A 114,388-nucleotide genomic window follows, 5' to 3' on the forward strand; every position below is an offset into this window, starting at 1 on the left:
CACTCAATCGGCGCGGGGCCTGCAAACCGGGACGGAGACCCGCACCGCGGGGCAGTTGCGCGCGGACGTGTTTATCGAGCTGCTGCTGAACGCGGGGATGGAGGCCGGGCCCGCGGCCGGGATCCGGCCTGAAGTCGCGCTGACCGTGCCGGTGTTCACGCTGATGGGCCTGGACGAGGAACCGGCCACCCTCGACGGGTACGGGCCGATCCCCGCCGGCGCCGCCCGGAAGCTCTGCGAAGGTGCGACGTCGTTCTACCGGATCCTGACGCATCCCGAGACCGGGGCCATCCTCTCCTATGGCAAAACGGTGTATCGACCGCCGGCGGATCTGGCCCGCGCGGTCCGGCACCGCGACACCACGTGCACGGCGCCGGGCTGCCATGTCCCGGCGAAGGACTGCGACCTGGACCATACGATCGATTTCCATGCCAACGGCGGGCACGGACGCACGGATTTCGGCAACCTTGGTCCGCGCTGCGGTTCGGACCACCGGCTCAAATCGCTCGCCGGGTGGAAAGTCACCCAGACCAGGCCCGGCGAGTTCACTACCACCACGCCGGGGAACCAGACCTACACCACGAAACCCGGCGACACCGGTGCCGGGCCGCCGTCCTTCACCGACCGGGTCCTCGACGCGCTGCCCGACAACTTCCGCCGCCGCCTCAAACGCAAAAAACCACCACCACCGGAACCACCCGACGAAGAAAAAGAACCACCATTCTGACGGTGAAACAGCGGGGTGCGTTTGAGTCGCTGGACCGGGTTTGTGTTGATGGTCCTTGAGGAGCGCCTTGATCGAGCATCGGTTTCACCAAGCCGTTCTTCATCACAACCACGTCATGTCACGGCAACGGTGTCGGGGGAGTCGGCAGGACTTGGGTAGGCTAACCTTGTAGCTTCGCTACGCACTGACCTGTGCGCAAAGACCGTCCTGACTACCTGCAAACGCAGGCTCGTTCGGATCTGCGCCCGAACCGAGCCGGACCGCACCCAGCGGCCCTGTAGAGACTGGAGAACCACCTGATGGCAGCAGCCAAATCCAAGCTTGATCCGATCATTTCGCTGGCCAAGCGCCGCGGCTTCGTGTTCCAGGCCGGTGAGATCTACGGTGGATCCCGCTCGGCATGGGACTACGGGCCTCTAGGCGTCGAGCTGAAGGAAAACATCAAGCGCCAGTGGTGGCAGACCGTTGTCCGCGGCCGCGACGACGTCGTCGGTTTGGATTCCTCGGTCATCCTGCCCCGCCAGGTATGGGAAGCATCCGGCCACGTGGACGTCTTCAGCGATCCGCTGGTTGAGTGCCTGAGCTGTCACAAGCGTTACCGCGCGGACCACCTTGAAGAAGAATTCGAAGAGAAGAAGGGCCGCGCGCCCGAAAATGGTTTGAAGGATATCGCCTGCGCCAATTGCGGCACGAAAGGTGAATGGACTGAGCCCCAAGAATTTTCCGGTCTGCTCAAGACTTTCCTCGGCCCGGTTGCCAGCGAAGAGGGGTTGCATTACCTGCGCCCGGAAACCGCGCAGGGCATCTTCGTGAACTTCAATAATGTGCTCACCACTTCGCGGAAGAAGCCGCCGTTCGGAATCGGCCAGATCGGCAAGAGCTTCCGTAACGAAATCACTCCCGGTAACTTCATTTTCCGCACACGTGAGTTCGAGCAGATGGAGATGGAGTTCTTCGTAGAGCCCGGAACAGATGAAGAGTGGCATAAGTACTGGATCGAGAACCGCATGCAGTGGTACACGGATCTGGGCATCGATCCGGAGAACCTGCGTCTGTTCGAGCACCCGCTGGACAAGCTGAGCCACTACTCCAAGGGCACCACGGACATCGAATACCGCTTCGGCTTCCAGGGATCGGAATGGGGCGAGCTCGAAGGCATTGCCAACCGGACGGACTTCGACCTCTCCACCCACGCGAAGCACTCCGGCACGGATCTGAGCTACTTTAACCAGGCGACCAACGAGCGCTACACCCCGTACGTTATCGAACCGGCTGCCGGCCTCACCCGTTCGTTCATGGCGTTCCTTGTGGACGCGTTCGCCGAAGACGAGGCTCCCAACGCCAAGGGCGGCGTGGACAAGCGCACGGTACTCAAGCTGGATCCGCGGCTGGCCCCGATCAAGGCCGCCGTACTGCCGCTGAGCCGAAACGAAGACCTGTCGCCGAAGGCCAAGGACCTCGGGGCCCAGTTGCGCCGCACCTGGAACATCGATTTCGATGACGCCGGCGCAATCGGCCGCCGCTACCGCCGTCAGGACGAAATCGGTACGCCGTTCTGCATCACGGTTGATTTCGACACGCTTGAGGACCACGCCGTGACCATCCGCGAACGCGACTCGATGGCACAGGAGCGGGTGAGCCTGGACAAGGTCGAAGGTTACCTGGCCGCACGACTTATCGGCGCGTAACCGATCCGCGCTGAGCTTCACCCGGTAGGTGCCGGCAAACCGGCACCTACCTCAAGCAATTTCGCTAGGAGTAACCATGGCAGAGCTGAACTACCGTGAATGGCGCGACGGGGATGATCTGGCCCTGCTGGAAATCTGGGGCGACCCGGAAACCACGCAGGTCCAGCACTTCCGCGGGGTGCTGCGTCCGTCGTCGGATCAGCCGTGGTCGCGCTGCATAGTTGCTGAGGACCAAGGTATTGCCGTCGCTGCCGGCGTGGTCTATGAAACGAGCCTGCATCCGGAGCGGTTGTGGACTTACGTCGAGGTAGCGCGGGACCACCGCCGTGCCGGTTTGGCGAGCACCCTCCTGGGCATGCTGCGCAAGGAAGCCGAGCAATCGCCGTCGGGCGTTACGCGGTTGCGCGCGAAGGTGGAGCCCGAAAGCAGCGGGGCCGGCTTCGCGCAGGCCTCCGGGCTGACGCCAATCCAGACGTCGCGGGTGGTCGTCGTGCAGCCTGGTGCGTTGCCGCTTCCGGACCTGACCGAAGCGGACGGTCCGCAGTTGGAGGAAGCAGCTACGGGTTCTGTGGAATTGACGACGGCGGTGACGGACTTCTACAACTCCGTACATGTCTGGGACCGGGCGGACATGACGCTCGGGCGCGCCCAGCAGATGCTGCTCAGCGACGCCACCGGTGCCTCCGGTGCGGTGGTGTTGCGGAGCGCGCCCAGGGATAAGGGCGGAACCATCAGCGCTTTCGCCGTCAGCTACACGCAGGAGCGGACGGACGCTCCGGCGGACGTGCTGCTCGGCTACGACACGGCGCTGGAACCGGAGACGGCCCAGCAGGCTGTCCGTCAGCTGCTTGCGATGCTGGTGCACCAGTACCCGGTGCAGTTGGAAGTGGATGAGTCCATGACGGCCGTGATGGCAGTGCTGGAACCGCTGCTCGCGGCCGGCACGGCACAGCAACTCGGCCCGGTAACATCCATCGTCAGCGACTGATCCTCCACAGCTGCGCGGGCGCCACCACTGAAGCGCCGCGCCATCTAGCAGTATCCACCCTCCCGCGCGAAGGATTTCCTTGGGCCACTCCCACTCCCATGCAACCGAGGACCAAGGGCCGCCGAGTGCCGAGACACTGGCTGCCCGGCGCAAAGCCAACCTCTTGCTCGCGGCAATCCTGCTGCCGATCACCGTCCTGACGCTGATCGGCATGATCGCGCTCTGGCCGTCAGGCGACAGTACCGGCGTCGCCGTCACCGACCCGTATGCCACCGCGCCAGGCGTGACTTTCGACGTCGGAACGGTGCAGCGGGTTGCGATCGAAACCTGCCCGTCGTCAGCGGCAGCCGTTGAGGCGGGGGCGGAAGCGCAGGAATGCATGGTCGCCTACACCCAGCCCGAAGCGGGCGGCTCGCCGCTGCAGGTAGAAGTGACGCCGGAGATCGCCCAGTCCCGCGGGGTGGAAGCGGGCGACAAGATCCGCTACCTGAACCTGAGCGAGATCATGCCGGACCAGCCGGGTACCTTCATTTTCGTGGACTTTGTCCGCAGCATTCCGATCGTGCTGCTGGCCGTGCTGTACGCCGTCGTCGTTGTTTCGGTGGCCCGCTGGCGCGGCTTCCGGGCGATGCTCGGGCTGGTCGGCGGGTTTATCGTGATGGCGCAGTTCATCCTGCCTGGGCTGGTGGAGGGCAAACCGCCGCTCCTGCTGGGACTGATCGGCTCGATTGTGATCATGGTGGGCGTGCTGTATTTCGCGCATGGTTTCTCCGCCCGGACCTCCACCGCTCTGCTGGGCACGCTGTTCGGGCTGGGCATTACGGCGGTGATGTCGGCCTGGGCCACGGACGCTGCCTATCTGACCGGCGTGGGGGACGAGGACACCTACCAGCTGGTCAACATGGGCGGGCAGATGTCGCTCTCGGGCATCATCATGTGCGGACTGATCATCTCCGGGCTCGGCGTGCTGAACGATGTGACCATCACGCAGTCCTCCGCCGTCTGGGAGATGTACGAGCTGGCGCCGGGGGCATCGGCAAAACGGCTGTTCACAGGCGCCATGCGCGTGGGCCGCGACCACATTGCCTCCACCGTCTACACCATCGCCTTTGCCTACGCCGGCGCCGCGCTGCCGGTGCTGATCCTGGTCTCGCTCTATGAGCGTCCGCTGTTCGACACGCTGACCAGCGGCGAGCTGGCGGAGGAGATCGTCCGTACCCTGGTCGGTTCCATCGGGCTGGTGCTGGCGATCCCGGTGACCACCTTGATCGCCGTGCTGGTGGTCAAGGCTACCGGCATCCGCCGTACCGAGGAGGTCACCGTGGGAGTAGCCGGGGGAGAGGCCCTCGCCGTCGCTGGCATAGACCGTGGACAAGCCGCCGAGCGCGCCCATCTTACCAACGACGGCGGCGGCTCGCCCGGGCATAAGGTGCCCACCCAGCATGGGCTGCCCATCCGGGACGAGCCACCCGCTCAGCCTGAGCTGCCCACCCGGCGCGGGCGGCGCCGCGCGGAAGAGGGCTGAGAAGAGCACCGAGCAGAGTGCTGCTCCTGCCAGCCAGGTGCCGGCCAGTCAGCAGGTTTCCGCCGGTGTTCGGCGTTATCCACAGTGGTTCGGCAGATTTGCGTGGTTTTGAGAGAATAGGTAAGTGACTGTTACCGCTGTACCCACGTCGGACACCCGCTTGGAGCTGCCTCCGCTCAAGCTCGGGCCGCTGACCGTTGATGCTCCCGTGATCCTGGCGCCCATGGCCGGGATCACCAACAAGGCGTTCCGCCGGCTCTGCCGCGAGTACGGCGGCGGACTCTACGTGTCTGAAATGGTGACTTCCCGCGCGCTGGTCGAGCGCAGTCCGGAGTCGATGCGCATCATTTCGCACGACGAGGACGAGAAGGTCCGCTCGGTCCAGCTGTACGGCGTGGACCCCAAGACCGTCGGCGCCGCCGTGCGCCTGCTGGTCGAAGAGGACCGTGCGGACCACATCGACCTCAATTTCGGCTGCCCGGTGCCTAAGGTCACCCGCAAGGGCGGCGGCTCGGCGCTGCCATGGAAGCTGGACCTGTTCACCGGCATTGTGCAAACCGCGGTGAAGGAAGCGTCCAAGGGCAACATCCCGCTGACCATCAAGATGCGCAAGGGGATCGACGACGACCATCTGACGTACCTGGACGCAGGCCGGATCGCGCGCGATGCCGGGGTTGCCGCCGTCGCGCTGCATGGCCGCACCGCGTCCCAGTTCTACTCGGGCAAGGCGGACTGGTCCGCCATTGCCAACCTCCGCGAAGCGCTGCCCGACATTCCGGTGCTCGGCAACGGCGATATCTGGAGTGCAGAGGACGCCATCCGCATGGTCCGCGAAACCGGGGTGGATGGCATCGTGGTCGGCCGTGGCTGCCAGGGCCGGCCATGGCTTTTCGGCGATTTGCAGGCGGCGTTCGAGGGCAGCGACCGGCGTTACCGTCCCGGGCTGAAAGAGGTTGCGGAAAGCGTCTACCGCCACGCGCAACTGCTGATCGAAACCTTCGGCGACGAGGGGAAAGCCCTGCGGGACATCCGCAAGCACATGGCCTGGTACTTCAAGGGCTACATGGTCGGCGGCGAACTGCGCGCCAAACTGGCCACCGTTCCCACGCTTGAGGTGCTGCGCGAACTGCTGGACACGTTGGACATGAGCGCCCCGTATCCGGGCGCCGACGCCGAGGGGCCGCGCGGCCGGGCAGGCTCGCCCAAGCGTACCGCCTTGCCGGAAAAGTGGCTGGAATCGCGGCTGCTCAACGACGCCCAGCAGGCGGATATCTCGGCTGCCGAATTGGATGTTTCCGGTGGCTGAGAACACCGTCATTACTCCGGCGCCGCTGATGCCCGGCTATACGGAAACGGACCAGGAACGCTGGGTCGCCGAGCCCGCCAAGAGCACGTACCGCACCCATTTCGAGCGGGACCGTGCCCGGGTGCTGCATTCCTCGGCGCTGCGCCGGCTCGGGGCGAAAACCCAGGTGGTCTCCCCGGATACGGATGACTTTGTCCGCACCCGGCTCACGCACAGCCTGGAAGTCGCGCAAGTCGGCCGCGAGCTCGGCCGCACCCTGGGCTGCGACCCGGACGTGGTGGATGCCGCCTGCCTCGCGCATGACCTAGGACACCCGCCCTTCGGACACAATGGGGAGACCGCGCTGAACGCCGCGGCCCACGCCATCGGCGGGTTCGAGGGCAACGCCCAGACGCTGCGCCTGCTCACCCGGCTGGAGCCGAAGGTGCTCCATGCTGACGGATCCCCCGCGGGACTGAACCTGACCCGCGCCAGCCTCGATGCGGCCTGCAAGTACCCGTGGTCGGTGGCGGACGCACCGGTCATCCACGGCAAGCGCACCAGCAAGTTCGGCGCGTACGAGGACGATTTGCCGGTCTTTAACTGGCTGCGGCAGGGTGCGCCGGAGCGGCGCTCCTGCATTGAGGCGCAGGTCATGGATCTGGCCGACGATATTTCCTACTCGGTGCATGACGTCGAGGACGCCATCGTGGCAGGGCGCGTGCAGCTGAAGTGGATGGAAAATCCTGACCACCGCAGCCGCGTCATTGGCTACACCCAGCAGTGGTACCTGCCGCACAGCGACCCGGCCGAAGTGGACGCAGCACTTTCCCGACTGCAGGCCTCCGGCGTGTGGGTGCCGGAAGCAGACGGCAGCCGCAGGGCCATGGCCGCACTGAAGGACATGACCAGCCAGCTGATCGGACGGTTCTGCTCCAGCGCGCTGGAAGCCACCCGCTCCATCTACGGTCCGGACGCCCTGACCAGGTATGCCGCGGAACTGGTTGTGCCGCAGGAAACGGTCATGGAGATCGCCGTCATGAAGGGCTTGGCCACCACGTTCGTCATGACCACGGACCTGCGGCAGCCCATCTATGAGCGCCAGCAGGAAATCCTCACGGACCTCGTACACGAACTCCACGCCACCGGCGCGCGGCATCTTGAGCAGCCCTTCGCCGCCGACTGGCACGCAGCTAACGACGACGGCGCCCGGCTTCGCGTGGTCATCGACCAGATTGCGTCGCTGACCGATGTATCGGCAATCGCACTGCACGAACGCCTGATGGGTTCGCACCGGACGCTGCTCTGATACTCCTCCAGAGGCCCTGCACACAGAGGCCCCGCCCAGTCATGCGCCATTCCACCTCCGGGTGAACTCGTCCTGCCCGGGTGTGCACCATTCCTGCACATCCGGCAGCGGCGTTGCCGCTGTGCACATCCGGCAGCCGGGCGCCGGACGATTTGGAGCGATTGCCTAAACTGGTTGCATGGCCGGACTGATAAAACGTGAAGACATCGACGAGGTCCGCCAGCGTACAGACATCAAGGAAATTGTTGACGGATACGTCACGCTCAAATCCGCTGGCATCGGTTCGTTCAAGGGCCTCTGCCCGTTCCACGATGAGCGCTCACCTTCGTTCCATGTCCGCCCGCAGGTAGGCAGCTACCACTGCTTCGGTTGCGGAGAGGGTGGCGATGTAATTTCCTTCGTCCAGAAGATGGACCACAGTACCTTCAGCGAGACGGTGGAGAAACTAGCCCACCGGATCAACTTCACCCTCCGCTACGAAGACGGCGGAACCGGGCCGCGCCGCGAAGACGTCGGAAAGCGGCAGCGGCTGCTGGATGCCCATAAGATCGCGGCGGAGTTCTTCCGGGAGCAACTGCTGACACCGGGCGGCGCCACTGGACGCCAGTTCCTGTCCGGACGCGGCTTCGACCAAGCGGCCGCGGACCACTTCGGCGTGGGGTACGCCCCGCAGGGGTGGGACTCGCTGCTCAAACATCTCACCGGCCGGGGCTTCACCCAGGATGAGCTGAAGCTGACCGGTATGTTCTCCGAGGGCAACAGGGGCATCTACGATCGTTTCCGCGGCCGCCTGATCTGGCCCATCCGGGACATCGCGGGGGATACTGTCGGCTTCGGTGCACGCAAACTCTTCGAGGACGACCAAGGGCCGAAGTACCTGAACACTCCGGAAACCACCCTCTATAAGAAATCCCAAGTGCTGTACGGGATCGATCTTGCCAAGCGCGACATCGCCCGGAACCGCCAGCTTGTCGTCGTGGAGGGGTACACGGATGTCATGGCCTGCCATCTGGCAGGCATCGGCACTGCGGTTGCCACCTGCGGTACCGCCTTCGGCACGGACCACATCAAGATCGCACGGCGGCTGCTTTCCGACGACGGCACGGGCGGTGAGGTGATCTTCACCTTCGACGGCGACGCCGCTGGCCAGAAGGCTGCTCTGCGGGCCTTCGACGAGGACCAACGGTTTATCGCCCAGACCTTTGTGGCGGTGGAACCCAACGGGGCGGATCCCTGCGACCTGAGGCTGAACAGGGGAGAGGCGGCGGTCAGAGATCTGATCGGCTCCCGGCGTCCGTTGTTCGAATTCGCTATCAAGGCAACCCTGAAGAAGTTCGACCTGAACACGGTCGAAGGCCGCGTCCAAGCGCTGCGGGCGTCGGCACCGGTGGTTGCCCAGATCCGCGACTCCGCGATGCGGCCTGCCTACTCCCGTGAACTGGCCGGTTGGCTCGGTATGGAGGTGGACGAGGTGCTGCGTGCTGTCTCGGGCGCAGCCAAGCGCCTGCGGGAACAGCAACAGGAAGGCACCGAAGCCGGCAACGGCCAGGCCAGGCCGGGCGTGGCGCAGCAGACCCAGCAGGGCGGATCCGGCCAGCAGAGGACGGCAGGCCAGGACAGGTCCCCGGGTCAGCGCGGACGTTCGGGGCAGTTTTCCCAGCGACAGTCGGACGGCCGGCAGTATCCGGCAGATCCCTACGAATCCAACCCACGAGGGTTAGGCCCCGATAATCCTGTGCCGGCTCCGGCCTTCACCCGTCCTGATCCCAGAGATCCTGTGGCACGGATGGAGCGGGAGGCGCTCGAAGTCGCGCTCCAGCAGCCTGGTCTGCTGGACGCCGGACAATGGCAGAGCTTTACCGAGGTGAGGTTCCGCACTCCCGCCCATGCTTTGGTGCATGATGCGGTGCGGGCGGCCGGGTTTGCCGGGGCCACACCGTCGCAATGGGTGGAAAGCGTGAGGCAGGAAGTTCCCGAGGAACTTCGCTCGCTTGTGTCCGAGTTGGCGGTCACGCCCTTGCCGGCGCACAACGATGATGCGCTGAAGTCGTACTGCAAAGGCATCCTGAACCGGCTGTTCGACCTGCAGATCACCCAACTTAAAGCCGAAAAAATGGGCCAGCTCCAGCGGATGGACCCGTCGGCGGATCCGGAGCTGTTCCAGCAGTTGAACCGGGAATTGATGGAGCTCGAAATGCAGCGCCGGGCGCTGCGCTCGGAATAGCGAACGCCGATTTGGCATTTCCGGTCAGGTTTACGTAAACTCATTGAGGCCTTGATGGAGCCGCAAAGCTTCCGAAAATGGTGTTCTGAACCGACGTTTTTTACGTCAGGAACTCGAAAAGTTCAGGATTTCACTTCCGGGAAAAAGCCTTGTAAGGTTGTATCTGCCGCTTTCCCCCGTAGCTCAATTGGCAGAGCATTCGACTGTTAATCGAAGGGTTACTGGTTCGAGTCCAGTCGGGGGAGCCACCATAAAGAATCCCCGTCCTGCCAGCAGGACGGGGATTCTTTATTGCCCATTTCCGATGGCATCCGGGTCGGGGTTATAGGCCAGAAAGTGTGTATCGGCCGGGTGGTTTCCCCTAAGCGCTTGCGTGCACGCTGTTGCTGCCGGCCACTGTGGCAAACCAGGTACCGCTGGCTTTGACCGTCCGCTCGAAGGTTGCATAGTCCACCCGCACGAGGCCGAAACGCTTGTGGTATCCCCAAGCCCACTCGAAGTTGTCCATGAGCGACCAGCCGAAGTAGCCGCGTAGGTCAACTCCCGCGGCGATCGCCTTATGGCACTGGATCAGATGCGCCCGGATGAATTCGAGCCGGTCCGGATCCTCCACGGCGCCGTCCGGCCCGACTGCATCTTCATAGGCTGCTCCGTTTTCCGTGATGTAGAGCGCCGTACCCGCTGGACCGCTGTAGTCCTCCTGCAACCGTGTCAGCAGACGGTACAGCCCCTCCGGCTGTACCTCCCAGCCCATCGCCGTCGTCGGCAGCCCCCGCGGCACCACGGAAACCTGGTCGGCTGCCGGATAGGGCGGCGCCAGCGGTCGTTCCACAGGCGCGGCATGTGCGTTCCCTGCATCCGCCCGGGGATGGCCGGTTACTGCTTCGCCGTGGTAGTAATTCACTCCCAGTGTGTCGATGGGCGCACTGATTGTGCTCAAGTCACCGGGAAAGATGTGTTCTTCGAGTCCGTGTTGGGCGACGTCCGCGAGGAAGTCCGCCGGATAGGCGCCGTGGAACACCGGGTCCAGGAAGGCACGGTTGAACTGGCCGTCGATGTGCCGCGCCGCATCCAAATCTGCTGGATCATTGGGGTCGGCAGGATCGACCACCGTGAAGTTGAGCGTGAGGCCAAGCCTGGCCTTGGGCGCCCGCTGCCGCAACTCCGTCACGGCTAGGCCATGTCCCAGCAGCAAATGGTGCATGGCGGCGAGGGCGTCGGAGCGGGACTGGCGCCCGGGTGCGTGCACGCCGGACCCATAACCGAGGAACGCTGAGCACCACGGCTCGTTCAGCGTGGTCCACACATCCACGCGGTCGCCAAGCACCTCGTGGACGGCCAACGCATACTCGGCGAAGCGGTAGGCGGTATCCCGGTTGGCCCAACCGCCATCGTCTTCGAGCGCCTGCGGCAGATCCCAGTGATACAGCGTAAGCCACGGCTTGATCTGCGCAGCATGTAGTTCATCGACGAGGCGGGAGTAGAAGTCCAGGCCGGCGGTATTGGTCTTCCGGCCATCGGGCTGGATGCGGGACCAGGAGGTCGAGAACCGGTACGAACCCAGATTCAGCGACCGCATTAGTGCGACATCCTCCCGGTAGCGGTGGTAGTGGTCGCAGGCTGCATCTCCAGTGTGTCCGTCGACGACAGCGCCGGGCAGGCGGCAGAACGTGTCCCAGATCGAATCGCCACGGCCGTCTTCGCCCGTGGCGCCCTCCACTTGGTAGGCCGCCGTGGCGGCTCCCCACAGAAAGCCCCTCGGGAAATGCAACACTTCGCTCATATCCGGCTCCGACCTGTGCTGATGGTGTCAATGGCTGGCTGTCAGCATAGTGTTGGAAGTATCGGAGCGTAAGCGTTTACTGTCTCGGAAGCATTGCAATTGCCGAAGATCTTCGCGTTTGAATGTCGTCCTCATGGCTGAGGGGTTGAATTCAGGCAGAATGATAATTTTAGACTGTGGACACTCGAGCACTACCAAACTAGCAATGGAGGCAGAGCCCATGACTCGCGTTGACAACACCAGGACCACTACTGCTGGAAGCAGATCCTCCCTGGTGTCACTGGTCAAAATGGCCGGGAGATTGGTGCCTCGCCAGATCAGCGATGAGCTTTCGCTGGCCGCTGCCGAGCTTAAGGGCAAAGGCGTCAAAGTCGGCGTTGCCGCAGCCCTTCTTGCCGTGGCTCTGGTGTTCGTTGCCTTCATGGTCATTGCCTTGCTCGTGGCCGGCATTATGGGGCTCGGCGAAGTCATGGAACCCTGGCTGGCGGCTCTGCTCGTGGCCCTGCTGTTCCTGGTCCTAGCCGCCATCGTGGGCCTGATCGGCGCGCTCCGCCTGAAGAAGACGATGCCGTTGCTGCCCGAGCATGCGCTGCGGGGCATCAAGTACGACATTGGCGTGCTGAAGGAGGGCCGCAGTTTCGATCCGGCCACGCTGGATCAGAAGCCGGTGAAGCAGGACAAGCCGGAGCAGGCTGAGGAAGATAAGACACCCAAGGAGCCGGCTCCTTCCATCGAGGAACTGCGCAACCGCTCCGGGGAGCGCCGCGAACACCTCGCACGGATCCGCGATGGACTGGGCGAGAAGCTCGATCCCAAGCCGCAGAGCGAAAGGATCAAGGCCAACGCCAGCGAGGCTGCTGCCAAGGCCCGTGAAGCGGCCGAGACCCGCATGGCGGCGGTCAGGGGATCGGCTTCGGGCTCGCAGGCCCGCACATCCGCTACGGCAACCGGTTCCGCAGGTCTTCAGGATGACCTGCAGGACCGCTGGAAGCCGCTGGCTGCACTGGCTGCGTCTCTGGCCGCGTTCTTCGTGTTGCTGCGCAAACTGCTGCGTCAGTAACCGATGGCCTGCGGTTGGACGTACACCGCAGGCTGCCTAACTGCACATCAGCACCCCGCCCTTGCCGGCGGGAGGCGCATCAGCGAAGAGGGGAGGGGCAATGAAGCTGATTGGTGCCGGTGCCCGGGACAACTATGAATACCGGGAACTGCAAACCTTCTGGACGGTACCGAACATCATCACTGTCCTTCGCTTCCTCGCCGTTCCACTCTTTATCCGCTACATCGTGCTGGAGGATTACGCAGCAGCCACCATCGTGCTCGTGATCCTCGGATCAACCGACTGGGTGGACGGCTACCTGGCCCGCCGCTTGGACCAGGTGTCCTCGGTAGGAAAATGGCTGGACCCGGTCGCGGACCGTCTGGCGCTGATCATCGTAGCCATCACGTTCGTTGTCGCAGGCATCGCGCCTCTCTGGCTGCTGCTGGCCATCGTCATCCCGGACGGGATCCTGTTGGCGTTTTCGCTCGCTCTTTTCCACGGCAATCCGAACCTTCCGGTGACCAACATCGGCAAGATCCGGACGGCGCTGCTGCTGGTCGGAACTCCGCTACTGCTGCTGCACAAGGCCCTCGAACCCGGCGAGGACTGGCTGGCGGCAATCGCCTACACAATCCTCATCCTGGGCTGCGTGGGACATCTGCTGGCGTGGTGGGGATACATGCGTGGGGTTTGGCGGAAACACCTTGCCAGGCGGGGGCAGCAGCCGGACAACCCCGCTGGCTCCGCTGTCAATGGGCATACGGATGGTTGACGGTCCGCCGGCAGGCCGGAAACCTAGCGCACCCGGGACCTCGGCAGTCAGGACCGTATGGTCTGGCTAGCGATCCTTTGTGCGCTGGCGGGCGCGTTCTTCCTGGCCCTCGGAACGCAGCGCCAGGCAAGTGCGGTGCAGGCGAACACCGGCGGGCTTTCGCTCAGTGCCAGCGGACTGCTGCGCCTGCTGCGGAACCCGCGCTGGGTTGTTGGGCTGCTGCTGCTCGGTATTGGCATGGGGCTGAATGTTTTCGCCTTGGTCAGCGCTCCGCTCACGGTCGTCCAGCCGATCGGCGCTATAGCCCTGGTCATCACAACCATCGTGAATTCGAAGGACCAGGGGATCCGGTTGAACCGGATGACCATCATGGCAATCACCGCCTGTGTGGCCGGCAGTGCCGGTTTCGTGCTGCTCGCGGTCAATGTCACCGGCGAAAGCCACCGGGTCACGGCGGCGGAAGAGCTCTCGACGGTGCTGCTGCTCGCCGTCGTTGTTGCGGTTTTCCTCTCGCTGGAACTGATGTTCCGGCACCGGCTCAACGCCTTCGCGTACATCCTCGGCGCCGGAATGCTTTTCGGGTTTGTCGCGGTCCTGGTGCGGATCATCGGCTTGCACCTGTTCGATCCCAACGGGCGCTTCCTGGCCAACGTGCCGGTGTACAGCATCATCGCGATCATTGCCGCTGCGGGCTTGGGATCGTGGTTTGTCCAGAGCGCGTACTCCAGCGGGCCGCCGGACCTGGTGATCGCCGGACTCACCGTCATCGACCCGCTTGTGGGCATTGCCATCGGCATTTTCCTGCTGGGGGAGCTGAAACCCGACGTCGAACCCGTCACCGCAATTGCCATGATTGGCGCGGGTTTGGTTGCTATTGTGGGGGTCATTGCCCTTTCAAGACATCATCCGGACGTACTGCAAAAACGAGAAGAAGCACGACGGCGGGCCCAGGCCGCCGCAACCAGGAAGCCTTAGGTACGAACAGATCATATGAACAGCATCGCCACAACCGACCAGGGAGTTCTGCGCCAGGTGAGTGAGAACAAGGGACCGAGGCCGCTCAAGATCCTGATCGCCGCCGACACCTATCTGCCGGACGTCAACGGAGCGGCTGTGTTCGGCCTGCGGCTGGCCCAGGCCATGTCCAAGCGCGGGCATGACGTCCATGTCATCGCGGCGCGCCCGGAGCAGGGAGTCAGCTATGTGGAGCAGCGCCCCGAGGCGGCCGTACACCGGCTCCGCTCGCATTCGGTGCCTACGCATGAGTCATGGCGCATCTGCTTCCCGTGGGAGATAAAGCGCGATATCAGGCGGATCTTCGACGAGGTCCAGCCGGATGTGGTCCACATCCAGTGCCACTACATGATCGGCCAGGCCACCATCGCCGAAGCCGTACGCCGCGGCATCCGGGCCATTGCCACGAACCATTTCATGCCCGAAAACCTCGAGCCGTTCCTGCCGTTCCCGCAGTGGTTCCTTGACATCGTGGCCAAGAACTCATGGCGCGACATGGGCAAGATCATGGGCAAGGCGGCCGTTGTTACTACTCCAACGCCGTTGGCGGCAAAGGCCATGAAGGAGCACGCCTTCCTGCACAAAGTGCTTCCGCTCTCCAACGGCATTGACTCGGCCCACTACGAACTGGCGCCGGGCGAAGTTGCCGAGAAGCCGGATCATCCGACGGTGCTCTTTGTAGGGCGGCTGGCCCAGGAGAAGCACGTGGATGTGCTGATAGAAGCGATCTCACTGACGGACCCTGATCTCAATGTTCACCTGGAAATCGTCGGCGAGGGCGAAGTGCGGTCCATGCTTGACGCCAAAGTGGCCGAGCTCGGTATGGCAGGGCGGGTGAAGTTCCTGGGCCACGTCGACGACGACGAACTGCGGCTGGCGTACCTTCGGGCGACCGTTTTCTGCCAGCCGGGTACGGCGGAGCTGCAGTCACTGGTTTCGCTGGAGGCCATGTCCGCGAGCAAGCCGGTGGTCCTGGCCAATGCCATGGCCCTGCCGCACCTGGTAGACGACGGCGTGAACGGTTACCTCTTCACCCCGCGGGATCCGGTCGATCTGGCCGCCAAACTGGACCTGGTGCTGAAACAGTCACCGGAGGACATCCATGCCATGGGCGAGGGCAGCCACGACAAGGCGGCGAAACATGCCATCGACAAGACTATGGACACCTTCGAGAAGCTGTACCGAGGCAGATCGGTGGACGACTTCTTGCCGAGCTGACGGCGCCGGGCGTCTCAAGGTGCGCGCAGCCGCGCGTAGCCATTAGGATGGCTACGTCGAAACTGCTCGCACGTGATCGTGCGGCAGTCATGGGGCGGTAGCTCAGCAGGTCAGAGCAGAGGACTCATAATCCTTTGGTCCTGGGTTCAAGTCCCAGTCGCCCTACAGCAAGACCCCAGCGCATGCTAGGCGCAGAGGCTCCGGCCGGCTCCGATTCGGGATCCAGCCGGGGCCTTTGTCATGCCCGGTGTTATCACTGTTCCCGATTGCCGAAGATGCCTCTGTTGCTGAGCGGGTTTCAGAGTGCCAGGTTTACGGCCGGGCCATCACGGGCATCTCCGCCTTCGTTTAGTCTCACTCCGGGGGCGTTTGGATTCATTCCATCGGCCGGGGGAGCAGGACCGAGGGCCGCATGTCCATAACGAACTGCAGCGGGTTGATGTATTCCTCCCCCTGCCGCACGCCCCAGTGCAGGCAGCCGGGCGGGCAGTGCGATGTTCCCTCCACGGTCCCCAGCTCGGCGCCCTTGTCCACCGGATCGCCCTTCTCCAGTTCGCTGGATACAGGTTCAAAGCTGCTGCGCAGTCCGTTGCCGTGGTCGATGGTGATCACGGGGCGGTCCACCACCCAGCCGACGAAGCTGACCGTACCGTCCTGCGGAGCGAGTACCGAGGCGCCGTCGTTCGTCTTCAAATCCACTCCTCGGTGGCCGCGTGACCAAGGCTCCGGTGGGGGATCAAACTCTGCCAGTACGGCAGGCTTCGGATCCGTCGGCCAGCCCCATATCGGGGCGTAGCTTCCGGTCATGGCCGTCGCGGGCGGTGTGCCGGGCAGCTGGACGTTGGCTGCAGTCAACAGCAGAACGAGGGCGGCTGCCCATGCCAGCCGAAGAATGTGCGGCGAGAAGGGCGGCTGGGATCTTCTGGTGGACTGTTCGAGAGGGCCGGGCAATTCCATACGGTCGATGCTGCCCGTCGTGATGCAGCGGCGCGAGGGTTCCGGCGCCGAATGTGCGCACGACCCCTGCGTGCGGCACTTGTGCAGGACGGGTGGAACAGCCGCCGAAGTATGCAGGTTTCGGGGAGGAGGAGCGGCGAAGAGCGACCCCCGACGTGTAGTACACTTGGCAAAGCAGTTTTCTGCCTCCATGAGTCATGTCTTGGTGGGGGAGCTGACTACGCGTTTCCGTTTCCCGCCGCAGAGTCTTCTACGGCAGGGGTATGTCCAGGCGGTCCGGTAAAGCCGGTCCGGACTTACGTCCCGTTCGCGAACAGGACTGACGGAAGCCAGGAGCTTCGCCCGAACCCGGGCGGCGAGCTAATAACCGTCTATTGGCAGAATCAACCCGTGCTGAAGCCGGGAATCCTGCCGGAAGGAGTGACGACATGCCAGTCGTTACCATGCGCCAGCTGCTCGACAGCGGCGTTCACTTTGGTCACCAGACCCGTCGTTGGAACCCGAAGATGAAGCGCTTCATCTTCACCGAGCGCAACGGCATCTACATCATTGACCTGCAGCAGTCGCTGTCCTACATCGACCGCGCCTACGAGTTCGTCAAGGCCACTGTCGCCCACGGCGGCACCGTGCTCTTCGTCGGTACCAAGAAGCAGGCCCAGGAAGCAATCGCCGAGCAGGCCACCCGTGTTGGCCAGCCGTACGTGAACCAGCGCTGGCTCGGCGGTATGCTGACCAACTTCCAGACCGTTTCCCGCCGGATCCAGCGTCTGAAGGAACTTGAAGAGATCAACTTCGAGGATGTTGCCAGCTCCGGCCGCACCAAGAAGGAACTCCTGCTGCTGCAGCGCGAGAAGAACAAGCTGGAAACCACCCTCGGCGGTATCCGCAACCTGACCAAGGCTCCGTCCGTGGTCTGGATCGTGGACACCAAGAAGGAGCACCTCGCAGTTGACGAGGCGCAGAAGCTGAACATCCCGGTTGTTGCCATCCTCGACACCAACTGCGATCCGGACGAGGTCGACTTCCCGATTCCGGGCAACGACGACGCCATCCGCTCCGTCAACCTGCTCACCCGCGTTGTCGCCGATGCCGTTGCCGAGGGCCTGATCGCCCGCCAGAACAAGGCTGCCGGCAACACCGAGGCACCCGTCGAGCCGATGGCCGAGTGGGAGCGCGAGCTGCTCGAAGGAAACTCCGAGGCTCCGGCCGCTGAAGCCAAGACCGAAGAGGCACCCGCCGCCGAGGCCCAGGCCGAAGAGGCTCCTGCCGCGGAAGCTGCTCCGGCCGAGGCTGCTGAAGCTCCGGCTGCAGAGACCGACAAGTAAATCTGATCTTCAGCCGCAGGTGACCTAGCCACCTGCGGAGGATGTCTGCTGGTGCGGCCGGCCGAATTTCGGCCGGCCGCACTGGCGGAATACACAACTACTTATTACGGAGGGACTGGAGTCCAAATGGCGAATTACACCGCTGCTGATATTAAGGCTCTGCGCGAGCGCACCGGCGCTGGCATGATGGATGTCAAGAAGGCTCTCGACGAGGCCAACGGCGACGCCGACAAGGCCATGGAGCTCATCCGCATCAAGGGTCTGAAGGGCGCTACCAAGCGTGAAGGCCGCTCCACCGCCGAGGGCCTGGTTGCCGCCAAGGTCATCGACGGAACCGTCGGTGTCATGGTCGAGGTCAACTGCGAAACCGACTTCGTTGCCAAGTCCGCCAAGTTCATCGAACTGGCCGACAAGGTTCTCTCGGTTGCCGTCGAGTCCGGCGCTGCCGAACTGGACGCACTGCTGGCCACCGACGTCGAGGGCAAGCCGCTGAGCGAGGTTGTCGTCGAAGAGGGCGCCATCCTCGGCGAGAAGGTTGTTGTCCGCCGTCTGGCACGCCTCGAAGGCAAGACCGTCGACGCCTACCTCCACAAGACGTCCAAGGACCTGCCCGCCCAGGTTGGCGTGCTGTTCGCTGTTGACGCCGTGGGCGAGGCAGCTGTCGAGGCCGCGCATGACGTGGCCGTGCACATTGCTGCCTTCTCGCCGACCTACCTGGTCCGCGAAGAAGTTCCGGCCGAGACCGTCGAGAACGAGCGCCGGATCGCCGACGAGACCGCTCGCGCCGAGAACAAGCCCGAGGCTGCACTGCCGAAGATCGTTGAAGGCCGTCTCAACGGCTTCTTCAAGGAGATCGTGCTGCTCGACCAGCCGTTCGCCAAGGACCCGAAGGTCAACGTTGGCAAGGTCCTCGAGCAGGCCGGTGCGAACGCATCCGGTTTCGCCCGGTTCCGCGTAGGCGCCTGATAGCATCGCGCTTAGCAAATAATGGCATGCGCCGTCCGCGGCGCAGCACCGTGTAGCGAGGAGGGGGTGGTCACCCACAGGTGGCCGCCCCTTTTTCCTGCCCAGAATCACAGACTTTAGTCCAGTTCAGTCCCTACAGGTCCTTTTCCCAGGACCGACAGCACGCCCGGGAGGCACGATGGAACCCCAGCACGCAACCGAAACCCAGTCCGCCGAGGTGGAGCCCAAGCGGCGCCGCGTTCTGCTCAAGCTCTCCGGCGAAGTTTTCGGCGGGGGTAAACTCGGCGTCGATCCGGACACTGTCCGCGGCATCGCCAAGCAGATTGCGGCAACTGTGGGACAGGTCGAGGTCGCGATCGTGGTCGGCGGCGGCAACTTCTTCCGGGGCGCGGAGCTCTCGCAGTCCGGGATGGACCGCTCCCGCGCCGACTACATGGGGATGCTGGGCACCGTCATGAATTGCCTTGCGCTGCAGGACTTCCTCGAACAGGCCGGTGTGGACACCCGTGTCCAGAGCGCGATCACCATGGGCCAGGTTGCCGAGGCATACATTCCCCGCCGCGCCATCCGCCACATGGAAAAGGGCCGCGTGGTCATCTTCGGCGCCGGCGCCGGCCTGCCGTATTTCTCTACTGACACCGTTGCTGCCCAGCGTGCGCTGGAAGTCCATGCCGACGTCGTACTCATGGCCAAGAACGGGGTAGACGGGGTTTACACAGCGGACCCGAAGAAGGATCCGGCGGCCGAAAAGCTGGACAGCCTGACGTACGACGACGCGATGCGCCGCAATATCCGTGTCATGGACCAGACGGCCTTCAGCCTGTGCAAGGACAACAAGCTGGCCATGGTGGTCTTCGGTATGGAAGGCGAGGGAAATGTCAGCCGCGCCATCCTGGGCGAGAAGATCGGGACCTTCGTGTCCGCCTAAGCGCACCCGCGCACAACCCGGAGCGCCTGCCCGTCAGCGGTTCCGGATAGCCTAGGATGGATAACAGAGTCCTTGCCGCCATGAAGGCGGACATAATTGTCTAAGGAGACGCCGTGATCGAAGAAACAATGCTAGAGGCTGCCGAGAAGATGGATAAGGCGGTGGAAGTGGCGAAGGAAGACTTCGCCACAATCCGTACCGGCCGCGCGAACCCGGCATTGTTTTCGAAGGTCACGGTCAACTACTACGGTTCCCCGACCCCGCTGCAGCAGCTGGCTTCGTTCCAGAACCCGGAAGCACGCACCTTGCTCATCACGCCGTTCGACAAGTCGGCGCTGAACGACATCGAGAAGGCGCTGCGCGATTCGGACGTCGGCGCCAACCCGGCCAATGACGGCAACGTCATCCGCGTGGTGCTGCCGGAGCTGACCCAGGAACGCCGCAAGGAATACGTCAAGATTGTCCGGGGCAAGGCCGAGGACGCGAAGGTCTCCATCCGCAATATCCGACGCAAGGCGATGGACAACATCGCCAAGCAGGTCAAGGACGGCGACATCGGCGAAGACGAGGGAGCGCGCGCCGAAAAGGAACTGGACGCCCGGACCAAGGCCCACACGGACAACGTGGATGAGCTGCTCAAGCGCAAAGAAGCTGAGCTGCTCGAAGTCTGATGGGTACCGACCAGCCTTCCACCCAGGCTGGCGGTTCGCCGGCACCTGAGGCTGGTTCCGGGTCTCAGAAGGCCGGACCAGGACGACGGGCGCTGCGGGCCGCGGCCACGCCTTCACGGGCAGGGCGCAACCTTCCCGCCGCCATCATTGTCGGCCTGGCTCTCCTCGTGGCCGTCCTGGTGGGGCTCTTTTTCCTGCCCGACGCGTTTGTGGTGCTGGTATCGGTTTTTGCGCTGATCGGGGTCTGGGAAGTTTCCCGCGCGCTGACGGTCAAGAGCATCTTCGTGCCGCAGGTACCGCTCTATGCCGGAGCCTTCGCCATGCCGCTCGCCGCCTACTACGGTGGTCCGGAAGCACTCGCATTCGCGCTGGTGGCGTCGGCGGTCGCGGTCATGGTCTACAAATGCCTGGACCGGGCGCAGGATGCCGTGCGCAGCATCATGAGCGGAGTTTTCGTTCTCTGCTGGGTGCCGCTGTTCATCAGCTTTGCCGTGCTGCTGCTGGACGAGGACAACGGTGCGCTGAAAGTGATGACCATGCTGTTGCTGGTCGTCTCCAACGACACCTTCGGTTATCTGGTGGGAGTACTGTTCGGCAAGCATCCGATGGCGCCGAAAATCAGCCCGAAGAAATCCTGGGAGGGTTTCGCCGGATCCGTGGGCGGCGCCGTCGTTGTTGGAATTCTCTGCTCGGTGTTCATTCTTGACCTGCAATGGTGGTTCGGGCTGGTGCTGGCTATTGCCACCGTCGCCGCCTCCACCGCAGGAGACCTGGCCGAATCCATGGTCAAACGCGAACTCGGCATCAAGGACATGAGCAACATCCTGCCCGGCCACGGCGGTGTCATGGACCGGCTCGACTCGATCGTTTTCGCCGCGCCGGTGGCCTATGTGCTCGCCGTGCTGCTGGCACCGGGGGCGATCTAAGCGGCAGACCGCACAAGTAGAAATTCAAGAACGCGTCCCGGCGGAAACGCCGGGTACAGGTATTGGGGAGTTTGGCATAGCAGATGTCACTACTGAAGAGGGAAGCATCGAGGACGATGGTGCGACAAAAGAATGATGCTGGCCGGGCCAGTGCACCCTTCGAGCGCGTGGGGCGCCGCGAGCACGGCTACAACGTCCGCCAGGTGGACCAGTTCCTGGCCCGCGCCCGGGAGTACTACAACGCCAACGATCCGGACAGCGGGCAAATCACCAGCCGCGACGTGCGCGCAATGACTTTCGAGCCGGCCCGCGGCGGTTATGACCCGCGCGCCGTCGACTCCGCGCTGGACCGGCTGGAGGACGTCTTCGCCCAGCGGGAGCGCGACGCGTTGATCGTCGCCGAGGGTGAGCAGGCCTGGCTGGCGCAGATCGGCCGCGTATCGGCCGTGCTCCGCGCCCGGCTCCACCGCGAGCCCGGGGACCGGTTCCGCCGTCCGGCCAAGCGCAATGCCACCAGCTACAACGTGCAGGACGTGGACGCGCTGTGCTCCGAACTGCTGGCCTACTTTGAAAACGACCAGCCGCTGAGCGTCGACATTGTCCGCCGTTCGGTGTTCCGCGAGGCCAAAGGCCCGGACGGCTACGAAGAAACCCAGGTGGATGCGTTCCTGGACCGTGTTGTCGAGCTCATGGCGGCTATTGACTGATTAACGTCCCGCGTGCATTAACGTCCCACGGTGCGCGGCGCCGGGTGGTGGTGTTCGGGCGAGTGCAGCCTCGCCATCACCCGCGCGACGGTCACGGGCCGGCGCGATGCCGTCAGCTTTGACACCGCAATGGTGACCACGAATGCTGCCGGCACGGTCCAGGCTGCCGGCTGGGCGAGCAGTTCCTCGAACCGGCCCAATGCATTGCCGGCGAACGCGGCGAGCATGACCGCCGTTCCGCACAGCACCGCCCCGGTGACCATGCCCGCGATGGCTCCGGCGTCGGTCAGCCCGCGCCACCAGATGCCCAGCAGCAGCAGCGGGCAGATGGTGGAAGCGGTGAAGGCGAACACCGTGCCCACACTCCCGGCCAGCGCCAGCGAATCCGTGGCCAGCGCAACCCCCAGCGGCACGACGGCGGAGAGCACGGCGGCCCAGCGGAAACCGCGAACGCTGCCCCGGAACAGGTCCTGGCTGACCACGCCGGCCAGCGACACCACCAGGCCCGACGTGGTGGACAGGAATGCGGCAAACGCGCCGGCAATGACCAGGGCCGAGAGCAGGTCCCCGGCGGCGCCGTCGAAAATCCGGGCCGGCAGCAGCAGGACGGTGGCGTCCGCTTGGCTGCCGGTGGCCAGGTCCGGCGTGTAGATCCGGCCGAGCACGCCGGAGAGCGTGGGGAAAATGTAGAACAGCGAGAGCAGCCCCAGCACAATGACCGTGGTGCGCCGGGCGGTGGGGCCGTCGGGGTTGGTGTAGAAACGCACCAGCACATGCGGCAGGCCCAGCGTGCCGAACAGCAGCGCGGTGATCAGCGAGATGTTGCGGTACAGCGACGCCTCGTCGGAAACATCGAGGTCGCTGTGGAAGACCGCGCCGCCGTCGGTAATCGGCTGCGAAGTGCTCCCGAGGGCCAGCAGCACAAAGACCACCGGCACGGCCAGCGCGGTCAGTTTCAGCCAGTACTGGAAGGCCTGCACGAAGGTGATCGAGCGCATCCCGCCGGTCACCACGGAAAGCACCACCACAACGACGACGGCGGCGGCGCCCACCCAGCCGGGCAGGCCGGTAGTGATGCGCACGGTCAGCGCGGCGCCGTGGAGCTGCGGGACGATGTAGAGCCAGCCGACGATGACCACCAGCAGGCTGGTGACGGTGCGGGCCGGGCGCGAATCCAGCCGGGCGGCGGCAAAATCCGGGATGGTGTAGGCGCCGGACCGGCGCAGCGGGGCCGCGACGAAGAGCAGCAGCATCAGGTAGCCGGCGGTGTAGCCGATGGGGAACCACAGCGCATCGATGCCCGAGACCAGGATTAGCCCGGCCACGCCGAGGAAGCTGGCCGCCGAGAGGTATTCGCCGCCGATCGCGGAGGCGTTCCACCACGGCCGTACCGTCCGCGAGGCAACGTAGAAGTCTCCGGTGGTGCGCGAAATCCGCAGCCCGTAGACACCGATGAGCACGGTCGCCGCGCAGACCGCTGCCAGCGCGGCAAGACCGACGGCCGGGTTCATTCAGCCCCTCCCGGCGAGCCCGGCCAGCCCGGCCGGGCAAGGCGGTCATCGTCCACCAGTTGGCGGAAGCGGCGCTCGTTCCTGGCCGCGGCGCGGTTGTAGAGCGCTGCGCTGACCAGGATGACCGGGTAGATGCCCACGCCCAGCAGCAGCCAGGGCAGCGGGACGGTGAACAGCGTGATGTCGTTGATGCGCGGAAAGAGGACCATCAGCACGGGCACGCCGGCCAGGATCACGCCGAATCCGCCGGCGACCACCAGCGCCAGCCGCAGCTGGGAGCGGATCAGCGAGCGGATGAAGATTTCGCCTACCTCGGACTGCTCAGCCAGCTCGCGGGAAACACTGTAGCGGCCCGGCATCAGCGGTGCCTTGGACCGCGGCGCCGTCACCCGCACACGCTCAGGCCGGTCCGCGCGCGGTTCACGGACGCCCTCCAGCGGCGCGGGCCGATCCGGTTGGTCCTTGGACCGCTCGGGCTGCCCGGTCATCCGCGCGGCCTGACCCGGTTGGCTTCAAGCTTGTCCCGCACGGCCGGCAGATGCCGCCGGCTCACCGGCAGTTCGGCGCCGTTTATCAGCACGGAGGCCTTGCCGGCCGTGAGGCGCACCTGCTGTACCTGGTTCATGGCCACCAGATACGAGCGGTGGATGCGCAGGTAGCCGGCGTCCTCCCACTGCTGCTCGAGATCGTTCAGCGGGACCCGGATGAGGTAGCTGGCTTCGGCCGTGTGCAGCCGGGCATAGTCGCCCTGGGCCTGTACGTACTTGATCTCGTCACGCCTGATCATCTTGGTGATGCCGCCCTGGTCCACCGTAATGACCTCGGGTTTGGTATCGCCGTCTTCGATCAGCTCGCAGATCCGGCGCACGGACTCGGCCAGCCGCTCCGGCCGGACCGGCTTGAGCAGGTAATCCACCGCGGCCAGTTCGAACGCCTGCAGCGCCTGGTCCTCGTCGGCGGTCACAAAGACGACGGCGGGAGGCCGGCTGAAGCGCGAAATGACACGGGCAATGTCCAGCCCGGAAAGTGCCGGCATGTGGATGTCCAGGAACAGCGCGTCAACGTCGTGGCTTTCCAGTGCCCGCAATGCCTCGGCACCGCTCATAGCCTTGTAGATGTTTTCTATCCGCGGATCCCGCGACAGGAGGTAGGCAAGGGCCTCGACAGCAGGGAATTCATCATCCGCGATGACAACGTTGACCATGCATGACAGTCTATTGCGTCACGCACTCATGCCCCGCTTGCACGCCGCCGGCTGGACAGGGTTGGCATCGCCGGGACGGGGTTGTCGCCCGGACTGGGTTGCTGCCTAGACGAGGTTGTCCGGCTGGAACTTCGGTACGCGCATGGTGATCAAGGTGCCCTGGCCGGGAGCGGTTTCCACCACCAGCCCGTGTTCGTCCCCGTAGACCTGCCGCAACCGGGAGTCCACGTTGCGCAGGCCCACGTGATCGCCCTCGGTGTGTCCGGCGAGCACCTGCCGCAGATGCTCAGGATCCATCCCCACGCCGTCGTCCTCGATAGTGACGACGGCGTAGGCGCCGGCGTCGTGGGCGGTAATGGTGATGTGGCCGGTGCCCTCCTTCGCCTCCAGGCCGTGCCGGACCGCGTTCTCCACCAGCGGCTGGAGGGACAGGAAGGGGATTACCGTGCTGAGCACCTCGGGGCCGATCTGCAGGCTGACCTTGAGCCGCTCGCCGAAACGCGCCCGTTCCAGCAGCAGGTAGCGGTCGATGGAGGTCAGTTCTTCCGCCACGGTGGTGAAGTCGCCGTGGCGCCGGAACGAGTAGCGGGTGAAGTCGGCGAACTCGATGACCAGTTCGCGGGCGCGCACCGGGTCGGTGAGGATGTAGGACGCAATGGCGTTGAGCGAGTTGTAGATGAAGTGCGGGCTGATCTGCGCGCGGAGGGCGCGGACTTCGGCCTCCATCAGCAACGTGCGCGAGGCATCCAGCTCCGCCAGCTCGATCTGCGTGGCTACCCAGCCGGCTACCTCATTCGCGGCACGGACCAGCGACGCCCCGACATGCTCGGTGTACGCGCCGACCGTCCCCACCACGCGGTCCTGCACCTGGATGGGGGAGAAGACGGCCTCCGTCTCGGGGTTCTCGCGCAGGTCCGCGCCGGGGACGGCGAGCCGGGGCTTGCGGAAGACTTGGGTCCGGCCGCTGTCCAGCACCTTGCGCGCCAGCGCCATGGCCTCTTCTTCCCGGGGTCCGTGGGTACCCTCCCACGCCAGCATCGAGGACTCGTCCGTGATGACCAGATCGCTGCTGCCGAGCATTTCGCGCAGGTAGCGGGCGGCCTTGCCTGCACCGGCGGGGGAGAGCCCGGTGCGCAGGAACGGCGCCGCCAGGCCGGCGGTATGCAAGGTGGTGTAGGTGGCCAGCTCGGCCTCGGACCCCAGATCCCGGCTGGAGCGGGCGAGCTTGAAACCGATCAGGGCGATGACCGCCACCGTGACGGCCGCAATGGCCACAATGAGCGCGATGTCGACGGCCGTGCTGAACATGCCTCCACGATAACGCTCGTGACAGCGCCACCCGGGCGCCGCCGTCGTTGGTTGAACCGTATGGCGCCGGACGGCGTACGTCCGCTGCCGCGCCGACACTGGGAAGTTCCCCCGCCGCATGCTGTTCGTCGCAGCGGGCCGCCGTTCACCGCAGGCCGGTTGCCGTTCACCGATCGCTCCCGCCCGGCATGAAGACATGTACTGAATCACATTAGAGAGTGATTGCAGTCACAAAATCCCCAAGAGGAGGAGACATGGGACAAAATCCCACCCCGGAGGCCGATTTCACGGCAGCCGTGGACTTCGAGAAAGTCCAGCAGGAACCGAAGTTCCAGGAGCTGCGGCGCCGCCACCGCAGCTTCGTGTTCCCCATGGCCATTGCATTCCTGCTGTGGTATTTCGCCTACGTCCTGTTGGCGGACTATGCGCACGACTTCATGTCCACCAAGGTGATTGGCAATATCAACATCGGCTTGATCCTGGGACTGCTGCAGTTCGTCAGCACGTTCGCGATCACCATGTGGTACGTCAGCTTCGCCAACAAGAAGCTGGATCCGATCGCGGCCGAGATGCGCAGCGAGCTTGAGTCCGCGGCAGTCAAGCCCCAGGCAGGAGAAAAGAACTGATGCTTCCCTTGACCACCACCACGCAGGCCGAGACGCAGGTCGGCGAGCCCTGGCTGAACATCACCATCTTCGGCCTCTTCGTCGCGATCACCATGGTGATCGTGCTGCGGGCCAGCCGCAACAACAAGACGGCCGCCGACTACTACGCGGCCGGCCGCTCCTTCACCGGCGGACAGAACGGCACCGCAATAGCCGGCGATTACCTCTCCGCCGCCTCCTTCCTGGGGATCTGCGGGGCGATCGCCATCAACGGCTATGACGGCTTCATGTACTCCATCGGCTTCCTGGTGGCCTGGCTGGTGGCTCTCCTCCTGGTTGCGGAGCTGCTGCGCAACACCGGCAAGTTCACGATGGCGGATGTGCTCTCCTTCCGGCTGAAGCAGCGTCCGGTCCGTATCGCCGCGGCAACGACGACGCTGGCGGTCTGCTTCTTCTACCTGCTGGCACAGATGGCCGGCGCGGGCGGACTTGTCTCGCTGCTGCTGGGCATCGATGACAGGCTCGGCCAGTCCATCGTCATTGTGGTGGTCGGTGCGCTGATGATCCTGTACGTACTGGTGGGCGGCATGAAGGGCACCACCTGGGTCCAGATCATCAAGGCCTGCCTGCTGATCGCCGGCGCGTTCATCATGACCATCTGGGTCCTGGCGATGTACGGCTTCAACCTCTCCGCGCTGCTCGGCGACGCTGCCGCCACGGCCGGCACCACTGACATTCTGAATCCGGGAATGCAGTATGGTGCCAGCGAAACCTCCAAGTTCGACTTCATCTCGCTGGCCCTGGCGCTGGTGCTCGGTACCGCTGGGCTGCCGCACGTGCTGATGCGCTTCTACACCGTGCCGACCGCCAAGGAAGCCCGCAAGTCCGTGGTCTGGGCAATCTGGCTGATCGGCGCCTTCTACCTGTTCACCCTGGTGCTTGGCTACGGTGCCGGCGCGCTGATCGGACCGGATGTCATCGAGGCTGCTCCCGGCGGCGTGAACTCCGCTGCACCGCTGCTGGCGTTCGAGCTCGGCGGCCCGCTGCTGCTGGGGCTGATCTCCGCCGTCGCGTTCGCGACCATCCTGGCCGTGGTGGCCGGCCTGACCATCACTGCCGCGGCCTCCTTTGCGCACGACATCTACGCCAACGTGGTCCGCAAGGGCCAGGTGGACGCCGACGGCGAAGTGAAGGTTGCCCGCCGCACGGTGGTAGTCATCGGTATCCTCTCCATCCTGGGCGGCATCGGCGCCCAGGGCCAGAACATCGCCTTCCTGGTGGCGCTGGCCTTCGCGGTGGCGGCTTCGGCGAACCTGCCGACCATCATCTACTCGCTGTTCTGGAAGAAGTTCTCCACCCAGGGCGCCATCTGGTCCATGTACGGCGGCCTGGCCGCTGCGCTGTTCCTGATCGCGTTCTCCCCGGTGGTTTCCGGCACGGAGACCTCGATGATCCCGGGTGCGGACTTCGCCTGGTTCCCGCTGAAGAACCCGGGCATCATCTCGATCCCGCTGGCCTTCTTCCTCGGCTGGCTGGGCACGGTACTCGACAAGCGCGTCGAGGATCCGGCCAAGCAGGCGGAGATGGAAGTCCGTTCACTGACCGGCGTCGGCGCCGAAAAGGCAGTCGACCACTAGCCGGACGGCGATACAACTGCAGGACAGCTACAGCCAGACGGCGACAGGGCGGGCCCGGACATTTCCGGGCCCGCTTTGTGCGTTCCAGTTCGGTTTCCAGATGCGTCTTTGAGCACGCGGAATTCCAAGCCCGATGGCGTCTATGCAGGCGTGTGCAAGGGGTCCATGCTTGAGGCATGAGAGTCCTGGTGACCGGTGGCACGGGTTTCGTCGGCTGCCATATTGTGGCGGCGTTGGTTCAGGCGGGGCACACTGTGCGGCTGCTGGTGCGCGACCGGGACAAAACGCAGGCGTCGCTGAGACCCTTTGGCGCCGACGTCGTTGCTGCCGCCCAGCAGGATGTTGTCGTCGGCGATGTGTTGGATCCACAGGCGGTGAGGGACGCCGTGAACGGATGTGACGCCGTCGTTCATGCGGCAGCCATCTATTCGCTGGATCCGCGGCGGTCCGCCGAGATCCAACGGACCAACGTAGATGCGGCGGAGAACGTCCTGGGCGAGGCCGTCCGGGCCCGGCTTTCACCTGTGGTGCACATTTCCACCTACGCCGTTCTGGTCCGGAAGGGCGGCACCGATCCGTCGCTTCCGCTGGGTGATATTGACTATCCCTACACGCGCTCGAAAATCCTCTCGGAGCAGGTGGCCCGCGGTTTCCAGGCGGCCGGAAACCCGGTGGTGACCGTCTACCCCGGTTCGACACTTGGGCCGAACGATCCTTACCGCGGAGACCAGAGCGAGCGGCTTCGCTGGCTGGCCGCCGGACGGCTCCCAACCTGGCCCTCCGGCCGTACCCATTACACGGACGTGCGCGACGTCGCGGCGCTGGTTGCCGCCGTCGTCAACAAGAGCCGTGAACCGCGGCGCTATGTGGTCCCCGGCCACTTCGTGGACGGCAAGATGATCTTCGGCGCGCTCGGGCGGGCGACGGGGCGCCGGTATCCGTTCGTGACGGTCCCGGCCTCAATGATGCTGGCGATGCTGCAGCCCATGGGCCTGCTCCAGCGCCGGCTGCCCGGGCAGTGGACGCTGCCGGCCTACGCGGAGAGTATCGACATCCTCCGCCGCGGCACGGAGTTCGATACGTCGGCGGCCAGCGACGAGTTCGATGTGCATGCGCGGCCCTTTGACGAGACGATCCGGGACACGGTCCGCTGGCTGGTGGAGTCCGGACGGCTGCCCGCCAAATACGCCGTGGCCTAAACGGGTTCAGGCCAGCTGCGGGTGGGCCAGCCGGACCGGCTCCGAAACGATCCGGCCGTCCCGGGTATTGATCCCGGGGAGCAGCTCCGGCAGCCTGCGGGCGGCAGCGTCCAGCCCGTCCTGCGTTATCGCTTTCACATAGGGCAGGGTGGCATTGGTCAGCGCGTAGGTGGAAGTGCGCGGCACCGCCCCGGGCATGTTGGCCACGCAGTAGAACATCGTGTCGTGCACCGGGTAGGTAGGATACGCGTGGGTGGTGGGACGCGAGTCCTCGAAACAGCCGCCCTGGTCGATGGAGATGTCCACCAGCACCGCCCCGGACCGCATCCGGCTGACCAGTTCGTTGCTGACCAGCTTCGGCGCCTTGGCCCCCGGCACCAGCACCGCGCCGATGACCATGTCCGCGTCGCTGACTGCGGCGTCGAGTTCCAGCGCATTGCTGACGATGGTGTTGACCCGGCCCTGGTAGAGATCGTCGAGTTCCTGCAGCCGTCGGACGTTCGTATCCAGCACCGTGACATTCGCCCGCATGCCGACGGCGATGGAGACAGCGTTGGAGCCCGCCACCCCGGCACCGATAACGACGACGTTGGCCGCGTGCGTGCCGGGAATGCCGCCGAGCAGGATTCCGCGTCCGCTTTGGGACTTCATTAGCGTGTAGGCCCCGACCTGCGGGGCGAGCCGGCCGGCCACTTCGGACATCGGCGCCAGCAGCGGCAGCGAACGGTCCGGTAGTTGCACCGTTTCGTAGGCCACGGCCGTCACGCCGCGCTCGCACAGTTCTTTGGTCAGTGGCGCATCGGCGGCCAGATGGAGGTAGGTGAAGAGGATCAGGTCCTCGCGCAGCCGGTGGTATTCCTCCGCCACGGGTTCCTTGACCTTCAGCACCATCTCGGCCCGCGCCCACGTCTCGTCCGCCGAACCGAGCACAGTGGCGCCTGCGGCAGCATAATCCTCGTTCGTGATGGAGGAGCCGTTGCCTGCCCCGGTTTCCACAAGCACTTCATGTCCGGCCAGCGTGAGCTCGTGCACGCCGGACGGGGTAATGGCGACCCGGAATTCGTTGTTCTTTACTTCTCGGGGAACACCGACACGCATGGCAGCTACGCCTTTCTCTCTACGTCAGTCCTGGTCCGGGCCGCCGGTGCGCTGCAGCAGCGGTCCGATGCGGAACGGCACCAGCTCGTGCATGGCCAGCGAAGTATCCGTGCGCTCCACGCCGTCGATCGCGAGGACCTTCCCGTTGATCCGGAACAGGTCCTCGGCGCCGGTGGAGACCACCCGGGCCAGGATGTCGGCCTGTCCGGTGATACCGAAAGCCTCCAGAACTTCGGGAATCAGGGCCAGTTCGTTAGTGATCTGCTCCAGCTTCGGCTGCTGGACATGGATGTGGATGAAGGCTGCCAGCGGATAGCCCAGGGCGGCCGGACTGATGCGCCGGTCGAAGGAGAGGAAAACGGATTTCTTTTCCAGCTGGCTCATGCGGGCCTGGACCGTATTGCGGGACAGGCCCAGCTCTTGGGCCAGGGCCACGACGGTACGCCGTGGATCCTGCGCCAAAGCCATCAGCAATCGCGTGTCGGTGCCGTCCAGAGGCTGCATAATGCGCAACGTTAGCACGATCAAAACCGCCCCGACAGAGCATAGTGCCCAGTTTTTTGTGGGGATATTGCGCTTGCTGCATTCTGTGAGTATCGTCACAACTACCTGCCGGCAATGGCGCCGGGAGGTCTGCAAAGGTGCCGCCGGATCCACAAGATCCGCGGGATCGACACAACGAGAAAAGGTTGCGTGCATCAAGTGTCCTTACATGGCATGAGGTCAGTATCCGGGGAAAATCTCGTCCAGCTGCTGACACCGGAGGGAACCCGGGCTGCCGGTCCCTACGATGAATGGGTAGCGGACATTGACGGGGCCCGCCTCCAGGGGCTGTACGAAGACATGGTGGTGGTGCGCCGGGTAGACCAGGAGGCCACCGCCCTGCAGCGCCAGGGTGAACTGGCGCTCTGGCCCCCGTTACTGGGACAGGAGGCGGCGCAGATCGGATCGGGCCGCGCGCTCCGCAAGGATGATTTTGTCTTTTCCAGCTACCGCGAGAATGGCGTGGCCTATTGCCGCGGGGCCGACTACACGGACATGATCAGGGTCTGGCGCGGAAACGCACCCTCCGGCTGGGACCCGTATGAGATCAACATGGCCACGCCGCAGGTGATTATCGGGGCCCAGGCTCTGCACGCAACCGGCTATGCCATGGCAACCAAGTTTGACGGCGCAGACTCCGTCGCCGTCGCGTATTTCGGCGACGGGGCCACCAGCCAGGGCGACGTCAACGAGGCCATGGTCTTCGCGGCCAGCTTCCAGGCGCCGGTGGTCTTCTTTTGCCAGAACAACCAGTGGGCCATTTCCGAGCCGGTCACCCTCCAGGCGCAGCGGGACATTGCGGACCGTGCCCCCGGCTTCGGCATTCCGAGCGTGCGCGTGGACGGCAACGATGTCCTCGGTTGCATGGCCGTGACGCGCGAGGCGCTGGACCGGGCGCGCAGCGGCGGCGGACCGAGCTTCATCGAGGCGGTCACCTACCGCATGGGTCCGCATACGACGGCGGACGATCCCACCAGATACCGGGACCCGAACGAACTTGAAGACTGGAAGGGCCGCGATCCGATCGACCGGCTGGCCAAGCTGCTGGAAGCCGAAGGGCTGTTGGCCGGTGACTTCACGGACCGGGTGAACGCCAAGGCGGACGAGGTCGCCGGGCTACTGCGGCACGGCTGTGTGACCCTGCCCGAGCCCGGCGAACTGGACGTGTTCAACAACGTCTACACCACACCGCACCCGGTGCTGGAGCGCCAACGGGAGCACTATTCCCGTTATCTTGCCTCGTTCGAGGCTGCAGGGGGTGGCAAGCGATGAGCACCATGACTTTCGGCCGGGCTATCAATACCGGCTTGCGCAAGGCGATGGAACACGATTCCAAGGTCGTGCTGATCGGCGAAGACATCGGCAAGCTGGGCGGTGTCTTCCGCATTACTGACGAACTGCAGAAAGACTTCGGTGCCCACCGGGTCATCGATGCCCCGCTGGCGGAATCCGCCATTCTGGGTACAGCCGTAGGCATGGCGTACCGCGGATACCGGCCGGTGTGCGAAATCCAGTTTGACGGGTTCATCTATCCGGCGTTCAACCAGATAGTGAGCCAGGTAGCCAAACTGCACTACCGCACCCAGGGGAGGGTCAAGATGCCGCTGACTATCCGGGTTCCGTTCGGCGGCGGAATCGGAGCAGCGGAGCATCATTCGGAATCGCCGGAGGCTTATTTCATGCATACCTCCGGCCTGCGGGTGATCTCGGTATCCAACCCGCAGGATGCATTCGCGATGATCCAGCAGGCCATAGCCTGCGATGACCCGGTGCTCTTCTTTGAGCCCAAGCGGCGCTACCACGTCAAGGGGGAGGTGGACGAAGAAGTGGACCTGGCTTCCTTCCCGCTGGAGCAGGCACGCGTGGAGATCCCCGGCGACGACGTGACCCTGGTGGCGTACGGCGCCCTGGTGCAGCTTGCCAAGGACGCTGCGCTGGCCGCCCGGGAAGAAGGTCTCTCGGTGGAAGTCATCGACCTGCGCTCGCTTTCACCGCTGGACTTCGCCACGTTGGAGGCCTCGGTCCGCAAGACCGGCCGCCTGGTCATCACCCATGAAGCGGCCATGACGGGAGGGCTCGGCGCGGAGGTGGCGGCGAGCATCACCGAACGGTGCTTCTACCATCTGGAACACGCACCGGTCCGCGTCACCGGCTTCGATATTCCCTACCCGCCGGCAAAGATGGAACACCACCATCTTCCCGATCTTGACCGGATTCTGGACGGTGTGGACCGCGCCCTTGGCCGAACGAATTCGCTCAGCGATCTGGAGGGGAATTGATGGGAATCAAGGTCTTTAAGCTGCCGGATCTGGGCGAAGGTCTCACAGAGTCGGAAATCGTCAGCTGGCACGTTGCCGAGGGTGACAGGGTAGAGCTGAACCAGATCCTGGGCGAAGTGGAAACCGCGAAGGCCGTCGTGGAATTGCCGTCCCCGTTTGCCGGCGTCGTCACCGCATTGCATGAAGCGCCGGGCAGTACGGTCAATGTGGGGGAGCCCATTGTCTCCTTCGAAGTGGCTGGCTCGGACCCGTCCGAGAACGGCACAGGTGGCCAATCGTCGAACGGTACTGCAACTGCCACGGCAAGCGGCCGCGAGGCGAACCTGGTGGGGTACGGCGCTCAGGCCGAAGCAGCAGGCGCACCCAGGCGCCGCCGTCGGGCCGGTGCCGTGGAAGCGGCGCGTGCAGTTCCGGCGGCCACCACGCCCCCGGCACCCGGATCCGTTGTTTCAGCGCCGGCCAGTCCTGTTGGGGAGCGGGCGGAATTCGTGAAGGAGCGGCCGCGGTCCACTCCTCCGGTCCGCAAACTGGCCCGGGATCTGGGGATTGACCTCGCTGGGGTAACCGGAACGGGCGAGCAGGGGTTGATCACCCGGGCCGACGTCGAGAGTTTCCACACCGGCGCTGCTGCCGGGGCCGGCGAACGAGGTCAGGAACAGCCGGCTGCTGCAGCAGCCGCCGCTGCGCGTGCCGGCAGATGGCTGGCGGGTGCCGCGGAACGCGAAAGCCGCATTCCGATCAAGGGCGTGCGGAAGCATACCGCCGCCGCCATGGTGGCCAGTGCGTTTACCGCCCCGCATGCCACGTCGTTCCTGACCGTGGACGTCACGCCGACGATGGAGCTGCTGGCCAAACTGCGGGAGAGCCGTGCCTTCAGGGACATCAAGGTCACGCCGCTGACCGTCCTGGCCAAGGCCGTGTGCATCGCGCTGGAGCACAGTCCCTCGCTGAATTGGCGCTGGGATGAGGACAACCAGGAGATCGTCCGGCAGAACTATGTGAATCTGGGCATCGCCGCCGCGACCGAGCGCGGACTGATCGTCCCCAACATCAAGGACGCCCACACACTGGACCTGCGCCAGCTCGCCCAGGCACTGGGCGAGTTGACGGGTGCGGCACGATCCGGCAAGACAGCGCCGGCAGACTTGTCCGGCGGAACCATTTCGATCACGAACATCGGCGTCTTCGGCATCGACGCCGGAACCCCCATCATCAATCCGGGGGAGGCGGCGATCCTGGCCATGGGCGCGGTCCGCAGACAGCCCTGGGAATACCAGGGCGGCATTGCCCTGCGCCAGGTTGTCACGCTCAGCCTGTCCTTCGACCACCGCCTCGTGGACGGTCAGCAGGGTGCGACATTCCTGGCCGACGTCGGGACCATCCTGGCCGAGCCGGGGATGGTCCTGACGATGGTGTGAGGGCTAGAGCAGCTCCAGGATTTCTTCGGTGACCACGGCGGCCCGGGCGTTGGCAAAGCCCTGGGCCTCGCCGATGGCCTTGAAGCCGGCCTTCTCCAGGACCTTGATGGAACCCAGGTTGTCCTTGACGGCCCGCGCGCGGATGGGGCGGGCGGTGAACTCGGCCAGGAACTTTTCCACCGCTGATGTGGTGATGCCGTGGCCCCAGTGCGACTTCGCGGTCCAAAACGTCAGTTCCGGGTAGCCGTCCGAGGGGTAGGCCATGATGCTGCCCACCACTTCGCCATCGGAGGTGATGGTGCGGACAGTGATCGCCTCGTCATTGAGGATGTTCTGCCAGTGGTGGTTGAAAACTCCGCGGTCGGAGGGGTTTTTGGCGGTGAAAGCAGCCATACGGTTGGAGTCGGGATCCTGCTGGTACTCGAAGAACTTGTCGAGGTCGGCAGGTTCCACGGGGCGTAGCTCAATCATGGCGAACCTTTCGGCTAGGGGTCTTTACTGAAGCCTACTCGGCTTTCAAGGCTGCCCATGCCATTGTTTCCAGCAGATTGCGCCGCCACGTCTTGTCTCGTACGGCTTTGCCCCGGTGCGTGGTGTGGGGCGTGGAGTTGATCAGCCCGAAGGCGGCATGGGCACGCACCCGCAAGCGGGCAGGCTCCTGCTCGGGGAGCAGGCGGGTCAGGACGGCAACCCAGACTTCGACGTAAGCCCGCTGCAGGGCCCGCACGGTTTGCGAATCCTCCGTCGGCAGGCTGTCCAGATCGCGGTCGTGGACTCGGATGACGTCCGGATTGCGCAGGGCAAAGTCCACCTGGAATTCGATCAGTCCGCGCAGGGCCTCTTCAGGACCGGGGGAATTCTCCACCACGGCTTGTCCGCCGTCGAGCAGGTCCTGGCTCACTCCGGTCAGCAGGGCGGAGAGCACTGCATGCTTGCTGCTGAAGTGCCGGTAGACGGCGGGACCGCTGACACCCGCGGCGGAGCCGAGGTCCTCGATCGAGACGCCGTTGAACCCGCGTTCCGCGAAGAGTTTCGCGGCGGCGGACAGCAGCGCGGCACGGCGCGAGGCCTTCGCCAGGCTCCGGCCGGTGACCCTGCCCGTATCGGCATTGGCCACAGGCCCTGGACCTCCTGGCGACCCAGTGCCGGCGGCTGAGTTAGGGGACACGTGCGTCCCTCCTGTTCGGATAAATGCTGGACATTCCGGTTAGCGCCCACTAACCTGAATTTCAGTTAGTAAAGACTAACCAAAAGCGTGTTCGTTGACCAGCCTGCTGATCCGCCAGCGGGACTGGGAAAATGGCACCTACCGCGAAGAAAGATGTCGATGGAGACACTGCCTTCCCGGGTGGACACTACCAGCCCGGGCTACTTGGAGAACGAAGCGGCGCAACGCGCACTGGTTGAGGAACTGCGCTGCAAGCTCGCGACGGCGGCGCTTGGCGGTCCGGAAAAATCCCGCCGGCGCCACGTGGACCGCGGCAAACTGCTGCCACGCCAGCGCGTCGATGCGCTGCTGGACGAGGGCAGCCCCTTCCTGGAACTCTCGCCGCTGGCCGCGGAAGGAATGTACGACGGCGATTCGCCCGGCGCCGGGATTATCACCGGGATCGGGCTGGTGCATGGGCGCCATGTCCTGGTGATCTCCAATGACGCCACGGTCAAGGGCGGAACCTACTACCCCATGACGGTGAAGAAGCACCTGCGGGCCCAGGAAGTGGCGCTGGAAAACAACCTGCCGTGCATCTACCTGGTGGATTCCGGCGGCGCCTTCCTGCCGAAACAGGACGAGGTCTTTCCGGACCGGGAGCATTTCGGCCGGATCTTCTACAACCAGGCCAACCTCTCGGCGCGGAAGATTCCGCAGATTGCTGCCGTCCTGGGTTCCTGCACAGCCGGCGGGGCCTACGTCCCGGCGATGAGCGACGAAACCGTCATCGTGCGCAACCAGGGCACTATCTTCCTGGGGGGTCCGCCGTTGGTGAAGGCGGCCATCGGCGAGGTGGTCAGTGCCGAGGACCTCGGCGGCGGGGACATCCACGCCAAGGTCTCCGGTGTGACAGACCACCTGGCCGAAACGGACCAGCATGCCCTGGAAATCGTCCGCGACATCGTGTCCACCCTGCCCGTAACCGAGCCGGTCTGGAACGTGGCAGCCGCGGAACCGCCGTCGGCCGATCCCACGGAGCTCTACGGGACGGTCCCGACGGATGTGAACGCCTCCTACGACGTCCGCGAGGTGATCGCCCGGGTGGTCGACGGAAGCCTCTTCCACGAGTTCAAGCGGGAGTACGGAGCCACACTGGTCACCGGCTTCGCCCGCATCCACGGGCACCAGGTCGGGATCGTGGCCAACAACGGCGTGCTGTTCAGCGAGTCCGCGCTTAAGGGCGCCCACTTCATTGAGCTCTGCGACCAGCGCGGCATCCCGCTGGTTTTCCTGCAGAACCTCTCCGGGTTCATGGTCGGGCGCGATTACGAGGCCGGCGGCATCGCCAAACACGGCGCCAAAATGGTCACCGCCGTCGCCACCGCCCGCGTGCCCAAACTGACCGTCATCATCGGCGGTTCGTTCGGCGCGGGCAACTACTCGATGTGCGGGCGCGCCTACTCGCCGCGGTTCCTCTGGATGTGGCCGGCCAGCCGGATCTCGGTGATGGGCGGCAACCAGGCCTCGTCGGTACTCTCCACGGTCAAGCGCGACCAGATCGAAGCCGCGGGCGGCGACTGGCCGGCCGCGGAGGAGGAAGCCTTCAAGGCGCCCATCCGCGAGCAGTATGAGGCGCAGGGCAACCCGTACTACTCCACCGCCAGGCTCTGGGATGACGGGATCATCGACCCGGCGGACACGCGCCGGGTCCTGGGCCTCGCGCTGGATGTCTGTGCCCGCCAGCCGCTGCCGGAGACGTCCTTCGGCCTGTTCAGAATGTGAGCGCCATGCCCGAACAGCTCTTCACTACGGTACTGATCGCCAACCGCGGGGAAATAGCCTGCCGGGTGATCCGCACCTGCCGCCGGCTGGGCATCCGCACGGTCGCGGTCTATTCCGACGCCGACACCGGTGCCCGGCACGTGCGCGAAGCCGACCTTGCGGTCAGGATCGGCCCGCCGGCGCCGACGGCCAGCTACCTGAACATCGAGGCCATCATCTCCGCCTGCCGCCGGACCGGTGCCGAGGCCGTCCACCCCGGCTACGGTTTCCTGAGCGAAAGCCTCGCCTTTGCCGAGGCACTGGAGGCCGCCGGCATCACCTTCATCGGGCCGAACGTGAAGGCCATCGGCGTCATGGGGGACAAGATCCGGTCCAAGAACCACGTGGCCGGCTACCAGGTGCCGGTGGTGCCCGGCCTGGCCGAACCCGGGCTGAGCGATGAGCAGCTGATTAATGCGGCCGACGGCGTGGGCTACCCGCTGCTGATCAAGCCCTCGGCCGGAGGCGGGGGCAAGGGCATGCACGTTGTGGACGGCCCGGACCAGCTGCCGGCAACCCTGGCCACCGCCCGCCGCGTGGCTGCGTCCGCCTTCGGGGATGACACGTTGTTCCTGGAGAAGCTGATCCGCAGCCCGCGCCACATCGAAGTCCAGGTTCTGGCCGACAACCACGGCAACGTCATCCACCTGGGCGAACGCGAGTGTTCCCTGCAGCGCCGGCACCAGAAGGTGATCGAGGAAGCGCCCTCGCCGCTGCTGGACGAGGCCACCCGCGCCCGGATCGGCGAGGCTGCCTGCAACGCCGCCCGCAGCGTGGACTACAGCGGGGCCGGCACGGTCGAATTCCTGGTTTCCGACGAGGCGCCGGACGAGTTCTACTTCATGGAGATGAACACCCGGCTGCAGGTGGAGCACCCGGTGACGGAGCTGGTCACCGGGCAGGATCTGGTCGAATGGCAGCTGCGCATCGCAGCAGGCGGGCAGCTGACGATAGCCCAGTCCGACGTCGTTCTCATCGGACACGCGGTGGAAGCGCGCGTGTATGCGGAGAACCCGGAACAGGACTTCCTACCCTCCGCGGGTACGGTGCTGGCGCTGCACGAAGCATCCGGCGAAGGCGTCCGGGTGGACAGCTCGCTGCTGCCCGGACTCGAAATTTCCAGCAGCTACGACCCGATGCTCGCGAAGGTCGTCGCCTGGGGCGAGGACCGGGACGAGGCGCTGGACCGGCTGGACCGGGCGCTGGGGGAGACCATGGTGCTGGGCGTGCCCACCAACGTCGAGTACCTGCGGCTGCTCCTGAACGACGACGACGTGCGCGCCGGCCACCTGGACACGACCCTGATCGAACGGAAACTACCGCACCTGGCGTTCCGCCGGATCAGCGACGGCGAACTCGCGGTTGCCGGGGCGGCCTGGCTGGAGGGCCGACGATCCGCACAGGAAACCGGGCCGTTGGAGTCCCTGCAGCCCGGCTCCCCAATACCTCAATCCCCGCAGCCCCGCTCCCCGTGGACCGCCGGCGACGGCTGGCGGGTGGGCGGCGCCGTGCCCACCGTGGTCAGTTTTGCCATGCCCCACGGGGAACCGCGCGAGGTTACGCTGACCCGCCTGCAGTCCGGCCAGGGAAGCCCAGCAAGCTTCCGCGCGGAGGTAGCCGGCAGCAGCTTTACGGTGAGCCTCGAGCGTGAGGCAGGCGCCGCCGTCGTCAATGGGGTGCGCAAGCCCTTCCGCCACGCCGTCAATCCCGGCACCGGGACAATCTGGTTCGCCGACGCGGGCTTCAGTGCCGGATTGACGGTACGGGACCGGAAGCGCCGCCTGGCCGAGGCGCTGGAGCGGATCCACCGCGAGGAGGGCGAGCTGTCACCCGAGGTGCGCTCGCCGATGCCGGGGACGGTGACCGCCGTGGCCGTGGGCAACGGGGACCACGTCGAGGCCGGCCAGACCGTGCTGACCGTGGAAGCCATGAAAATGGAGCACCAGCTCACCGCGGCCGTGGCCGGAGAAATAAGTATCCACCTCAAACCCGGCGATCTGGTCAAAGCCGGCCAGATTGTCGCCGTCGTCGCCGCAGCAGATCCTGCCGGCAGGACGGAAGCAACGGAACAGAAGGAAGCCGAGCATGCCTGATTTTTCCCTCAGCGAGGACCACCAGGACCTGGTGGACACCGTCCGGGAGTTCGCCGACCAAGTAGTGGCCCCGGTGTCCGCCAAACACGATGAAGACCACACCTTCCCCTACGACGTGGTCAAACAGATGGGCGAGATGGGCCTGTTCGGGCTGCCCTTCCCGGAAGAACACGGCGGCATGGGCGGGGACTACTTCGCGCTGGCGCTGGCCTTGGAGGAGCTGGGCCGGGTGGACCAGTCGGTGGCAATCACCCTGGAGGCCGGCGTCTCGCTGGGCGCCATGCCGATCTACCGCTTCGGCACCGAGGAGCAGAAGGCGGAGTGGCTGCCCATGCTCGCCAGCGGCCAGGCGCTCGCCGGCTTCGGCCTGACCGAACCCGAGGCAGGATCGGACGCCGGCGGCACCAAGACCCGGGCACAACTGGTGGCTGGGGACCAGGGCAGCCAGTGGGTCATCAACGGCAACAAGGAGTTCATCACCAACTCCGGCACGGACATTACCAAGCTGGTCACCGTCACAGCGGTCACGGGCACTTCGGAGCGGGAGGACGGGACCACCAAGAAGGAAATCTCCACCATCCTGGTGCCCACGGACACGCCCGGCTTCACCGCGGAAAAGGCCTACAACAAGGTTGGCTGGAACGCGTCGGACACGCATCCGCTCACGCTGAAGGACGTGCACGTGCCCGAAGCCAACCTCTTGGGGGAGCGCGGCCGGGGCTACGCCAACTTCCTGCAGATCCTGGACGAGGGCCGCATCGCCATTGCAGCGCTCGCCACCGGCGCGGCTCAGGGCTGCGTGGACGAATCGGTGCGGTACGCCAAGGACCGTCAGGCCTTCGGGACCAACATCGGTTCCTTCCAGGCGATCCAGTTCAAGATCGCCCGCATGAAGGCCCGCGCCCACACCGCGCGGCTGGCCTACTACGACGCCGCGGCGAGGATGCTTGCGGGCAAGCCCTTCAAAACCCACTCGGCTATTGCAAAGATGGTGGCAGGCGAAGCGGCCATGGACAACGCCCGCGACGCCACGCAGATCTTCGGCGGGTTCGGGTTCATCAACGAGTCCCGGGTGGCACGGCATTACCGGGATTCGAAGATTCTTGAAATCGGCGAAGGGACCACCGAGGTGCAGCTGATGCTCATCGCCCGCGAACTGGGGCTCTGACCGCGCACCAGCCACGATCGACGGAAGGCTAGGGACAACGTGATTAACAAGGTTGTAGGCAGCGCGGCGGAGGCCGTGGCCGATATCCAGGACGGGGCCTCGCTGGCCGTGGGAGGTTTCGGCCTATGCGGTATCCCGGTGACCCTGATCCAGGCCCTCCACGACCGCGGCACCAAGGACCTGGAAACCATCAGCAACAACTGCGGCGTGGACGACTGGGGTCTCGGCGTGCTGCTGGCGGACGGGCGGATCCGCCGCACCATCAGCTCCTATGTGGGCGAGAACAAGGAGTTCGCGCGGCAATACCTCGCCGGTGAACTCGAGGTGGAGCTGACCCCGCAGGGCACGCTGGCCGAGAAACTGCGCGCCGGCGGTGCCGGCATTCCGGCCTTCTATACGACGGCGGGTGTCGGCACGCAGGTCAGCGAAGGGGGACTGCCGCAAAAGTACGACGCCGAGGGGAACGTTGCGATCGCATCGGCACCTAAGGAGGTGCGCAGCTTCGGCGGCGCGGACTACGTGCTCGAAGAGTCGCTGCGGCCGGACTTCGGCCTGGTGCATGCGTGGAAGGGCGACCGGCTGGGCAACCTGATTTACCACGTGACCGCGATGAACTTCAATCCGCTGGCGGCGATGGCAGGCAAGGTCACCATCGCCGAGGTGGAGGAACTGGTGGAACCGGGCGAGCTGGATCCGCAGCACATCCACACGCCGGGCATCTTCGTCCAGCGCGTGGTGGTGGCCGGCGACGTGGAGAAACGGATCGAGAAGCGCACGGTCACCGAGGCCGGCGCGGGGCAGGGGAACTGACGATGGCACTGACGCGCACCGAACTCGCCGCCCGCGTAGCCAAGGAGCTGCGCAACGGCCAGTACGTGAACCTGGGCATCGGGATGCCTACCCTCATCCCCAATTACATCCCCGCCGGCGTGGAGGTGGTGCTGCATTCCGAGAACGGAATCCTCGGCGTCGGGCCCTATCCCACGGAGGAAAACCTTGACCCGGACCTGATCAACGCCGGCAAGGAAACGGTCACGCTCAACCGGGGCGCGGCGATCTTCGACTCAGCGACCTCCTTCGGCATGGTCCGCGGCGGCCATGTGGACGTGGCGGTGCTCGGCGCGATGGAAGTCGCCGAAAACGGGGACCTCGCCAACTGGATGGTGCCGGGCAAGATGGTCAAGGGCATGGGCGGGGCCATGGACCTGGTCTTCGGCGCGAAGCGGCTGATCGTGATGATGGAGCACGTGGACAGGAAGGGCAACCCGAAGATCCTCAAGAGCTGCTCGCTCCCGCTGACCGGCAAGGGCTGCGTGGACCGGATCATTACCGACCTGGCCGTCATCGATGTGACCGAAGACGGGCTGGTGCTGCGTGAAGTAGCGCCGGGCGTCGGCGTGGACGAGGTCGTGGCCGCCACCGGTGCCGAGCTGAACATCGAGGAACACGAGGTCGACGACGTATGAGCACCGGAAGCGGCGAAGACCTGCGGACCACCATCACCCAGCGCGGGCTCTACTACGACGAGTTCCAGACCGGCACGGTCTACGCGCACCGGCCGGGCCGCACCATTACGGAAGCCGACAACGTCCTGTTCACCACGATGACCATGAACAGCCAGGCCCTGCACCTGGACGCCGACTGGTCCGCCTCGCAGCCGTTCGGGCAGCGGCTGGTGAACTCAATGTTCACGCTCGCCACCGTGGTTGGCCAGTCCGTCACCCAGCTCACCCAGGGCACCATCGTGGCCCAGTTGGGGCTGACGGACATTAACTTCCCGCATCCGCTCTTCCACGGGGACACGCTGTACACGGAGACGATCGTGACGGACAAACGGCTCTCGGCCTCGCGGCGCGGCCAGGGGATCGTCACCCTGAGCCATACCGGCCGCAACCAGCACGAGGACATTGTGGCCACGGCGGTCCGCAGTTGCCTGATGTGGACCGAAGAAGGGCACCGGCAGAGCCAGACCGAGCCGGAGGCCAGGAACCGCTTCCGGAACCAGGAGCTCGGCTGATGTTTACCATGGGTCCGGCCATCCTGTTCTGTCCCGCGGACCGGCCCGAGCGTTATGCCAAGGCGGCGGACCGCGCGGATGCGGTCATCCTGGATCTGGAAGATGCCGTGGCGCCGGCGGACCGGGCATCGGCCCGGCAAGCCGTCATCGACAATCCGCTGGATCCGGAGCGGACCATCGTGCGCGTCAACCCGCTCGGAACCGAAGACCACGCCCTGGACATGGCGGCACTGCAGCGTACCGGCTACGCCACCATCATGCTGGCCAAATCGGAGAACGCAGATGCCATTGCCGGACTGGGCGGGTACGGGGTCGTGGCGCTGTGCGAGACGGCGCTGGGCGTCCTCGCCGCCCCGGACATCGCGCGCACCGGGAACGTCGTCGCGCTGATGTGGGGCGCCGAAGACCTGCTGGCCTCGCTCGGCGGGACCTCCAGCCGCAACGCCGGCGGGACCTACCGGGACGTCGCACGGCAAGCGCGCTCGCAGGTCCTGCTGGCGGCCGGCGCCTACGGCAAGACAGCCATCGATTCGGTCTACGTGGACATCCCGGATCTGGACGGCCTGGCAGCGGAGGCGGAGGATGCGGTGGCCTGCGGGTTCGGTGCCAAGGCCGTCATCCATCCAAGCCAGATCCCGGTCATCCGCGCTGCGTACCTGCCCTCCGAGGCCGCCGTCGCCGATGCCGCGGCGCTGCTGGAGGCGGCCCGGACGGAACCGGGTGTGTTCCGCTTCCGCGGCAAGATGGTGGACGGCCCATTGATCAAGCACGCCGAGCAGACACTGCGCCGGGCCGGGTTGGCAGGATGACGGGCGACACGGATGACCGCCGGGCTGGAATAGTCCGCAGGAAAGGGTGGTTGCACCGGTCATGCGCATAGTTATTGCAGGTGGACATGGAAAAATCGCACGCGAACTGACCAGGATCCTGGCCGCGGACCAGCATGAGGTGGTGGGGCTGATCCGCAAACCGGAGCAGAGCGCCGATCTGATGGTGGACGGTGCCATCCCCGAGGTGGTGGATCTGGAGAGCGCCTCGGTGGACGAGGTCGCGAAATTCCTGAAGGGCGCCGATGCGGCGGTCTTCGCGGCCGGAGCCGGACCGGGCAGCGGTAAAGAACGTAAGGAGACGGTGGATCTGGGCGCCGCGGTGCTGCTGGCGGATGCCGCCGAGGCCGCCGGCGTGGAACGCTTCATCCAGATTTCCTCAATGGGCAACGACCTCGTGCGCGATGGCGCCACGCCGGAGGGCATGGACGAAGTCTTCGTTGCCTACCTGCGGGCCAAACTGGCAGCCGAAGAGGACCTCAAAACGCGCGACCTGAGGTGGACCATCGTCCGCCCGGGTCAGCTGACCGACGACGCCGCCAACGGCCTTGTCCGCCTGGATCTGGTCGAGGAACGCGGTCCCGTGCCGCGCGCCGACGTTGCCGCCGTGCTGGCGGAACTGCTGCGCACAGGTGCGGGTGAGCGCCAACTGCTCAACCTGATTTCCGGTGATGTTCCGGTCAAGGAAGCAGTAGCTGCCTTCGCCTAGCCGCTGCCCTGCCGAGCAGTCCGAACGCCCGGTGCGATGCCCTCGCACCGGGCGTTGCCTCTGTCCGGGTGCGTCCGGCCGGCCGGGTGCGGGATACTGGAAGACATGGATTTTCTTAGCGACCCAGAGGCGGCCGGCCGGCCACGGAAAGTAGTGCTGCTGGGGTCCACCGGATCCATCGGGACCCAGGGCATCGAGGTGATCGACGGCGCCGCGGAGCGTTTCGAGGTGACGGCCCTGGCGGCCGGCGGCGGCAACCTGGAACTGGTTGCCCGGCAGGCCGTCCACACCCGGGCGGAAGCCGTAGGGATTGCCAGCGGTACGCGGGAGGATCTGGCGACGGCGGTCAAGGCAGCGGCCGCGGACGCGGGCATCAGCGGCTACGAGCCCGAACTCTTTGCCGGCCACGACGCGTCGGCGAGAATCGCCGCCTGGCCGAACGCCGACGTCGTACTCAATGGCATTACCGGTTCGATCGGCCTGGTGCCGACCTTGGCCGCGCTGGAAGCCGGCCATCTGCTGGCGCTGGCGAACAAGGAGTCCCTCATCGCCGGCGGCGAACTGGTCAAGCGTGCGGCGAAACCCGGCCAGCTGGTTCCGGTGGACTCGGAGCATTCCGCACTGGCCCAGGCGCTGCGCTCCGGCTCGACGGCCGAGGTGGACCGGCTGATCGTCACCGCGTCCGGCGGGCCGTTCCGCGGCAGGACCCGCGCCGAACTGGGCGCCGTGACCCCGCAGCAGGCGCTGGCGCATCCAACCTGGGACATGGGCCGGATGGTCACCACGAATTCGGCCACCATGGTCAACAAGGCGCTGGAAGTCATCGAGGCGCACCTGCTCTTCGACGTGCCGCTGGAAAAGATCGATGTGGTGGTGCACCCGCAGTCCGTGGTCCACTCCATGGTCCAGTTCACGGATGGCTCGACCATCGCACAGGCGTCCCCGCCGGACATGCGCCTGCCCATCGCGCTGGGACTCGGCTGGCCGCAGCGCGTGCCGGGGGCGGCGAGGCCGTGCGACTGGTCCGGCGCCGTGACGTGGACCTTCGAGCCGCTGGACGACGAGGTGTTTCCCGCGGTCCGGCTGGCCAAGCAGGCCGCTTCCCAGGGCAGCACCTTCATGGCCGTCTACAACGCCGCCAACGAGGAAGCGGTGGATGCTTTCCACGACGGCATGATCGGTTTTGTCGATATCGTGGACACCGTCGCCGCAGTGGTGGCTGACCACGCCGGCTCCGCCGAACTGACCGTGGAGTCCGTGCTGGCGGCAGAAACGTGGGCACGAACCGAGGCCCGCAAACGTTTAGGAATGATGTGACCGTACTTCTCTTTATTCTCGGAGTCCTCTTCGTCGCCGTGGGCATTGCGCTCTCCATCGCGCTGCATGAAGTGGGCCACCTGCTGCCGGCCAAACTGTTCAAGGTCCGGGTCACCCAGTACATGGTGGGCTTCGGGAAGACCCTCTGGTCCAGGAAGAAGGGCGAAACCGAGTACGGCGTCAAGGCGATTCCGCTCGGCGGCTATGTCTCCATGATCGGAATGTACCCGCCTGCGAAGGTCAAGGCCGGAGCGGCGGCATCAGGCGCCGCGGAGTCAGTGCGCCAGTCCAGCACCGGCATGTTCCAGCAGCTGGCGAACGACGCCCGGCAGGCCGAGGCGGAGCGGCTGCAGCCGGGCGATGACAACCGCGTGTTCTACAAGCTGCCGGTCTACAAGCGCATGATCATCATGCTCGGCGGCCCGTTCGTGAACCTGGTGATCGGCGTGGTCCTGCTCGGGATCGTGATGGTGGGCTTCGGCTCGGCACAACCCAGCACCACCATCAGCGAGGTCAACAAGTGCGTGGTCAGCGCCGCGCAGCAGGCCGAAACCGGCCAGACCGACTGCCTGCCGTCGGACCCGCAGGCACCGGCAACGGCGGCGGGAATCCTGCCCGGCGATACCGTCACCTCCTTCGACGGCAAGCCCGTGACGGACTGGTACGAACTCACCCGCTGGATCCGGGACGCCGCCGGCGAGGCCACGCCCATCACGCTTGAGCGCGACGGGCAGAGCATCAGTACCACCATCACGCCGGTGCTCTCCGAACGTCCGGTTTTCGACGAGTCCAACGAGCTGGTGCTCGATGCCAACGGTGACCCGGTCATGGAAGAGGTTGGCTTCGTGGGCATGGGCTCGACCCAGGAACTGGTGCCGCAGCCGGTCACGGCCGTGCTCCCGGCGGTGGGGGAGAACCTGCAGGCGATTGCCGGCGTCGTGCTTAATCTGCCGCAGCGGCTGGCCGACGTTGCCGAGGCGGCTTTCAGCGATGCCCCGCGCGACCCCAACGGTCCGATGAGCGTGGTGGGCGTGGGCCGGATCGCCGGCGAGATCAGCGCGATGGAGGAAATCCCGTTCGAGGCGCGGGCGGCGTCGCTGATCGGTTTGGTCGGTTCGGTTAACCTGGCCCTGTTCGTGTTCAACCTGATCCCGCTGTTGCCGCTCGACGGCGGACACGTCGCCGGGGCGCTGTGGGAAGCGGTCCGCCGCGGCTTCGCCAAGCTGTTCCGCCGGCCGGATCCGGGTCCGGTGGACATCGCGAAGCTGCTGCCGCTGACCTACGCGGTGGCCATCCTGATGATGGGCATGGGCGCTCTGCTGATCTACGCCGACATCGTCAAACCGGTCAACATCTTCGGGTAGCAGCGCAGGCCCGAACCGCCTGCATCAGGACCTCCACAACGACGGCGGAGCCGCTGGATACACTGGCAGCAGAAGCGACGTACGGAGGTGGCATGTCCAAGCACGGCAGCGGCAAGTCCGGCTTGCCCCGGGTACTGGCGGCGTCGGCACTGGCCGCGGCGCTGGTGCTGAGCGGGTGCACGGCCGGGCAGAACGGCAGGCCCGGCGCATCCGGGACCGCAGCGGGAAGCGGGTCCGACCGGGACGAGAACCGGGTCTATCTCAACACTGCCGCCGCGGAGCCTGCCGTCATCACGGGGACCGATGCCGAGGCGGCGCTGGCCGCCAGCCGAACCCTGTTCCAGTCCAGCCCGGTGGCCGCGGTGGCCCCGGAAGGGGATGCCGCAGCCATCGAAGCGGCTGCCGCCGAAGCCGGCCCCGCCGGAGTGCCACTGCTGCTGGCCGGGGACGGGCTCGAGGCCGAGCTGAAGCGGCTTGGCGTCCGCCAAGTCAAGACTTTCGGCGCGCCGGCCGGAGCGGCCGGATCCGCGGCGCCTTCAGCTTCCGCCGGACCGTCCGGGTCCGCGGAACCTACCGGAACGGCCGCAGCCTCCGGAACCGCCGAAGCCGGCGGCGCGGCCGAGTGGGAAAGCGTACTGGGCAGCGTCGAACTTCTTGGTCCGGACCAACCGCTGGACGAAGTTGCGGGTGCCGAAGAAGAAGCCCCGTTCTCGGTGCTGCTTGGCGAAGACGCGCGGAAGGAACTGCCGGCTACCATGGCGGTGCTTCAGGCCGCCGGGGTGCGCACCCACGTCGATGCTGCCGCCGATCCCCGGGCCACCCCCGAAACCGTGGACTTCCTGCGCGCCGAACCGGAGCACAACATTCTCGCCATCGGCGGGGACTTCGGCAACACGGCGCAGTTCGCCGCCCGGACGGAAACCGCCCTAACGGCAGCGGAACTGCCCGGGGGAGGCATGCTGGCCTTCCCGACGCGGCGGATGGTAGCGCTCTACGGCCACCCGTCCGGTCCGGCGCTGGGTGCCCTCGGCGAACAGGATGTGGAGGCCGCGATCGACCGGGCCAAGAAGCTGGCCGGGGAGTACAAGGGCCTGAGCGACGAGCCGGTAATTCCGGCGTTCGAGATCATTGCCACGGTCGCCACCGGGTCCGCCGGCGAGGACGGGGATTATTCGTCCGCCACGGACATCGACCTGCTGCGGACCTGGGTAGACGCCGCTGGCGAAGCCGGCGTGTACGTGGTGCTGGACCTGCAGCCCGGCCGGACCGACTTCCTCACCCAGGCCAAGGCGTATGAGGAGCTGCTTAAGGAACCGCATGTCGGCCTGGCCTTGGACCCGGAGTGGCGGTTGCAGGACGGCGAGCGGCACATGGAGCAGATCGGCTCGGTGACCGCAGCAGAGATCAACGAGGTCAGCGACTGGCTGGCGCGGCTGACCCGCGAGAACAACCTGCCGCAGAAGGTGCTGATCCTGCACCAGTTCCAGTTGCGGATGATCTCCAACCGGGAGCAGCTTGAGACCGGGCATGACGAACTCGCCGTCGTCATCCACGCGGACGGCCACGGCGGACCGGGTCAGAAGCTGGAGACCTGGCGCGCGCTGCGGCAGGACCTGCCCGACGATGTGTGGATGGGCTGGAAGAACTTCTACGATGAGGACACCCCGATGTTCTCCCCGGAACGGACGTACGACGACGTTAAACCGGCGCCTTGGTTCGTGTCCTACCAATGATTAACCCGGCCTCGAGGGCAGGTAAGGTGTCGGCATGAGTGTTTTTGCCGTCGAGTATGTTTACGCCGCCGATACCGAAGAGGGCCGCGACACGCATCGTGCCGCCCACCGCGAATGGCTGAAGGGGTTCGTCAACGAAGGCCGGCTGCTGGCGTCCGGCCCGTACGCCGATGGCAGCGGCGCACTGCTGCTCTTCACCGCCGGGAGCGAAGCCGCCCTGCTGGAGGAGCTGAAGCAGGACCCGTTCAATATGCAGAACTTTGTATCCGGCCTGCGGGTGACCGAGTGGAAGCCCGTAACCGGAGCCTTCGCCGACTACGCATGATCTTTCCCACAGCTTCCCGTTATCTTCGCAAGATCCGGGTTGCCGGAGGATAATGAAAGCTGTTCTGCAAACTGCCCCCTGGAGGATGTTTTGACCTCGGTCAACCTTGGAATGCCACACGCACCGCTGCCTATCCTGGCGCCGCGCCGTAAAACGCGCCAGATCAAGGTCGGCTCGGTTGGCGTGGGATCGGACTCGCCGGTCAGCGTCCAGTCCATGACCACCACGCCGACCACGGACATCAACGCCACCTTGCAGCAGATCGCCGAGCTGACGGCTTCCGGCTGCGACATCGTCCGGGTGGCCTGCCCCAGCGCCGATGACGCCGAGGCGCTGCCGATCATCGCAAAGAAGTCGCAGATCCCGGTCATTGCCGACATCCACTTCCAGCCGAAGTACGTCTACGCTGCGATCGACGCCGGCTGTGCGGCAGTCCGGGTGAACCCGGGCAATATCCGCAAGTTCGACGACCAGGTCAAGGAGATCGCCAAGGCCGCCAAGGACGCCGGAGTGTCCATCCGGATCGGCGTCAACGCCGGCTCGCTGGATCCGCGGCTGATGCAGAAGTACGGCAAGGCCACCCCGGAGGCCCTGGTGGAGTCCGCCGTCTGGGAAGCTTCGCTCTTCGAAGAGCATGACTTCCACGACTTCAAGATCTCCGTCAAGCACAATGATCCGGTAGTGATGGTCCGCGCCTACGAGCTGCTGGCGGAGCGGGGCGACTGGCCGCTGCACCTGGGCGTTACCGAGGCCGGTCCGGCCTTCCAAGGCACCATCAAATCCGCCACAGCTTTCGGTGCCCTGCTTTCCAAGGGCATCGGCGACACCATCCGTGTTTCCCTCTCGGCGCCGCCGGTAGAGGAGATCAAGGTCGGCAACCAGATCCTGCAGTCGCTGAACCTGCGTCCGCGCAAGCTGGAAATCGTGTCCTGCCCCTCCTGCGGCCGTGCCCAGGTGGATGTCTACACGCTGGCCGACGAGGTCACCGCCGGACTGGAAGGCATGGAAGTTCCGCTGCGCGTGGCTGTTATGGGCTGCGTTGTCAACGGACCCGGTGAAGCCCGCGAGGCGGACCTCGGCGTGGCCTCCGGCAACGGCAAGGGCCAGATCTTTGTGAAGGGCGAAGTCATCAAAACTGTGCCCGAGGACCAGATTGTTGAGACACTCATCGAAGAAGCAATGAGAATTGCGGAGGAAATGGGGGAGACCGATGGCGAAAATGCTGTCAAGGGTAGCCCCGTGGTTAACGTCAGCTAACCGGCTGCGCACGGATGCCGGCTGCGAAGCCGCGGCGGCGCTGGGGCATGCCGAAATCCGGGTCCTCGATGAAGGGGACACGCCTCGGCTTTGGGAGCTGGTGAAACAGGATCCCGTATCCAACGTGTTCCTCGCCGCGCATCTGGAATCCGCAAAAACGGCTGCGCCCACCCCCTCGGGCGCCGAAATCCTCGGCTACTTCGCCGACGGGGCTTTGGCCGGTGCGTGCTGGAGCGGGGTCAACCTAGTGCCCACTGCGCTCACCGCCGAACAGGGTGCCAACCTCGGCCAGTTTCTGGCGTCCAGCAACCGCCGGACGTCGTCCATCTTCGGCCCGGCGGAAGCCGTGCTGGGCATCTGGAGTTCCTTCCAGCACAATTCCACCCGTCCCTTCGATGTCCGGCCCAACCAGCCGCTGATGGAACTGCGTGGCAAGCCGGCGGTGGCAGCGGATCCGGCGGTCCGCTTCTCCACCGGGGCGGACCTGGACGTGCTGCTGCCGGCCTGCGTGGCCATGTTCGAAGAGGAAGTCGGCTATTCCCCCATGGCTGCCGGCGGACACCACTACCGCCAGCGGGTGCGGAGCCTGATCGACAAGGGACATTCCCTGATCTACCGCGAACCCGGCGGCGAAGTGGTTTTCAAGGCCGAGCTGGGCAACGTATCGGCCGATGCGGTGCAGATCCAGGGCGTCTGGATGAACCCGGCCTACCGTGGCAAGGGACTGGCGGCAGCGTACATGGCCGCCGTCGTCGAACTTTCGCGCAAGTTCGCCCCGGTGGCGAGCCTGTACGTCAACGACTACAACCAGCGCGCCGTTGCGGCCTACCGGCGTGTGGGCTTTGAGCAGGTCGGCACGTTCGCCACTGTGCTCTTCTAGAAAGCCGCCGTCCAATAGGACGCGCTGCCGGCGACACCCTGCCCCAAATTCACCCGAACCGTCCGGCGACCGTAGGATTAGTTACTGATCTGCTGTTGCGACACAACGAACTTTAGAAACGGAAACCAAGCGTGGTCCTGCGACTCTCCACCCTGTTCCTGCGCACTCTGCGCGAAGATCCCGTCGACGCCGAGGTGGCCAGCCACCGGTTGCTGGTCCGCGCCGGGTATATCCGCCGCGCCGCGCCGGGCATCTACTCCTGGCTGCCGCTGGGGCTGAAGGTCCTGGCCAAGGTGGAAACCATCATCCGCGAGGAGATGTCCGCCATCGGTGCCCAGGAAGTCCATTTCCCGGCGCTGCTGCCGCGCGAACCGTACGAGGCCACCAACCGCTGGACCGAGTACGGCGAGGGGCTCTTCCGGCTTCAGGACCGCAAGGGCGCGGACTACCTGCTGGCGCCCACGCATGAGGAAATGTTCACGCTGCTGGTCAAGGACCTGTACTCCTCGTACAAGGATCTGCCCGTCTGCCTGTACCAGATCCAGACCAAGTACCGCGACGAAGCGCGTCCCCGTGCCGGCCTGTTGCGCGGCCGTGAGTTCATCATGAAGGATTCGTATTCCTTCGATATTGACGACGCCGGACTCGAGGACAGCTACCAGGCCCACCGCGGCGCCTACTTGCGTATTTTCGAGCGGCTGGGACTCGAAGTGGTCCCCGTGAAAGCCACTGCCGGTGCCATGGGCGGGTCCAAGAGCGAGGAATTCCTGCACCCGACCGAGGTCGGCGAGGACACCTTCGTCCGTTCGGCCGGCGGCTATGCGGCCAATGTCGAAGCAGTCACCACCGTGGTCCCGGCGGAGATCGACTTCGCCAACCTGCCCGAGGCCGAGGTCAAGGACACCCCGGACACTCCGACCATCGAGACTCTGGTGGCTGCGGCCAACGAGCTGGCGCCGCGGCCGGAGGGCGTATGGACTGCTGCCGACACGTTGAAGAACGTGGTTCTGGCTGTCACCCTGCCGACCGGGGAGCGCCAGGTCGTGGTGCTCGGCGTGCCGGGCGACCGCGCGGTGGACCTCAAGCGGGTCGAAGCCAACATCGGCGGCTTCCTGCCGATCGGCGGGGAAATCGGCATCGAGGCCGCCAACGAGGACGACCTCAAGAAGCACCCGGGACTGGTCCGGGGCTACATCGGTCCGGGCGAGAGCCTGAACGCCGCGGTGCTCGGCACCGAAGGCAAGACCGGACTGCTCTACCTGGTTGACCCGCGCGTGGTCTCCGGGACCAGCTGGATCACCGGTGCCAACGTCGACGGCAAGCACGTCTTCGGCCTGGTGGCCGGACGGGACTTCACATGGGACGGCGTCATCGAGAGCGTCGACGTGCGCGCCGGAGACGAAGCTCCCGACGGCTCCGGTCCGCTCGAGGCTGCACGCGGCATCGAGATGGGCCATATCTTCCAGCTCGGACGTAAGTACGCCGAGGCGCTGGGGCTGCAGGTGCTGGACAAGAACGGCAAACTCGCCACCGTCACCATGGGTTCGTACGGCGTCGGCGTTACCCGGGCCGTGGCCGCCCTGGCCGAATCCAACCACGACGACAAGGGACTGATCTGGCCGCGCAACGTCGCCCCGGCTGACGTCCACGTCGTCGCCACCGGCCGCGGACAGGAAATCTTCGACGCCGCGAACAAGCTCGCCGAAGAGCTTGCGGCCGCCGGACTGGAGGTCATCTACGATGACCGGCCCAAGGTTTCCCCCGGCGTGAAGTTCGGCGACGCGGAACTCATCGGGGTGCCGACCATCCTCGTGGTCGGCCGCGGCCTGGCCGACGGTGTCGTCGAGGTCAAGGACCGCGCCACCGGCGAAGCGCAGAACGTGCCCCTGGAGGACGCCGTCGCGCAGGTGGCCGCCCTCGCCGGAAAGTGATCTCCGGACTCGAGGAACTTCAACTGGCCACCATCATCCTGGTGGTGGTGGCCGGTTTCGCCGCCGGCTGGGTTGATGCAGTGGTCGGTGGCGGCGGCCTGATCCAGTTGCCTGCGCTGCTGCTGGTGCCCGGCATCAGCCCCGTGCAGTCGTTGGCGACCAACAAGATGGGCTCGATCTTCGGGACCACCACGAGCGCCATTACGTATTACCGGCGCGCCCACCCCGACCTGAAGACCGCGCTGCCCATGGCCGGTGTCGCGCTGGCGGGCAGCTTCGGCGGCGCGATCGTGGCCACGGTGCTGCCGTCGGAAGTGTTCAAGCCGATCATCATCGCGGCGCTCATCGCCGTCGCAATTTTTACTGCCCTGCGTCCGACGGCGGGCACGCTCACCAAGCTCCGCTACACCGGGGCGCGGCACTTCGGCACGGCCGCCGGCATCGGTCTGGTCATCGGGTTTTACGACGGGCTGATCGGTCCCGGAACAGGCTCGTTCCTGATCATCGCGATGGTGGCCATGCTCGGTTACAACTTCCTGGCCGCCAGCGCCAAGTCCAAGATCGTGAACATGGCCACCAACTTCGGCGCGCTGCTGTTCTTCCTGCCCAGCGGCGCCCTGCTGTGGGGACTGGGCCTGATCCTGGGCCTGGCGAACATGGCCGGCGGCTACCTGGGCGCCCGGATGGCGGTCACCAAGGGCAGTAAATTCATCCGCGTGGTTTTCCTGCTCGTGGTTGCGGCGCTGATTATCAAGCTGGGCTACGACGTGGTGCAGGAGAATATCCTGGGGAACCAGGGGGCTTAGGCGGCCGAGCACGCCTCTGCGCTGCCCGGCTTAAGTCGCTGTCCCGCTTACGGCAGTTGCAGTTCATGTGCGGGCGGGAGCCCGGGGAGGGTTCGTCCGGCGAGCGTGGAGGCAACCCAGAGGGAGCGTTGCGCGTGGCCGCTGTTGCCGTGCTGCAGATAGTCCAGGGCGTTGGCCACCTCGCGGACGATGCTCCACTGCCGTGCGGTCTCCGTCCGCAACTGCGCCGCCGCGCAGAGATCCTCACAGCGCCGGACCAGGTGGGTTTCCGGATCCGTGGCGTGCAGGTCCGGTATCCGGTTCCAGAGCATCGGCGCCACCTCGAATTCCGCCTCGCCCAGCATGGGCTTCGGATCGATGGCCGCGAAACTGCCTGCAGGCTCCATCCGGGCCAGCACATTCCCGTAATGCAGGTCGGTGTGGACCAGCACATCGCGGGCTTCACGGCGCCCAACCGTGCCCCGGACCTGGCAGACCTCCAGCGCGCATTCGAGCAGCCAGCGGTCAAAGGGCTCGCCGAGCGCCGACCAGTCCGCGGGCAGCGAATCCGACCACTGCTCCGCCGTCGCGGCCACGGTTTCAAAGGCCGGCCAACTCTCCGCCGCTTCAGGGGACCGATGCAGCTGCCGCACCAACGGTCCCCAGACCGCCGCCGTCTCGTCCAGCGGGACATCGAGCAGGGAGCGGTCACCGTCCAGCCGCTCGAGCAGCTGCACAAATGGGTCCTCGCCGGTACGCAGCAGGGTGACGGCACCCCGGCCGTCCCAGAGCCTCAGCGCAGCGGACTCGAGCAGCGCTTCATCGTGGGGAACGGCGAGCTTCAGCACCGCGGGTGTGCCTGATGGCGTACGCACCGGAACCACTGCCGCCAGCTGCCCGAACCAGGGGCCGCCGCCGGCCGGGTCCGCCGCCAACTGCCAGCTTTCCAACACCGCGGCGCACTGGTTGTTGAACTGCTGGAGCCAGCGGGAGCCGCCGGGTAACTGCAGCGCGTTGAGCCGCAGGTCCGCCGGGAGCTCCATCGGGATCATTGCGGGCCGTCCTTCAAAGCCGGCGCCGACGATGCCGCACCGGCAGTTTCGGACGTTCCGGAAGGGGAGACTGCGTTGCCGCTTTCGCGAAGGTCGAGGCCGGGCGTAAGCGGCGGCTCACCGGTCATGGTCGCGATCCGCTCGGCCGCTCCCGGCAGATCCGAGGCAGCGGCGGCCCGCAGTGCGCCGTCTCCCAGGGCCACCAGATCTCCCAGGGCCAGCGCCGCTTCACCTTCCGCGTCGACGAGCCCCTGCCACGGTTCGTCCAGGAAGCCCTCGGGAAGTGCATAGGCCGGCGCGCGCAGCGGCAGCTCCACGCAGGCGTCCGCGGCCAGTTCCTCCCAGTGCTCCATGAGATCCCGATGCGCGGCATAGTTCTCCGCCGCGGCTTCGCGCTGTGCACCCGTGGTCCGGGGCAGCGCGGCCTGGTACAGGAACGCCAATTTGTATTCACTGACAACGACGGCGGCAACGGCCTGCGCTTCCGCCGGCAGCTCGCCCCCGGGCACCGATGACTGGGAATCCTGGTTTTCAGGGCCGGGCCGGCCGCATTCGGTCGGCGGATCCACCACATCGGATTTCCAGGGAACCGGCTGTGCGGTGTCGGGGTAAGCCGCGTGCAGCAAAGCTGCCTGGCTGAAGGCCGACGCACCGACGGAGGCCAGCAGGCGCGCAAGGCCGGGGTCTACCTCCAAGGACGCGGAGAGCAGGAAACGGGAGGTCGAGGCCAGCCGTTGGAGCGTGCCGTCCAGCGTCGGCGCCCCGGCTTCGCGCGACGGCGGGTTGGTGGGGGTGGGACCGCGGGCATCGGAACCGCGGATGCCGGGACCGTCCCCGGATTCGGGATCCGGGGCGGCTGCTCCGGATGGCCAGGTAGTCTGCAGCGGGAACAATCCGGCCTGCTCCTCCAGCATGGAAGCAGCAGCCAGCAGCGGTGCGGAGCCGCCGTCGTCGTTGTTTGAATTGGTCTCCACCGAAGCCAGGTGACGAAGATCTCCGGCTACCGCCAGCAGTCGCTGCCCGGCGTCAAGACGCGCCTGTTCGGTGGTGCTCAGCGGGGGTGGGGCGGTCTCCAGGCCGGTGACGACGGTGCCGATGCTGATGACCAGTGCGGCGGCCAGCAAAAGCAGTAGGGTACGCCGGAAAAAGCGGCTGGCTCTGCCGCCGGCCTTAGTGCCGGCCGTGCCCTTGGCCGGCCCTCCTGACGTTGTTCCCACAACAGTTGATAATGTCATGGCAGCAGGCACGGACGCACCACACGGTGCGGCGCGTGGCTCATCAGCGTGTCACGAGGGCTTGAGAAAGTCGCTAGTCTAGTAGCTACAACAACATCTAGCGGGAGGCAGCTATGGCGGATCGACCCGATCACACCGGCGTGTTCCATTCGGGGAAACCATCCGGCGCCCAGACCCAATTGGAAGCGTCGCGGCTGAAGGAACTGTTGGCCCCCACGGTGGCTGCCAGCGACCTGTACTTGGAAGACATCGAAGTGCGTATCGCCGGAACCCAGCGCACCGTACACGTGATCGTGGATCTGCCCGAGGACCAGCAGGGCGGCGTGAGCCTGGACAAGATCGCGGAGGTCTCGCAGAGCCTTTCCGCGGCGCTGGACGAGGACCCGCATGATGAGGGTGCCCCCTATGATCTTGAAGTTTCTTCCCCCGGCGTGAGCCGGCCGCTGACCGAGCCGCGGCACTGGCGCCGCAATCTCGGCCGCAAGGTGTCGGTGAAAGTTCTCGACGGCGACAACGTCACCGGGCGTCTGCTGGAGGTCGGGGACGATTCCGTCACGATACGGCCCGACATTCCTGTGAAGAAGGGCATGAAGCCCAAGCACGGGGAACCCGTCCAGCTGGCCTTTGCGAACATCCGCAGCGGCAAGGTGGAAATAGAATTCACCCACTTGGATGAAGACCTGGCCGCAGCTCAGATGCGCGGCGAACTAGAAGATGAGGAGGCCTGACATGGATATCGACATGAGCGCCCTGCGGTTCCTGGAACGTGAACGCGAAATCCCCCTGGACCTGCTCATTCCCACGATCGAGCAGGCGCTGCTGGTGGCTTACCACAAGACGCCGGGTTCGATCGATAAAGCCCGCGCCGAGCTGGACCGCAAGAGCGGCCATGTGACCATCTGGGCCGCCGAAATGGATGAGGACGGCACCGTCGTCGGCGAGTTCGACGACACCCCGAGCGGGTTCGGCCGCATTGCGGCTTCCACCGCGCGCCAGATCATTCTGCAGCGCCTGCGGGACGCCGAGGATGACAACGTGCTCGGCATTTTCCGTGGCAAGGAAGGCGAGCTCGTCTCCGGGTTGATCCAGCAGGGCCACAATCCCAACATGGTCCAGGTTGACCTCGGCACCGTTGAGGCACTGCTCCCGCCGCCCGAACAGGTGCCGGGGGAGAAGTACCCGCATGGTGCCCGCCTGCGTGCCTATGTGGTGGATGTGCACCGCGGCATGAAGGGTCCCTCGATCACGCTGTCCCGCTCGCACCCTGGCCTGGTCCGCAAACTCTTCGAACTGGAAGTCCCGGAGATCGCGGACCACAGCGTCGAGATCGTGGCGCTGGCGCGCGAGGCGGGCCACCGGACCAAGATCGCGGTCAAGGCCAACATTCCGGGCCTTAACGCCAAGGGCGCCTGCATTGGCGAGATGGGTTCCCGCGTGCGCGCCGTCATGACCGAACTGCACGATGAGAAGATCGACATCGTGGACTTCAGCGAGGACCCGGCAACGTTCATTGGCAATGCCCTCTCTCCCTCGCGCGTGTCTTCGGTCACCATCACGGACGCGGACCTGCGTTCCGCACGGGTGGTCGTACCGGACTACCAGCTGTCCCTGGCCATCGGCAAAGAAGGCCAGAACGCCCGGTTGGCTGCCAAGCTCACCGGCTGGCGGATCGACATTGTGTCCGATGCCGTGGCGGTCCAGCAGTAGCCTCCGGCACCGCAGCCGTCGCTCCAGTTCGTAGACTGGCTAGGGAAAGCGCTAGAATAAACATGGTCCGGTCTTCCGACTTCCAGCCCGGTGGGCATGATTCCCGCCAGCAGGGTGCCGTTTCGGCTTCGCCGCAGCGCACCTGCGTGGGCTGTCGCCGTCGGGATGACCAGGCCGGTTTGCTGCGTTTGGTCACAGCAGACGGTGCGAGCACCGTCGTCGTGGATCAATTTCGCCGCCTGCCCGGGCGGGGTGCCTGGCTGCATCCCCAACCCGAATGCCTGGCAATGGCTGTGAAGCGGCGTGCCTTCAACAGGGCCTTTAGGGGTAAAGTTGATAGCCGTGCCGTGGAAGGTTACTTCCAAGCACTTGATCCGGCCGCGGAAAACGTGACCGGATCACACCAACCGTCCAACCTGAAAGCGGGTCAGAAAACTGATGGAAACCCGATGAGTGCCAAGTGATGAGTGCCCAACGATGACTTATCTGTTGTGCGCTGCCCACGGTCTGAGTGCGATGTGCGTTCTGCACGGCGCGGAAGGCCGCAGCAAGAAATAGACGGTTCGTGCCTGGCTCGGTGCGGACCGAGACAGGAGAAATGTGGCCAAGGTCCGCGTACACGAGCTCGCAAAAGAGCTCGGTATTACCTCGAAAGATGCAGTAGCAAAACTGCAGGAACTGGGCGAATTCGTCCGGTCCGCCTCATCCACGATTGAGGCTCCCGTCGTGAAGAAACTTCGCGACGCCTATCCGGCCGCTCCGGCGAAGAACGCTTCCCCCGCTCCGGCAGCCAAGGCTGCACCGAAGCCGGCGGCTGCTCCGACGCCCGGGCCCAAAACCGAAGCGAAGCCAGCTGCCGCACAGCCGGCCGCATCCAGTGCGCCCGCTGCTCCTGCAGCACCGGCTGCCCAGGCTCCGGCTCCCGCTGCTCCGGCAGCACCGGCTCCCCAGGCTCCGGCTCCGGCAGCACCGGCTGCTCCGGCTGCCAAGGCCGATACTCCGGCACCGGCGAAGCCAGGCGCAGCAGCACCGGCCAAACCCGGCTCCGCTGCTCCGCGTCCAGGCGGCACCCGTGCAGGTGGCGCCCCCCGCCCCGGCAACAATCCGTTTGCAACATCGCAGGGCATGCCCCGCGGCGCCCGTGGCGACCGCGAGCGTGATGGCGAGCGTGCACCGCGTCCGGGAAACAATCCGTTTGCAACGTCGCAGGGCATGCCCCGCGGCGGTCGTGACGGGGCTCCCCGTCCGGCGGCAGCGGGACAGGGCGGACCTCGTCCGGCTGCAGGCCAGGGCGGTCCCCGTCCCGGTGCTCCGCGTCCGGGTGCTCCGCGTCCGGGTGCCCCGCGTCCCGGCGCGCCCCGTCCGGGTGCTCCGCGTCCGGGCGGCGGTCCCGGCGGCGCACGTCCGACTCCGGGCATGATGCCCAACCGTACCGAGCGTCCGGCGCCTGCCGGCCGCGGCGGTGCTCCGGGCCGTCCGGGTGCTCCCGGCCGTCCGGGTACCGGCGGTCCCGGTGGCGGTGCTCCCGCCGGCGGTGGCTTCGGCAAGGGTGGCCGCGGACGCGGTGGCACCCAGGGTGCTTTCGGTAAGGGAGGCGCCGGCCGCGGCAAGCAGCGCAAGTCCAAGCGCGCCAAGCGCCAGGAACTGGAGCAGATGAGTGCTCCGTCGCTGGGTGGCGTGAGCGTACCCCGCGGCGACGGCAAGACCGTTGTGCGCCTGCGCCGTGGTTCTTCGATCACGGACTTTGCCGACAAGATCGAGGCCAACCCGGCCGCACTGGTCACCGTGCTGTTCCACCTCGGCGAAATGGCTACGGCCACGCAGTCGCTGGACGAGGAAACCTTCGAACTGCTGGGCGAGGAACTGGGCTACAAGATCCAGGTTGTTTCCCCCGAAGACGAAGAGCGCGAGCTGCTGGACTCCTTCGACATCGACCTCGAAGCCGAACTTGAGGCTGAGGGCGATGAAGAGCTGGAGAAGCGTGCAGCCGTTGTCACGGTCATGGGCCACGTTGACCACGGTAAGACCCGACTGCTCGACGCCATCCGCAACACCAAGGTTGTTGAAGGCGAGCACGGCGGCATTACCCAGCACATTGGTGCATACCAGATCGGCGTCGAGCATGATGGACGCGACCGTCGGATCACCTTTATCGATACTCCGGGCCACGAGGCGTTCACCGCCATGCGTGCCCGTGGTGCGAAGGTCACCGACATCGCCATCCTCGTTGTCGCAGCCGATGACGGCGTGATGCCGCAGACCATTGAGGCGCTCAACCACGCCCAGGCGGCGAATGTGCCGATCGTCGTGGCCGTGAACAAGATCGATAAGGAAGGCGCCAACCCGGACAAGATCCGCGGCCAGCTGACCGAGTACGGCCTGGTTCCGGAAGAGTACGGCGGCGACACGATGTTCGTGGACGTCTCTGCGCGGCAGAACCTGAACATCGACGATCTGCTCTCGGCCGTGCTGCTGACTGCAGACGCGGCGCTGGACCTGCGTGCCAACCCGAACAAGGACGCCCGTGGTATCGCCATTGAAGCGAACCTGGACAAGGGCCGTGGTGCGGTGGCAACCGTGCTGGTCCAGTCCGGTACGCTGCATGTCGGCGACACGATCGTTGCCGGTATTGCGCACGGCCGCGTCCGTGCCATGTTCAACGAGAACGGCGACACGGTCGAAGCCGCGGAGCCGTCCCGTCCGGTCCAGGTACTGGGTCTGTCGACCGTGCCGCGTGCCGGCGACACCTTCCTGGTGACCGACGACGAGCGGACCGCCCGCCAGATCGCTGAGAAGCGTGAGGCTGCGGATCGTAACGCCGCTCTGGCCAAGCGCCGCAAGCGCATCAGCCTGGAAGACTTCGACAAGGCTGTGGCCGAGGGCAAGGTTGATACCCTCAACCTCATCCTCAAGGGTGACGTTTCCGGTGCGGTTGAAGCTTTGGAAGACTCGCTGCTCAAGATCGACGTTGGCGAAGATGTGCAGCTGCGCGTCATCCACCGCGGTGTCGGTGCCATCACGCAGAACGACGTCAACCTGGCGACGGTCGACAACGCGATCATCATCGGGTTCAACGTCAAGCCTGCCGAGCGCGTGGCTGAACTGGCTGACCGCGAGGGCGTGGACATGCGCTTCTACTCGGTCATCTACGCGGCCATCGACGATATCGAGCTGGCCCTCAAGGGCATGCTCAAGCCGGAATACGAAGAGTTCCAGCTTGGCACGGCGGAAATCCGCGAGATCTTCCGTTCGTCCAAGCACGGAAACATCGCAGGTTCCATCGTCCGCTCCGGCATCATCCGGCGTAATACCAAGGCCCGTGTCAGCCGCGATGGCAAGGTCATCGGCGACAACCTCAGCGTTGACTCGCTGAAGCGGTTCAAGGATGACGCCACCGAGGTCCGCGAGGGCTTCGAGTGCGGTATCGGCCTGGGGTCGTTCAACGACCTGAAGGAAGGCGACATGATCGAGACCTTCGAGATGCGCGAGAAGCCGCGCGCCTAAGGAATCTCCGATGCAGGCGCCTGGCGGTCACAACCGCCGGGCGCCTGCACCTTCACCAACACACCATGAGGAGGGGCTATGGCCGATCCAGCACGCGCCGCAAAACTGGCAGACCGGATTAAAGTTGTGGTTGCACAAGCGTTGGAGCGCAGGGTCAAGGACCCTCGGCTCGGTTTTGTCACCATCACTGATGCCCGAGTCACCAACGACTTGCAGCACGCCACGCTTTACTACACCGTTTTCGGCGACGAGACCCAGCAGGCGGACACCCGCAAGGCGCTGGAGTCCGCCAAGGGGGTCCTGCGCTCCGAGGTTGGCAAGAACATCACGGTACGGCTGACCCCGACCCTGGAGTTCGTCCCGGACGAGATCCCGGTCAACGCCAGTCATCTGGAGGAACTGCTGCGGGCTGCCAAGGCCCGCGATGCCGAGGTTGCGGCCCTGGCAGAGGGCGCGGTTTTCGCCGGTGAGTCCGATCCGTACCGCAAGGACGAAGAGGACGACGACGAGGGCTTCACCGACGAAGCGGACGAGGCAGCCAAGTAGCCTGGCCGTTCCGCACTGCAGAAGGCGGCAGACCTTACGTCTGCCGCCTTCTGGTTTCTGCCGGCAGTCCGATGGTGGCTGCACAGGGCATGACGACGGGCTGCTACCGGAGGCGGACCTTGATGACCTGCCCGGCCGGAGGCATCTGCGGCGCGGCGTTCATGGTGGCGTAAAGGGTACGGCCCTCGATCTCCACCGCTCCCGGGACCTTGGTCTTGAGGAACGTGCGCACCCTGTCGCTGCCGTTCTTGACGACGGAGATCTTGTCGCCGAACATCTCGGCCACATAAATGTCCCCGCGCCTGCTCAAGGCCAGTCCGGTGGCACCGGCGAATCCGTCGGCTATTTCGATGGTCTTTCCCGTCCTCGCGTGGACTTTGTAGACGGCTCCGAGCTCACCCCAGCTGGTGTCTTCGGCCCCGCCGGGCAGCGTGCTGACGTACAGCCAGCCGTCGTCGCCGATTTCGACGTCGGTAGGTACCGGTTCAAGATACAGGCGTTCGCCGATAACGCAGTCCGGCAGTTTCTTCTCCTGGGCCAGTTCCTTGGTGATTTTGACCCTGGTTGGGGGAAGCACCGCAACGGTCCTTACCCGTTCGGAATCTTTGTTGATCCTGAAGATCGCGTTGGCACCGGCATCGGCTACAAAGATGCTGTGCCGCTTCACCGCGGTGGCATAGGCATGCGAATCCACGCCGCCCTTGTACTTGTCAGGCCGGTCCATGGGCATCTTGATCTGGTCGAGGCAGCTCTTGTCCTCGACATGGCGGAAGCCATAGGTCACCTTCCCGTCCGGATTATGCTTGGCCTCATGCTTGGCAACGTCGGCGATGTCATGGACCGTCCCGTCATCGGACCGGGTCTTGATCACCTGCACGTTCGGCGCAGGATCGTGTTCGCCGGCACCGGTACCCTCCATGAAATACAGGGTGTCGCGGTAGCGCGATACCGCGCCGACTTCCGTTCCCTCCGTTGCCGTCTCGTAGACGTTGCGCAGGTCCCCGTCTTCCGTGATGCGGTCAAGGGTGCCGGCGAAGTTTTGCGTGACGTAGACCTCGGTGTTGTGCCTGCCGGTTGCTAGGCTCAACGGAGAGAACAGCGGGGGATCCACGGTGAGCGTTTCGACATGACGCGGACGGGGATCATCGCGGTGCGATGCGTTGGCTGTGGCGATCCCGGAAGTCAGAACCATTCCAAGGGCGATTGGCAAGGCGATGCATAACTTGGTGCTTTTCACAGCTAATGCTCCTGTGCATGGCCGGCAGGCGTGCTCGGCAGGCACGGATGGGGCCTGTTGGATGAAGATGTGATGCCTATGAGGCAACAGCACCGGCGGCCCTCGGTGCTCCCCAACGGTTGCTGCCCTGATAGCAGTAGGGTCAAGGTAGTCCTGCGTCATCCCACTGTCAACGATCAAAGGATTAACGGAAACCATGGAAAACGATGCTGATCGCGTAGCCGAATATCTGGCCCGGACGGTAGCCCTGGCCGTACGCAACGTCGGTGCCGAAGGCGGGCCCTTCGGCGCCATAGTGGTCGCGCCTGACGGAAGGATGTTCGAGGGCAGCAACCGCGTGACCGCCAACAATGACCCGACGGCGCATGCAGAAGTCGTGGCCATCCGCCATGCCTGCAGCGAACTTGGAACTTTCAATCTCGCCGGCTGCTCCCTCTACAGCAGCTGCGAACCGTGTCCGCTGTGCCTCTCCGCAGCGCTCTGGTCGCGGCTGGACCACGTGTACTTTGCCGCCGACCGCCACGACGCTGCCCGGGCAGGCTTTGACGACGCCGAATTCTACGACTACATCCAGGGCAGGGGAGATCTTAGTCTCATGCCGGTGGAACAGATTGTGGTGCCGACATCGCAGGAACCCTTCCGGAGCTGGGAACAACTCGATGCCAAAACGGAGTACTGAGGTTCCTGCGGCAGCCTCCGGCGTGAACGAACCGGGCAACCAACCCCATATACTGAAAGGCGTGAATTCCGGGCCGGTCCGTTCAGGACTAATAATCGTGGACAAGCCGCAGGGGTGGACCAGCCATGATGTGGTGGGCCGCATGCGGCGGCTGGCGGGGACCCGAAAAGTGGGCCACGCCGGCACCCTGGACCCGATGGCCACCGGCGTGCTGGTGGTGGGCGTCAACCGGGCCACCCGGCTGCTGACCTACATCGTGGGCACCTCGAAGACCTACACGGCAACCATCAGGCTGGGCCAGTCGACCGTCACGGACGACGCCGAGGGGGACGTCCTCAACGAAACCATTGCCGCCGCGGTCACCGAGCAGGAGATCCACGACGCCGTCGCCACGCTGACCGGAGAGATCCAGCAGGTTCCCAGCAGCGTTTCCGCCATCAAGGTCAATGGCGAGCGGTCCTACGCGCGGGTCCGGGCCGGCAACGAGGTGAAGCTGGCTGCCCGGCCGGTGACTGTCAGCCGTTTCGACATCCATCAGGTCCGGCGCGAACGCGGCGGCAAACTGCTCGACGTCGATGTGACCGTGGAATGCTCGTCCGGAACGTACATTCGTGCCCTCGCACGGGACCTCGGCAATGCGCTGGGAGTGGGCGGGCACCTGACGGCCCTTCGCCGCACGCAGGTCGGACCGTACAGCATCGAGGCCGCAGCGACGCTGGAGGAACTGGCGGAGGAACTGCAGATGCTCGAGCTGGACGATGCGGCGCGCGCTCTGTTCCCGGCACGTGAACTGAACGATGCCGAAGCAGCGGACCTGTCCCATGGACGGCGGATCTCCGCCGGGCAGGACCCGGCGCCGGTGGCAGCGTTTGCCCCGGATGGAACTTTGATTGCACTTTTGGAGAACAAAGGCGAAACGGCGAAGCCCCTGCTGGTGTTCGCCGCCGGGAATGATGAGGGTAAGCGTTAGTGGTCGTCGACGGTTTTTTCATTGCCGGAGCAGTCGTTTGCCTTCTCGCCGCACTGGTCTGCATTGTCGCTGCGGTGATCAAGCAGCCGCCCAATGACATCACGATCCTTTCGGTAGCCGCCGTCGAACTCTTCCTGCTGGTGTACGGCATCGCCGCCGTCGCCCGGCAGGCCGCGGGAGAGGCAGTCGCGGGAGAGGTCTGGGAGTTCTGGGGGTACTGGATTACCGCCCTGCTGGTTCCGGTCGCGGCCTTTTGGTGGTCCATTCTGGAGCGAACCCGCTGGAGCAACCTGATCCTGGGTGCGGTGGGCCTGACCATTTTCGTGATGCTCGTGCGGATGGAGCAGATCTGGGACGGAGCCTTGGCAGTATGAAAGCGGAGAACAGCATGACTTCCCCTCAGGAAACCCCGGCAGAACCGGTGGAAACCGGCTCCCGTTCAACCGGACCGGGACGACTGATAGTGGCCGTGTACGGCGTCTTCGCCATCTCGGCCACAGCGCGGGCGTCCTATCAGATTGCCACAAAATTCACCGAGGCGCCGGTTGCCTACCTGCTCTCGGCCTTTGCCGCTGTGGTCTACATTTTGGCCACCGTCGCTTTGGCCAAGAAGGGCCTGCGCTGGTACTGGATCTCCGTCGCTGCCATCAGCATTGAACTGCTCGGCGTTGTTGCCGTGGGTCTGCTGAGCCTCCTGGATCCGGTCCTGCTGCCGGAGGACACCGTCTGGTCCGGCTTCGGGCAAGGCTATGGCTACATCCCGCTGGTTCTGCCGCTGCTCGGACTCTGGTGGCTCTGGCGGCACCGGCCCGGGCCGGAACGAATGCGGTAATACCGCCGCGATCGTCCATAATGGACAACGGCGCCGCCGGATTTTTACCGGGTACGCCGAGATTGAACAGCTCATGAATAGCTAACGATGCGAGGAGCCTGCTGTGCACTACTGGAAAGACCTGGCCGAAGTACCCTCCGGTTTTGGTCCATCAGTGGTAACGCTGGGCAATTTCGACGGCGTGCACCGCGGCCACCAGCAGGTGCTGGCCAAGCTCGTGGAGACTGCCGCACGCCACAGCGCCAACGCCGTCGCCATCTCCTTCGACCCGCATCCCGCACAGGTCCACCGTCCCGAGGCAGCTCCGCAGCAGATCATGGGGCTGCAGGACCGCATTGAGGCGCTCGAGGAAACCGGTATCGACGGCCTGCTCATGATGACCTACACGCTCGAACTGGCGGCGGACACGCCCGAGGAATTTGTCCGCAAAGTCTTCGTTGAAGCGCTGGGGGCGTCCGCCGTCGTTATCGGCCACGATGTCCGGTTCGGCAAGGGAAATTCCGGTGACCTGAACACCATGCAGGAACTCGGTGAGCAGTTCGGCTTCGCCGTCGACGTGATCGAGGAATACGGCTCGGACCAGCCGGACGCGCCGGAGTCCCACCTCAGGGGCAGGCGCTGTTCCTCCTCCTGGGTCCGGGAAGCGCTGGCCGAGGGCGATGTGGTGACGGCTGCCCAGGTGATGGGCAGGCTGCACCGGGTGCGCGGCGAGGTGGTCCATGGGGATGCCCGCGGCCGCGAACTGGGTTTCCCGACCGCCAACCTTTCCCCGGATGCCAGCGGGCTGATCCCCGCCGACGGGGTTTACGCCGGCTGGCTGATCGACGCGTCGGGACGGCGCTGGCCTGCCGCCATCTCGGTTGGCTCGAACCCGACATTTGAAGGCGCCAGCCGCCGCGTCGAGGCCCACGTCATCGACCGGCCGAAGGAAGCGAACGGGGACTTCGACCTCTACGGCCAGCAGGTCGTGGTGGAGTTCGTCCACCGGCTGCGCGGCATGGTTGCCTACACCGGGCCGGAGGCTTTGATCGCCCAGATGGAGATCGACGTCGACCAGTCGCGGGCCCTGCTTTCGACAGACTAACTCCCGGACAGGTAAACTGAGGGCTGAATTCGGCTGCGGTCCGTGGCGGCTGGATTTCTCTCTGTTCGTTCCGGCAATCCCGGCCGAGCGTGGAGACCCCGGCAGCGAAGTGCTGAAACGGGCCTCACGGCACAACTTCTAGGAGTTATTGTGGCATTGGACGCCGCTATCAAGCAGGAAATCATCAAGGAATACGCCACCCACGAGGGCGACACGGGTTCACCCGAGGTACAGATCGCAGTTCTGTCCCGCCGCATCTCGGACCTGACGGAACACCTGAAGATGCACAAGCATGACCACCACACCCGCCGCGGCCTGATGGCCCTGGTTGGTCGTCGTCGCCGCATGCTGGCTTACCTGCGCGACACCGACATCACGCGCTACCGTGCGCTCATTGAGCGTCTCGGCCTGCGCCGCTAGTCTGCTGTGAAGGCGGCTCTTTCTGAACTGCTGAAGGGCATAGGAAAGAGTCGCCTTCGCTTTGCTTGGCGCAAACCCACCGGCCGGGATCCGGCAGGTGGGCAACCATAATTACAAAACAGGAGTGACCGGCGTCGTAAGCATTCGCGGTCCTCGGTAGTGATTTCCGGGAGTGGCCGGTGCAGCAAATGCACAGCCGCCCGGGGGTCTCGATCGAAGACCGGGTGTTGACGGGCCCCACGGCCAGCCGCAGGCGCTTCCCACCGAGGGAAGCAGGCAAGTCTGGGCCGATGCTGGTTACCTCCGACATCACAGAAACGGAGGTGACTCTCTTGGAGGGTCCCGAAATTCAGTTCTCTGAAGCGGTCATTGACAATGGTCGTTTCGGCAAGCGCGTTATCCGGTTTGAAACCGGCCGCGTTGCGCAGCAGGCCGCAGGCTCGGCGATGGTCTACATCGACGAAGACACCGCACTGCTGTCCGCCACCACCGCCGGCAAGTCCCCGCGCGAGGGTTTTGACTTCTTCCCCCTGACGGTGGATGTCGAAGAACGTATGTACGCCGCCGGCCGCATTCCCGGATCGTTCTTCCGCCGCGAAGGCCGTCCGTCCACGGAAGCCATCCTGGCCTGCCGCCTGATGGACCGCCCGCTGCGCCCGGCCTTTGTGAAGGGCCTGCGCAACGAGGTGCAGATCGTTGTCACCGTCCTGGCGATCAACCCGGACGTGCTGTACGACGTCGTCGCGATCAACGCGTCCTCCATGTCCACCCAGCTCTCGGGCCTGCCGTTCTCCGGCCCCATCGGCGGCGTGCGCGTGGCGCTGATCGAGGGCCAGTGGGTTGCGTTCCCGAAGCACACCGAACTGGAGAAGGCCGTCTTCAGCATGGTTGTTGCCGGCCGTGTCGCCGGTGACGACGTCGCCATCATGATGGTCGAGGCCGAAGCTACGGACAACGCCTGGCAGCTGATCAAGGAAGAGGGCGCCCCCGCCCCGACCGAAGAGGTCGTTGCCGAGGGTCTGGAAGCGGCCAAGCCGTTCATCAAGTCCCTGTGCGACGCCCAGGCCCAGCTGGCCGCGGCCGCTGCCAAGCCGACGGTCGAGTTCCCGGTCTTCAAGGACTACGAGGACGACGTGTTCGCTGCTGTGGAAGCCGCTGCTGCCACCAAGCTGACCGAGATCTTCTCGATTGCCGACAAGCAGACCCGCAATGATGCTGCGGACGACTTCAAGGCAGAGATCCTGGCGCAGTTCGGCGGCTCCGAGGAAGCTCAGTTCGCCGGGCGCGAGAAGGAAGTTTCGGCTGCCTTCAACTCCGTCACCAAGCAGGTAGTCCGCCAGCGCATCCTGAAGGACCAGGTCCGCATCGACGGCCGCGGCCTGACGGACATCCGCAAGCTGACCGCCGAGGTAGAGGTTCTGCCCCGCGTACACGGTTCGGCCATCTTCGAGCGCGGCGAAACCCAGATCATGGGTGTCACCACGCTGAACATGCTCAAAATGGAACAGCAGATCGATTCGCTGTCGCCGGTGACGCGCAAGCGCTACATGCACAACTACAACTTCCCGCCCTACTCCACCGGTGAGACCGGCCGCGTCGGTTCGCCGAAGCGCCGCGAAATCGGCCACGGTGCCCTCGCCGAGCGCGCCCTGGTTCCGGTGCTGCCCTCGCGTGAAGAGTTCCCGTACGCCATCCGCCAGGTCTCCGAAGCTCTCAGCTCCAACGGTTCCACCTCGATGGGCTCGGTCTGCGCCTCGACGCTGTCCCTGCTCAACGCCGGTGTGCCGCTGAAGGCTCCGGTTGCCGGCATCGCCATGGGCCTGGTTTCCGACCAGGTCGACGGCGAGACCCGCTACGCCGCGCTGACCGACATCCTCGGTGCCGAAGATGCCTACGGCGACATGGACTTCAAGGTTGCCGGTACTGCCGAGTTCGTCACTGCGATCCAGCTCGACACCAAGCTGGACGGCATTCCCGCCTCGGTCCTGGCCGCCGCGCTGAAGCAGGCCCGCGAAGCCCGCCTGCACATCCTGGGCGTGCTTGAGGCCGCGATTGATACCCCGGACGCGCTTTCCGAGTTCGCGCCGCGGATCATCTCCGTCAAGATCCCCGTGGACAAGATCGGCGAGGTCATTGGCCCGAAGGGCAAGATGATCAACCAGATCCAGGAGGACACCGGCGCCGACATCTCCATCGAAGATGACGGCACCGTGCTGATCGGCGCCACCGATGGCGGCTCCGCCGAGGCAGCCCGTTCCGCCATCAACGCCATCGCGAACCCGCAGGTTCCCGAGGTCGGCGAGCGTTACCTGGGTACGGTTGTCAAGACCACCACGTTCGGCGCCTTCGTGTCCCTGACACCGGGCAAGGACGGCCTGCTGCACATCTCCGAGCTGCGCAAGCTGGCCGGCGGCAAGCGCGTGGACAATGTCGACGAGGTTGTCTCCGTAGGCCAGAAGGTCCAGGTGGAGATCACTAAGATCGACGACCGCGGAAAGCTCTCGCTGTCTCCGGTTGTTGCCGAGGAAGAGGCTGCCGAGGGCGCTTCCGGCGAGGACGCCCTGCAGCCGGCGGAAGGTTCCGCAGAGTAAATGCCTGAAGCATTTGGCAACGAACTCCCCGCTGCAGAGTCACGCTCTGCGGCGGGGAGTTCCGCTATGTCCCGAGGTATCCATTTACCGCTGTCCGCCACTGAAGGCCATACGGACGCCACCGATCTCGGCGGGTCCGATCCCACGTTGATCCATGGCGATCCGGGTGGCTCTGTGGTGCGGCGTTCCGTGCTCCCCGGCGGCGTCCGGGTGCTGACGGAAGCCATGCCCGGGCAGCGTTCGGCAACCATCGGCTTCTGGGTCGGCGTCGGTTCCCGGGACGAGGCGGAGGGCCAGCACGGCTCGACGCACTTCCTGGAGCACCTGCTGTTCAAGGGAACGAGGCGGCGCACGGCGCTTGACATCGCGTCGGCCTTTGACGAGGTCGGCGGGGAATCCAACGCCGCGACGGCCAAGGAAAACACCTGCTACTACGCCCGCGTGCTCGATTCCGATCTGCCGATGGCCATCGACGTCATCGCGGACATGATCACCTCCGCCGTGCTCGACCACAGCGAACTGGAGCAGGAACGCGACGTCATCCTCGAAGAGCTGGCGATGGACAATGACGATCCCTCGGACGTCTGCCACGAGAAGTTCGTCGAGGCCGTCCTGGCGGGCCACCCTCTGGGACGCCCGATCGGCGGCACTCCCGAGGCAATCATGGCCGTGCCCCGCACCGCTGTCTGGGACCACTACCAGCGGTACTACCGCCCGGACGAGTTGGTTGTGACCGCAGCGGGAGGATTGGAGCACGACGACGTCTGCCGGCTGGTCATGGAGGCTCTGGAGGGCGCGGGCTGGGCGCTCAAGCCCGGAGCGGCTCCGGTACAGCGCCGTTCCGCCGAGCGCGCGGAGATCACTTCCGTGGCCGGTATCCACGTCCACCGGCGTCCGGTCGAGCAGGCCAACATCATCATGGGCTGCCAATCCCTGGTCGCCACCGACGAGCGCCGCTTCGTCATGAGCGTCCTCAACGCGGTCCTTGGCGGCGGCATGTCGTCGCGGCTGTTCCAGGAAGTCAGGGAAAAGCGCGGTCTGGTCTACGCCACGTACTCCTTCGCGGGGTCCTACGCGGACGCCGGCTACTTCGGCATGTATGCGGGCTGCTCTCCGGCGAAGACCAAGCAGGTTATCGAACTGCTGGGTGCCGAGCTGGACAAGCTGGCCTCGGACGGGATTAGCACTGAAGAACTGCGCAAGGCCGTCGGCCAGTTGTCCGGCGGCATCGTCCTGGCGCTGGAAGACAGCGGCTCGCGGATGTCGCGGCTCGGACGGGCGGAACTCGTCTCGGGAGAGTTCCTGGACGCGGACGAGACGCTGGCGAGAATCCGCGCCGTCACGCCGGAGGAAGTGCAGGCGCTGGCTGCCGAACTGGCCGCCGCGCCGCGCACGGTAACCGTCGTCGGTCCGTTTGATTCACCGGCGGACTTCGGTCTCTGAGGTTCCGCAAATTCCACCCGGCGGCCGGGTGTCCGGTAAATAACCGGGCACCCGGCCGCTGCTTTTTTGGGGCGCCGGCGGGACAAGCAGGCGGGCTCGTGGGCGTTGTGTGACGTTCATCCCGCCGTGTAGCGGGCCTGTTGCGGGCAGGGAAATGTGAATGGGCTGCATGGGGTACTAGACTGATCCCGGCTGTGGGTGACTGCAGTCACATGCATCTACCGCACCGCAATTGGAGAATGTTTTGGAAGACTTAACGGAGTTTCTATCGGCCGTTAGCTCGGTTGTCTGGGGTCCATTTCTGCTCATACCGCTGCTGCTGGGCACCGGTCTGTACCTGACCATCCGCTTGGGTGGTATGCAGTTCCTCAAACTGGGCGTGGCACTCCGGCTCGGACTGTTCACGCGCAAGGACGCAGGGGCCGAGGGCGATATTTCGCAGTTCCAGGCCCTGACCACGGCCCTGGCGGCAACCGTTGGTACAGGCAACATTGTCGGCGTCGCCACGGCGATTGGTATCGGCGGGCCCGGCGCGCTGTTCTGGATGTGGGTGACCGCGCTGCTGGGCATGGCGTCGAAGTACTCGGAGGCCTTCCTGGGCGTCCGGTTCCGCACCACCGACGACGCCGGCGAAAAGTCCGGCGGCCCGCAGTATTACCTGGAGCGCGGGATCAAGAACCGCTTCGGCAAGGTTCTGGCCCTCTCCTTTGCGGTCTTCGCGTTCCTGGCCTCCTTCGGTATCGGCAACATGACCCAGGGCAACTCCATCGCGACGAACGTTGAGAGCAGCTGGAACATTCCGCTGTGGGTCACCGGCGCCGTGCTGTCCATCCTGACGCTGCTGGTGCTGGTGGGCGGAATCAAGTCCATCGGCCGCGTGACGGCAGGCTTCGTACCGGTCATGATCGTGTTCTACGTGCTCGGAGCCATCTACATCCTGATTGCGAACATCGACGGCGTTCCCGCCGCCCTGGCCCTGATCTTCACCGATGCCTTCACCGGCACGGCTGCCGTTGGCGGGTTCACCGGTTCCGCCATCATGCTGGTGATCCAGATGGGCGTGGCCCGGGGCATCTTCTCCAATGAGTCGGGCATGGGGTCGGCTGCGATCGCCGCTGCCGCAGCGCAGACTACCCACCCGGTACGTCAAGGCCTGGTCTCCATGACGCAGACCTTCATCGATACGATCATCGTGGTTACCTGCACCGGGCTGGTGATCATCACCACCGGCGTCTGGGATCTCGGCGGCGATTCGGCAGCGCTGATGACCGGCGAGGCGTTCAGCCATGGCCTGCCCGGCGAGTGGGGCCACTGGATTGTCACCATTGGGCTGGTCCTGTTCGCCTTTTCGACGATTCTTGGCTGGGCGTACTACGGCGAACGCAACGTTGAGCGGTTGTTCGGCCGCCGCGGCGTGACGCCCTACCGGGTAGTCTTCTCCCTGGTGGTTTTCATAGGCTGCACGGTTCCGCTGGCGGTGGTCTGGAACTTCTCCGATGTGATGAACGGTCTGATGGCCCTGCCCAACCTCCTCGGGCTACTCATTCTCTCCGGCCTGATTGTGCGCGAGACCCGGCACTACCTCAAGCACGATCCGGAGCTCAAGGCGAACAAGGACGAGATCGAGGCCTTCATGCGGGACCAGCCCGGCTGGGGTGAGTGGAAGGCCGGCGACGTGGTCGGCTCCTCGCACCACCGCGAGCGTCAGGTGCCGCAGGGCGGGACGCGCCAGCCCTAGCCGCGCCTGCAGTAACGATGAAGGCCCCGTTTCCGGTAACCGGAAACGGGGCCTTCATAGTCTGCAGATTCTGCAGGGCACGCGGCCCAGGCAACCGGCCGTTCGATGCAGCGGATCAGCCGCCGGCGAAGGGCGGGAGGATGTCGATAATGTCCTGATCTTCGAGGACTGACGAACGGTCCTTGCAAGCGATCTCGTTGCGCAGGAAACTGCTGCGCGCGATCACCGAGTCCAGTGCCGGTGCACCCTTGGACTGTGCGACTGAGTGCGGGTGCTCCCGGATCAGCACGTCGAGGACGTCTCCGAGCGTGCTGCCTTCGGGCAGGACCACTTTCTCCTCTTCGGTCCCGGCCGCGGCCTGGGCCGCGCCGAAGTACCTGATCAACAACAACAATTCAACCGCCGATCGCGCTCATGGTTCGGTCCGGCTGGACGAAGTCCTCGGCGCCCAGTCCGGTATGGTCCATCCCGTGTGCCCGGGGTTTGGCCCACATCGCTTCGCGCCACCGATCGGCGACGGCTTCGTCCCCTGCGCCGCTGCGGAGCAGGTCGCGCAGGTCGGTTTCGTCGTGCGAGAACAGGCAGGAACGTACCTTGCCTTCGGCCGTGATCCGGGTCCGGCGGCAGTCCGCGCAGAAAGGTTCGGTGACCGAGGCGATGATGCCGACAGTGCCGACGACGATGCCGGGGGCAGAGCGCCGTCGTACTTCCCACCTTTCCGCCGGGGCACCGTCGCGGCGCCGCGGATCCGCGGTGAGGACGAAGTCCTGTTCCAGCAGGGCATGGATCTCCGCGGCCGAAATCATGTTCTGCCGGGTCCAGCCGTGGTCCGCGTCGAGTGGCATCTGCTCGATGAAGCGCAGCTCGTAGCCGTGGCTGACGGCCCACTCCAGCAGGCCGGATGCTTCCTGGTCGTTGATGCCGCGCATCAGCACCGCATTGATCTTGATCAGGCCGAGGCCCATCCGGTGTGCTTCTTCGATCCCCTTGAGCACCCGGTCCAGGAAGGGCCGGCGCGTGAGCTGGGCGAAGGTTTCCGGGTGCAGCGAATCCATCGATACGTTGATGCGGGTCAGGCCGGCATCCTTGAGGATCCGGGCCTTCTTGTCCAGTCCGAGGCCGTTGGTGGTCAGCGACACCGGCAGGTCGGGATGGTTGTTCCGGACACCGGCGATAATGTCGGCCAGTCCGGCGCGCACAAGCGGCTCGCCGCCGGTCAGGCGCAGTTCGCGCACACCCAGGTGGTTGACGGCGATGTCTACCAGCCGGACGATTTCGGTGTCCGTGAGGACCTGCTCCTTGTTCAGCCAGTCGAGGCCCTCGGCGGGCATGCAGTAGGTGCAGCGCAGGTTGCATTTATCCGTCAGCGAGATGCGCAGGTCCGTCGCGGAGCGGCCGAAACGATCAATCAGCCCGGGGCCGGCCTCCAGCGGCCGCGCTGGCAGGGCGGCGGTGCCGCGGGCACCGGATGCTACCTGCGGCATCCCCAAATTAACGCTCATGTATCGAGGGTACGTTAGCACGGGCTGCCTTGCCGAGCCCCGTCTCCCCATGTGGACAGCGGGTAGCGGCGGTGGACCTGTTCAACCCGCAGATGCGGAACTATGCTGGGATTCGTGACGCAAATACGAGTAGCAGAGGCAGCGCGCTTCCTCGGAGTCAGCGACGATACAGTCCGGCGGTGGATCGACGCCGGCACACTGACCGGGCAGCGCGATGCCGCCGGGCGGACCGTGGTCGCCGGGACGGAGCTGGCCGCCCTGGCCAAAGAACATGCTGCCCTGCCACCGGACCAGTCCGCAGCCGGCAGCTCGGCCCGGAACCGTTTTGTGGGGCTGGTGACCTCCGTGGTGATGGACACGGTGATGGCGCAGGTGGAGCTGCAGTGCGGGCCGCACCGGGTCGTCTCGCTGATGAGTGCCGAGGCCGTCCGCGAGCTGGGGCTGGAACCAGGGTCGGTGGCCACCGCAGTCGTGAAGGCAACCAACGTGATCGTGCAGACACCGGCCGCCCTGCCGGTGAAGGGCCGGCCGTGAGGCTGACGATACGGCGGGCCAATCAGAGGACTGCAAGGCCCGGACGGCTTGCCGCTGCATTGCTCGCGCTGGCGGGAACCATGGGGCTGGCTGCCTGCGGCTCCGGTCAGGACGGCGCAGCCGGTGGAGGTGGCGCGGAGGAGGGAACCATCACGGTCTATGCGGCCGCGTCGCTGGCGGCACCGTTCACGGCGCTGGCGGAATCCTTCGAGGCCGAAGTCCCGGGCAGCACGGTGCGCCTGAACTTTGCCGGATCGGCCGATTTGGCCACCCAGATCATCGAGGGCGCGCCTGCCGATGTCTTCGCGTCGGCGGATGCAGCCACCCTGGCGCGCGTGGCGGAGGCCGGGGGAGTGGCCGGCGCCGTGCAGGATCTGGCCACGAACATGCCGGCCCTGGTGGTGCCCTCCGCCAACCCCGCGGGCATCGAAACGCTGGCTGACCTGGAACGGCCGGACGTAAAGCTGGTGCTGTGCGCCCCGCAGGTGCCCTGCGGTGCCGCGGCCCGGAAACTGGCCGAAACCGCCGGCGTAACCCTTACGCCGGTCAGCGAGGAAAATTCGGTGACGGCGGTCCTCGGGAAAGTGACCGCGGGCGAGGCGGATGCCGGCTTTGTGTACCGGACCGACGCCGTGCGGGCCGGAGACAAGGTCCGGACCATCCCCGTGCCGCATGCCGCGGATGCCGCTGTGACCTATCCGATCGCGGTGACTGCCGGCGCCGCCGGAACCGGGCGGGAGGAGCTCGCCCGGGAGTTCGTGGAGTATGCGACCGGTGAACCAGGGCAGCGCGTGCTTACGGACGCTGGGTTCGGCACACCATGACCATGGGCCCATCCGGTACACGCCCCGGGGAGGACGAAACAGCCGGCCTCGGCGCGCCACTGCCCACGGCTGGGCGGCAGTCCGGCCGGCAGACGACTACGGGGCTGCCGGCCGCGGTCTTCGTCTTCGCCGCGGCCGGAACTGTGCTGGTGCTGCTGCCGTTGCTGGCCATGGCGCTGCGGGTTGACTGGTCCGGCTTCTGGCCGCTGATAACGAGCGACGGCGCACTGGCCGCCTTGGGCCTGAGCCTGCGCACCGCCACCGCCAGCACCCTGGTGTGCCTGCTGCTGGGCACGCCGCTGGCACTGGTGCTGGCCCGCTCCAGCTTCCCGGGCCGCAAACTGCTCCGGGCGCTGGTGCTGCTGCCGCTGGTACTGCCGCCCGTCGTCGGTGGTATGGCACTGCTGTATACCTTCGGCCGCCAGGGCCTGCTGGGCAGCACCTTGGAGCTATGGGGGATCCAGATCGCCTTCTCCACCACCGCTGTTGTGCTCGCGCAGAGCTTCGTTGCGCTGCCGTTCCTGGTGCTCAGCGTTGAAGCGTCGCTGCGCAGCGCGGGCAGCCGCTACGAGCAGGCCGCCGCCACCCTGGGCGCCCGTCCGGCGACGGTGCTGCGGCGGGTGACGCTGCCGCTGCTGCTGCCCGCGTTGGCGTCCGGCACTGTGCTGTGCTTCGCCCGGGCGCTGGGCGAGTTCGGTGCCACCTTGACGTTTGCCGGCAGCCTGACCGGCGTGACCCGGACCCTGCCGCTCGAAATCTACCTCCAGCGCGAAACGGATCCGGACGCCGCCGTGGCCCTTTCGATGCTGCTGGTCGCGGCCGCCGTCGTGATTGTGGCGTTGACGTATGGGCGCACCGGCCTCCGGAACGGGGCCCGGCGGTGAGTTTTACCCTGCGGGCCGCCTTGGCCGAGCGGCAGCTGGATGTCAGCTTCAAGGTCAACGACGGCGAGACCGTGGCCCTGATGGGGGCGAACGGGGTCGGCAAATCCAGCGTGCTGGCCATCATCGCGGGGCTGGTCCGCCCGGATCATGGTGAAGCGGTGCTCGACGGGCGCGTGTTGTTCGGACCGGGCACCGTCCTGCCGCCGCACCGGCGGTCCGTGGCGTTGCTGTCCCAGGATGCGCTGTTGTTCCCTCAGCTGAGCGCACTCGAGAACGTCGCCTTCGGCCCGCGGAGCCAGGGAGTCCCGAGGCGCGCCGCCCGGAAACGTGCCCTGGACTGGCTGGCGGAGGCCGAGGCCACCCACCTGGCTCCGCGCCGCCCGGCCGAGCTGTCCGGGGGGCAGGCCCAGCGCGTGGCGATCGCCCGGGCCTTGGCCGCGGAACCGGATCTGCTGCTGCTGGACGAACCGCTCGCGGCGCTGGACGCCACCGTGGCTCCGGTGATCCGGCGCATGCTGCGGCGGGTGCTCGCCGGCCGCCGCGCCGTCGTCGTCACCCACGATATTCTCGATGCCCTCCTGCTGGCGGACCGCGTCCTGGTCCTGGAACACGGCCGCGTGGTGGAGCAGGGCACGCCGAAGCAGCTCATCGCGCATCCGCGCAGCGCCTTCACCGCGGAACTGGCCGGCCTGAATGTCATAGGCGGCACCGCGGCTGTGGACGGCCTGTGCGCGGGCGAAGGCCAGCCCGGTATTCCCGCAGGATCGCCGGTGGCGGGGACGGCAGTCCAGCCGCTGGAACCGGGGGAGCCGGCGGTGGCCGCCTTCCGCCCCGCTGCCGTATCCGTCTTTGCTGAGCGGCCGCACGGCAGCCCGCGCAATGTGCTGCCCGTGACCGTTGACGATCTGGAGCCGGCCGCCGGACACTTAAAGGTAAGGGCCGGTCAGCTCGCCGCGGAGGTGACGGCTGCCGCGGCGGCGGAATTGGATATCTACCCGGGCCGCAGCATGTTCTTCGCCGTCAAGGCGGCTGAGGTCAGCATCTATCCGGCCAAGAGCGCTTGACCCGTCCGGCCGCCGCAACCGCCGGTGAAACCCGCGAGGCTGGAGGCCCGATGACACGGAACCCAGGGGCACCGAACCGAGGGGCGACGCCGGACCGATGGTCAACCGGCCGGCCGGCGGGCACGCACCGGGAGCAGGCTGAATCAGGGCCGGACCAGCCTGCACCGGACCAGTCAGCGCCGAACTGGTGGGCGGCGGCCGCCGGGGCCGCTGCTGCCTTGCTGGGAACCGCCGCCGGCGAGCTGGCCGCGGCGTTCCTGAGCCCTTCCGTTTCGCCGTTGACCGCGGTTGGCTCGGCCGTCATCGACGTGCTGCCCCCGATGGTGAAGGATGCAGCAATCGCGGTCTTCGGGACGGCGGACAAGGCCGCGTTCTTCGTTGCCATGACGTTGGTGATCGCGGCCCTCGGCGGCCTGGCCGGAGTGCTCGAAGTACGACGCCGGTACGCCGGCAGCGCTGTCATCCTCGCCTTTGCGGCGGCGGGCACCGTGGCTGTGCTGGCCAGCCCGCAGGCCGAACAATTGGCGCTGGCCGCCCCGGTGGTCGCCGGGGTAGTGGCCCTGGCGATGCTGCAGGTCCTGGTCCGGCGCTGCGTCCAAGCCGCCGCCGCTCCTGCACGGCCGGCCGTTCCGGCGCAGGACCCGGCCCGGCGCACGTTCCTGTTGTGGCTGGGAGGTACCGCGGCAGCGGCGGCGTTGACCGCCGTCGTCGCTACGAGTATCCGCAGTGCCCAGCAGGGTGCAGCCCGCCTCCGCCAGGCCTTCAAGCTGCCCGCCCCGGCCGATCCTGCGGAACCGATTCCGGCAGGCGCAACGCTGCCGGTAGCCGGCCTCACGCCGCTCGTGACACCGAATCCGGATTTCTACCGGATCGACACTGCCCTGGCGGTGCCCGTGGTCAATGTGGACCAGTGGCGGCTGCGGGTGACCGGCATGGTGGAGCAGGAAGTGGAGCTGGACTTTGATGAACTGGCGGGACAGGAGCTGACGGAGCGGTACATCACGCTGTGCTGCGTCTCCAACCCGGTGGGCGGAGACCTGATCGGCAATGCGAAGTGGCTGGGCTGGCCGGTCCGGAACTTGCTCGCCAGGGCCCGCCCGCAGGCCGGGGCGGACATGGTGCTCTCGCGCAGCGTGGACGGCTGGACCGCTTCGACACCGCTGGAAGTGCTGACCGACGAGCGGGATGCGCTGCTGGCCATCGGGATGAACGGCGAACCGCTGCCGCTCGAACACGGCTTCCCGGTGCGGCTGGTGGTGCCCGGGCTTTTCGGCTACGTCTCCGCCACCAAGTGGGTCACCGAACTGAAACTCACCCGCTTCGAGGACGAGACCGCATACTGGACCACCCGGGGCTGGAGCGCCCGGGGACCGGTGAAGATGAGCTCGCGGATCGACACGCCTCGCAACGGTGCGCGGCTCGACCCCGGCCAGGTGGACATCGGCGGTGTGGCCTGGTCCCAGCACACCGGCATCAGCGCCGTGCAGCTGCGCGTCGACGACGGTGCCTGGCAGGATGCCGAACTGGGCGATCCCATCTCCGCGGACACCTGGCGGCAGTACCGGTACCGGTGGACCGCGCCGGCAGGCCGCCACCGGCTCCAGGTCCGTGCCATCGATGCGGCGGGCATGGTCCAGACCGGCGAGAGCGCCCCGGTAGTGCCGGATGGGGCCACCGGCTGGCACACGGTGAGCGTGACCGTCGCTTAGGATGGCTCCTGAAGAAGAAGGGAGTCCGGCGTGGCCGCTACAGTAGCTGAGCACCGCAAAGCGGTCACCGAGCTCGTCCGCGCCGCCGTGCAACGCAATGGCCGGCAGGATGACACGGTCGGGCTGCTCGAGGCCCGGAACCGGATCCTGGCCCGGGACATCACCGCCCCGGTCAGCTTGCCGCCCTTCGCCAACTCGCAGATGGACGGCTACGCGGTGGACAGTGCGGCAGCTGGCGGCCGGCCCGAGTTTGCGGTGGCCGAAACCATCGCCGCGGGCTACCCGGCTCCGCCGCTGGCTAAAGGCTTCGCGGCGCCGATCATGACCGGAGCCATGCTGCCGGCCGGAGCGGACGCCGTCGTCCCGATTGAACAGGCGGACCCGGATGGTTTCCGCACGCCCGCCCCGGGGCTGACTGTGCGGCTGCCGGCCAGCGTTCCGGCCGGCCAGTTCGTGCGTGTGGAGGGCAGCGACATTGCCGCCGGCACCCTTGCCCTCGCCGCCGGCACTCGGCTCAAGCCGGCCCAGCTGGGTCTGCTGGCGGCGCTCGGCGTCGCGGAGGTTGCGGTGCGGCCGCGGCTGCGCGTGCTGCTGTTGAGTACCGGCGACGAGGTCATCGCACCCGGCGGCACCCTGGGTCCCGGACAGATTTTCGATGCCAACACCACCTTGCTGGCGGCCGGGCTCGCCGAGGCCGGCGCGGACGTGGCCGGCAGCCGGATCCTGGCCGATTCCCCGGAGGACTTCCTGGCCCGGCTGCACGAGGATTTGGGCCGCCACCAGCCGGACCTGCTGCTGACCTCGGGCGGCATCAGCAAGGGCGCCTTCGAGGTGGTCAAGCAGGCCCTCGCCCGCGATCACGTGGAGTTCGGACCGGTGGCGATGCAGCCCGGCGGACCCCAGGCCATCGGCACGGTGGGCGGCGTCGCCTACCTGGGCTTTCCGGGCAACCCGGTCAGTTCGCTTGTGTCCTTCGAGACTTTCCTCCGTCCGGCGCTCACCGAGGTGCTGGGCGACCCGGAGCCGCGCACCATCCTGCACGTGCCGCTGGCCGAGGCCGTCCAGTCGCCCGCGGCCAAGCACCAGATCCGTCGCGGCCATTACGACGGCGGCTCCGTCACCTTGATCGGCGGTCCCGGCTCGCATCTGCTGCACGCCCTGGCAGCGTCCAACGCACTGGTGCATTTTCCCGTCGGCGTAACGGAAGTCCCGGCCGGGCAGAACGTGGAAGTATGGCTGTTATGAGCGAGCAGGACCGGTTGACCCATGTCCGCGAGGACGGCACGGCGCACATGGTGGACGTCAGCGCCAAGGCCGAAACCACCCGTGAGGCCACCGCCCAGGCCGTCCTGACCACGCGGGCGGACGTTGTCGCCCTGCTGGCCTCCGGTGACCTGCCCAAGGGGGACGCCCTGGCGGTCAGCCGCGTGGCCGGCATCATGGCCGCCAAGCAGACGCCGTCGCTGATTCCGCTGTGCCACCCGCTGCCCATCAGCAAGGTCACCGTGGACTTCTTCCCCGGCACCAGCGAGGTGCGGATCGAGGCGACCGTTCGCACCCGCGGAGTTACCGGCGTCGAAATGGAGGCGCTCACCGCTGCCTCGGTGGCGGCGCTGAGCCTGTACGACATGATCAAGGCCGTGGACAAGCACGCCGTGATCGGCGATATCAAGGTGCTGGCCAAATCCGGCGGCAAGAGCGGGGACTGGACGCTGTGAGCACCGAACCCAGCAACAGCACCGGCGCCGCCAGCACCAACGGCACCGCCAGCGCCAACGGAGGCGCCGGCATCCGGCGCACTGCCGGCGTCGTTGTCGCCTCCACGCGCGCGGCAGCCGGGACCTACGAGGACCGCAGCGGGCCGATCATCTCCGAGTGGCTGGCCGCCGAAGGCTTCGAGCCGCTGCCCGTGCGCGTGGTCCCGGACGGGCCCGAGGTTCGAGCGGCGCTGGAAGGACTGCTGGCCGAGGGCGTCCGGGTCCTCATCACCAGCGGCGGCACCGGGCTGACCCGTGACGACCGGACCCCGGAGATCACCGCTGCGCTCCTGGACAAGGAAGTGCCCGGGATCATGGAGGCCATCCGCGCCGCAGGCAGGCCCCACACACCGCTGGCCGCGCTGAGCCGCGGCGTGGCCGGAGTGGCCGGCGGGACGTTCATCATCAATCTTCCGGGCTCGCCCGGCGGCGTCCGCGACGGGCTCGCGGTGCTGCAGCCGCTGATCGAGCACATCTATACCCAGCTGGAAGGCCGCCGCGACGCCGGACACGAAGGCGCCGGACACCAGGCCGCCGCGGAGAACTCCACCCACACCACAAGCCACAAAACCGGAGGGCATCATGGGCACTAGCGAAGTGCTGTACGCAGGGGTCGCCGATTCCCCCTTGGACGCTGCGCAGGCGATGGCCGCAGCGGAGTCGCCCGAGTGCGGCGCCGTCGTGACTTTCAGCGGCGTAGTGCGCAACCACGACGGCGGGGAAGCGGTCTCCGCCCTGGGCTACTCCGCACACCCCAGCGCGGGCCGGGTGATTGCCGAGGTCGCCGCCGACATTGCCGCGAAGTACGACGGCGTGCGCATCTGGGTCGCGCACCGGATTGGATCGCTGCAGATCGGGGATCCGGCGCTGGTGGCCGCCGTCGCTTCCGCCCACCGTGCCGAAGCGTTCGCCGCGGCATCGGAACTGGTGGACACCGTCAAGGAACGGGTGCCGGTCTGGAAGGAACAGCATTTCGCCGACGGACGCACCGAATGGGTAGGCATCGGCCAGTAGCGATACGCTGGAAACCATGACTGAACAACTTGCGGTGGCCGTGCTCGGTGCCGGCGGACGAATGGGCGCGGAGGCGGTCAAGGCCGTTGACGCCGCCGAAGACCTCAAACTGGTGGCTGCGCTGGGGCGTGGGGACAGCCTGGATTCGCTGGCCGGCACCGGCGCGCAGGTCGTGGTGGATCTGACCACGCCGGACAGCACCGAAGCAAACGTACGTTTCGCCGTCGAACACGGCATGCACGCCGTCGTCGGAACCACCGGCTGGGACGAACAGAAGCGCCGCAACCTGGACGCACTGCTGGAAGCGCACCCGGGAACCGGCGTGCTGATCGCGCCGAACTTCGCACTGGGCTCGGTGCTGGCGTCGGCGTTCGCCGCCAAGGCCGCCAGGTACTTCGAATCGGTGGAGATCATCGAACTGCATCACCCCGACAAGGTGGACGCGCCCTCCGGCACCGCGGTACGCACCGCGCAGCTGGTCGCCGCATCGCGGGAAGAGGCCGGCGTTTCCGCCAGCCCCGACGCCACCACTAAGTCCCTCGACGGCGCCCGCGGCGCGGACGTGGAGGGGGTGCGGGTGCACAGCGTGCGGCTGCGCGGCCTGGTGGCGCACCAGGAAGTGCTGCTCGGCGGCCCAGGTGAACAGTTGACCATCCGGCACGACTCGTTTGACCGTGCCTCCTTTATGCCCGGGGTCCTGCTGGGCGTGCGCGCCGTGGCCAGCCACCCGGGATTGACCTACGGCCTGGACGGATACCTTGACCTCAATGACTGACTCCGCAACCCCGGGAACCGGCTCCGCTTCCTGGTATTCGCGCCACGGCGAGAAGATCTGGGTTTCGGCCATCATCTTCCTGCTGCTCGCGTACATGGCGCTGACCGTGCACCGCGCCTGGCTGCTTCTGCAGGACCCGCAGCCGGTGGCGATTGCCCTCGGCGCCGCCCTGCTGGTGCTGCCGGTGGTGGGTGCCTGGGCGCTGATCCGCGAGATCCTCTTCGGCTCGCGCATGTCGAAACTGGCCAAGATCCTTGAGGCTGAAGGCGGGCTGCCGGTGGATAACCTGCCGCGCACCCCGGGCGGCCGCATCGTCCGCGAGGCGGCGGATGCGGAGTTTGAGAAGTACAAGGCGGAGGCCGAAGCCGCGCCGGAGGACTGGCGCAGCTGGTTCCGGCTCTCCTGCGCCTACGACGCCGCCCGCGACCGCAAGCGTGCCCGCGAATCCATGCGCAAGGCCATCGAGCTCAGCCGCAGCTGAAACTGCGTTGGCCGCATGGACCGGCCGACCCGCCTGATCACATTGCAGGATGCTGCGGTGCTTGCGGGGACCAGTTGCTGGCGGCTGAAACGGCACGGGGGCTGTCGCCGTCGTAAGTTGGCTGCATAACCGAAGTTGCGTGCGTCAGCTGTATTGGCGGTGGCCGCCGCGGATGGCGTCCCGGGTTGTCCGGGAGGCGGTGGACGTGATGAATTCGAAGGGCCCCCGCCGGTCCAGCACGTGCAGCGTGGTGCCCACGGACAGGGCCACGATGACCTGCACCCAGTAAATCTCGTTGTCCCCGGGCCAGACCGCATTCTTCGGGATGAGGCTCATGACCCAGACATGCACGGTGTACAAGGTCAGCGTCATGGCACCGGCACCCGAGAGCGGCAGCAGCAGATTCGGTTTCTTCGTGGTCAGCAGCAGGCAGATGGCAAGCACAATGGCCGCCGTCCCGGAGGTATGCAGCAGATCGAAGGTGGTGCCGGAATGCGGGCCGGAGATTCCCAGCCACCACCATGAATCGTCCGTGTCGACCCAACTGAGGTTCACCTGGTAGATCAGCGCGAAATCCGGGCGCTCCGCCGCCTCGGTGGAGGCGAGCTGGCGGTAGCCGCCCAGGCCGTCCATGATGAGCCATGAGCCGGCTTTGGCCAACGCCGCCGCCGCCAGGCCGCCGGACAGCAGCCACAGTTGGACCGCGGCGCGGCGGATATCCAGCCGGCCGATGAGAAGCCCAACAAGGATGTAGCCGAGCCAATGCAGCACGGGGTAGTAGCCGGTGACGAAGATGTCGGCCAGGAACCTGGACGGAATAAACACATCGAGAATCATCGGATTGTGCCCCAGGCTGGCCAAGCCGAGTGTGTTCTCCAGCCACGGGCGCAGCAGATAGGCAGCCACGGGGGAGAGCAGCAGCCAGCCGCCGGCCCACGCTGCCAGCACGGGCAGGCGCAGCTGCAGGAACGGCAGGGCGCAGAGGAACAGCACCGCATAGTGGACGAGGATGACGGCAATGCTGACGTTCAGCGTGCCAAGCATCAGACCAACGACGGCGATAATGGCCGCGCGCACCGCAATCCCGGACCGGTCGGCCAGCAGCGACCGGCCGCTGTGCGGACGGCTGCCGCCGGTCAAAAGGCCAAGCCCGACGCCGGCCAGGACCGCGAAGAGGGCCGAGGACCGGCCGGAGAGTACCAGGCCGCTGAAACTGGGCTCGGGGTTGGCGCCGGCGGTCCACAACGGAAAGATATGGGTGGCCATCATGCCCAGCAGGGCCAGGCCCCGGGCGGCGTCGATTCCGGCCAGCCGCTGCCCGGCGGAACCGTTGTGTGTGGATGCCATAATCCGATATTCTCACAGCCCTCTGTATTGGGGCCTGCAGCGTAACAATCGCAGAGCCTCAGGGCGGAAGCGGTGCCGTGATACGAAACTCGGCGGGGCCGTTGCGGCAAACCGAGGTCCACGCGGTAACGTTTTGTCTATGTCTGAGTCTTCTTCCCGTGAGTACACCTTCGGATCTTTGGTGACTGCCATGGTTACCCCCTTCAACGAGAAGGGCGATGTGGATTATGAGGTCGCTGGCAAGCTGGCCCTGAAGCTCGTCGAGGACGGCTGCGACGGACTGGTGGTCACCGGGACCACGGGGGAGACCTCCACCCTGCTGGACGAGGAAAACCTCGGCATGTTCCGCGCGGTGGTAGACGCCGTCGGCGGACGGGCAAAGGTCATCGCCGGCTCCACCACCAACGACACCCGGCACTCCATCCGTCTGTCCCAGGAAGCGGCGAAACTGGGCGTGGACGGACTCCTTGTCACCGCGCCGTACTACAACAAGCCCAGCCAGGCCGGCGTCCAGGCACACATTGAAGCCATCGCGAACGCCGTCGATCTGCCCGTCATGGTCTACGACATCCCCGGCCGCGCCGGCATCCGGATCGAGACCGAGACCCTGTACCGGCTGGCCGAACATCCGCGCATCGTCGCGCTGAAGGATGCCAAGGCGGACTACCAGGAGACCACGCGCGTCCTGGCGAACACCGATCTGGATGTGTACTCCGGCGATGACTCGCTCACCTTGCCGCTGATGGCCGCCGGCGCCGTCGGCCTCGTTTCGGTCAGCGCCCATGTTGCGACGGCGCAGTACCGTGCACTGGTCGATGCCATGCATGCCGGTGATCTGGCTACGGCACGCCGGCTGCACTTTGAGCTGGATCCGGTCCAGCGGGCGGTCATGACCCATATTCAAGGGGCGGTCGCGTCCAAACTCATTCTTAAGTGGCAGTCCGTACTGCCCAACTCGGTGGTCCGCTTGCCTCTGGTTGAGCCGTCCGACGCCGAGATCGCACTGATCCGCGCAGACCTCGAAGAGGCCGGCTGGAACCTGGAGGTTTGATCCAAAGCATGAGCGAGTCCACAATTACAGAGCTGCGAACCCCGCCGAAACTCGCCGACGGTACCCTGCGCGTAGTGCCGCTGGGCGGCCTGGGCGAGATCGGCCGGAACATGGCGGTGTTCGAGATCAACTCGAAGCTGCTGATTGTGGATTGCGGTGTCCTCTTCCCCGAAGAACACCAGCCCGGAGTGGATCTGATCCTGCCGGACTTCTCATATATTGAGGACCGGCTTGACGACATCGTCGGCGTGGTCCTGACCCATGGGCATGAGGATCATATCGGCGCAGTTCCCTACTTGCTGCGCATGCGCCAGGACATTCCGCTGATCGGTTCACAGCTGACCCTGGCGCTGGTCGAGGCGAAACTGACCGAGCACCGCATCAAGCCGTACGCGCTGACCGTTTCCGAAGGCCAGATCGAGCAGTTCGGACCGTTCGAGTGCGAATTCGTTGCCGTCAACCACTCCATTCCGGACGCGTTGGCTGTCTTCATCCGAACGGCCGCGGGCAATGTCCTGCACACCGGCGACTTCAAGATGGACCAGTTGCCGCTGGACGGACGCCTGACTGACCTGCGTGCCTTCGCCCGGCTCGGCGAAGAAGGCGTGGACCTGTTCATGTCGGATTCGACCAACGCCGACATCCCCGGCTTCACCACCGCGGAAAAGGAAATCGGACCGGTGCTGGAACGGCTCTTCGGGCAGGTCCAGAAGCGGATCATTGTCGCGTCGTTTTCTTCGCACATCCACCGCGTCCAGCAGGTGCTCGACGCCGCCGCCGCGCATGGGCGCCATGTCGCTTTCGTGGGCCGGTCCATGGTTCGCAACATGGCCATCGCCGAGAAGCTGGGCTACCTGAACGTACCCCCGGGCATCATTGTCGACCTGAAAAACGTCGAAGACTTCCCGGATGACCGGATCGTGCTCATGTCCACCGGCTCCCAGGGGGAACCGATGGCTGCCCTCTCGCGGATGGCTAACGGAGACCACCGGATCCAGGTGGGCAAGGGCGACACCGTGATCCTCGCGTCGTCGTTGATTCCGGGCAACGAGAACGCTGTCTTCCGGATTATCAACGGCCTGCTCAAGCTGGGTGCCGAGGTGATCCACAAGGGCACGGCCAAGGTTCATGTCTCCGGCCATGCCGCTGCCGGTGAGCTGCTGTATTGCTACAACATCCTCAAGCCCAAGAACGCGATGCCGGTCCACGGCGAAACGCGCCATCTGATCGCCAACGGCAACCTGGCGCGGCAGACCGGCGTGGCCGACGAGAATGTCCTGCTGGCCGATGACGGCAGTGTGGTCGATCTTGTCGACGGCAAAGCGCGCATCGTGGGCCAGGTCGAATGCGGCTTCGTCTATGTGGACGGCTCCAGCATCGGCGAAATAACCGACTCGGATCTGAAGGACCGCCGGATCCTGGGCGAAGAAGGCTTCATCTCGGTCATCACCGTGGTCAACCGCAGTACCGGCAAGATCGTCTCCGGCCCGGAAATCCATGCGCGCGGTTTCGCCGAGGACGACGCGGTCTTTGACAACATCAAGCCCCAGATCACGGCCGCCCTGGAGGAAGCCGTGGTGGGCACCAAGGAGCACACCACCTACCAGCTCCAGCAGGTGGTCCGCAGGGTCGTGGGTACCTGGGTCAACAAGCGGCACCGCCGGCGGCCCATGATCGTACCGGTCGTGCTCGAAGCCTGATCCGCTTTCTGCCATTGGTACGGCCGGCACGCCCCTGTTTGGGCTGACACCTGCTTGCACTCGATGGCAAATCCCCCAGTTGCCGGACCTTTGCGGGTAACGTATTCGATATGGCGACTCGTACTTCTCCTGCCAAAAAAGGCACCCAGCAGTCGCGCGGTAAGAACTCAGGCAGTGCTTCGCGCTCTACTGCGGGACGCGGCGCGGCCAAGACCAAAGCTCTCAACGTGCAGCCGGAAGACCACCTTCCGCTGCCATTGAGGATGATCCGCGGCGCTTGGATGGGTACCGCGCACATCGTCGCGGCGGGCATCCGCAAACTCGGTCCGGATGTCCACCCGGACAAGGACCTGCGCCGCGACGGCACCGGTTTCTTCATGCTCCTGCTGGCCGTGGTCATTGCGGCGGTTGAATGGTGGGCCCTCACCGGCGGATTTGCCGACGTTGTACACGCCGTGGTCGGCGGGACGTTCGGCTGGATGGCGCTGCTGCTGCCGGTTTTCCTGCTGATCTTCACGGTGCGACTGATGCGCTCCCCGGAGGATGCCCGCGGAAACAACCGGATCGCTATCGGACTGACTCTGATGACGCTGTCCGGAACAGCCCTGGCACACGTCATTGGCGGCGAGCCCGGCCTCGCCGACGGACTCGACGCGTTGTGGGCGGCCGGCGGCATGGTCGGTTTCCTCATATCTTCGCCGCTCGCCACCATCAACATGTGGCTCGCGGTTGCGGTCTACTCTTTGCTGGCCTTCGTCAGCCTGCTCATCGTTACCGCGACGCCGTTCCGGCATATCCCGGCCCGGCTCCGTGCCCTTTACGAAGGCCTCATGGGCCAGGACCTGAACGAGGTCGCGGCCAACGGCCATGACCAGAGCTATCTCTATGAATCGGACCGGAGCGAGCCGAAGGCGAAGAAGCCCCGGAAGCGCCGGTTCGGCCGGGACAAGCATGCGCCCGAAGACGAAGAGCAGGATGAGGGTTACTACGGCGACGAGGCCTTCGAGACTCCCGTCATCGAAGACGAAGACGCTCCGAGGGTCGCGGCCCCGGGACCGGCTGCCCCGAAGGTGCCGCCGGGTGTCCGCCGACCTACCCAGTCCGAGCTTGCCGCCGAGAAGCTCAAACGCGATCAGGGCCTCATGCCGGAGGGGGCCACCGAGGCCCTCCCTGTTGTGCCCCCTGCTTCGACCGGGAGCGTGGCGGCGGTACCGGCCAACCCGGTCCAGCCGCAGCCGCCGGCGACCCCCATTCCGCAGCGCACCGAGCAGCTCCAGCTCTCGGGTGATGTGGCGTACACGCTGCCGCCCTCGGACTACCTGCCGGCGGGGCCGCCGTCCAAGGAACGCTCCGAGGCGAACGACTCGGTCGTTGCCGCGCTGACCCAGACGCTGGACCAGTTCAAAGTGGAGGCCCGGGTGACAGGGTTCTCCCGCGGGCCGACGGTGACCCGGTACGAAATTGCACTCTCGCCGGGCACCAAGGTGGAGCGCGTGACGGCGCTGTCCAAGAACATCTCCTATGCGGTGGCCAGCTCGGACGTCCGGATCCTGAGCCCTATCCCGGGCAAGTCCGCCATCGGCATCGAAATCCCGAACACGGACCGCGAGACGGTGTCGCTCGGCGACGTACTGCGGTCCAACAACGCGCGTAAGACGGACCATCCGATGGTCATGGGCGTCGGCAAGGACGTCGAAGGCGGCTACGTGGTGGCCAACCTGGCGAAAATGCCCCACCTGCTCGTGGCCGGCGCGACCGGTGCCGGTAAATCCGCGTTCGTGAACTCCATGGTCACCTCGATCCTGATGCGCTCGACGCCGGACGAGGTCCGCATGGTCATGGTGGATCCGAAGCGTGTGGAACTTACCGCCTACGAAGGCGTCCCGCACCTGATCACGCCCATCATCACGAACCCGAAGAAGGCCGCCGAAGCACTGCAGTGGGTGGTCCGCGAGATGGACACCCGCTACGACGACCTCGCTAATTTCGGCTACAAACACATCGATGACTTCAACAAGGCCGTGCGCAACGGCAAAGTGATCCCGCCGGAAGGCTCCAAGCGGATCGTCAAGCCGTATCCCTACCTGTTGGTGATCGTGGACGAGCTTGCCGACCTGATGATGGTCGCCCCGCGCGACGTGGAAGACTCCATCGTCCGGATCACCCAGCTGGCCCGCGCTGCCGGCATCCACCTGGTGCTCGCCACGCAGCGGCCGTCGGTCGACGTCGTCACCGGCCTGATCAAGGCCAACGTGCCCTCCCGCATGGCGTTTGCCACGTCGTCGGTCACCGACTCGCGCGTGGTGCTGGACCAGCCGGGCGCCGAAAAGCTGATTGGCCAGGGCGACGCGCTCTTCCTGCCGATGGGGGCCAACAAGCCCATGCGCGTCCAGGGCGCCTGGGTCAGCGAGACCGAGATCCACAAGGTTGTCGAACACGTCAAGGGCCAGCTGCAGGCGGTGTACCGCGAGGATGTCGCCGTCGAGGCGCCCAAGAAACAGATCGACGACGACATCGGGGACGATCTGGAGGTGCTGCTGCAGGCCACGGAGCTGGTCGTGACCACGCAGTTCGGCTCCACCTCGATGCTCCAGCGTAAGCTTCGGGTCGGTTTCGCCAAGGCCGGGCGACTGATGGACCTGCTCGAGTCCCGCGGCGTGGTGGGACCGTCCGAAGGCTCGAAGGCCCGCGACGTGCTGGTGAAGCCGGACGACCTCGCCGTGACGCTGGCTGCGATCCGCGGCGACGATGTTCCGGCAGCCGCCGCACCGGGCGCGGATCCGATGACGGATGCTCTCGCCGACAACGCCAATGCCAACCACAACTTCGACCAGGACGGGCCCGAGGATCTTGTCCAGGCAGACCTGGACGCCAGGCCCCAGGCCACGGAGTATTACGACGACGATGACGACCAGGGATCGGAAGATGCCTGGAGCCTGACCGGCAGATAGACGGGTAACCTTAGCGTCGTGACTGATTCACCTGCCCATCCGGTGCCCACGCTCAACATCGCCAATGTCCTGACGACACTGCGCATCCTCCTGGTGCCGGTCTTCATCTGGCTTCTGCTCGCGGACAACGCTGAGCACGGGCTGTTCCGGTGGCTCGCCGTCGTCGTTTTCGCCGTTGCTATCTATACGGACAAACTGGACGGCGACCTGGCCCGCAGCAGGGGACTGATCACCAACTTCGGCAAGATTGCCGATCCGATCGCCGACAAGCTGCTGATCGGGTCCGCACTGATTCTCCTCTCGGTCCTCGGCGAATTGCCGTGGTGGATCACTGTGGTCATCCTGGTGCGCGAACTCGGCATCACTTTGCTGCGGTTCGTGGTGATCAAGTACGGCGTCATGCCGGCGTCGCGAGGCGGCAAGCTGAAGACCGTGCTCCAGACCCTTGCCATCTTCCTGTATCTGCTGCCGCTGGGAACCTGGCTGGGGGAGTGGGCGGTCTGGATCGCCTTTATTGTCATGTTGGTGGCGGTGCTGGTCACGGTGGTGACCGGCGTCGATTATGTTCTCAAAGCTGTCCGACTGCGGTCCGAGGCTCGGCGGGAGGCCGGAAAGTGAACGAGCATACATTGGCACAGCAGGTTGTCTTGGCGGCGGTGGCGGACGGCGTGAGAATCGGCACGGCCGAATCACTGACCGCCGGAATGGTCTCTTCCGCACTGGCTACCGTTCCGGGCGCCTCGGCTGCCTTGCAGGGCGGCATCGTGTCCTACCAGAGCGAAGTGAAGTCCGGCGTGCTCGGTGTTGACCGGGACCTGCTGGACTCGGAGGGAGCTGTCCACGCCGACGTGGCCAGACAAATGGCTGAAGGTGCCCGGCGGATCCTTGGAGCCGACATAGCTGTTTCGACCACCGGGGTAGCGGGTCCGGAACCGCACGGGGGCAAGCCGGTAGGCACCGTGTTCATTGGAACTGCCGGTGCCGACGGCTCGGATGCCGTGGCCTATACCTTCAGTGGCGGGCGGGCGGAAATCCGTGCCCAGGCGGAAGAAGCCGCATTGGAACAGTTGCTGGAGGCCATCCAACGGACCACTGCGGCGCGTGGTCAGAGGTGACGTATCCCGCATCTTTATGTCGCGGGAACAAAATAATTAGCCCAGTAGTTATCAAAGGTGTCAGCAACTGTTACGGTAGTTGGCCTAAGCTGGAGACAAGCGGCAGCAGCCGCCAAGCATTGAGGGAGTAAGGCGATACAGATGGTCAAGCAACCCGTGTCCGTAAACGGCGTCGTCCGTTGGCGTGATGTGGGTCTGACGGAAGAATCCCACCGGGAGCAGAAGGAGCGCAAAATGGTAGTCCTACGCCACGAGATCGGTGACGTCTTGCGCGACGTCCGGCAGCGGCAGGGCCGCACCCTGCGCGAAGTTTCACACAGCGCCCGTGTTTCCCTCGGTTACCTGAGCGAAGTAGAGCGTGGCCAGAAGGAAGCATCTTCAGAGCTTCTCTCGTCCATCTGCTCGGCTCTTGATGTTCCGCTTTCCCTGATGCTCCGCGAAGTCAGTGATCGCGTCGCTGATGCAGAAGGTGTGGTCATACCTGATACCGTGCCGCAGGAACTTTCCCGCGAGTTTGTTGCCGACATTCCGGACGAGCTGCCGGACGGCCTGAGCCGCGGGCTCGCGTCCGCACGGTCCTAACAAGCCATCAAGCGGGCCGGTTACCTGGGATCAGGTAACCGGCCCACTGCTTTGCTGCACGCAATTTTTAATCCACGGCGCCCGCAGGCTGTGTCAGGGCTGCTCATGCGCCGCCGGCTGCTCATGCGCCGCCGGCTGCTCATGCGCCGCCGGCTGTTCGTGGGCATAGGACTCGTTGAGGCGGTCAAGCAGCTGGGCAAGGGACGTCAGATCGTCCACGCTCCAGTCTCCGAGCCGGTCGTGGAAGGCTGCCTTCCTCGCGGTCTGGGCGGAATGCAATTTCTCCCGTCCGGCTTCGGTCAGAGTGATGGCCTGGGCGCGGGCATCCAATGGATCCGTTTCCTTCTGGACCAAGCCGAGCTGTTCAAGCAGTGCGACCTGACGGCTGACGGAAGGTTTACCCACCCCGATGCTGGCTGCCAGCTCGGTCAGGCGCATCGAGTCTTCCCGCTGCAGCAGCATCAGCAGGCCGTAAGCCGCCGGCTCCATGTCCGGGTGCACCTGACGTGCCACGCGATGGGAGTTGGCTCGGGCGCGGCGCCACAGAAGACTGAGCTGCTGTTCCAGGGCGTCGATTGCGACGTCGAAGCCAGTCTCGTCCGGTGCGGGATCCTGTCGGGTCATGAAGCCATTGTAGTGAGGCGGCGGAACTCCCGTGGCAGCCGCCGCCGTGAGAGGATTGAAACGTGCGCATAAGTGACTTTTGGCGACTAATGGATGATGAATTCGGGCCGGGATATTCGCGCGTCCTCGCTTCGGATTTGGTCCTGACGGGTCTGGGCGGGAAAACTGCCGCGGCCGCTCTCGAAGCGGGCGTACCGCCAAAGTCAGTCTGGCTGGCGGTGTGCGAGATGCAGGACGTGCCGGCCGAACGACGTCTGGGCCGCGATATTAAGCCCTCCCGATAATTCCGACACGCCTAAGGGTAATTCGCAGATGTGTTCGAATCGGCGCTTTTGAACGGATATGCTCCTACACAGAGGCTGGAATCCCCGCTGCATGCGCGGATTATCCACAAATGACATCCCTGATCAGATTCTGTCAGTGCGGAAAGCTACGGTCAGAGTGAGCAATGAACATGGCCCTGCCGGGCCCCAAGATACCGAGGTGAAGAATGGCCGCACCAGCTGACCGCGAGAAGGCTTTGGAAGCAGCGCTTGCACAAATTGATAAGCAGTTTGGCAAGGGCTCGATCATGCGCCTCGGCGATGACACCCGGGCACCGATTGAAACCATTTCCACAAGCTCCATTGCCCTGGACGTCGCGTTGGGCATCGGCGGACTGCCGCGCGGGCGCGTGGTGGAAATCTATGGTCCGGAATCTTCGGGTAAGACCACATTGGCGCTGCATGCTGTTGCCAACGCGCAGCGCAAGGGCGGTATCGCCGCCTTTATCGATGCGGAACATGCCCTGGATCCCGAATATGCCAAAAAGCTCGGTGTGGATACCGACGCTTTGCTCGTGTCACAGCCGGATACCGGTGAGCAGGCGCTGGAAATCATGGACATGCTCATTGGCTCGGGGTCGTTGGACATCGTCGTCATTGACTCGGTTGCGGCGCTCGTTCCGCGTGCCGAAATTGAAGGCGAAATGGGCGACACCCACGTCGGGCTTCAGGCCCGGCTGATGAGCCAGGCGCTGCGTAAGATCGCGGGCCGGCTGCATCAGAGCAAGACGACGGCGATCTTCATCAACCAGCTGCGTGAAAAGATCGGCGTCTTCTTCGGTAGCCCGGAGACGACCACCGGTGGTAAGGCCTTGAAGTTCTACGCCTCGGTGCGTATCGACGTTCGGCGGATCGAGACCTTGAAGGAAGGCTCCAACCCCGTCGGTAACCGCACCCGGGCCAAGATCGTCAAGAACAAGATGGCACCGCCCTTCAAGCAGGCGGAATTCGACATTCTGTACGGTATTGGCATCTCCCGCGAGGGCGGCCTGATCGATATGGGTGTTGAGCATTCCCTGGTTAGGAAGTCCGGAGCCTGGTTTACCTACGACGGTGACCAGCTGGGCCAGGGTAAAGAAAATGCGCGTAGGTTCCTGGTAGACAACCCGGACCTGGCAGACGAGATCGAACGCCGGATCAGGGAGAAGCTGGGCATCGGGGTTGTACCGGACGAGGGCGAAGGCGGGGAGCCCAAGCTCAAGGCCGTCGACGGCTTCTAGCCTACCGTGACCGGTAAAAGAGGCATGACTGCGGGGCCGGCTCCCGGCAGCCCCGCGGACCAGGCTTCCGAAGCGGACCCGCATGAGGTGGCGCGGACGATAGTTCTGCGCCAGCTCACGATGGCTCCGCGCAGCAGGAAGCAACTGGCGGAGAAGCTGGCCGAGCGCGACGTTCCCGCTGACGTCGCGGCTGCCGTGCTGGACAGGTTCGAAGAGGTCCAGCTCATTGATGACGCTGAGTTCGCCCGGATGTGGGTGCGCAGCCGGTCCCAGTCACGGGCCTTGGCCCGTGGCGCGCTCAAGCGGGAGTTGTCGGACAAAGGCATCGACGCAGAGATAGCGGAAGAAGCGCTCGACCAGTTGACGCCCGAGGACGAGCTGGACAGCGCCAGGGAGCTGATCCGACGGAAGATCCGACCAGACTGGAATCTGGACGACCGCCTTGTTAAGGACAAGCACGTGCGGCGGCTGGTGGCCATGCTTGCACGAAAAGGCTATCCGCCGTCGATGGCGTTCCGCGTGGTGAACGAGGAACTCGATGCACCGCAGGAGCCCTGGGACTGACATACCGGCCGTTTGCCTTGGCCCCTCAGGCGCCGATTGTGGCGACCTGCTGCGCAGGTCTTACCCTTAAGAGGTGAGCGTGACCATCCCTGCCCCCGAATCGATCCTGCCCGAAGGCACCCAGCGTACGTATCAGGTACGGACCTTTGGCTGCCAAATGAACGTGCATGACTCCGAACGACTGTCCGGCCTGTTGGAGAACGCAGGTCTGGTGGAAGCGCAAGGCGCCCAGGCCGACGTCGTTGTTTTCAATACGTGCGCAGTACGCGAAAACGCCGACAACAAGCTGTACGGAAACCTTGGCCAGTTGGCTCCTGTCAAGGAACAGAACCCCGGTATGCAGATCGCCGTCGGTGGATGTTTGGCCCAGAAGGACCGGGAAACGATCCTTAAGAAGGCTCCGTGGGTTGATGTGGTCTTCGGCACGCATAACGTGGGCTCGCTGCCGACGCTGCTGGAACGGGCGCGGCACAATAACGAGGCACAGCTGGAGATCCTCGAATCCCTGGACGTCTTTCCCTCCACACTGCCGACCAAGCGGGATGCGGTCTACTCGGGCTGGGTCTCCATTTCGGTGGGCTGCAACAACACCTGCACGTTCTGCATTGTTCCCTCACTTCGTGGCAAAGAGCGGGACCGCAGGCCCGGGGACATCCTGTCCGAAATCCAGGCGTTGGTCGACGACGGCGCCATCGAAGTGACCCTGCTCGGACAGAACGTCAACTCGTACGGCGTCGAATTCGGCGACCGGGGCGCGTTCGCCAAGCTACTGCGCGCGTGCGGCGGTATCGAGGGTCTTGAGCGGGTGCGGTTCACGAGTCCGCATCCCGCCGCGTTTACCGACGACGTCATCGATGCGATGGCGGAAACGCCCAACGTCATGCCCCAGCTGCACATGCCGTTGCAGTCCGGTTCGGACAAGGTGCTCAAGGACATGCGCCGCTCCTACCGGTCAACCAAGTTCCTGGGCATTCTGGACAAAGTCCGGGACCGTATTCCGCACGCTGCCATTTCAACTGACATCATCGTCGGATTCCCCGGGGAAACCGAGGAGGACTTCCAGGCAACGCTTGATGTCGTGGAGAAGTCCCGCTTCGCAACCGCATTCACGTTCCAATACTCGAAGCGTCCGGGGACGCCGGCCGCGGAGTTGCCCGACCAACTGCCAAAATCGGTTGTCCAGGAACGCTATGAACGCCTCACAGCCTTGCAGGACAGGATCTCCGCAGAGGAGAACGCCAAGCAGGTAGGACGCCGGGTCGAAGTCATGGTGACCGCTCAGCAAGGCCGCAAAGCCAGCGAGACCCATCGGCTGTCGGGCCGGTCCCGCGACCAGCGGCTGGTCCACTTCTCGGTGCCGGCCGGCGCCGAGCCGCCGCGTCCCGGGGACCTGGTAACAGTGGCAATTACGGAGGCTGCACCGTTCCATCTCGTTGCGGACCCGGCCAGCGCCGCCGATTACTCGCTACGCCGCTCCCGTGCGGGAGATGCATGGGACCGCTCCCAGGCTGAGTCCTGTGGTGTGCCTTCGGCAGGTGCCACCAGCGGAGCCAAGGCCGCAGTGTCTCTGGGGATGCCGGTACTGCCTGTCCGCAGCAATTAGCCAGGGCAACGCATATGGGCAATGCATCCGCGGCGGTGCCGCCGGTCATCGCGGTCGTCGGACCTACTGGCTCGGGAAAATCGGATCTGGCTGTCGCGCTGGCGCATCGGCTTGACGCCGAAATCATCAACGCAGATGCCATGCAGTTCTACCGCGGTATGGATATCGGCACGGCGAAGATAACGGTGGCCGAGCGCCAGGACGTACCCCACCATCTGCTCGACATTCTTGATGTCCAGCAGGAAGCCAGCGTCTCGGCGTTCCAGCAGCAGGCCCGTGCGTCCATCGCCGAAATACACGGCAGAGGTCGGCGGGCCATTCTCGTGGGGGGGTCGGGACTGTATGTCAGGGCGGCCCTGGATGTCATCGATTTTCCCGGAACAGAACCCGGGCTGCGGGTCCAACTCGAAGCAGAGCTGGACGCGCAAGGCCTGCAGGCCATGCGGGAACGGCTGGCAGCTGTCGATCCGATCTCGGCGGCCCGTCTCGGGGACGCGCGCCGGGTGGTGCGCGCCCTTGAAGTCCATGCTCTCACCGGACGGCCCTTCAGCTCCTACATGCCTGACCGCCGCTACTGGCAACCGGCTGTTCAGATTGGTTTGGAGGTAGAGCGGGACGAGCTCAAGGAACGCTTGGCGCTGCGTGTCCATCGAATGGTCGAGCAGGGCCTGTTGGACGAGGTCCGCAGGCTGGCAGCGCACGGGCTGCGGGACGGGAAGACGGCCCCGCGCGCGTTGGGTTACTCACAGTTCCTGCGGGTCCTCGATGGACAGCTCTCCATCGAAGGGGCGGTTGAGGAAACAATTGTGGCCACGCGCAAGTTTGCCCGCCGCCAACTGACTTGGTTCCGTGCCGACCCACGCATCCGGTGGTTGCCCTGGAAGGACAAGCTCCTCGTGGACAAGGCGGCGGCCGAGGTCGCTAAGCTTGGACAGTGACCGATTCTTCCAGCGCAGCAATTCTGACTTCCCTCTCCGGGACCGTATTCTCGAAAGGTCATGGCACCGGCAATGACTTTGTTCTGATCGCCGATCCCGACGGGAAACAGGAGATCGGCCCGGAAGCAGTGGCTGTCCTCTGCGACCGCCACCAGGGCATCGGCGCTGACGGACTGATCCGCGCTGTGCACTCCAAGCATCTGGCCGAGGGCCGCGACCTGCTCGCCATGGCGCCCGAGGCCGAATGGTTCATGGACTACCGCAACGGGGACGGCTCCCTCTCGGAAATGTGCGGCAATGGCGTCCGCGTGTTCGTGCACTTCCTGATTGAGCAGGGGCTTGTCACATTGAGCGAGGGCCAATCCCTGACCATCGGCACGCGCGCCGGACTCAAGATCATTACCCGTTCCAAAGACGGCTATGCAGTGGATATGGGGCCCTGGGAGTTCATCTTTCCCGACCAGGCCGTCGCCAAAGCCATGGATTCCCTGGTCAATGCGGAGGGACTGGAGGTGCCGCGGCCGGCGCTGAGCATCAGCATGGGAAATCCTCATACCGTAGTCGCATTGGCCGAACTCGACGAACTGGCGGCCACCAAGCTGTTCGAATCACCCGAAGTAGATCCGCTGCCCGCCAACGGCACCAATGTCGAATTCGTTGTTCCGGCTGAGCCGCTGGTTCACGACGGCGCCGGGCACATCACCATGCGGGTACACGAACGCGGGGTCGGCGAAACACAATCATGCGGCACCGGGGCCTGCGCCTCGGCCGTGGCTATCCGGTACTGGGCCGGCGCAGGAGCACCGAACGAATGGCAGGTCCAGGTACCTGGCGGCACGGTATATGTCAGCTTCCTGCCAGGCAGCGACGGCAAGGAACATGTACAGCTCAGCGGGCCGGCGGTTTTGGTGGCCAGCGGGATCATCGCCTAGCTTCAGGCAGCCCGGGTGACCCGCAGAATCCTGAAAGCCTTGGCCGTGCTTTCGCGGCGTACCGAAAACTCCCCGGGAAGCTCTGCGGCTAGCCAGCGCTGAAGCGAATCGGATCCGAGATTCTTCTGGACGACTAACCAGGCGTTTCCCCCGGGCGCCAGTCGCGGCAGCCACAGCATGAGCAGGGAATGTAGCTCGCTCTTGCCGATCCGGATCGGCGGATTTGACCAGATCGCATCGAAGCGCAGTTCAGGGTCCACTTCTTCAGGCAGGCAAGCGCGGACGTTCGCCAACCCGAGGGTGCGGGCGTTGTCATTGGTCAAGGCGATGCACCGGGTATTGACATCGACGGCGGTCACCGCTGCCCCGGGCGACTTCAAGGCAAGAGTGAGAGCGATCGGTCCCCAGCCGCAGCCAATATCCAGAAGGTTCCCGCTTGCAGGTGGGGAGGGCACGTCGGCCAGGAGAACCGCCGTCCCTTTATCAATGCCGTCCGGACTGAAAATACCATTGGACGTCGTCAGCTGGCGGGACTGTCCGTCCAGCACCACGGTCAGAGGCTTGCGAATCTCGGGTTTTTCGGGCTCCGCACTGAAGTAATGATCTGTGGCCATAATCCGCCAGAGTAGTGGTCCGGGAGAGGAATGTGTATCTAGGCAGTCCTAAGGCGGGCCGAAGTGCTGGTATGGTAGCTGCATGTGGAATAAGTGATTGCGCCGTTGCGGCAGCCCCGGCCCGCAGCTAATCTTCTCTGCCGTTGAGCCCAGCTCCGAGGGAAGATGACGCACAGTCCATCCGGAAACGTAAGCCAGTTCCTTCTTTCTTGAACCTGTGGCGGTGTGTGCCGCAGTTTTCCGATCTTCATTAGCCGAAGCAAAAAGGCAGCGGCTCCCACCAGATTAAGTGCCGGCGGCCGTGCGCCGCCCTTTGTCAGGAGGATTTCTTGACCCCTCATCAACATAGACCGGCTGGCCCCTCGGTACCCGAGGCCGCTGAGGTCTACGATAGAACTACAGACTTTTCAAAGGAGAGCATGTCCACCACTAGCAACAGCCAGCCCTCGCCGGAACCGGAGCTGAGCCCGGAGGAAATCCAGGCGGTCATCGACCGGATTCTGGCCAAGGATACTGCGGCACGGACGAAGTCCGGCGGTGTCAGAGGCAGGGCACAGGCCATCTCGACGTTGGACGAGGAACACTCGGAATTCGACGGCGAGCAGCAGGACTTGGCCGAACGGCGCGCCTTGCGCCGTGTTGCAGGTCTTTCTACTGAACTCGAAGACGTTACCGAGGTCGAATACCGGCAGCTGCGGCTTGAGCGGGTCGTCCTTGCCGGTCTCTGGACTGAAGGTACCGCCGACGACGCCGACAATTCGTTGCGTGAGCTTGCGGCGTTGGCAGAGACCGCAGGTTCCGAGGTGCTTGACGGTGTGGTGCAGCGGCGGCTCAAGCCGGACCCCGGCACGTTCCTTGGATCTGGCAAGGCGCAGGAACTGCGGGACATTGTGATGAGCACCGGTGCGGATACCGTCATTGTGGACGGCGAACTTTCTCCGTCTCAGCGACGGGGCCTGGAAGACATCGTCAAGGTCAAGGTGATCGACCGTACCGCCCTGATCCTTGATATCTTCGCCCAGCATGCCAAGAGCCGCGAAGGCAAAGCGCAGGTGGAACTGGCCCAGCTCGAATACCTGCTTCCGAGATTGCGCGGCTGGGGCGAATCAATGTCCCGGCAGGCGGGTGGCCGGGTCGGTGCCGCCGGCGGCGGCATTGGTTCTCGCGGTCCGGGTGAAACTAAGATCGAGCTGGACCGCCGCCGGATTCGTACCCGCATGTCGAAGCTGCGCCGGGAAATCGCCGGGATGAAACCGGCGCGCGACACGAAGCGGGCCAATCGAAAACGAAATGCTGTTCCGTCCGTTGCCATAGTCGGCTACACGAATGCGGGCAAGTCGTCGTTGCTGAACCGTCTGACCAATGCGGGCGTCCTGGTGGAGAACGCGCTTTTCGCCACCCTCGATCCCACGGTGCGGAAGGCCGAAACCGCCGATGGTCTCGGTTATACCCTGGCTGACACCGTCGGCTTCGTCCGCTCGCTCCCTACTCAACTGGTCGAGGCATTCCGCTCGACCTTGGAAGAGGCTGCGGATGCGGATCTCATCCTGCACGTTGTCGACGCTTCCCATCCGGATCCCGAAGGACAGATTGCTGCTGTCCGGGAGGTGCTCACTGAAGTTGACGCGCGAAAGCTTCCGGAAATCGTAGTCCTGAACAAGGCGGATGCAGCCGACCCGTTTGTCGTCGAGCGTCTGCGCCAGCGTGAACCGCGGCACGTCGTGGTTTCGGCGCGTACAGGTCAAGGAATCCCGGAACTGCTTGAGGCCATCAGCGAGGGAATTCCACGTCCAACGGTGAAGCTTGAATTGTTGATTCCATATGACCGTGGCGAAGTGGTGAGCCGGCTACACAGTCCGGATGCGGAGATTCTCTCCGTCGAACATGTCGAAAACGGAACGAAGCTGGAAGTGAAGGTCCGTGAAGGGCTGGCTGCAGAGCTCGGACCCTTCCTCCATCGTGGTTGAGGCGTCGTTGAACGAGAAGGAAGCGTTGCGTCTGCTTGACGTTGCGGTGCGTGCCATGGGCGGGCAGAACCGCGCTGGGCAGCATGAGATGGCCGACCGCGTTGCTGAGGCGTTCAGTAATCATGAACATCTGCTTGTTCAAGCGGGGACGGGCACCGGCAAATCATTGGCGTATCTCATTCCCCTGATCGTCCATGCCCTTGAGAGCGAGAAGCCCGCGGTTGTTTCCACCGCGACGCTGGCCTTGCAATCCCAGATCGTCAAGCGCGACCTGCCGCGGCTGCTCGAGGCTATCTCGGACGAGCTGCCACGCCCGGTGGATGTAGCCCTCCTGAAGGGGCGCAACAATTACCTCTGCCGGCACAAACTGGCGGGCGGTTTCCCCGAGGAAGATGCTCCCGACGCTCTCTTCACTCTTGGCGAGGACGCTGTACCGCATCCTGCCCCGGCAACCGCTGGCCCGGCCTCCGGGCTAGGAAAAGAAGTGGTACGGCTGCGGGAATGGGCGGACGAGACTGACACAGGCGATCGGGATGAGATCGTCCCCGGCGTCAGCGATCGGGCGTGGCGACAGGTTTCAGTGAGTTCCATGGAGTGCCTCGGAGCGCAGAAGTGTCCGATGGCGGCAGAGTGTTTCAGCGAGCAAGCCCGCACGCGGGCCGGTGAAGCGGACGTGGTGATCACCAACCATGCACTGCTGGCTATCAATGCCTTTGAAGGCTTGTCGGTACTCCCGGAATACGACGTGGTAGTCATCGATGAAGCACATGAACTGCAGGACCGTGTCACCAGCGCGGTCGCTGGGCAGCTCTCGGTGGCGATGGTGCATACGGCGGCGTCGATGGCCCGCAAGCATACTGCGGCCAGCGTCGAATCGATCAACAGCGCAGCGAAGAGCCTCGAAATAGCCTTGGCCGCCACTGCCACGGGGCTGATGGCCTCTGGGCTGCGTGACGATCATGAGATGGCGCTGACGCAGTTGCGTGAGGCTTGCCGAGTCGCACTTTCCGACTCCAAATCGGACACATCGAACAGCGCGGACGGTGGGCGGCAGATGGCCCGCTCCAGGCTGATGGTTGTGCTGGAGGTATGCGACCGGATTCTCTCCGCGGCCCAGGCTCGGGAGGTCGTGTGGATTACCAGGCCCAGCAATTTCGGGTCCGGAACCGATTTCGGGTCAGAGGACGATACGCAGCCCGCAACGGTCAACGTGGCACCTCTGTCCGTGGCCTCACGGCTACGTGAAGGTTTGTTTGACGGCCATACTGTGGTTCTGACTTCGGCGACGTTGGCCATCGGCAACGCTTTCGATGCGGTGGCCGGATCGCTGGGACTGATGGGGGCCGGTGCACCGGCGTACTCAAGTGCAGACGTTGGAAGCCCGTTCGACTATCCGAAGCAGGGAGTGCTGTATGTGGCTTCGCATTTGCCGAAGCCTGAGCGCGGAACTAGCGCCGAACAGTTGGACGAGCTGGAGGCACTCCTGAAGGCTTCCGGAGGCGGGGCATTGGGGCTGTTCTCTTCCCGGCGGGCGGCCGAGGAAGCGGCCGCTGAAATGCGACGGCGGATCAATAGCGAAATCCTGTGCCAGGGCGAGTCATCGATCGCTGCCTTGGTCAAGCAGTTTGCGGCGGAGCCGGATACCTGCCTATTCGGGACGATGACCCTATGGCAGGGTGTGGACGTGCCCGGAGACGCCTGCAGGCTCGTCATCATCGATCGGATTCCGTTTCCCCGTCCGGATGACCCTCTCATGACAGCGAGGACCCGCTCGGTGGCGCAAGCCGGAGGCAACGGTTTTATGTCCGTCTCCGCTACCCACGCCGCAGTCCGCCTGGCTCAGGGGGCCGGACGCCTTATTCGCGCCGCGGGCGATCGTGGCATGGTCGCGGTGCTGGATTCCCGCTTGGCGAACGCCCGTTATGGCAGTTTTCTCCGGTCTGCATTGCCCCCATTCTGGTCAACTAAGGACCGGAGCGTGGCGCTGCAGATCTTGGAACGGCTCTCAGCCCGTCAGACGGGTTGACCGCCCTTCCCGCTATGCGAAGCCAATGATATTAGTGCGTGCTCATCGAGTCCGATGAGGCATGCACGGGTGGACCTACCGCCCCCACCCTGCAGGAAGGCCAAGTCTGTGGGTGATGGCACCACAGAACTCGTGACGCAGAAGGCGCCCGGCCCTCAGCTCCGGCCTGTCCAAAGAGATGGACATTATTGCAAGGGAACGTTAGCTGCAGCGCCGCAACTAGCGGGAAAGCCGTTCGCTGCCATGCTGGCGGGACGAGACCGCCTTGGCGACAAATAGCATCCGTCTACAAAGTACGCATCACTGAAACCACTTTGCCCATGACCGTTGCATGGTCGCCGAGGATCGGTTCGTATTGGGTGTTTTGTGGCAACAACCAAGTATGGCCGTCCCGCTGCCGAAATGTCTTCACAGTTGCCTCGTCGTTGAGGAGGGCTGCCACGATATCTCCGTTGTTGGCGCTTTGCTGCCTCCGCACGACAACCCAATCACCATCACAGATGGCTGCGTCAATCATGGAATCGCCGGAGACCTTAAGCATGAACAGTTCGCCATGGCCAACCAACTGTCTCGGAAGGGGCATAACATCTTCGATGACCTGATCCGCCAGGATGGGGCCGCCGGCGGCGATACGACCGACGAGGGGAACCATGGCTGTGTCCGACCCGCTGCCGAGATCTGAGACGGTGGAACCGTTGATACTTCTGACATTGTCTGCCTGTTCCACCCCGGCCATTCGGGCAGCGCCGTCCTCAATGACGAGCGGAGTCAGCACTTCCATGGCGCGGGGACGCTTGGGGTCACGGCGGATGTAGCCCATCTTTTCGAGTTGGATCAGCTGGTGCGTCACGCTGGACAGGCTTGCCAGTCCGACGGTGTCACCGATTTCCCTCATCGATGGCGGATAACCATTAGCACTTACAGACTCCTGGATGGTTTCAAGGATTTTCTTTTGGCGCGCAGTCAGGCCCTTGGGCTGCCCTGCAGCCCGAGTCGGCTTTGTCTGTTTGCTGTCTGATGTGGCAGCTGCTCTGGAAACGTTCTTCGACATGGCCCGGACTCCGGTTTCTCCGTCCGATCCGAGTCAGCAGTGCCGTGCCTGAATTCGAACCGGAATCTTATTTTGTCAGTGGCAGCTGATGCACTTCATGTACGGCCACCTTTGGTTTAACGCTAGGGGAGTCATGGTGGACTTTCAAACATTTGTTCTAGTGAGTCTCGACAATGTTCGATCATAGGTGCTAAAACTGTGGAAGAAGGATTCGAACGTAAATTCGAATAAGGAGATCTCGGACATAAACGTTCGCAGATCGGGAAAGGTGTCAACATGTCTGCACAGCTCGCACCGCAGTCGCCTGCCGTACCGCGCCATACTCAACCACTCCAGCTCACCCGTCGCGGCCGTCTGCTGTTGATCGGCCTTCCGCTCATCCTTTCGGCTGCTGCTTTGTTGACGCTGATCGGCTTCTTTACGGCTCCCGCAGTGGCCTCCACCAGTGGCGGTCTAGGAGCAGGCGAGACGATCACTGTGACGGTCGGCTCCGGGCAGACCTTGTGGGAACTCGCCAGTGCCGTTGCCCCTGAGCGGAATCCGCACGATGTGATCGCTGAGATTTCGCAATTGAACAACCTTCCGGACTCGATCGTGCACGCCGGACAGCAACTGCACGTACCCGTCAGCGGCGACGGCCAGCGGCCGTAATATGAGACCCTCCGGCTGGCCCGATTCCTGCCCCGGGCCGGCCGGAGCTTAAGCTTGATCGGTGAGTGACCAGCTAGAACGCCTGAATCGCCTGCCTCTTAGAGACAACCTCAGAGGCTTAGAACCCTACGGCGCACCCCAGCTACATGTGCCGGTGCTGCTGAATGTTAACGAGAACACCCATCCACTTCCCGATAGTGTTCACAAGGCCATTGCGGCCGCCGTCGAGGCGGCAGCAACGGGGTTGAACCGTTACCCGGACCGCGAATTTACACAACTGCGTCAAGCGTTGGCTCGTTACCTGGGCCATGGGCTAACGGAAGAAAACGTTTGGGCTGCCAATGGCTCGAACGAAGTCCTCCAGCAGATTCTGCAGGCTTTTGGAGGTCCAGGCCGACGCTTACTGAGCTTTCCTCCTACATATTCGATGTATCCGTTGCTCGCAAGCGGCACAGACACCGAATATGTCACCGGAGCTCGCTCCTCCGACTTCAGTTTGACGGCCGAGGCAGCCGCTCGGGCAGTCAGGGAATCAGCCGCCAATATCGTCATTCTCTGTTCGCCTAACAACCCGACCGGGACGGCTCTGGGCCTGGACGTTGTAGAAGCTGTGTACGAGGCCGGGGCCGAATACAACACCATGGTCATTGTGGACGAGGCATATGCCGAGTTTGCCCACACCGGCACCCCCAGCGCGCTGGAATTGCTGCAGGGCAGGGAGCGTCTGATCGTTTCGCGAACGATGAGCAAGGCGTTCGCTTTAGCGGGGGCACGCGTGGGCTATCTGGCCGCGGCGCCCGAAGTGACGGATGCCTTGCGTTTGGTCCGCCTGCCTTACCACCTGTCCGCCATCACCCAGGCAACTGCCGTTGCAGCCCTGGACCACGCGGATGCGCTGTTGGCCAACGTTGAAGACATTAAGGGCCAGCGTGACAGGATCGTGTCCGAACTCACGGATATGGGTCTGCGTCCCGCGCCCTCGGATTCGAACTTCGTATTCTTCGGGGGAGTAAGCAATCCGCACGCAGTGTGGCAGGGTTTGCTCGACGCCGGAGTGCTCATCCGTGACGTGGGGATTCCGGGCCATCTGCGGGTTACTGCCGGCACTGAGGCGGAGACCACGGCCTTCCTGAACCGCCTCCGCGAGCTTGTCTGAGCGATTTCTCCTAGACTGATATAAGAGGCGCACGTCTTCGTGGACAGCCAAATCGATTTTCTTCAAAGGACTCCAATGACCGTGGATATTGCCACCGGACGCACCGCGCGCCTTGAACGCACTACAAGTGAATCCTCCGTCCTGGTGGAACTGAACCTCGATGGCACGGGCCAATCCGATATCAGCACGACTGTGCCGTTCTATGACCACATGCTCACGGCGCTGGCGAAGCACTCGCTGATGGATCTGACAGTAAAGGCGTCCGGCGATACCCATATCGACGTCCACCACACTGTTGAAGACGTCGCCATTACCCTGGGGGAAGTCCTTAAAAGCGCCCTCGGCAACAAGGCCGGAATCAAGCGGTTCGGCGAGGCCACTGTTCCGCTTGATGAAGCCATTGCCAACGCCGTGGTGGACATTTCCGGACGTCCTTATCTGGTGCACGACGGGGAACCTGCCGGCCAGGAGTACCACCTGATTGGCGGTCACTTCACTGGCTCGCTGACGCGCCACGTCTTCGAGGCCGTCACCCTACATGCACAGATTTGCCTGCACATGCGGGTCTTGGGCGGAAGGGACCCTCACCACATCGTTGAGGCGCAGTTCAAGGCTTTTGCGCGGGCGTTACGGGCTGCTATCGAACCGGATCCGCGCGTGGAAGGTATTCCCTCCACGAAGGGGGCCTTGTGAAATCAGCCCCGAAAATCACCGTCCTCGACTATGGATCCGGCAACGTCCGGTCCGCGGTGCGGGCGCTTGAGCATGTCGGCGCGGAAGTAACGCTGAGCCATGCCTCCGAGGATGTTCTCAATGCGGATGGCCTGCTGGTTCCCGGCGTCGGCGCTTTCGCCGCTGTCATGGAGCAGCTGAAGAAGGTGGATGCGTTGCGCTGGATCGGGCGCCGCGTTGCCGGGGGCAGGCCGGTTCTTGGCATCTGCGTCGGCCTCCAGGTGTTGTTCGAGGAGGGTGTTGAACACGGCGTCAGTACCCCGGGCATGGGGGAGTGGCCAGGAACGGTGGAGCGTCTTGCTGCCGAAGTTGTACCGCACATGGGGTGGAACACTGTTGAGCCACCCGAAGGCAGTCGCCTGTTTGCCGGCATCGAGGATGAACGCTTCTATTTCGTCCACTCCTACGGAGTGCAGCGCTGGGATTTCGATGTGTCCCAGCCGGCCATGACCCCGCCGCAGGTGACCTGGTCCGAACACGGAGGAAGGTTCATCTCTGCTGTCGAAAACGGCCCTCTGTGCGCGACGCAGTTCCACCCGGAAAAGTCAGGCGATGCCGGAGCTGAGCTCCTGCGCAACTGGCTCCGGACGCTGGGCTAGACATGTGGAGCATCGTGCTCATGGGCGTTGCCGGACTGCTAATCGGCGGAGCCATATCCTTCCGCAGCCAGAAAGCCCCGAAGGCTATTGTCATCAGCTTCTGGGTCTTGGCCGGAATGTCACTGCTGGCCGCATACCTGCTCACGCTCGGCCCGTCCGAGTAGAACTTTCCAATCAACCCAGAAAGCAGACATACCGAATGACTACAGACAACGCCCCGATTCTGGAACTGCTACCCGCAGTGGATGTTGCCGACGGCCAGGCCGTCCGCCTCGTTCAGGGCGAAGCCGGCAGCGAAACCAGCTACGGCGACCCACTGGACGCTGCGATGGCTTGGCAGAACGACGGCGCTGAGTGGGTCCACCTGGTAGATCTGGACGCTGCCTTCGGCCGCGGTTCGAACTCCGAATTACTCCAACGCGTCGTCAAGGAACTCTCCATCAAGGTTGAGCTTTCGGGAGGCATCCGGGACGACGCCTCCTTGGAGCGGGCGCTGGAACTCGGGGCTGCCCGGGTGAATCTCGGCACAGCTGCGCTGGAGAACCCTGAATGGACGGCCCGGGCCATCGACCGATTCGGCGACGCAATCGCCGTCGGGCTAGATGTACGCGGCACGACTTTGGCAGCACGCGGGTGGACCAAGGAGGGCGGCGATCTGTGGGAGGTGCTGGCTCGTCTCGAGGATGCCGGTTGCGCACGTTATGTTGTTACCGACGTGACGAAAGACGGAACCCTCAAGGGCCCGAACATCGAACTGCTGCAGGAAGTTGCGGCGCGCACGGAAAAGCCGGTCGTTGCCTCCGGCGGAATTTCAAGTCTCGATGATCTGGTCGCACTGCGTGCACTGGTGCCGCAAGGTGTTGAAGGCGCGATTGTGGGTAAGGCACTTTACGCTGGTGCCTTTACCCTGCCGCAGGCCCTGGATACCGCCGGCCGTCGCTGACCGAAGTGGAAAAGCGTGAGCTTCCCGGACACATAGCAGCGGCGCTGGCGGGCGCCGGCGGCAACACCGACTCCGCCGGACAGTCCTGGGAAGGACGGGATCTGAGCGGCTCGGGCAATCCGCTGCATAATTTCGACCAGGACGACGGCACCGCCGACGCTGCTTACACCGAAGCATTATCCGCGCTCGTCCGCGGCACCGGTGGAGAAGTCGATGTTGTCCGTGCCCTGGCGACGGCGCGTGTCTTTGTGCCGATTGTCGCGCAGTTGGCAGAGGAAGAAGCCGGTGCTCACGGACTGTCTGCCGACAAACAGGCGGACATGGCGCTCGTGACTGTGCAGGCTCCGGATGGTCGGCGGGCGTTGCCCGTGTTTACTTCCATCGCCGCCCTGGAAGCCTGGCATCCGGAAGCGCGGCCTGTGGCCGTCTACGCCGCACGTGCGGCACTTTCCGCGGTCGCCGAGAAGGCGGAACTGCTCGTCGTTGATCCTGGTGCTGAACTCACTTTCGTTGTTCGCCGCCCGGGCATGTGGGCTCTGGCCAAACAGCAGGAATGGGTGCCGTCCTACAAAGACGAATGGTTGACCGGGATCGTGTCACAAGCAGTCGCGGTGGAGGCCGATATCAGCGGTGTCGGCTTGGCGCCTGGTGGAGGAATCGGGGCAAAAACCGCCGCCGGCCAGATTGTTGCCGGTGGCGGAGCCGGTCCTGAGCTGCGCCTCGTACTCAAGGTCCGTGAGGGGCTTGGGCGGACCGAACTGCAGGCCTTGGCAGCTCGTTTGCAGCGGAGGCTGGGCGGCGACCCGGACTTTATGGAGCGGGTGGACTCCCTGGAGATCAGCTTCACCCGATAATAAAAGTTCGACGCCGGAGCGAGGCTCCGGCGTCGAACTTGATATAGACGAGACAGGGTTAGCTGACCGGACCGGTGTACTTTTCGCCCGGGCCCTTGCCCGGTTCGTCCTGAATCGTTGATGCTTCGCGGAATGCCAGCTGCAGGGAACGCAGCCCATCCCGCAACGGACCGGCATGCTGACTGCCAATTTCCGGTGCGGCTGCGGTCACGAAGCCAGCCAAGGCCGTAATCAGTTTCCGCGCCTCGTCCAGGTCTTTTAGCTCTTCGGCATCGTCGCCGGCGGCCAGCCCGCATTTGACGGCCGCGGCGCTCATAAGGTGGACAGCGGCGGTGGTGATGACCTCTACCGCCGGAACTTCGGCGATGTCGCGCATCTGGGTCAGGACTTCCTGCTCCTGAGTGCTGGCCCCGGGGTCGGAACCCGCGGCGGATTCGAAACTGTGGCGGTGGTCTGTTTCTGGGGCAGGATTGCTATCTGGCGTGCTCATACTGGTAAGCTTGTCACAGACCGATTGATTCAAGTTATTTTCGTGCCCAAAAGCACACGGCATTACAGGCCGGTGGAAGTAACCCGAATCAATATGCAAGCGGAGACCTCTCCCACCTGTTGGCATGGATATTCCAGAGCTGCCGGGTTCCTGGTCGGCATGTTTATTGTCGCAGTCTTGTCGGACAGCGAGGATGAACAGGAAGCGCCCCTCATGCGGTGTCGTTTCGCAGCCGACGTTCGAGGCCTTCGATTGCGCGTGCAATAGGAGGCCTTCTTTTATTGCAGGCGGTACTCGTTACCTAAACAACAGGAGCAACACATTAGCGAGCCACGAATCAATGATCGGATCCGCGTCCCTGAGGTGCGGTTGGTAGGACCGGCTGGTGAACAAGTCGGTATTGTCCGTATTGAGGACGCCCTGCGTCTGGCCTCCGAGTCGGATCTGGATCTTGTTGAGGTCGCACCGCAGGCCAAGCCTCCGGTGTGCAAGCTCATGGATTTTGGCAAGTATAAGTACGAAGCTGCAGTCAAGGCCCGTGAAGCGCGCAAGAACCAGACGAATACGGTACTCAAGGAGATCCGTTTCCGACTGAAGATTGACAAGCACGACTACGAGACAAAGCGTGGACATGCTCTGCGTTTTCTCGGAGCCGGGGACAAGGTCAAGGCCATGATCCAGTTCCGTGGCCGTGAGCAGCAGCGTCCGGAGATGGGCATTCGCCTGCTCCAGAAGTTCGCTGATGATGTTGCCGAGGTCGGCGTGGTCGAATCCAGCCCTCGCATTGACGGCCGCAATATGGTGATGGTTATCGGCCCGCTTAAGAATAAGGCTGAGGCCAAGGCAGAAGCGCGTCGGGCAGCCCAGAAAGCCGAAGCAAAGGCAGCCAACGAAGCCAAAAAGGAGCGTGTAGACGTTTCCTCGGATCAGGCTCCGATGACCCAGAGCTTGGGCGATCTGCTGCCCGCAGAGCTGACCAAGGCCGCCGCGGAGCCGGCTCCCTCGGAGGCGCCGGCAGAAGCTGCACCTGTGCAGGAGACGCCCAAGGAAGAGGCGCAGGCTCCCGAAGCCGAGGCTCCAGCGCCGAAGGCTGCGCCGGCCCAGGCGGAGGCTCCGACAACGCCGGCTGAGGCTGAATCTCCAGCAGCGAAGGTTGCGCCGGCCGAGGCTGAAGCTCCGGCACCGCAGGAAGCGCCGGCTCAGTCGGAAGCTCCGGCACCGAAGCCCGCAGCTAAGGCGCCGACTCCGACTCCGGCTCCGATGCCGAAGCCAATGGCCAAGCCGAAACCAGCCGTGGCCAAGGCGCCTGCCAAACCTGCAGCACCCAAGCCTTCCGGCCGGAGCAGCTCCAAGAGCTGAACCACGCCGGGTTTCATCTGGTACCGGTTGCAGCTTGCATCCGGTGTCCGGCAGACATGTACACCGCCGGTACCCGAATCGGGTACCGCATGAACCGATGGCCGTATGGCCGGAGGAAGACGTAAGGAGAACGGCAGCTATGCCGAAGCAGAAGACCCACAGTGGCGCCAAGAAGCGCTTCAAGCTCACCGGTACTGGCAAGCTCAAGCGGCAGCAGGCTAACCGCCGTCACTACCTGGAGCACAAGGCTTCCACTCTCACGCGCCGTCTGGCCAGCGACAAGATCGTGGCTCCGGCTGATGTGAAGAACATCAAGAAGATGCTGGGCATCTAGCTCTTCCTTCTGATTCACGGCGCGATCGACTGGTCCGCCACATCTTTTCAACTAGCTCTCAAGCCTGAGGAACAACAACTCCGGCTTCTGGGTATCAACACTTAAGGAGTACGCACGTGGCACGTGTGAAGCGGGCGGTTAATGCCCATAAGAAGCGCCGGGTAATCCTGGAACGCGCAAAGGGATACCGCGGACAGCGGTCCCGTCTCTACCGCAAGGCCAAGGAACAGCTGCTGCACTCGTTCGTGTACAGCTATGGCGACCGCCGCAAGCGCAAGGGTGACTTCCGTCGTCTCTGGATCCAGCGCATCAACGCTGCCTCCCGCGCCAACGGCCTGACCTACAACCGCCTTATCCAGGGTCTGAAGGCCGCCGAGGTCCAGGTAGACCGCCGCATGCTTGCCGAGCTGGCTGTTTCGGATGCCAATGCCTTCGCTGCCCTGGTTCAGATCGCCAAGGACTCGCTCCCCGCTGACACCTCCGCTCCGGCTGCTGTTGAGGCAAAGCCGGCCGTGAAGAAGGCCGAAGCAGCCAAGGCTGCGAAGAAGGCTGAGACGGCGCCTGCAAAGGCCGAAAAGAGCGAAGCTGCTGCCGCTGAGAACACCGAAGCTCCCGCCGGCGCGGTTCTCGTTGTTGACGGTCAGCCTGCCCCCGAGGGATTCACCATCAAGGGCAACGCTGAGTCCAACAAGTACCACGTCCCGGGCTCCACCTGGTACGAGCAGACCGCTGCGCAGTACTGGTTTGACTCTGTCGCGTCCGCCAAGGCTGCCGGCTACGAGCCTGCAGGTGGCGAGGCACGCCAGAAGATCGCTGAGTAAGACTGCCGTTTCAAGCAGCATCTGTGGTGACGCTATAGTCGCTTTATGAGCACTACTGGGCGCCCGCAAGCCGTTATGTCGAACCCCCGAGCAGATCGGGTCAAAGACATAGCCAAGCTTGCCGGGCGCTCAGTGCGTTTAAAGCGCAGGCAGTTCCTGGCCGAAGGCCCGCAGGCCGTCCGCGAAGCCTTGGCTGCGCATCGTGCAGATGCAGTGCCCGGTGGAAGCGGCGTCGTAGTTGAAGTATTCGCCACCCAATCATGTCTCGAACGGCTGCCCGAATTGGTCGATCTCGCCGCCGGGGTCCCCCTAAGGTGCGCCACCGAAGAAGTTGTATCTGCCATGGCAGATACAGTCAGCCCGCAGGGCATCGTCGCCGTCTGCAATTTCCTGGACCGGCCCCTGAACGATGTATTGGCGGCAGGCCCGAAGCTGCTGGCCATCATGTGCCGTGTCCAGGATCCTGGCAACGCAGGAACGGTTCTCCGCGCCGCCGATTCCGCTGGCGCGGATGCGGTGATCCTCACCGAGGGAAGCGTTGACATCTACAATCCGAAAGCTGTCCGTTCGACCGCCGGATCGCTCTTCCACCTGCCCATCGTCACAGGCCAGGATTTCCTCCCGCTCACCGACGAGCTCCGCAAGCACGGCCTTGCTCTGCTGGCTGCCGATGGATACGGAAACGTCGATCTCGATCGCCTGCAGGACCAAAGCGCCGGCCGCAGGCTTAAGGGCGGAGGCGATGTCGACGTCATGGCCGCAGAATCGAAGATGCCGCGCCTTGAGGAAGCCACCGCATGGTTCTTTGGCAACGAAGCAAAGGGTCTATCGGCCGCCGAGCTGGATGCGGCGCAATGGCGTGTCGCCGTACCGATTTACGGGGAAGCCGAAAGTCTCAACGTTGGAACCGCAGCGACAGTTTGTTTATATGCCTCGGCCCGGGCACAGCGGGATTGGTATAGCTTTGAGGAAACCGAGGATCTAGAAACCCAGCGTCTAGAAACGGAGTAGCCATGGCAGCCGGCGGAGGTACCAAGGCGATTATTGCAGCCTTGACAGCGAACCTGACCATCGCGGTCCTGAAGTTCGTGGCCTATCTCCTCACCGCTTCATCTTCGATGCTCGCGGAGGCGATACACTCCGTGGCCGACTCTGGGAACCAGGTACTGCTCCTCGTCGGCGGTAAACGTGCCGCCCGGCAGGCCAGCCCGCAGCATCCGTTCGGATACGGCCGGGACCGTTACATTTACGCTTTCATTGTCTCGATCGTGCTCTTCAGCGTCGGCGGTCTCTTTGCGCTGTACGAGGCCTACCACAAGTGGCAGGACCCGCATCCGATTGAAGGCGTCTGGTGGTGGGTTCCGCTGGCTGTCCTGATCGGCGCCATCATCGCGGAATCGTTTTCGCTCCGTACCGCCGTCGTCGAATCGAACCACGTCAGGGGAAAGAAGAGCTGGGTCCAGTTCGTGCGCAATGCCAAGTCTCCCGAGCTTCCCGTAATTCTGCTGGAGGATATTGGGGCACTGCTGGGGCTGGTCTTCGCGCTCTTTGGTGTCAGCCTGACCCTGTTGACCGGTGACGGGATCTGGGACGCTGTCGGCACGGCGATGATCGGAGTGCTGCTGGTGGTGATCGCCTTTGTCCTGGCGATCGAAACGAAGTCGCTGCTTCTGGGGGAGTCGGCGACAAAGGAACACATCAGGCTGATCGAAGAGGCAATCGGCGCCGACAACGAGACCAGAATCATTCATCTAAAGACGATGCACCTAGGTCCCGAGGAACTGCTGGTTGCAGCGAAGGTCACCATTGCGCACAGCGAAACAGGCCGCGAGATCGCCGAACAGATCGATGCAACCGAGCAGCGGATCCGGGACGCTGTGCCGATTGCCCGCGTGATCTACTTGGAGCCGGATATTTTCCGGGCAGAGAGAGCGTCCGCGGCTTCGGAAGCAACAGGAGCCTGACCCCGGCGGTCAAGAAGGCCGGAAATAGCGGCAACTGCCAGTCCGAGGAACGCCAGCCCGG

111 protein-coding genes and 2 tRNA genes (2 of these 113 running past the window's edge) are annotated in these 114,388 nt (G+C 65.0%); 92 read left to right on the plus strand and 21 right to left on the minus strand.

The genetic code is table 11. The annotated features are described in order from the left end of the window. From AC20117_RS16275 to AC20117_RS16310, 8 genes are all read left to right on the plus strand, one after another. On the plus strand, positions 1-727 hold the 3' portion of the coding sequence (locus AC20117_RS16275; protein ID WP_074702767.1) for an HNH endonuclease signature motif containing protein. It extends 338 nt beyond the left edge of the window; the window shows 727 of its 1,065 coding nt (coding positions 339-1,065); its start codon lies off the left edge, out of view; it ends in the stop codon at positions 725-727. Positions 728-1,026: 299 nt separating this feature from the next. Then, a complete protein-coding gene (locus AC20117_RS16280; protein ID WP_074702766.1) occupies positions 1,027-2,415 on the plus strand; it encodes a glycine--tRNA ligase in 1,389 nt (462 codons plus the stop codon). Positions 2,416-2,491: 76 nt separating this feature from the next. Beyond that, positions 2,492-3,403, plus strand: a complete 912-nt coding sequence (locus AC20117_RS16285) for a GNAT family N-acetyltransferase (protein ID WP_074702765.1) — start codon at positions 2,492-2,494, stop codon at positions 3,401-3,403. 79 nt (positions 3,404-3,482) lie between these two features. Beyond that, a complete protein-coding gene (locus tag AC20117_RS16290; protein ID WP_074702764.1) occupies positions 3,483-4,928 on the plus strand; it encodes a YibE/F family protein in 1,446 nt (481 codons plus the stop codon). 124 nt (positions 4,929-5,052) lie between these two features. Next, positions 5,053-6,234, plus strand: a complete 1,182-nt coding sequence (gene dusB / locus AC20117_RS16295) for a tRNA dihydrouridine synthase DusB (RefSeq protein WP_074702763.1) — start codon at positions 5,053-5,055, stop codon at positions 6,232-6,234. Further along, entirely contained in the window at positions 6,218-7,522 is a 1,305-nt protein-coding gene (locus AC20117_RS16300) for a deoxyguanosinetriphosphate triphosphohydrolase (protein WP_101632625.1), read from the plus strand. The genes dusB and AC20117_RS16300 overlap by 17 nt, the downstream gene beginning before the upstream one ends. Before the next feature lie 178 nt (positions 7,523-7,700). Then, positions 7,701-9,746 carry a DNA primase gene (gene dnaG, locus AC20117_RS16305; protein WP_074702761.1) on the plus strand — a complete coding sequence of 682 codons (2,046 nt, stop codon included), beginning with the start codon at positions 7,701-7,703 and terminating at the stop codon, positions 9,744-9,746. Positions 9,747-9,918: 172 nt separating this feature from the next. Beyond that, positions 9,919-9,994, plus strand: a tRNA-Asn gene (locus AC20117_RS16310). A gap of 113 nt (positions 9,995-10,107) precedes the next feature. Here AC20117_RS16310 and AC20117_RS16315 read toward each other — a convergent pair. Next, complete coding sequence (locus AC20117_RS16315; RefSeq protein ID WP_074702760.1) at positions 10,108-11,529, minus strand: GH1 family beta-glucosidase; 1,422 nt, start codon at positions 11,527-11,529, stop codon at positions 10,108-10,110. A gap of 220 nt (positions 11,530-11,749) precedes the next feature. On the opposite strand from AC20117_RS16315, the gene AC20117_RS16320 reads away from it, so the two are divergent. The 5 genes from AC20117_RS16320 (at position 11,750) to AC20117_RS16340 (ending at position 15,740) form a co-directional block, all read left to right on the plus strand. Further along, complete coding sequence (locus AC20117_RS16320; RefSeq protein ID WP_074702759.1) at positions 11,750-12,589, plus strand: phage holin family protein; 840 nt, start codon at positions 11,750-11,752, stop codon at positions 12,587-12,589. A 100-nt stretch (positions 12,590-12,689) separates the two neighbouring features. Then, entirely contained in the window at positions 12,690-13,343 is a 654-nt protein-coding gene (locus tag AC20117_RS16325; RefSeq protein WP_074702758.1) for a CDP-alcohol phosphatidyltransferase family protein, read from the plus strand. 57 nt (positions 13,344-13,400) lie between these two features. After that, positions 13,401-14,318 carry a DMT family transporter gene (locus AC20117_RS16330; RefSeq protein ID WP_074702757.1) on the plus strand — a complete coding sequence of 306 codons (918 nt, stop codon included), beginning with the start codon at positions 13,401-13,403 and terminating at the stop codon, positions 14,316-14,318. 57 nt (positions 14,319-14,375) lie between these two features. Further along, the gene (locus AC20117_RS16335; RefSeq protein WP_074703462.1) at positions 14,376-15,575 is read left to right on the plus strand and encodes a glycosyltransferase; all 1,200 of its coding nucleotides are present in this window, start codon (positions 14,376-14,378) and stop codon (positions 15,573-15,575) included. A gap of 91 nt (positions 15,576-15,666) precedes the next feature. Next, positions 15,667-15,740 (plus strand) — tRNA-Ile (locus AC20117_RS16340). Positions 15,741-15,950: 210 nt separating this feature from the next. On the opposite strand, the gene AC20117_RS16345 is transcribed toward AC20117_RS16340, so the two are convergent. Next, positions 15,951-16,532 carry a M23 family metallopeptidase gene (locus tag AC20117_RS16345; RefSeq protein ID WP_083339891.1) on the minus strand — a complete coding sequence of 194 codons (582 nt, stop codon included), beginning with the start codon at positions 16,530-16,532 and terminating at the stop codon, positions 15,951-15,953. A 428-nt stretch (positions 16,533-16,960) separates the two neighbouring features. Between AC20117_RS16345 and rpsB the strand changes: the two genes are divergently transcribed. The 6 genes from rpsB (at position 16,961) to AC20117_RS16375 (ending at position 22,055) form a co-directional block, all read left to right on the plus strand. After that, positions 16,961-17,857 (plus strand): 30S ribosomal protein S2, encoded by an 897-nt coding sequence (rpsB, locus tag AC20117_RS16350; protein ID WP_074702756.1) that lies wholly within the window; start codon positions 16,961-16,963, stop codon positions 17,855-17,857. 126 nt (positions 17,858-17,983) lie between these two features. Next, positions 17,984-18,823, plus strand: a complete 840-nt coding sequence (gene tsf / locus AC20117_RS16355; RefSeq protein ID WP_074702755.1) for a translation elongation factor Ts — start codon at positions 17,984-17,986, stop codon at positions 18,821-18,823. 178 nt (positions 18,824-19,001) lie between these two features. After that, positions 19,002-19,751 carry a UMP kinase gene (gene pyrH, locus AC20117_RS16360; RefSeq protein WP_074702754.1) on the plus strand — a complete coding sequence of 250 codons (750 nt, stop codon included), beginning with the start codon at positions 19,002-19,004 and terminating at the stop codon, positions 19,749-19,751. A gap of 113 nt (positions 19,752-19,864) precedes the next feature. Continuing rightward, positions 19,865-20,422, plus strand: coding sequence for a ribosome recycling factor (gene frr, locus AC20117_RS16365; protein WP_074702753.1), 558 nt, complete (start codon positions 19,865-19,867; stop codon positions 20,420-20,422). Then, complete coding sequence (locus tag AC20117_RS16370; protein ID WP_074702752.1) at positions 20,422-21,348, plus strand: phosphatidate cytidylyltransferase; 927 nt, start codon at positions 20,422-20,424, stop codon at positions 21,346-21,348. Before frr ends, AC20117_RS16370 begins: the two co-directional genes overlap by 1 nt. A gap of 116 nt (positions 21,349-21,464) precedes the next feature. Next, positions 21,465-22,055, plus strand: a complete 591-nt coding sequence (locus tag AC20117_RS16375; RefSeq protein ID WP_074702751.1) for a DivIVA domain-containing protein — start codon at positions 21,465-21,467, stop codon at positions 22,053-22,055. 17 nt (positions 22,056-22,072) lie between these two features. Here AC20117_RS16375 and AC20117_RS16380 read toward each other — a convergent pair whose 3' ends face one another. From AC20117_RS16380 to AC20117_RS16395, 4 genes are all read right to left on the minus strand, one after another. Continuing rightward, the gene (locus AC20117_RS16380; protein ID WP_074702750.1) at positions 22,073-23,566 is read right to left on the minus strand and encodes a sodium/solute symporter; all 1,494 of its coding nucleotides are present in this window, start codon (positions 23,564-23,566) and stop codon (positions 22,073-22,075) included. After that, complete coding sequence (locus tag AC20117_RS16385; protein ID WP_335644192.1) at positions 23,563-24,054, minus strand: hypothetical protein; 492 nt, start codon at positions 24,052-24,054, stop codon at positions 23,563-23,565. Before AC20117_RS16385 ends, AC20117_RS16380 begins: the two co-directional genes overlap by 4 nt. After that, positions 24,051-24,770, minus strand: a complete 720-nt coding sequence (locus AC20117_RS16390; protein ID WP_074702749.1) for a LytR/AlgR family response regulator transcription factor — start codon at positions 24,768-24,770, stop codon at positions 24,051-24,053. Before AC20117_RS16390 ends, AC20117_RS16385 begins: the two co-directional genes overlap by 4 nt. 105 nt (positions 24,771-24,875) lie before the next feature. After that, positions 24,876-26,078: a histidine kinase gene (locus tag AC20117_RS16395; RefSeq protein ID WP_074702748.1), complete on the minus strand. Its 1,203-nt coding sequence runs from the start codon at positions 26,076-26,078 to the stop codon at positions 24,876-24,878. Positions 26,079-26,332: 254 nt separating this feature from the next. On the opposite strand from AC20117_RS16395, the gene AC20117_RS16400 reads away from it, so the two are divergent. The 3 genes from AC20117_RS16400 (at position 26,333) to AC20117_RS16410 (ending at position 29,519) form a co-directional block, all read left to right on the plus strand. Next, the gene (locus AC20117_RS16400; protein ID WP_074702747.1) at positions 26,333-26,704 is read left to right on the plus strand and encodes a DUF485 domain-containing protein; all 372 of its coding nucleotides are present in this window, start codon (positions 26,333-26,335) and stop codon (positions 26,702-26,704) included. Continuing rightward, complete coding sequence (locus AC20117_RS16405) at positions 26,704-28,320, plus strand: monocarboxylic acid transporter (RefSeq protein ID WP_074702746.1); 1,617 nt, start codon at positions 26,704-26,706, stop codon at positions 28,318-28,320. Before AC20117_RS16400 ends, AC20117_RS16405 begins: the two co-directional genes overlap by 1 nt. Before the next feature lie 176 nt (positions 28,321-28,496). Then, entirely contained in the window at positions 28,497-29,519 is a 1,023-nt protein-coding gene (locus tag AC20117_RS16410; protein ID WP_074702745.1) for an NAD-dependent epimerase/dehydratase family protein, read from the plus strand. 6 nt (positions 29,520-29,525) lie between these two features. On the opposite strand, the gene ald is transcribed toward AC20117_RS16410, so the two are convergent. Both ald and AC20117_RS16420 read right to left on the minus strand, forming a co-directional pair. Further along, a complete protein-coding gene (ald, locus tag AC20117_RS16415; RefSeq protein WP_074702744.1) occupies positions 29,526-30,617 on the minus strand; it encodes an alanine dehydrogenase in 1,092 nt (363 codons plus the stop codon). A gap of 24 nt (positions 30,618-30,641) precedes the next feature. Continuing rightward, entirely contained in the window at positions 30,642-31,121 is a 480-nt protein-coding gene (locus AC20117_RS16420; protein ID WP_074702743.1) for an Lrp/AsnC family transcriptional regulator, read from the minus strand. A 213-nt stretch (positions 31,122-31,334) separates the two neighbouring features. On the opposite strand from AC20117_RS16420, the gene pdhA reads away from it, so the two are divergent. The 3 genes from pdhA to AC20117_RS16435 are packed head-to-tail and all read left to right on the plus strand — an operon-like array spanning position 31,335 to position 34,857. Next, positions 31,335-32,432 (plus strand): pyruvate dehydrogenase (acetyl-transferring) E1 component subunit alpha, encoded by a 1,098-nt coding sequence (gene pdhA / locus AC20117_RS16425; RefSeq protein ID WP_074702742.1) that lies wholly within the window; start codon positions 31,335-31,337, stop codon positions 32,430-32,432. After that, positions 32,429-33,439 carry an alpha-ketoacid dehydrogenase subunit beta gene (locus tag AC20117_RS16430; RefSeq protein WP_074702741.1) on the plus strand — a complete coding sequence of 337 codons (1,011 nt, stop codon included), beginning with the start codon at positions 32,429-32,431 and terminating at the stop codon, positions 33,437-33,439. Before pdhA ends, AC20117_RS16430 begins: the two co-directional genes overlap by 4 nt. Beyond that, on the plus strand, positions 33,439-34,857 hold the full coding sequence (locus AC20117_RS16435; protein ID WP_074702740.1) for a dihydrolipoamide acetyltransferase family protein: 1,419 nt from the start codon (positions 33,439-33,441) through the stop codon (positions 34,855-34,857). Before AC20117_RS16430 ends, AC20117_RS16435 begins: the two co-directional genes overlap by 1 nt. 3 nt (positions 34,858-34,860) lie before the next feature. On the opposite strand, the gene AC20117_RS16440 is transcribed toward AC20117_RS16435, so the two are convergent. Together AC20117_RS16440 and AC20117_RS16445 are read right to left on the minus strand one after the other, a co-directional pair. Continuing rightward, entirely contained in the window at positions 34,861-35,328 is a 468-nt protein-coding gene (locus AC20117_RS16440; RefSeq protein WP_074702739.1) for a GNAT family N-acetyltransferase, read from the minus strand. Between the two features lie 34 nt (positions 35,329-35,362). Further along, complete coding sequence (locus AC20117_RS16445) at positions 35,363-35,974, minus strand: SACE_7040 family transcriptional regulator (RefSeq protein ID WP_074702738.1); 612 nt, start codon at positions 35,972-35,974, stop codon at positions 35,363-35,365. Between the two features lie 210 nt (positions 35,975-36,184). Between AC20117_RS16445 and AC20117_RS16450 the strand changes: the two genes are divergently transcribed. From AC20117_RS16450 to AC20117_RS16525, 16 genes are all read left to right on the plus strand, one after another. Then, positions 36,185-37,789, plus strand: coding sequence for a carboxyl transferase domain-containing protein (locus AC20117_RS16450; RefSeq protein WP_074702737.1), 1,605 nt, complete (start codon positions 36,185-36,187; stop codon positions 37,787-37,789). A gap of 5 nt (positions 37,790-37,794) precedes the next feature. Continuing rightward, entirely contained in the window at positions 37,795-39,921 is a 2,127-nt protein-coding gene (locus AC20117_RS16455; protein WP_074702736.1) for an ATP-binding protein, read from the plus strand. Further along, on the plus strand, positions 39,914-41,089 hold the full coding sequence (locus AC20117_RS16460) for an acyl-CoA dehydrogenase family protein (protein ID WP_074702735.1): 1,176 nt from the start codon (positions 39,914-39,916) through the stop codon (positions 41,087-41,089). Before AC20117_RS16455 ends, AC20117_RS16460 begins: the two co-directional genes overlap by 8 nt. 39 nt (positions 41,090-41,128) lie before the next feature. Then, entirely contained in the window at positions 41,129-41,899 is a 771-nt protein-coding gene (locus AC20117_RS16465; RefSeq protein ID WP_074702734.1) for a CoA transferase subunit A, read from the plus strand. Positions 41,900-41,901: 2 nt separating this feature from the next. Then, positions 41,902-42,555, plus strand: coding sequence for a CoA transferase subunit B (locus AC20117_RS16470; RefSeq protein ID WP_074702733.1), 654 nt, complete (start codon positions 41,902-41,904; stop codon positions 42,553-42,555). Next, a complete protein-coding gene (locus AC20117_RS16475) occupies positions 42,552-43,106 on the plus strand; it encodes a MaoC family dehydratase (RefSeq protein WP_179951888.1) in 555 nt (184 codons plus the stop codon). Before AC20117_RS16470 ends, AC20117_RS16475 begins: the two co-directional genes overlap by 4 nt. Beyond that, positions 43,106-43,915, plus strand: coding sequence for an HpcH/HpaI aldolase/citrate lyase family protein (locus tag AC20117_RS16480; protein WP_074702731.1), 810 nt, complete (start codon positions 43,106-43,108; stop codon positions 43,913-43,915). The genes AC20117_RS16475 and AC20117_RS16480 overlap by 1 nt, the downstream gene beginning before the upstream one ends. 61 nt (positions 43,916-43,976) lie before the next feature. Further along, positions 43,977-44,642, plus strand: coding sequence for an NAD(P)H-binding protein (locus AC20117_RS16485; RefSeq protein ID WP_074703459.1), 666 nt, complete (start codon positions 43,977-43,979; stop codon positions 44,640-44,642). Positions 44,643-44,747: 105 nt separating this feature from the next. Further along, a complete protein-coding gene (gene dxr / locus AC20117_RS16490; protein WP_074702730.1) occupies positions 44,748-45,959 on the plus strand; it encodes a 1-deoxy-D-xylulose-5-phosphate reductoisomerase in 1,212 nt (403 codons plus the stop codon). Further along, positions 45,956-47,323, plus strand: coding sequence for a M50 family metallopeptidase (locus tag AC20117_RS16495; protein ID WP_074702729.1), 1,368 nt, complete (start codon positions 45,956-45,958; stop codon positions 47,321-47,323). The genes dxr and AC20117_RS16495 overlap by 4 nt, the downstream gene beginning before the upstream one ends. A gap of 92 nt (positions 47,324-47,415) precedes the next feature. Further along, positions 47,416-49,056 (plus strand): hypothetical protein, encoded by a 1,641-nt coding sequence (locus AC20117_RS16500; protein ID WP_083339889.1) that lies wholly within the window; start codon positions 47,416-47,418, stop codon positions 49,054-49,056. A 34-nt stretch (positions 49,057-49,090) separates the two neighbouring features. Beyond that, positions 49,091-49,381 (plus strand): YciI family protein, encoded by a 291-nt coding sequence (locus tag AC20117_RS16505; RefSeq protein WP_074702728.1) that lies wholly within the window; start codon positions 49,091-49,093, stop codon positions 49,379-49,381. Between the two features lie 90 nt (positions 49,382-49,471). Next, a complete protein-coding gene (gene ispG / locus AC20117_RS16510) occupies positions 49,472-50,638 on the plus strand; it encodes a flavodoxin-dependent (E)-4-hydroxy-3-methylbut-2-enyl-diphosphate synthase (protein WP_074702727.1) in 1,167 nt (388 codons plus the stop codon). Then, positions 50,592-51,518: a GNAT family N-acetyltransferase gene (locus AC20117_RS16515; protein WP_335644193.1), complete on the plus strand. Its 927-nt coding sequence runs from the start codon at positions 50,592-50,594 to the stop codon at positions 51,516-51,518. The genes ispG and AC20117_RS16515 overlap by 47 nt, the downstream gene beginning before the upstream one ends. Before the next feature lie 131 nt (positions 51,519-51,649). Continuing rightward, a complete protein-coding gene (locus AC20117_RS16520) occupies positions 51,650-53,449 on the plus strand; it encodes a proline--tRNA ligase (RefSeq protein WP_074702725.1) in 1,800 nt (599 codons plus the stop codon). After that, positions 53,446-54,255, plus strand: coding sequence for a sulfite exporter TauE/SafE family protein (locus tag AC20117_RS16525; RefSeq protein ID WP_074702724.1), 810 nt, complete (start codon positions 53,446-53,448; stop codon positions 54,253-54,255). Before AC20117_RS16520 ends, AC20117_RS16525 begins: the two co-directional genes overlap by 4 nt. A gap of 47 nt (positions 54,256-54,302) precedes the next feature. On the opposite strand, the gene AC20117_RS16530 is transcribed toward AC20117_RS16525, so the two are convergent. Further along, a complete protein-coding gene (locus AC20117_RS16530) occupies positions 54,303-55,286 on the minus strand; it encodes an aminoglycoside phosphotransferase family protein (RefSeq protein WP_074702723.1) in 984 nt (327 codons plus the stop codon). Next, a complete protein-coding gene (locus tag AC20117_RS16535) occupies positions 55,283-56,521 on the minus strand; it encodes a DUF4439 domain-containing protein (RefSeq protein WP_083339888.1) in 1,239 nt (412 codons plus the stop codon). The genes AC20117_RS16530 and AC20117_RS16535 overlap by 4 nt, the downstream gene beginning before the upstream one ends. Before the next feature lie 113 nt (positions 56,522-56,634). Here AC20117_RS16535 and rimP point away from each other — a divergent pair, with 113 nt between their 5' ends. The 5 genes from rimP to rbfA all read left to right on the plus strand — a co-directional run bounded on the left by rimP (position 56,635) and on the right by rbfA (position 62,278). Next, positions 56,635-57,249 (plus strand): ribosome maturation factor RimP, encoded by a 615-nt coding sequence (gene rimP / locus AC20117_RS16540; RefSeq protein ID WP_074702721.1) that lies wholly within the window; start codon positions 56,635-56,637, stop codon positions 57,247-57,249. A 1-nt stretch (position 57,250) separates the two neighbouring features. Next, a complete protein-coding gene (gene nusA / locus AC20117_RS16545; RefSeq protein ID WP_074702720.1) occupies positions 57,251-58,228 on the plus strand; it encodes a transcription termination factor NusA in 978 nt (325 codons plus the stop codon). A 62-nt stretch (positions 58,229-58,290) separates the two neighbouring features. Then, complete coding sequence (locus AC20117_RS16550) at positions 58,291-58,692, plus strand: YlxR family protein (protein ID WP_083339887.1); 402 nt, start codon at positions 58,291-58,293, stop codon at positions 58,690-58,692. A gap of 136 nt (positions 58,693-58,828) precedes the next feature. Further along, positions 58,829-61,732: a translation initiation factor IF-2 gene (gene infB, locus AC20117_RS16555; protein ID WP_074702719.1), complete on the plus strand. Its 2,904-nt coding sequence runs from the start codon at positions 58,829-58,831 to the stop codon at positions 61,730-61,732. A 78-nt stretch (positions 61,733-61,810) separates the two neighbouring features. Continuing rightward, a complete protein-coding gene (gene rbfA, locus AC20117_RS16560; RefSeq protein WP_074702718.1) occupies positions 61,811-62,278 on the plus strand; it encodes a 30S ribosome-binding factor RbfA in 468 nt (155 codons plus the stop codon). Positions 62,279-62,381: 103 nt separating this feature from the next. On the opposite strand, the gene AC20117_RS16565 is transcribed toward rbfA, so the two are convergent. Further along, on the minus strand, positions 62,382-63,515 hold the full coding sequence (locus AC20117_RS16565; RefSeq protein WP_083339886.1) for a ScyD/ScyE family protein: 1,134 nt from the start codon (positions 63,513-63,515) through the stop codon (positions 62,382-62,384). 196 nt (positions 63,516-63,711) lie between these two features. Here AC20117_RS16565 and AC20117_RS16570 point away from each other — a divergent pair, with 196 nt between their 5' ends. The 9 genes from AC20117_RS16570 to AC20117_RS16610 all read left to right on the plus strand — a co-directional run bounded on the left by AC20117_RS16570 (position 63,712) and on the right by AC20117_RS16610 (position 73,272). Beyond that, on the plus strand, positions 63,712-64,194 hold the full coding sequence (locus tag AC20117_RS16570; RefSeq protein ID WP_074702717.1) for a nucleoside deaminase: 483 nt from the start codon (positions 63,712-63,714) through the stop codon (positions 64,192-64,194). A gap of 142 nt (positions 64,195-64,336) precedes the next feature. Further along, the gene (truB, locus tag AC20117_RS16575) at positions 64,337-65,164 is read left to right on the plus strand and encodes a tRNA pseudouridine(55) synthase TruB (RefSeq protein WP_236777594.1); all 828 of its coding nucleotides are present in this window, start codon (positions 64,337-64,339) and stop codon (positions 65,162-65,164) included. After that, on the plus strand, positions 65,164-65,538 hold the full coding sequence (locus AC20117_RS16580) for a hypothetical protein (protein WP_074702716.1): 375 nt from the start codon (positions 65,164-65,166) through the stop codon (positions 65,536-65,538). Before truB ends, AC20117_RS16580 begins: the two co-directional genes overlap by 1 nt. A gap of 14 nt (positions 65,539-65,552) precedes the next feature. After that, entirely contained in the window at positions 65,553-65,996 is a 444-nt protein-coding gene (locus AC20117_RS16585) for a hypothetical protein (protein WP_170837975.1), read from the plus strand. A gap of 103 nt (positions 65,997-66,099) precedes the next feature. Further along, a complete protein-coding gene (locus AC20117_RS16590; RefSeq protein WP_074702714.1) occupies positions 66,100-67,080 on the plus strand; it encodes a bifunctional riboflavin kinase/FAD synthetase in 981 nt (326 codons plus the stop codon). A 150-nt stretch (positions 67,081-67,230) separates the two neighbouring features. After that, the gene (rpsO, locus tag AC20117_RS16595) at positions 67,231-67,500 is read left to right on the plus strand and encodes a 30S ribosomal protein S15 (protein ID WP_074702713.1); all 270 of its coding nucleotides are present in this window, start codon (positions 67,231-67,233) and stop codon (positions 67,498-67,500) included. A 332-nt stretch (positions 67,501-67,832) separates the two neighbouring features. After that, a complete protein-coding gene (locus tag AC20117_RS16600) occupies positions 67,833-70,091 on the plus strand; it encodes a polyribonucleotide nucleotidyltransferase (protein ID WP_101632743.1) in 2,259 nt (752 codons plus the stop codon). Between the two features lie 66 nt (positions 70,092-70,157). Then, positions 70,158-71,534: a M16 family metallopeptidase gene (locus AC20117_RS16605; RefSeq protein ID WP_074702712.1), complete on the plus strand. Its 1,377-nt coding sequence runs from the start codon at positions 70,158-70,160 to the stop codon at positions 71,532-71,534. A 244-nt stretch (positions 71,535-71,778) separates the two neighbouring features. Beyond that, complete coding sequence (locus AC20117_RS16610; RefSeq protein ID WP_074702711.1) at positions 71,779-73,272, plus strand: alanine/glycine:cation symporter family protein; 1,494 nt, start codon at positions 71,779-71,781, stop codon at positions 73,270-73,272. 115 nt (positions 73,273-73,387) lie between these two features. On the opposite strand, the gene AC20117_RS16615 is transcribed toward AC20117_RS16610, so the two are convergent. Both AC20117_RS16615 and moaA read right to left on the minus strand, forming a co-directional pair. Then, the gene (locus tag AC20117_RS16615; protein ID WP_074703454.1) at positions 73,388-73,660 is read right to left on the minus strand and encodes a MoaD/ThiS family protein; all 273 of its coding nucleotides are present in this window, start codon (positions 73,658-73,660) and stop codon (positions 73,388-73,390) included. A gap of 7 nt (positions 73,661-73,667) precedes the next feature. Continuing rightward, positions 73,668-74,774 (minus strand): GTP 3',8-cyclase MoaA, encoded by a 1,107-nt coding sequence (gene moaA / locus AC20117_RS16620; RefSeq protein ID WP_074702710.1) that lies wholly within the window; start codon positions 74,772-74,774, stop codon positions 73,668-73,670. Positions 74,775-74,888: 114 nt separating this feature from the next. On the opposite strand from moaA, the gene AC20117_RS16625 reads away from it, so the two are divergent. From AC20117_RS16625 to AC20117_RS16675, 11 genes are all read left to right on the plus strand, one after another. Further along, complete coding sequence (locus AC20117_RS16625; protein WP_074703453.1) at positions 74,889-75,308, plus strand: TOBE domain-containing protein; 420 nt, start codon at positions 74,889-74,891, stop codon at positions 75,306-75,308. Further along, positions 75,305-76,132 carry a molybdate ABC transporter substrate-binding protein gene (gene modA / locus AC20117_RS16630; RefSeq protein ID WP_236777349.1) on the plus strand — a complete coding sequence of 276 codons (828 nt, stop codon included), beginning with the start codon at positions 75,305-75,307 and terminating at the stop codon, positions 76,130-76,132. The genes AC20117_RS16625 and modA overlap by 4 nt, the downstream gene beginning before the upstream one ends. Next, complete coding sequence (locus AC20117_RS16635) at positions 76,129-77,016, plus strand: ABC transporter permease (RefSeq protein ID WP_083339884.1); 888 nt, start codon at positions 76,129-76,131, stop codon at positions 77,014-77,016. Before modA ends, AC20117_RS16635 begins: the two co-directional genes overlap by 4 nt. After that, the gene (locus tag AC20117_RS16640) at positions 77,013-78,080 is read left to right on the plus strand and encodes a sulfate/molybdate ABC transporter ATP-binding protein (RefSeq protein ID WP_074702708.1); all 1,068 of its coding nucleotides are present in this window, start codon (positions 77,013-77,015) and stop codon (positions 78,078-78,080) included. Before AC20117_RS16635 ends, AC20117_RS16640 begins: the two co-directional genes overlap by 4 nt. Positions 78,081-78,130: 50 nt before the next feature. Then, positions 78,131-79,789 (plus strand): molybdopterin-dependent oxidoreductase, encoded by a 1,659-nt coding sequence (locus tag AC20117_RS16645; RefSeq protein ID WP_083339883.1) that lies wholly within the window; start codon positions 78,131-78,133, stop codon positions 79,787-79,789. A gap of 30 nt (positions 79,790-79,819) precedes the next feature. Continuing rightward, positions 79,820-81,034, plus strand: a complete 1,215-nt coding sequence (locus AC20117_RS16650) for a molybdopterin molybdotransferase MoeA (protein WP_074702707.1) — start codon at positions 79,820-79,822, stop codon at positions 81,032-81,034. After that, positions 81,022-81,507, plus strand: coding sequence for a cyclic pyranopterin monophosphate synthase MoaC (gene moaC / locus AC20117_RS16655; protein WP_074702706.1), 486 nt, complete (start codon positions 81,022-81,024; stop codon positions 81,505-81,507). The genes AC20117_RS16650 and moaC overlap by 13 nt, the downstream gene beginning before the upstream one ends. A gap of 71 nt (positions 81,508-81,578) precedes the next feature. Next, positions 81,579-82,139, plus strand: a complete 561-nt coding sequence (locus AC20117_RS16660; protein ID WP_211482350.1) for a MogA/MoaB family molybdenum cofactor biosynthesis protein — start codon at positions 81,579-81,581, stop codon at positions 82,137-82,139. Beyond that, entirely contained in the window at positions 82,129-82,560 is a 432-nt protein-coding gene (locus AC20117_RS16665) for a molybdenum cofactor biosynthesis protein MoaE (protein WP_074702705.1), read from the plus strand. Before AC20117_RS16660 ends, AC20117_RS16665 begins: the two co-directional genes overlap by 11 nt. 16 nt (positions 82,561-82,576) lie before the next feature. Further along, the gene (gene dapB / locus AC20117_RS16670) at positions 82,577-83,335 is read left to right on the plus strand and encodes a 4-hydroxy-tetrahydrodipicolinate reductase (protein ID WP_074702704.1); all 759 of its coding nucleotides are present in this window, start codon (positions 82,577-82,579) and stop codon (positions 83,333-83,335) included. Further along, a complete protein-coding gene (locus AC20117_RS16675) occupies positions 83,328-83,816 on the plus strand; it encodes a tetratricopeptide repeat protein (RefSeq protein WP_074702703.1) in 489 nt (162 codons plus the stop codon). The genes dapB and AC20117_RS16675 overlap by 8 nt, the downstream gene beginning before the upstream one ends. Before the next feature lie 144 nt (positions 83,817-83,960). Here AC20117_RS16675 and AC20117_RS16680 read toward each other — a convergent pair whose 3' ends face one another. Then, a complete protein-coding gene (locus AC20117_RS16680) occupies positions 83,961-85,163 on the minus strand; it encodes a heparan-alpha-glucosaminide N-acetyltransferase domain-containing protein (protein WP_074702702.1) in 1,203 nt (400 codons plus the stop codon). Between the two features lie 139 nt (positions 85,164-85,302). On the opposite strand from AC20117_RS16680, the gene dapA reads away from it, so the two are divergent. The 6 genes from dapA (at position 85,303) to AC20117_RS16710 (ending at position 92,562) form a co-directional block, all read left to right on the plus strand. Continuing rightward, the gene (dapA, locus tag AC20117_RS16685) at positions 85,303-86,214 is read left to right on the plus strand and encodes a 4-hydroxy-tetrahydrodipicolinate synthase (RefSeq protein WP_074702701.1); all 912 of its coding nucleotides are present in this window, start codon (positions 85,303-85,305) and stop codon (positions 86,212-86,214) included. Positions 86,215-86,222: 8 nt separating this feature from the next. Further along, positions 86,223-87,914: a ribonuclease J gene (locus tag AC20117_RS16690; RefSeq protein ID WP_074702700.1), complete on the plus strand. Its 1,692-nt coding sequence runs from the start codon at positions 86,223-86,225 to the stop codon at positions 87,912-87,914. A gap of 110 nt (positions 87,915-88,024) precedes the next feature. Next, positions 88,025-90,865, plus strand: coding sequence for an FtsK/SpoIIIE family DNA translocase (locus tag AC20117_RS16695; RefSeq protein WP_074702699.1), 2,841 nt, complete (start codon positions 88,025-88,027; stop codon positions 90,863-90,865). A gap of 18 nt (positions 90,866-90,883) precedes the next feature. Further along, on the plus strand, positions 90,884-91,483 hold the full coding sequence (gene pgsA / locus AC20117_RS16700; RefSeq protein WP_074702698.1) for a CDP-diacylglycerol--glycerol-3-phosphate 3-phosphatidyltransferase: 600 nt from the start codon (positions 90,884-90,886) through the stop codon (positions 91,481-91,483). Then, entirely contained in the window at positions 91,480-91,980 is a 501-nt protein-coding gene (locus AC20117_RS16705; RefSeq protein ID WP_074702697.1) for a CinA family protein, read from the plus strand. Before pgsA ends, AC20117_RS16705 begins: the two co-directional genes overlap by 4 nt. Before the next feature lie 141 nt (positions 91,981-92,121). Continuing rightward, positions 92,122-92,562, plus strand: a complete 441-nt coding sequence (locus tag AC20117_RS16710; RefSeq protein WP_074702696.1) for a helix-turn-helix domain-containing protein — start codon at positions 92,122-92,124, stop codon at positions 92,560-92,562. A 93-nt stretch (positions 92,563-92,655) separates the two neighbouring features. Here the strand turns inward: AC20117_RS16710 and AC20117_RS16715 are convergent, their stop codons facing one another. Further along, positions 92,656-93,186, minus strand: coding sequence for a MarR family winged helix-turn-helix transcriptional regulator (locus tag AC20117_RS16715; protein WP_074702695.1), 531 nt, complete (start codon positions 93,184-93,186; stop codon positions 92,656-92,658). A gap of 62 nt (positions 93,187-93,248) precedes the next feature. Between AC20117_RS16715 and AC20117_RS16720 the strand changes: the two genes are divergently transcribed. The 6 genes from AC20117_RS16720 to dapF all read left to right on the plus strand — a co-directional run bounded on the left by AC20117_RS16720 (position 93,249) and on the right by dapF (position 98,766). Next, complete coding sequence (locus tag AC20117_RS16720; RefSeq protein WP_074702694.1) at positions 93,249-93,470, plus strand: DUF3046 domain-containing protein; 222 nt, start codon at positions 93,249-93,251, stop codon at positions 93,468-93,470. A gap of 206 nt (positions 93,471-93,676) precedes the next feature. Beyond that, positions 93,677-94,729 (plus strand): recombinase RecA, encoded by a 1,053-nt coding sequence (gene recA, locus AC20117_RS16725; RefSeq protein WP_074702693.1) that lies wholly within the window; start codon positions 93,677-93,679, stop codon positions 94,727-94,729. Between the two features lie 24 nt (positions 94,730-94,753). Continuing rightward, entirely contained in the window at positions 94,754-95,293 is a 540-nt protein-coding gene (locus tag AC20117_RS16730) for a regulatory protein RecX (RefSeq protein ID WP_074702692.1), read from the plus strand. Between the two features lie 73 nt (positions 95,294-95,366). After that, entirely contained in the window at positions 95,367-96,896 is a 1,530-nt protein-coding gene (gene miaB, locus AC20117_RS16735; RefSeq protein ID WP_074702691.1) for a tRNA (N6-isopentenyl adenosine(37)-C2)-methylthiotransferase MiaB, read from the plus strand. A gap of 14 nt (positions 96,897-96,910) precedes the next feature. After that, a complete protein-coding gene (gene miaA / locus AC20117_RS16740; protein WP_074702690.1) occupies positions 96,911-97,834 on the plus strand; it encodes a tRNA (adenosine(37)-N6)-dimethylallyltransferase MiaA in 924 nt (307 codons plus the stop codon). Next, positions 97,831-98,766, plus strand: a complete 936-nt coding sequence (gene dapF / locus AC20117_RS16745) for a diaminopimelate epimerase (RefSeq protein WP_074702689.1) — start codon at positions 97,831-97,833, stop codon at positions 98,764-98,766. The genes miaA and dapF overlap by 4 nt, the downstream gene beginning before the upstream one ends. A 2-nt stretch (positions 98,767-98,768) precedes the next feature. On the opposite strand, the gene AC20117_RS16750 is transcribed toward dapF, so the two are convergent. Further along, entirely contained in the window at positions 98,769-99,380 is a 612-nt protein-coding gene (locus tag AC20117_RS16750) for a class I SAM-dependent methyltransferase (protein WP_101632628.1), read from the minus strand. A gap of 419 nt (positions 99,381-99,799) precedes the next feature. On the opposite strand from AC20117_RS16750, the gene hflX reads away from it, so the two are divergent. Both hflX and AC20117_RS16760 read left to right on the plus strand, forming a co-directional pair. Beyond that, positions 99,800-101,347 carry a GTPase HflX gene (hflX, locus tag AC20117_RS16755; RefSeq protein WP_074702688.1) on the plus strand — a complete coding sequence of 516 codons (1,548 nt, stop codon included), beginning with the start codon at positions 99,800-99,802 and terminating at the stop codon, positions 101,345-101,347. Then, positions 101,301-103,373 carry an ATP-dependent DNA helicase gene (locus AC20117_RS16760; protein WP_269467191.1) on the plus strand — a complete coding sequence of 691 codons (2,073 nt, stop codon included), beginning with the start codon at positions 101,301-101,303 and terminating at the stop codon, positions 103,371-103,373. Before hflX ends, AC20117_RS16760 begins: the two co-directional genes overlap by 47 nt. A gap of 286 nt (positions 103,374-103,659) precedes the next feature. Here AC20117_RS16760 and lexA read toward each other — a convergent pair whose 3' ends face one another. Next, positions 103,660-104,424, minus strand: coding sequence for a transcriptional repressor LexA (lexA, locus tag AC20117_RS16765; RefSeq protein ID WP_074702687.1), 765 nt, complete (start codon positions 104,422-104,424; stop codon positions 103,660-103,662). 276 nt (positions 104,425-104,700) lie between these two features. Between lexA and AC20117_RS16770 the strand changes: the two genes are divergently transcribed. The 7 genes from AC20117_RS16770 to AC20117_RS16795 all read left to right on the plus strand — a co-directional run bounded on the left by AC20117_RS16770 (position 104,701) and on the right by AC20117_RS16795 (position 109,359). Beyond that, complete coding sequence (locus tag AC20117_RS16770) at positions 104,701-105,075, plus strand: LysM peptidoglycan-binding domain-containing protein (RefSeq protein ID WP_074702686.1); 375 nt, start codon at positions 104,701-104,703, stop codon at positions 105,073-105,075. Between the two features lie 61 nt (positions 105,076-105,136). After that, positions 105,137-106,231, plus strand: coding sequence for a histidinol-phosphate transaminase (locus AC20117_RS16775; protein WP_074702685.1), 1,095 nt, complete (start codon positions 105,137-105,139; stop codon positions 106,229-106,231). A 75-nt stretch (positions 106,232-106,306) separates the two neighbouring features. Next, positions 106,307-106,924 (plus strand): imidazoleglycerol-phosphate dehydratase HisB, encoded by a 618-nt coding sequence (hisB, locus tag AC20117_RS16780; protein WP_074702684.1) that lies wholly within the window; start codon positions 106,307-106,309, stop codon positions 106,922-106,924. Continuing rightward, positions 106,921-107,562, plus strand: a complete 642-nt coding sequence (gene hisH / locus AC20117_RS16785; RefSeq protein WP_074702683.1) for an imidazole glycerol phosphate synthase subunit HisH — start codon at positions 106,921-106,923, stop codon at positions 107,560-107,562. The genes hisB and hisH overlap by 4 nt, the downstream gene beginning before the upstream one ends. A gap of 20 nt (positions 107,563-107,582) precedes the next feature. Continuing rightward, positions 107,583-107,726, plus strand: a complete 144-nt coding sequence (locus AC20117_RS23560; RefSeq protein WP_170064953.1) for a CG2302 family histidine operon protein — start codon at positions 107,583-107,585, stop codon at positions 107,724-107,726. Positions 107,727-107,761: 35 nt separating this feature from the next. Then, entirely contained in the window at positions 107,762-108,505 is a 744-nt protein-coding gene (gene priA / locus AC20117_RS16790) for a bifunctional 1-(5-phosphoribosyl)-5-((5-phosphoribosylamino)methylideneamino)imidazole-4-carboxamide isomerase/phosphoribosylanthranilate isomerase PriA (RefSeq protein WP_074702682.1), read from the plus strand. 5 nt (positions 108,506-108,510) lie between these two features. Further along, complete coding sequence (locus AC20117_RS16795; RefSeq protein ID WP_236777350.1) at positions 108,511-109,359, plus strand: SseB family protein; 849 nt, start codon at positions 108,511-108,513, stop codon at positions 109,357-109,359. Between the two features lie 58 nt (positions 109,360-109,417). Here AC20117_RS16795 and AC20117_RS16800 read toward each other — a convergent pair whose 3' ends face one another. Continuing rightward, positions 109,418-109,849 (minus strand): DUF1844 domain-containing protein, encoded by a 432-nt coding sequence (locus AC20117_RS16800; RefSeq protein WP_101632629.1) that lies wholly within the window; start codon positions 109,847-109,849, stop codon positions 109,418-109,420. 363 nt (positions 109,850-110,212) lie between these two features. Here AC20117_RS16800 and infC point away from each other — a divergent pair, with 363 nt between their 5' ends. The 5 genes from infC to AC20117_RS16825 all read left to right on the plus strand — a co-directional run bounded on the left by infC (position 110,213) and on the right by AC20117_RS16825 (position 114,327). After that, the gene (gene infC / locus AC20117_RS16805) at positions 110,213-111,208 is read left to right on the plus strand and encodes a translation initiation factor IF-3 (RefSeq protein ID WP_236777351.1); all 996 of its coding nucleotides are present in this window, start codon (positions 110,213-110,215) and stop codon (positions 111,206-111,208) included. A gap of 139 nt (positions 111,209-111,347) precedes the next feature. Beyond that, on the plus strand, positions 111,348-111,542 hold the full coding sequence (gene rpmI, locus AC20117_RS16810; RefSeq protein WP_074702678.1) for a 50S ribosomal protein L35: 195 nt from the start codon (positions 111,348-111,350) through the stop codon (positions 111,540-111,542). Positions 111,543-111,658: 116 nt separating this feature from the next. Then, the gene (gene rplT, locus AC20117_RS16815) at positions 111,659-112,363 is read left to right on the plus strand and encodes a 50S ribosomal protein L20, sunset domain variant (protein ID WP_074702677.1); all 705 of its coding nucleotides are present in this window, start codon (positions 111,659-111,661) and stop codon (positions 112,361-112,363) included. A gap of 45 nt (positions 112,364-112,408) precedes the next feature. Beyond that, the gene (locus AC20117_RS16820) at positions 112,409-113,374 is read left to right on the plus strand and encodes a TrmH family RNA methyltransferase (protein ID WP_074702676.1); all 966 of its coding nucleotides are present in this window, start codon (positions 112,409-112,411) and stop codon (positions 113,372-113,374) included. Positions 113,375-113,376: 2 nt separating this feature from the next. Beyond that, positions 113,377-114,327, plus strand: a complete 951-nt coding sequence (locus AC20117_RS16825) for a cation diffusion facilitator family transporter (protein ID WP_074702675.1) — start codon at positions 113,377-113,379, stop codon at positions 114,325-114,327. Here the strand turns inward: AC20117_RS16825 and AC20117_RS16830 are convergent. Continuing rightward, positions 114,261-114,388, minus strand: the final stretch of a protein-coding gene (locus tag AC20117_RS16830; RefSeq protein ID WP_074702674.1) for an MFS transporter. The gene runs 1,132 nt beyond the window's last position; only the last 128 of its 1,260 coding nucleotides appear in the window; its start codon lies beyond the right edge, outside the window; the stop codon is at positions 114,261-114,263. The genes AC20117_RS16825 and AC20117_RS16830 overlap by 67 nt on opposite strands.

The sequence above is a fragment of the Arthrobacter crystallopoietes genome, from assembly GCF_002849715.1.
In the GTDB taxonomy this organism is placed as follows: Bacteria; Actinomycetota; Actinomycetes; order Actinomycetales; family Micrococcaceae; genus Crystallibacter; species Crystallibacter crystallopoietes.

Coding starts and splice junctions, on each gene's coding strand:
- AC20117_RS16280 (WP_074702766.1), top strand. CDS start 1,027: ATGGCAGCAGCCAAATCCAAGCTTGATCCGATCATTTCGCTGGCCAAG.
- AC20117_RS16285 (WP_074702765.1), top strand. CDS start 2,492: ATGGCAGAGCTGAACTACCGTGAATGGCGCGACGGGGATGATCTGGCC.
- AC20117_RS16300 (WP_101632625.1), top strand. CDS start 6,218: ATGTTTCCGGTGGCTGAGAACACCGTCATTACTCCGGCGCCGCTGATG.
- dnaG (WP_074702761.1), top strand. CDS start 7,701: ATGGCCGGACTGATAAAACGTGAAGACATCGACGAGGTCCGCCAGCGT.
- AC20117_RS16315 (WP_074702760.1), bottom strand. CDS start 11,529: ATGAGCGAAGTGTTGCATTTCCCGAGGGGCTTTCTGTGGGGAGCCGCC.
- AC20117_RS16320 (WP_074702759.1), top strand. CDS start 11,750: ATGACTCGCGTTGACAACACCAGGACCACTACTGCTGGAAGCAGATCC.
- AC20117_RS16325 (WP_074702758.1), top strand. CDS start 12,690: ATGAAGCTGATTGGTGCCGGTGCCCGGGACAACTATGAATACCGGGAA.
- AC20117_RS16330 (WP_074702757.1), top strand. CDS start 13,401: ATGGTCTGGCTAGCGATCCTTTGTGCGCTGGCGGGCGCGTTCTTCCTG.
- AC20117_RS16345 (WP_083339891.1), bottom strand. CDS start 16,532: ATGGAATTGCCCGGCCCTCTCGAACAGTCCACCAGAAGATCCCAGCCG.
- rpsB (WP_074702756.1), top strand. CDS start 16,961: ATGCCAGTCGTTACCATGCGCCAGCTGCTCGACAGCGGCGTTCACTTT.
- tsf (WP_074702755.1), top strand. CDS start 17,984: ATGGCGAATTACACCGCTGCTGATATTAAGGCTCTGCGCGAGCGCACC.
- pyrH (WP_074702754.1), top strand. CDS start 19,002: ATGGAACCCCAGCACGCAACCGAAACCCAGTCCGCCGAGGTGGAGCCC.
- AC20117_RS16370 (WP_074702752.1), top strand. CDS start 20,422: ATGGGTACCGACCAGCCTTCCACCCAGGCTGGCGGTTCGCCGGCACCT.
- AC20117_RS16375 (WP_074702751.1), top strand. CDS start 21,465: ATGGTGCGACAAAAGAATGATGCTGGCCGGGCCAGTGCACCCTTCGAG.
- AC20117_RS16380 (WP_074702750.1), bottom strand. CDS start 23,566: ATGAACCCGGCCGTCGGTCTTGCCGCGCTGGCAGCGGTCTGCGCGGCG.
- AC20117_RS16385 (WP_335644192.1), bottom strand. CDS start 24,054: ATGACCGGGCAGCCCGAGCGGTCCAAGGACCAACCGGATCGGCCCGCG.
- AC20117_RS16390 (WP_074702749.1), bottom strand. CDS start 24,770: ATGGTCAACGTTGTCATCGCGGATGATGAATTCCCTGCTGTCGAGGCC.
- AC20117_RS16395 (WP_074702748.1), bottom strand. CDS start 26,078: ATGTTCAGCACGGCCGTCGACATCGCGCTCATTGTGGCCATTGCGGCC.
- AC20117_RS16400 (WP_074702747.1), top strand. CDS start 26,333: ATGGGACAAAATCCCACCCCGGAGGCCGATTTCACGGCAGCCGTGGAC.
- AC20117_RS16405 (WP_074702746.1), top strand. CDS start 26,704: ATGCTTCCCTTGACCACCACCACGCAGGCCGAGACGCAGGTCGGCGAG.
- AC20117_RS16410 (WP_074702745.1), top strand. CDS start 28,497: ATGAGAGTCCTGGTGACCGGTGGCACGGGTTTCGTCGGCTGCCATATT.
- ald (WP_074702744.1), bottom strand. CDS start 30,617: ATGCGTGTCGGTGTTCCCCGAGAAGTAAAGAACAACGAATTCCGGGTC.
- AC20117_RS16420 (WP_074702743.1), bottom strand. CDS start 31,121: ATGCAGCCTCTGGACGGCACCGACACGCGATTGCTGATGGCTTTGGCG.
- pdhA (WP_074702742.1), top strand. CDS start 31,335: ATGAGGTCAGTATCCGGGGAAAATCTCGTCCAGCTGCTGACACCGGAG.
- AC20117_RS16430 (WP_074702741.1), top strand. CDS start 32,429: ATGAGCACCATGACTTTCGGCCGGGCTATCAATACCGGCTTGCGCAAG.
- AC20117_RS16435 (WP_074702740.1), top strand. CDS start 33,439: ATGGGAATCAAGGTCTTTAAGCTGCCGGATCTGGGCGAAGGTCTCACA.
- AC20117_RS16440 (WP_074702739.1), bottom strand. CDS start 35,328: ATGATTGAGCTACGCCCCGTGGAACCTGCCGACCTCGACAAGTTCTTC.
- AC20117_RS16450 (WP_074702737.1), top strand. CDS start 36,185: ATGGAGACACTGCCTTCCCGGGTGGACACTACCAGCCCGGGCTACTTG.
- AC20117_RS16455 (WP_074702736.1), top strand. CDS start 37,795: ATGCCCGAACAGCTCTTCACTACGGTACTGATCGCCAACCGCGGGGAA.
- AC20117_RS16460 (WP_074702735.1), top strand. CDS start 39,914: ATGCCTGATTTTTCCCTCAGCGAGGACCACCAGGACCTGGTGGACACC.
- AC20117_RS16470 (WP_074702733.1), top strand. CDS start 41,902: ATGGCACTGACGCGCACCGAACTCGCCGCCCGCGTAGCCAAGGAGCTG.
- AC20117_RS16475 (WP_179951888.1), top strand. CDS start 42,552: ATGAGCACCGGAAGCGGCGAAGACCTGCGGACCACCATCACCCAGCGC.
- AC20117_RS16480 (WP_074702731.1), top strand. CDS start 43,106: ATGTTTACCATGGGTCCGGCCATCCTGTTCTGTCCCGCGGACCGGCCC.
- AC20117_RS16485 (WP_074703459.1), top strand. CDS start 43,977: ATGCGCATAGTTATTGCAGGTGGACATGGAAAAATCGCACGCGAACTG.
- dxr (WP_074702730.1), top strand. CDS start 44,748: ATGGATTTTCTTAGCGACCCAGAGGCGGCCGGCCGGCCACGGAAAGTA.
- AC20117_RS16500 (WP_083339889.1), top strand. CDS start 47,416: ATGTCCAAGCACGGCAGCGGCAAGTCCGGCTTGCCCCGGGTACTGGCG.
- AC20117_RS16505 (WP_074702728.1), top strand. CDS start 49,091: ATGAGTGTTTTTGCCGTCGAGTATGTTTACGCCGCCGATACCGAAGAG.
- AC20117_RS16515 (WP_335644193.1), top strand. CDS start 50,592: ATGGCGAAAATGCTGTCAAGGGTAGCCCCGTGGTTAACGTCAGCTAAC.
- AC20117_RS16530 (WP_074702723.1), bottom strand. CDS start 55,286: ATGATCCCGATGGAGCTCCCGGCGGACCTGCGGCTCAACGCGCTGCAG.
- AC20117_RS16535 (WP_083339888.1), bottom strand. CDS start 56,521: ATGACATTATCAACTGTTGTGGGAACAACGTCAGGAGGGCCGGCCAAG.
- rimP (WP_074702721.1), top strand. CDS start 56,635: ATGGCGGATCGACCCGATCACACCGGCGTGTTCCATTCGGGGAAACCA.
- nusA (WP_074702720.1), top strand. CDS start 57,251: ATGGATATCGACATGAGCGCCCTGCGGTTCCTGGAACGTGAACGCGAA.
- AC20117_RS16550 (WP_083339887.1), top strand. CDS start 58,291: ATGGTCCGGTCTTCCGACTTCCAGCCCGGTGGGCATGATTCCCGCCAG.
- rbfA (WP_074702718.1), top strand. CDS start 61,811: ATGGCCGATCCAGCACGCGCCGCAAAACTGGCAGACCGGATTAAAGTT.
- AC20117_RS16570 (WP_074702717.1), top strand. CDS start 63,712: ATGGAAAACGATGCTGATCGCGTAGCCGAATATCTGGCCCGGACGGTA.
- truB (WP_236777594.1), top strand. CDS start 64,337: ATGCGGCGGCTGGCGGGGACCCGAAAAGTGGGCCACGCCGGCACCCTG.
- AC20117_RS16585 (WP_170837975.1), top strand. CDS start 65,553: ATGACTTCCCCTCAGGAAACCCCGGCAGAACCGGTGGAAACCGGCTCC.
- AC20117_RS16605 (WP_074702712.1), top strand. CDS start 70,158: ATGTCCCGAGGTATCCATTTACCGCTGTCCGCCACTGAAGGCCATACG.
- moaA (WP_074702710.1), bottom strand. CDS start 74,774: ATGAGCGTTAATTTGGGGATGCCGCAGGTAGCATCCGGTGCCCGCGGC.
- AC20117_RS16635 (WP_083339884.1), top strand. CDS start 76,129: ATGACCATGGGCCCATCCGGTACACGCCCCGGGGAGGACGAAACAGCC.
- AC20117_RS16645 (WP_083339883.1), top strand. CDS start 78,131: ATGACACGGAACCCAGGGGCACCGAACCGAGGGGCGACGCCGGACCGA.
- moaC (WP_074702706.1), top strand. CDS start 81,022: ATGGCTGTTATGAGCGAGCAGGACCGGTTGACCCATGTCCGCGAGGAC.
- AC20117_RS16665 (WP_074702705.1), top strand. CDS start 82,129: ATGGGCACTAGCGAAGTGCTGTACGCAGGGGTCGCCGATTCCCCCTTG.
- dapB (WP_074702704.1), top strand. CDS start 82,577: ATGACTGAACAACTTGCGGTGGCCGTGCTCGGTGCCGGCGGACGAATG.
- AC20117_RS16675 (WP_074702703.1), top strand. CDS start 83,328: ATGACTGACTCCGCAACCCCGGGAACCGGCTCCGCTTCCTGGTATTCG.
- AC20117_RS16680 (WP_074702702.1), bottom strand. CDS start 85,163: ATGGCATCCACACACAACGGTTCCGCCGGGCAGCGGCTGGCCGGAATC.
- dapA (WP_074702701.1), top strand. CDS start 85,303: ATGTCTGAGTCTTCTTCCCGTGAGTACACCTTCGGATCTTTGGTGACT.
- AC20117_RS16690 (WP_074702700.1), top strand. CDS start 86,223: ATGAGCGAGTCCACAATTACAGAGCTGCGAACCCCGCCGAAACTCGCC.
- AC20117_RS16695 (WP_074702699.1), top strand. CDS start 88,025: ATGGCGACTCGTACTTCTCCTGCCAAAAAAGGCACCCAGCAGTCGCGC.
- AC20117_RS16710 (WP_074702696.1), top strand. CDS start 92,122: ATGGTCAAGCAACCCGTGTCCGTAAACGGCGTCGTCCGTTGGCGTGAT.
- AC20117_RS16715 (WP_074702695.1), bottom strand. CDS start 93,186: ATGACCCGACAGGATCCCGCACCGGACGAGACTGGCTTCGACGTCGCA.
- recA (WP_074702693.1), top strand. CDS start 93,677: ATGGCCGCACCAGCTGACCGCGAGAAGGCTTTGGAAGCAGCGCTTGCA.
- AC20117_RS16730 (WP_074702692.1), top strand. CDS start 94,754: ATGACTGCGGGGCCGGCTCCCGGCAGCCCCGCGGACCAGGCTTCCGAA.
- miaA (WP_074702690.1), top strand. CDS start 96,911: ATGGGCAATGCATCCGCGGCGGTGCCGCCGGTCATCGCGGTCGTCGGA.
- AC20117_RS16750 (WP_101632628.1), bottom strand. CDS start 99,380: ATGGCCACAGATCATTACTTCAGTGCGGAGCCCGAAAAACCCGAGATT.
- hflX (WP_074702688.1), top strand. CDS start 99,800: ATGTCCACCACTAGCAACAGCCAGCCCTCGCCGGAACCGGAGCTGAGC.
- lexA (WP_074702687.1), bottom strand. CDS start 104,424: ATGTCGAAGAACGTTTCCAGAGCAGCTGCCACATCAGACAGCAAACAG.
- AC20117_RS16770 (WP_074702686.1), top strand. CDS start 104,701: ATGTCTGCACAGCTCGCACCGCAGTCGCCTGCCGTACCGCGCCATACT.
- hisB (WP_074702684.1), top strand. CDS start 106,307: ATGACCGTGGATATTGCCACCGGACGCACCGCGCGCCTTGAACGCACT.
- AC20117_RS23560 (WP_170064953.1), top strand. CDS start 107,583: ATGGGCGTTGCCGGACTGCTAATCGGCGGAGCCATATCCTTCCGCAGC.
- priA (WP_074702682.1), top strand. CDS start 107,762: ATGACTACAGACAACGCCCCGATTCTGGAACTGCTACCCGCAGTGGAT.
- AC20117_RS16800 (WP_101632629.1), bottom strand. CDS start 109,849: ATGAGCACGCCAGATAGCAATCCTGCCCCAGAAACAGACCACCGCCAC.
- rpmI (WP_074702678.1), top strand. CDS start 111,348: ATGCCGAAGCAGAAGACCCACAGTGGCGCCAAGAAGCGCTTCAAGCTC.
- AC20117_RS16820 (WP_074702676.1), top strand. CDS start 112,409: ATGAGCACTACTGGGCGCCCGCAAGCCGTTATGTCGAACCCCCGAGCA.
- AC20117_RS16825 (WP_074702675.1), top strand. CDS start 113,377: ATGGCAGCCGGCGGAGGTACCAAGGCGATTATTGCAGCCTTGACAGCG.